The organism is Paenibacillus sp. JNUCC 35 (assembly GCF_058269095.1).
Map to the genome: position 1 here is coordinate 705344 of NZ_CM177771.1, position 115343 is coordinate 820686.

Here is a 115343-nt window from a genome sequence, read left to right on the forward strand (position 1 = left end):
TGAGCTGCCTGAGCTGCATAACCGGCAGCAGAAATTCAAAGGTCAGATAGAGAGCGCCCGGGATGACGTGAACCGCTCCATACGCGAGCACGGACTGGACTCCTCGGATTTGACTTCCTTTGCGAGTCTGGATCGCGCGGAGGCCCTCTCGGCCGCGATGCTGGAGGCGCTTAACGCAGGCAGAATCCGGGAAGCCTCGCGCATTTCCTCGGACGTGACGGGCCTGATCAAACATTCGGTCATCGCGGCGGGTGAACTGGCAGAACTGAGGGAAAGCCTGACCAAGACACTGCGGCTTCTGAAAAGCGGCATGCGTGAGCTGGATTACCCCGAACCGGCCTTTAAGGAAGAGCTGAAACGGGTAAAAGCGTATTTTGCGGAATCCGTCTGGTCGTTTATGCGCGGAGAATTCGATCAATTTACGGTCTTGTTCCGCGAAATTACTCAAAAGCTTCCCGAGGTGGAAAACCTGCTGGCGGAAGGGCGTTTTAACGAGGGCGGCAAAAAACTCATCGCTCTGATGGAGCAGTACGAGCTGGCCAAAAAGAAACATGCCCGCCTTCAGGTGTATGAAGCGGCCAATAAGGAACTGAACGGTCTGAGGGAGAGCGTGCATGCCTGCTGGATGGATTTTCAGGAGACGGTGTCGTTTATTTCGTCGGAAGGTTTGGAAGAAGCGCTGCACTCCCGTGATCTCGGCGATTTGAAATACAAAATTCATGACCGGAAAGAAATGATCGACCGCCGGATGAGCAGTCCTCCCGTCCAGCTTGACCGAATCAAACGGGATGCGGAAGCGATGGCTACCGATGTCCAGGCTTACCGCGCGCGCGTCGAGCAAATCGCCGACCAGCAGGAGGAATACGAGGACGAAGAGGAAGGAAAAAGCGTTGTGATCAACGTGAATTTTAAATAGTTTTGCGGGCAGGCGTGGGCTGGTCTTGTAGCGAAGTTATTTGGATTCTGCTGTCTGAAGGACCGCCGCATCCAATAATGCAGGACAAGGCGGCAGAAGAAGCCCGTATATATCAATCCCAGCCCATTTCCGCGCCCGGGGAACGGTGGTTGTGAAGCCGATGCCGGAGCAGAAAGGAAGTAAAATGTCTATTTTAGTGGATTGGTTAATCTGGATTTTTTTCATCCTTGTTTGTTTTTACTCTAGCATTTTCTGGCCAGCCTTTTTTTCTCAAAGGTCCAACAAAAAGAAATTTGCACAGAGAGTGGAAGAACTTGGCTTTGATCATTTTCAATTGGAAGAGATGATAAGTCCTCTTATAGATTTGTATAAGGGCCGTGCGACGGAGAAAAATTTGCGTCCGGTAAAAGAAGAAATGATTTCAACTGGGACAAAGCTGGAGGAACTTAAACAGCGAATAGCAGATATCCCTACGAATAAATTGATGAAGGATAGTCGCATCATTATAAAAGCATTAGGGGAAGACATCGAAGCCTTTGAGAAAAGCTGCGTGTCACTCAAAGAAAAGATCAAGAAGCTGATTGCCATGGAGCATGAGAACGAAAGCGTTCTTGCCGAGCTCCAGGTAAAAGGAAATCAGTTAATGAGGCGTCTTGAAGCATTGTCGGGCAGCTATCAACTCGCAGAGGTCCAGAAAGGACTTTCCGCCCAGTTGGTATTAATCGAAGCCATCGACGAAAAACAGTTGTCCGATCTGATCAACGTACATGATACGCTTATGCCGATCCGTGCACAAATGGACGAAATCGAGAATCTTCTCGATTCCCTTCCTCTCTATTCTGGATTGGAGCAAGACCAGCCCGGAGAAGATATCGAAGATCAAGTCGAGGCGGTGCGTGCTCAAATGGAACAAGCGATGCTGGCGTCCGGTTTGAAAAAGGAAGAAAAGCCGCGAGACGAGAAAGATGAGGCGCAGCCTTCTTCGGCAGACATAAGCGGGTCAGTATCTTCAAGCTCAGGGTCTATCGATCTGGATGAAGTGAAAAGACTGATGGACCAGGGGCTTGTGTTCGATGCTATCCATCGTATGGCGGCAAGTCTTGATCCAACCGTTAAAACCCGGCAAGATGATCAAGTGAAGGTGATAGTTACCTCGTCATACCCGGAACAGCAGGAATCCAAGAAGCAAAAGCGCGGCAAGAAAAGCGGCTAGGAGAAGCGCGGGGATGGTCGAATCCGAAGAAATGCCGAAAGTAGGGAGCGGGAAAATAGACGCAGACAATTGGCTGCCCTCTTTCCTCAACCGCTAATAAATGCTAATAAACCGTTCCGGCCCGGAACGGTTTTTAGTTTGCCCGCAGTCCGCCGTGGAGGTTGTTGACTTTTTATCAGTTTAGTACTAAACTTGAATCATCAACGGAAGCGGGGTGAGCCGATGGAAGAGAATAAGAGGGAGCCGCTCCTCTCCAAGCAGGAGGAAAAGTTCGGGGTGCTGATCTGGTTCCGGTTGTCCCGCGTGTACAATCAGAGCATCCGGCAGTCCAACCAGCATTTGAAGGCCTGGAACTTATCGGCCGCGCAGTTCGATGTGTTGGCTCAGGTCGGCTCGCACGAGCGGCTGACTCAGCAGGAATTGGCGGACAAGCTTCTGGTCACCAAGGGAAATATTGCGCAGCTGCTGAGTAAAATGGAGGAGCTGGGCTGGATCAGACGCGAGCAGGAATGGAAGACCAAATATATTTCGCTGACGGCGGAAGGACAAGCTTTGTTTGACGAGGTCGTTCCGCAGCAGGAACAGTTTCAGGCTTCCCAATTTGACGGCTTGGACCGTGAAGAGAAGAAGCAGCTTCTGGAGCTGCTGAAAAAAGTCCAGAAACAATCCTGACAACATAACCGGGGAGGGCATCATCATGGAACTTAAAGGCATCCACCACGTATCGGCCATCACGGCGCAAGCATCGGAAAATTTCGAATTTTACACGAAGGTTCTAGGACTCCGTCTGGTGAAGAAGACGGTCAATCAGGACGATATCAGCGTGTATCACTTGTTTTACGGAGATGAGAAGGGCAGTCCGGGAACGGAATTGACGTTCTTCGAAATTCCGATGGCCGCGCGGAACCGCGAGGGGGTCAGCAGCATTTCGGCCGCGTCCCTGCGTGTTGCCGGCGATGAAGCATTGGGCTGGTGGAAAAAACGGTTCACCGAATTCGGCGTCGATCACGACGAGATTCAAGACCGTGCGGGACGCGCGACGCTGGCTTTCCGCGATTTCGAAGGGCAGCGCCTGATCCTGGTGTCGGATCAACACAACACGGGAGTTGAAGGCGGAACGCCATGGGACAGAAGCCCGGTTCCCGCCGAATACGGCATCCTCGGACTCGGTCCCGTCAAATTGACGGTACAGGACCCGGAACCGACGGTGGTTGTGCTGACGGAGCTTTTGGGCTTCCGCGAAAAAGGCCGCTACGCAGCCGACGTGCCGGGACAGCCGGATATCGTCGTGTACGAAACCGGCGAAGGCGGCAGCGGGGCCGAGGTTCATATCGAGCCGAGGAACGATCTCTCCCGTGAACAGCTCGGCCGCGGCGGCGTACACCATGTCGCTTTCCGAGTGGATAACGAGGAAGAGCTGCGCGCCTGGATCAACCGGGTCCGGCAGGTCCGGTTTCCGAATTCCGGTTTCGTGGACCGGTTTTATTTCCGGTCCTTGTACTTCCGCGAACCGAACGGGATTCTGTTCGAGCTTGCGACGGACGGGCCCGGCTTCGACACCGACGAGGATATCCGTCATCTGGGTGAATCGCTGGCGCTTCCGCCGTTTCTGGAATCCAAGCGCCCGCAGATTGAAGCGGGGCTGAAGCCGCTCCACACGAAAGTGGACTAAGCCCGTCGGTATGACATCGCAGCGAATGAATGCCTTGTGTAAGCCTCTCTTTGGACCGAAAGGTTCATCGGGAGGCTTTTTTAGTTCAGTCGGCTGGTATGCGCTCTGTCGTTTATAACTGAGGAGGCGCGATGTACGGGCACGGCATCTGAAATGAATTTTTTCATGTCTTGCAAACTCTACGGCCCTTACTCCCATTTTACAGCGGGCAGACGCGGTTTTTATTCATTTACAAACTTACCCAGAGGCACTGTGATTGACGAAAAATCGTAAAGGAGCTATAGTATCAATATACCTATACGGGTATAAGTATAAAACGAAATGCGATCCGCCAATAAAAAATCCCGATTGAACTCGGGAGAGACAAAACGGCGGAGGTTAGGCCGCCGCGGAATAACATCAGGGAGGTACTCAACGTTATGAATATTCAAACTCATCAAATACTCGACGCCAAAGGGCTGGCCTGCCCGATGCCGATCGTACGCACGAAGAAAGCTCTGGAGCAGATGGCTTCCGGCCAGGTGCTGGAGGTTCAGGCAACGGACCAAGGTTCTTTGGCCGATATCCGGAGCTGGGCCAAAACGACGGGCCACCAGTACTTGGGTAGCACTCAGGAAGGGGAGGTGCTGCACCATTTTATCCGCAAATCCGATCCTTCCGAGGTTAAAGAAGAGCGGAAATTTCCGCATACCGTAACCGACGATGAGCTGGAACGGAGCCTGCGGGAGAAGCCGCTAACGAACGTTCTCGATGTACGCGAGCCCGCGGAATATGCATTCGGGCACATACCGGGTGCGGTATCCATCCCCTTGGGAGAACTGGAGCGGCGGATCGGCGAGCTGAATGCGCACGAAGAGCTGTATATCGTCTGCCGGACGGGCAGCCGCAGTGATATGGCCGCGCAGCTGCTGGAGCGCCAAGGTTTTAAGCACATCCGCAACGTGCTTCCGGGCATGTCCGCTTGGACGGGTCCGCTGGAGAAGTCGGCGGGCATTTGACACCCGGCCGGCGGGAAGCCTTTTACCGCCTGAAATTTTAACGAGCTTAAATCCAACATCTTAGGAGGAACTTACCATGAGCAGAAAAGTAGCGATTATCGCATCGAGCGGCGGCAGGTTCGACGCCTAGAGAACTGCCTGGGGAGACGATTAACGGGCTGGATCATTAAAACCATGAATCACTTATAAGAGTAGGGAGGCTATACGGATGAATGCGAGTAATCAAGAGGAAGGACGGCTTAAAGGAAGGACGGCTGCCGCGCTGGCGGAGAAGGTTCTGGGCAATAAGCCCCTTTTTATAGTGGATGTACGCAATGAAAGCGACTTTGCCGATTGGAAAATCGAAGGCAATCAGGTCGATATGCTGAACGTGCCTTATTTCGAGCTGCTGGACGGGGTGGAAGCCGTAACGGATAAAATCCCGACGGACCGCGAAGTGCTGGTCGTATGCGCCAAAGAAGGCTCGTCGAAATTCGTGGGCGAGCAGCTTGTGGAGGCCGGTTTCTCCGATGTTTCGTACCTGGTCGGCGGGATGAAATCGTGGAGCGAGCACCTGGAACCCGTGAAGGTGGGCGATCTGAAAGACGGAGGAGCCGTCTACCAATTCGTCCGGATCGGCAAAGGCTGCCTCTCCTACATGGTGATCTCGGGCGGAGAGGCCGCGGTGATTGATGCGGTGCGGATGACCGAGGTGTTCACCGATTTTGCCCGGGAGAAGCAGGCAGTGATCAAGCACGTGCTGGATACGCACCTGCATGCCGACCATATATCCGGAGGCCGCAAGCTTGCCGCAGAAACGGGAGCGGCTTACTGGCTGCCGCCTAAGGACGCGGAAGAAGTGGTGTTCGGCTACTCGGAGCTGGAGGAAGGCGCGGATATCCCGGTCGGCTCCACCCGTATCGCGATTCAGCCGCTGTATTCCCCGGGCCACACGATCGGAAGCACGTCGTTTGTGGTGGATGACCGCTACCTGCTGACGGGAGACATCCTGTTCGTCGCTTCCATCGGGCGTCCCGATCTGGCCGGAAAGGCGGAGGACTGGGTAGCGGACCTGCGCACCACTTTATACGACCGCTACAAGAAGCTGTCCGAAGAGCTGATCGTGCTGCCGGCGCACTTCGGGCGGTTTGCCGAGCTGGGCGAAGGCGGAAGAGTGTCCGCCAGACTGGGCGATCTGTTCGCGAACAATCCGGGGCTGAATATCGGAGACGAAGACGAGTTCAGAAAAACCGTATCGGAGAATTTGCCGCCGCAGCCCAACGCGTACCGGGAAATCCGCCAAACGAATATGGGAAAACTGACGCCGACGGAAGAAGAGCAGCGCGAAATGGAAATCGGTCCGAACCGCTGTGCCGTACACGATCAATAATACGATTCTTTACAAGAGCAATCCTTAACGGGATAAACGATAGAGGAGGCTGACAAAATGGAAGTGAACGTAACGGTTGATACGAAGGGAATGGCATGTCCGATGCCGATCGTCAAAGCCAAGAAGGCACTGGATTCGCTGGAATCCGGAGGCATTATGCAGGTTCTGTCCACGGACAAAGGCTCGCTGAACGATTTTCAGGCTTGGGTTAAGCAGACCGGGCACGAGCTGATCAAGCATGAGGAAGATAACGGCGTATATACATTTTACGTGAGAAAAAAATAAGACGGGAGCGTCGGGCACAGATTGTCTGAAAGCTCGATTTCTCGGGCTTTTTCCGCAACTCCCGTATTAGTTATCGGTATAAACAACACGGACACCCAGATGGCCGTAGGTTTCTTCGGTGTAGTGACCGCCGGGGCAGACTTTAACTACGCGGTGCGCGGTAGCCTCATCGCTTTGGAGGGGCTGCCCGCAATGTGGACATACGGAAACGAATAACCGTTTGAGTTGTTGAATCATTTTTAAAACCCCTTTTTCCAACTAAAATACTTGGTATTAGTTTATTATAGCCGGATCGGCGGCACAAGTATAGGGCTTCTTCCTTTTAATTTATGCCGCCGCCGGAATGTCGTGCAGTCATTCGCATCAGGTGAGACAAGGAGGATGTTATGGATGTGTTGTTAGCGGTCATCATGCTGGCGCTGGGGTTGGCCGGATCTTTTTTCTCGGGCCTGCTGGGAATCGGGGGAGCCATTATTAACTATCCGCTCCTGCTGTTCGTTCCTCCTCTGTTCGGGGAGGCCGCTTTTACGGCCCAGGAAGTTTCCGCCATCTCGATGTTCCAAGTATTCTTCGCCTCCTTGTCCGGTGTCCTGTTCCAAAGACGTGGAAAAAACGGACCTTCCCTCGTTCATAAAGGGCTTGTCTTGTATATGGGCGGCGGCGTACTTGTGGGCAGCCTGATCGGCGGATTGGCTTCGAAATATATGCCGGGCGACACGATTAATGTGATTTACGGCGTGCTGGCGGTAATCGCGGTGGTGCTGATGCTGATCCCGGTCAGGGGCAAGCGGCGGGAGGAAGGGAGCGGTTTGTCCTTCAACAAACCGCTTGCCGTACTTTCCGCGCTGGCAGTGGGCCTGGTGTCCGGGATCGTCGGCGCGGGCGGGGCGTTTATTCTTATCCCGATCATGCTGACCCTGCTGAAAATTCCTACCCGCACCACGATCGCTTCTTCGCTGGCCATTGTGTTTATTTCGGCGGTCGGCGGGGTTGTCGGAAAAATCGGGGCGGGGCATATCCCGCTGCTTCCGGTTATTTTTACGGTCATCGGAAGTCTGCTCGGAGCGCCGTTCGGTTCCCGGATTTCGGCCCGGATTAACGTGAAGTACCTGCGGTACGCATTGATTGTGCTCATTGCCGCCACGGCGTTTAAAATATGGCTGCCAATTTTATTGTAGAAAGCTGGTCCGCTGCGGATCGGCTAAAATTTTCGCGGCTTGCATACCTATAGGTGTATATGTATAAAGGAGTGACATGATGGTGGAGCAAAAAGAAGGAACGACGATTGTGTTGTTCAGCGGGGAAATGGATAAAGCTATCGCCGCTTTTATTATAGCGAACGGCGCGGCCGCTTACGATCATGAGGTGACGATCTTTTTCACCTTCTGGGGACTGAATGTGCTGCGTAAAGATGAGCCGGTCAAGCTCAAGAAAGGCTGGCTGGAAAACATGTTCGGCCGCATGATGCCGAGAGGGCCGAAGAAGCTGGGCCTGTCCAAGATGAACTATATGGGCATGGGCCCGAAAATGATTCAGCATGTGCTCAAAAAGCACAATGCGCTGACGCTTCCGCAGCTCATCGAGCTGGCGCAGGAGCAAGGCATTAAGCTCGTCGCCTGTACGATGACGATGGATCTGCTCGGCCTGCAGAAGGAAGAGCTGCTGGACGGGATCGAGTACGCGGGCGTAGCCGCTTACCTGGGCGATGCCTCGCAGGCGAAGGTGAATCTGTTTATTTGACGGCAGGGGAAAAAGAGCGAAGCCGCTGGACGGGCTGACCCTCCGGCGCCGTTGCCGCGTGCAGCTCCCGGTGCCGCCGTATCGCGCGCCCGGGAGCTGCACGCGATACGGCGGCAGGGCAAGGCTGCGGCAAAAAGGGAAGGAGTCGGACTCCTTCCCTTTTTGTTTGCGCCCGGCGGGCGTCACTCTCCGGAAGGGATCTCTTCGCTGCCGATAAGCGACCATACGGCATTGCCGTTGAGATCTTTGGACTGCCGCAGATGCGAGACATGAATATCTCCGTTTGCCCGCTGCCAGACAACCTTGGCTTCCGCTTTATTCTCGCGCAGAAGCAGCGCATACATAAGATCGCCGGGATTAAGCCCGCGAGTCGCCGTAATAAAGACTCCATTGAAAGAAGGAAGCTTCGTTCCGGCTGAGCTTGCTTTCGAATTCAGCCTCAATATCGGGACCCGCAATCAAGTTCCACTGATCTTGCGCGAACGCGGCCGGCTGTTTAGAGTCTTGATTTGCTTCCTTAGAAGGCTTTTGATCAAGCGCCTGAACGGCCTTGTTCCAGGAGGTTTCTAATTTCGAATACACGTTGGGATCGGAAAATTCTTTATAAGGAACGGGTTTAGAAGAGGCCTCTGGAGAAACGCTGGCCGGATATTTTTCGGTAAACGGACGTGTCGTATCGATGGGGATCGATCCGGTTGTCGTATTCGCCGCGTATACAACGGTACTCGATATGACGACAGCAGCTAGGGTGGTGATTCCGGTGATCGCTTTCTTAGTCATCTCATCCTCCTGTTACATATATAGCCGCTCGGCGTCCGGGTTCGGACGGCAAGCCGTATGAACGAAAGACACTTACGGCCGACTCCCCAAGGGGGCATTTTCTCTAGTGTAACGGCTGTCGTTTCAATTGGCAATTAAAGTAAAAAAACAGGTTCGGCCGTCTCTCCGAAAAACTTTTTAAAAAAACAGTGATCCAAACTTCGCTCCCTTGCGTTACACCCCATGTAAAGACCAAACAAGAACAAGCAGCACCAAAAAACGGAAACGCGAAAAACACATAGACCAAGGGAGTGAACGTCCATGCAAATGAAAAAATTACTCGTTCCGGCACTGAGCTTGTCCATCCTCATGCCAACGGTGGCCGCCAACGCAGCCGCTGTTCAAACACCGAAGGCTACGGTAAACACACCGGCCGCCGATCTGAGGGCCAGCCTGGATCACCTGCTCTCCGAACACTTCGCGCTGGCGGTTACCGCCATGACGAAAGCGTACGACGGCTCCGCAGATGCGGCCGAAGCGTACAAGGCGCTGGATCAGAACGCGCTGGATATGACGCCGGCGATCGCTTCCCTTTACGGGAAAGAAGGCGCGGCCGAGTTCGAACGGATTTTCCGGGCCCACAACAAATACACGGACGATCTCGTGAAAGCGACCAAGATGAACAACCAGGAAGCCCGCAAGAAAGCGGAACAGCAGGTGCAGGGCTTCGTGGACGAATTCTCGGCCTTCCTGGACAAAGCGACCGCAGGCAAGCTTCCGAAGCAGGCTGCCGCGCAGGCGATCCGTCTTCACGAAGATCAGGTTCAGGAAACGTTCGACGACTATATCGCAGGCGATTATCAGGGAGCGTATGCGGCTTACCGCGAAGGCTTCAAGGAAATGTTCACGATCAGCAAAGCGCTGTCCACGGCTATCACCACACAAATGCCGGAGAAGTTCAACAACACGAAGGCGGATACGCCGGCGGCTGATTTACGATCGGCTCTGAATAACCTTGCGGCCGAACATCTGTCCCTGTCTACGCTGCAAATGCAGAAGCAGTACGACGGCAGCAAGGACTCCGACGCCCTGATCAAGGCGGAAAGCGGAAATACGGCCGATTTTAAAGCCGCGATCAGCTCGATCTACGGCGCCAAAGGCGGAATGGCCTTCGAGAAAATATGGGTCACGAACCACGTGAACGCCCAAAGCGACTATGTGACCGCCGTCAAAAATAAAGACGAGGCCGCAAAAGCCGCCGTAGAGAAGAGAATCGACGGGTTTACGACCGAGTTTGCCAATTTCCTCGGTACGGCGACCGCAGGTAACCTTCCGGCCACTTCCGCCCAAGATGTGCTGCGCCAGCATGAAGGTCAGGTGCAGAAAGTGCTGAACGAATATGCGGCGGGCAACTATGAGGCTTCTTATAAAACGGACCGCGAAGGCTTCAAGCTGATGTTCGGCGTAGGCCAGGCTCTGGGGAATGCCATCGTGACGCAGTACGGCGAGAAGTTCCAGGAGAAGGCGGACCCGTCCATGACCACGGTCTGGATGCAAATCGGAAGCCATGACCTCAACATCAACGGAACTGTAACGAAGATGGACACGACTCCGTTCATCTGGAATGACATGAGCTACATCCCGCTGCGTTACCTGGCGGAAGGAATCGGCGCGGAAGTGACTTGGGACAATGAGGCCCAGTCCGTCTGGGTAAAGGCCGGGAGCGACAAGATGCAGTTCTGGATCGGCAAAGACTTCATGGAGCTTAACGGCATGAAGAAAAACATCGGTTCCAAAGTATTCGTCAATGCGGATGGAAGAACCGTTCTGCCGCTGCGCTTTATTACGGAACTGCTCGGCTGGGACGTTAAATGGGGCCAGCAGGACAGATCCATCACTCTGACGAAATCCATGTAATACGAGCATCGCGGACCACTAAGTAAAATTAACGGCCTTAATCGTTCCGCCTCAATCAACTTTCTTCCTTATTGGAAAGAGGCGGAAAACCGCATTAAAAAGGACTGCCTTTCGAGGCGGCCCTTTTCTTTTTTTCGCTAATGAGGCACGGGCTTCGCGCCACGGAACCGACAAAGGCGGTTAGGTTGTAAGGGCGGCGGCGTGCTATAATCGAGACGGATAACGTTCAGGGAGGGCAGACCGCATGGGTGTCAGGAGAATCTATCGCAACTATTTGAAAAACAACTTGTTTCTGAAAATGATCCTGATGTTTTCCCTGATCACGATTCTGACCATCATTACGCTTTCGTATTTGATGTTTTCTTTCATGTCCCAATCCATCGTGCAGCGGGAGCTGGCCAATCAGAAAAAGGCGATGGAAGGCGTCAGCTCGTACGTTAACGGCAAATTCGAGTGGGTGCAGTCGCTGCTCACGGACATTTACCAGAACGACGCCCTGTCGGCCAACATGTCGTATTTTCTCCAGCATCCGTATCAGGAATATGCCGAACACCGGCTGGATCAGTTCTATAAAGATACGAATTTCTCGACGGATGTCCTGAAATATTTGCAGAACAAGCTGGACGCGGACCCGGATATCCAGAATCTCATGCTCTACAGCGCGGAGGAGCAGTATCTCTACACGTACAATTCCAATCGGCTGAGCAAGCTGATTTCCACGAACGCTTCGCGTTCCTACATTCCGGACATTATGGCGCAGGAGACCCGCACGATTGCCCCGCCGAACGTCTGGATGCGCAAGACGCTGAACCAGTGGGACCCCAGGCTGTATTCCATCCGCGTACCGGTTAACGATAAATATTCGCTCAAAAATATCGGGCAGCTGCTTCTTTATTTCAATTCGGACGGGATAGTCCGGGCTCTCGAAAGCTACAAGCAGGATTTAAAAGGGACAATCTTCGTCATGACCCCCGACGGGGATGTGATGTTCGATTCTTCCGGGCAATACTACGGGAAGAAGTTCCCCTACACCGACAGGATCAACAGCTTGTACGATACGGGCACGCTGCAAAACGGCATGTATTTGACGAAGCTGACGCAGAGCCGGGGCGGCTTTATCGTCATGGGGGCCGCGCCCAAGGAAGAGATCGCGGCCTCCTACCGGGGCCTGCGCAATACGATCCTGCTCGTCAGCGCGATTGCTATTCTGTTCGCGATCCTCATTCCGTCGCTGTTCATTATGAACTTCGCGAAGCGGACGAACCGGATCATCCAATTCACGCGGCGGGTGAAGCGCGGAGACCTGAAAGCCCGGATCCGCGATACGCGCGAGGATGAGCTCGGGCAGATTTCCAAAAGCTTTAACGATATGCTGGACGAGCTGAACAACTACATCGACCGCGTGTACAAGGCGGAGATCAAGCAGAAGCATACCGAGCTGACCGCGCTTCAGGCCCGGATTAATCCGCACTTCCTCTATAACACGCTGGAAGTGATCCGGATGAGGGCGCTCTCGCAAGGGGCGAGCGATGTGGGCGAGATGATCTACAGCTTGTCCGTGCTGTTCAAAAGCTTCGTGCAGCAGAAGACGATCTATACCATGAAGGACGAAGTCGAGGCGTGCCGGATGTATCTGGAGCTTTTCCGTATCCGGTACAAGGACCGTTTTTCGTACGAAATCGTGTGGGAGCGGGACTTGGCGCACGTTCAGATTTTGAAAATGTCCCTGCAGCCGATCATCGAGAACTACGTCGTTCACGGAATCCGCAGCGACCGCAAGGATAACCGCCTGACGATTACGATCGGCGAAGAGGACGGATTCGTCCGGGTCCGGGTGCAGGATAACGGCAACGGCATGACGGAAGAGAAGCTGGCCGAGATCACGGAGAAGCTGGACCGGGAGGAAACGGAAGGCGAATCGTTCGGTCTGAGGAGCGTTCACGAAAGGCTGAAGCTGCAGTACGGGAGCGAATACGGGATTGAACTTCACAGCGAGCCGGGACAAGGTACGACGGTAATCGTCCGTTATCCCGGCGCAGAGGGACAGGAGGCGGCCCATGTATAGAGTATTTCTGGTGGATGACGAGCCGTTCATTATCGAAGGGCTTTACGACATCATAGACTGGTCCTCGTTCGGGCTCGAAATTGTGGGCCAGGCCGAGAACGGCCGGGAGGCGCTGGAGGCGTTGAAGAAGACGCCGGTGGATCTTCTGATCACGGACATTTCGATGCCGGTTATGAACGGGCTCGATCTGATCCGCGGGGCGCGGGAGTTTCATCCCGACCTGAAGGTGGTGGTCCTCAGCGGATTTAACGATTTTGTGTATCTGAAAGAATGCATCCGGCTCGGCATCGAGAATTATTTGCTGAAGCCGATTAATCTGGACGAGCTGAAAGCGACGCTGGACAATACGGTGGAGAAACTGAACGCTACAAAATCCGAACGCTTGTTCAACGAATACGGCGTGCAGATTTTGAAGGATAACATGATGCACCGCTGGCTGACGGGGCAGATTGCGTCCGGCGAGTACAGGGAGCGGGCCGATCTGCTCGGCATCGAGATGGACAAGCCGTATATGGCTGCCGCGGTTATGCGGCTCGAAGAGAACTTCGTCCAGGTGTTCGAGCTGATTTCGCGGCAGATGAAATACAACGAGTCGATCATCCCGTTCCGGGATGTGGACGGAGACCTCGTGATCCTTTTCGTGATGGACGATCCCGAAGAAGGCAAGCGCGAGATGATTAGCACAATTGAAGAACTGCTGGACCGGCTCACGACGTACCAGCCCATCCGCACCTCCATCGGAAGCGTGCAGCCGCTCCCCGATCAGGCGCCGCTCGGCTACCGGCACGCGAAGAAGGCGCAGGAATATTTCCTGCTCTACCCGGAGCACGGCCTCATCGACTACAGCGACCTGCCTTCGGGCAAAGATGCGGGGAAAGCGAAGTTTCCGATTGACTGGAGCGAATATACGAAGCTGATCATGGCCAAAGACCGGGAGAAGCTGCTCCTGCGCATCGAAGAGGATTTCGAGGAGATGCAGACGCTGGAGGGGGTCACCCCCGGGGACATTCAGGATATCGCCATGGAAGTCATTATTCTTTTCAAAATGGCGCTGAAAGAGATCAAGCACGTGGAGGAAACCGAGCTGTACAAGGAAGGTTTCGAGAAAGTGCGGCAGGCGGGCACCCTGCGCGAGCTGATCAAGGCCGTCCAGGACGTGGCGGGGCTTACGGTCGATTCGCTGGTCCGGGATATCAAGAGCCCGGTTGTCCAGCAGGTGCTCAATTACATCCACGAATCGTATGCCGAAGAGCTCTCGCTGAAAGCGCTGGGCGCGCTGTACAATATCCATCCCGTCTATCTGGGCCAGTTGTTCCACAGGGAGACCGGCGAAACCTTTACGGAATACATCAACAAATACCGGATCGAGAAGGCGAAGGAACAGCTGAAAACGACGCATCTGAAAGTACACGAAATCGCCCGGAATGTGGGCTACTGGGAAACGGGTTACTTTTACAAACAATTCAAGAAATATGTGGGAATATCACCTACCGATTTCAAGGGACTGCTCTAGCGGATGGCCGCGGGCGGTCTCTTTTCTTTATTTTAGACACGATAACTTTAATTTCTCTTCTATTTGAAACTGCTTTCATCACGTACAGTAAAGATAGTCCTCGAAGCAAGCGGACAGCGGCCTAAAGCCCCATGCATAGGGCATTTCCCGGTTCCGCACAATGAATAGAGCAGAAGATCGCGTAGAAAAGCCGTCTGCCCTGTTCGTGCAGAGATGGCGGATTTATTAAAGGGGAGGATACACACATGAACAGAAGCAAGAAAAGTCTGGCTGTCGTACTTGCCATGCTGCTTACGTTTACTCTGGTGCTCAGCGCCTGCGGCGGCAAAGACAGCAAACAAGGCGAGGGAACGTCCGATAAGCCGGTAGAACTGATCTGGTACACGATCGGGACTCCGCAGAAAGACACGGACCGCGTCATGGAAGAAGTCAGCAAGTACACGAAAGAGAAAATCGGCGTTACCGTCAAAATGAGACAAATCGATTTCGGCGACTACTCGCAGAAGATGCAAGTTATGGCCGCTTCCGGTGAACCGATCGATATCATGTTTACCTCTTCGTGGGCATTTGATTATGTCCAGAATGCAAGAAAAGGCGCATTCCTGGCGATCGACGACCTCTTGAATAAACAAGGCAAAGGCATTAAAGACGCTCTCGACCCGGCGTTCCTCGAAGGCTCCAAAGTAGACGGACACAACTACGGGATTCCGGCTAACAAAGAGCTTCCGGCACAGGAAGTATGGCGCTTCAACAAGCAGCTGCTCGACAAGTACAACCTGGATATCACCAACGTGAACACGCTGGAAAGCCTGGAGCCGCTGCTCAAAACGATCAAGGAAAAAGAACCGAACGTATTCCCGCTGGCGGCGGACAAAAACTTCGGTCTGTACGTTCCTTACGACTACGTCATCGAAAAAATGCCGATGGCCGTCAAGCTCGACAGCACGGATCTGAAAGTCGTTAACGTTTTTGATACACCTGAAATGAAACAGGCGCTTCAAACGATGAACAAGTACTATAAAGCCGGCTACATCCCGACTGAAGCGGCTACACTGAACTCGCTGAGCGACGTTCAAGCAACGGGCAAATGGTTCGCGGACAAAGCGACCAACCAGCCTTTCGCCGACAACCAATGGTCCGCAAGCTACGGCTATCCGGTTGTATCGACTCCGGCCGGTCCGTCCACTATCTTCAACTGGTCCGTAATGGGCTCCATGCAGGCGATCTCCGCCAACTCCAAGTATCCGGAGAAAGCGATGGAATTCCTGAACCTGCTGAATACCGATCCGAAGCTCCGCAACATGGTTGATTCCGGTATCGAAGGCGTGCACTACAAGAAAGTCGGCGACAACGTGATGGAAAACCTTCCGGATGCGAAGAACTACGACATGCCGACCTTCTCGCTCGGCAGCGTTATTATCACGTACCTGAACAAAGAAGACCCTGCCAACAAGTGGGACGAGTTCAAGAAGTTTAACGATGCGGGCAAACCGGCTCCGCTGCTCGGCTTTAACTTCGACACTTCGAAAGTGACAACTGAAATCGCCGCCGTACAGAACGTGAAGGAAGCTTTCTGGACTTCACTGATGACCGGTACGGTAGATCCGAATCAATACCTGCCGCAAGCTAACGAGAAAATGAAAGCTGCGGGCCTGGATAAAATTATGGCGGAAGCTCAGCGTCAAATCGACGAGTGGAAAGCTTCCAAGAAGTAAGAGAATCAGAATCGGATTAGGCGAATGTTTCCCGCATTCGCCTGATTTTTTATGCTCACAAGCGTTACCGGCTTCGAATTATTTCTCAAAAGGGGTGATAGGGTGTGACAAGGATTACGAATTTCTTCAAAGACATCAACAAAAACAAAGCACTCCTTCTCATGGTACTGCCAGGCACAATCTGGTTCCTGTTCTTCTCCTATCTGCCGATGGCAGGTATGGTCGTTGCGTTCAAACAATACCGGTACAGCCGGGACGGCTTCTGGGCCAGTATAGTCGAAAGCAAGTGGGTCGGCCTGCAAAACTTCAAGTTCCTGTTCAGTACGAACGACGCTTACATCATTACGCGCAATACTTTGCTGTATAACTCCGTATTTATTATCGTCGGCCTGGTCCTTGCGGTCCTGCTGGCTATCGTTCTATCCGAAATCGTCAATAAACGGCTCGCCAAAATATATCAGACCGGCATGTTTCTCCCGTACTTTCTGTCCTGGGTCATCGTCGGCTATTTCGTATTCAGCTTCCTCAGCTTCGACAAAGGTCTCGTGAATAAAGTCGGCGCCATGTTCGGCGTAGATCCTACCCAGTGGTACAACAACCCGACATACTGGCCGCTGATCATCATCCTGGTGTTCCTGTGGAAGTCCGTCGGCTACAACAGCGTCGTTTACCTGGCCGCCATTATGGGGATCGACAAATCCCTGTACGAAGCAGCCATGATCGACGGCGCAAGCAAATGGCAGCAGATCATCCACATTACGATCCCGATGCTGAAGCCGCTGATGACGATTCTGACGCTGCTGGCGATCGGCCGCATTTTCTATGCCGACTTCGGTCTCTTCTATCAGGTTCCGAGAGATTCGGGCACGCTCTACTCCGTGACGAACGTTATCGACACGTATGTATACCGCGGCCTCAAAACGACCGGTGAAATCGGCATGAGCACCGCCGCAGGTCTGTACCAGTCCCTGGTCGGATTTATTCTCGTCATTACCTCGAACTACATCGTACGCAAATTCAACAAAGAGAATGCCTTGTTCTAAGAGATCAGCATGTGAAAGGGGGAATTGGCTGTGCAAGCCCAAACGAGAAAAAAAAGCCGTGATTTTCATCAGCTCCCGACCGTCTGGAACGTTGTCTTTAACCTGATTGCAGCCTTGTTCGCTTTTGCCTGCGTCTTTCCGTTCCTATTTGTTACGATCATCTCCTTCACGGATGAAACGACACTGGCCGCCAACGGCTATCAGCTTATCCCGGAAAAATGGAGCTTGGAGGCTTACCGCTATTTGTTCAAAGCGGGCGATCAGCTTCTCCGCTCGTACGGCGTCACGATTCTCGTCACGATTGTCGGGACCGTTATCTCTGTCATCATGACGGCGCTGTTCGCTTATGCCATTTCGCGTAAAACGTTCAAATACCGCAATTTCTTCGGATTTTTCGCATTCTTCACGATGCTGTTCAACGGCGGTATGGTACCGACGTATATCGTCGTAACCCAACTGCTCGGCATGAAAGATTCGCTCTGGGCGCTCATTCTGCCCTTGGCGGGGAACGCCTTCTATATCATGATTATGCGGACGTTCTTCAGCACCTCGGTGCCGGACGCGATTGTCGAATCCGGTAAAATCGACGGCGCGGGCGAATTCCAGATCTTCTACAAGCTCGTCATGCCGCTGGCTCTGCCCGGTATGGCGACGATCGGCCTGTTCAGTACGCTGGGCTACTGGAACGACTGGTTCAACGCGCTTCTGTACATCGACGATCCGAAGCTGGTTCCGCTCCAATCGATGCTGATGCGGATCGAGAACAGCATGCAGTTTCTGCTGCAGAACACGAACAACCCGTCGCTCGGGATGGGCGTGCTGCAGTCGCTGCCGCAGGATACGTCCCGGATGGCGATGGTCGTCCTGGCGACCGGACCGATCATTCTCGCGTATCCGTTCTTCCAGCGTTACTTCATTCAAGGCCTGACGATCGGCGCTGTAAAAGAATAGGCCGAGCGCAGTGCATAACGGCCCTGCAACCTGCGGGGCCGCTCCTGCATGGAGAGCGGAACGACCGCGCCGGATGCCGCTTTTCGCAGCATGAGAGCAGAAGCGACATACCGGGTCAAAACCTACACATATAAGAAACGTGATAAATCGAGTAAACTAGCAGACAAACTGGGAAATTATTGGAGGAACCGAAGCCATGGAACAATTCAGACTGCCCAAAATTCCGATGCCTAAGCTGGAGCTCCCGCAGGCCATTCAGGAAGTATTGAAGGAAGCCGAAGTGAAGCTGGCGCACCGCCCGAAGCTTCTTCAGCTGTTCAAGAACTGTTTCCCGAACACGCTGGAAACGACGACGAAACTGCTGGATGACGGCACCACCTTCGTCATTACCGGAGACATCCCGGCCTCCTGGCTGCGGGATTCGGTCGAGCAGGTGATCCAATATGTGCCTTTTGCCAAAGAAGACAAGGATCTGCAGCGTATTATCGGCGGCCTGATCAAGCGCCATATCGCTTACATCCACATCGACCCGTACGCGAACGCGTTCAACGAATCCGCCAACGACTGGCACTGGAACACCACCGACATTACGGACATGTCCCCGTGGGTGTGGGAACGCAAATTCGAGCTTGATTCGCTCTGCTTCTCGATGCGTCTGGCCTACGCGTACTGGAAGGAAACCGAACGGACGGACATTTTCGATACGGGCTTTAAAGGCGCGATGCGCAAAATCGTCGAGCTGTTCAAAACCGAGCAGCGCCATTTCGAACAGTCTCCTTATCGATTCACGCGCGACAACGGCATTCCGACCGATTCGCTCCGCAACAGCGGCCTGGGGATGCCGGTCAATTACACGGGCATGGTCTGGTCCGGATTCCGTTCCAGCGACGACGCCTGCGACTTCCATTACAACATTCCGGCCAATATGTTCGCCGTGGTGGCGCTCCGCCATATGCAGGAATTCGCCGAATGGGTTTTCCGCGATATGGAGTTCCTCAAAGAGCTGAAAGACCTTGAAGCCGATATCGACCACGGGATTCAGCTTTACGGCATTTACCGCCACCCTGAATTCGGACCGATTTACGCGTACGAGACGGACGGCTTCGGCAACTACTGCCTGATGGACGATGCGGGTACGCCGGGACTCATGTCCATTCCGTACCTCGGGTATGTGAATGCGGACGATCCTATCTACCAGAACACGAGACGCTTCGCCCTCAGCAAAGAAAATCCGTTCTATTACGAAGGGACTGCGGCAAAAGGAATCGGAAGCCCGCACACGCCGCCAGGCTATATCTGGCATATGGCTTTGTCCATGCAGGGACTGACCGCCACGACGACGGAGGAGAAGCTGGGGATGATCGCGATGCTGGAAGCGACCGACGCGGATACGGGCTTTATGCACGAGGGCTTCCATGCCGACGATCCGAACACGTTCACCAGAACCTGGTTCGCGTGGTCGAACAGCCTGTTCTCCCAACTCGTTTACCGGGCGATGAAGGACGGACTGCTATGAGCGTGAATCAGCCGGTCGTTCTTTTCTATGATCCGTCGTTTCCGATAAGCACCGCAGAACAAGCAAACGTGAAAACAGGCCGGCAGACCGTGCCGGTCATGAAGGAAGAGGTTCGGCAGCCGGACTCCGCCGCGGGCTTAACGGACGCTGCCGGCGCCGCGCTCCAGACCGATACCCTGGCGGGTATCGGGAACTTCGTCAGCGCAGACGGCTTGGCCGAAGCCCTGAACGAAGCGGCCGGCGGCTGCTTCGTGAACCTGCACGCGCCGTATTTCCCGAAGGCGGCGTGGCCGGCCATTCTCGGCTTCCTGTCGAGAGGCGGAAGCCTGATCTCCGTCGGCGGCGCGCCGTTCAAGCATCCGGTGCGCCGCGAGGGCGGCGAATGGCACGTGGAAGCCGAGCAGACGGCCTACCACCAGGAGCTGCACATCCACGAGGCGCTTCGCGTGGACGCTTCTTCCGCGGCGGAACTGTCCGCTTCGGACACGGTCCCGCTGCTGGCGGGGCAAGAATCGCTGTTTAGCGTGACGGACACGTGGAATCTCGTGCCGCACGTGACCAAAACAAGCGATCTCCCGCACCAGATGGGCTCCGCCGGACCGATGAGCACGCAGATTTATCCGCTGCTCAAAGGGATTACCGCGGAAGGCCGTGAAGTGTCGGCCCCCGTCGTGCTCTGGGAAAACTCGCGCGGTAAGTTCGAAGGCTCGCGCTGGCTGTTCGTGAACCAGCCGCTCCGCGCGCAGTTCTGGGAGCAGGGCGGCGCCGCGGCGCTCAAGCAGTGGACGGAATTCTGCGCGGCCGGCGTGACCGAGCTGTGGCTGAAGCCGAATTACGCGTCCTACGAAGCAGGCGAGCGTCCGCAGCTTACCCTGCAGACCCAGCGGATGACACGCGCATGTGCGGACAGTCGTGCGAAACGGACGGAGAACTGGATGTTCTCCATCACCGTGGAGCACGAGAGCACCTCCGATCGATGGACGTGTGAGCTGCAGCAGGAGGTAACCGGCGAATTCGGCCTCGTCCGTATCCCGGTCCCGCTCGACATGCGAAGCGGGCTGTACCGGGTGGAATGCCGAGCCGAATCGGCGCGCGGCGAGATCCGCATCCTGCGCCAAGGGTTTTGGGGCCTGGACGCCAAGATGCTGGCGGAAGGCCAGCCGATCGGCCGGGACCGCGACTACTTCATCCAAGACGGCAGGCCGCTCCCGGTTGTCGGCATGACCTACATGACTTCCGACGTGGCCCGCAAGTTCCTGTTCCTGCCTAACGCGGCGGTATGGGACCGCGATATGGCCCAGATGGCCCGCGCGGGCATCAATTGGATCCGCACAGGCATCTGGACCGCTTACCGCAATATTATGCAGGTGGACGGCCATGTGTCGGAAGATGTGCTCCGGTCGATCGACGCGTTCCTGATGACGGCCAAGAAGCACGGCTTGCAGGTCACGTTTACGTTTTTCTCCTTCACGCCGGAAACGTGGGAAGGGGTCAATCCTTACCTCGATCCGCAGAGCGTGGAAGCGCAGAAGCGGTTTATCCGCTCCATCGTCTCGCGCCACCGGAATACGAAGAACGTGGATTGGGATCTGATCAACGAGCCGTCCATGTTCGAGCCGGAAAAAATCTTCTCCGACGGCCCGCGCTCCTGCCGCGATCCTTTTGAGAAAGCGGCCTTTATCGAGTGGCTCCGCGAGCGGCACGGCTCTATCGAAGCGCTCCAGGAGCGGTGGAACATGTCCCCGGAGCAGCTTCCGGATTTTGCGGCGGCTGCCGTACCGGAAGCCGAGGAAATTAACTTCGACGTGCAGGATATGCATCGCGGCAAGAAAGGGACACGCTGGCTGGACTACTGCCTGTTCTCCATGGACATGCACAACCGCTGGGCCAAGGAGCTCTACGAGACGATCAAAGAGCAGTGCCCGGATCATCTCGTGACGGTCGGGCAGGACGAAGCGCTCGGAGCCCAGAGACCGTCTCCGTTCTTCTACGAAGAAGCCGTCGACTATACGACCGTGCATTCCTGGTGGCTGAACGATCAGCTTCTCTGGGACGGCATTTTCGCCAAAACGGCACATAAGCCGAATCTCGTCCAGGAAACCGGCATCATGTACGTGGAAACGCCTGACGGCCGGGCGAAACGGACCGAGACGGAGCTGCGGAACCTGCTGGAGCGCAAGTATGCCTACGCGTTCGCGACAGGCGGCGCAGGGGCGGTCCACTGGATCTGGAACACGAACTTCTATATGGATAATGCCAACGAATCGCATATCGGGGCTCTCCGGGCAGACGGCACGGAGAAGCCGGAAGCGGACGTTTCCTATGACTTCGGAACGTTTATGGCCGGTATCCGCGATTTGTTCCGGGAACGGAAACTGGAAGATATCGTCGCCGTTTTCCCGTATTCGAACGATTTTTCGAACCGGAAGCTGGCGTTCGATGCCACTACCCGGCTGACGCGTGTGCTGGCTTACCAGCTTAACCAGCCTTTCCGGGCGGCTTCGGAGTATCACCTGGATGCGCTGGAGCAGGGGCCGGTCAAGCTGATCCTGCTGCCGAGCGCCCATAACGTGGACGATCAAGCGATGGCGGAGCTCGTGGAGTTTGTAAAACGTACGGGTGCCGTGCTCCTTGCGACAGGTCCGCTGGGCATCGACGCGTACTGGAGAGAGACGGCCCGCCTGGACGATGTGCTTGGCAGCGGCAAGCTCGCCAACGTACGCCGGGAAGAAATGCTGAGCATCGGCGGCTCCATCCAGCCGGTTTCATTCGGACAGAGACGCATTGCGGAAACCGTCAAGGAAATCCGCCTGAACGACTCCGGACAAGGAGGCGGCATCGGCGCGGGAGCCCCAACCGGAACCGGTGTAACGGGACAAGAAGCTGACAGCCCGCAAGGCGACGCTGTTGTGGATATACCGCTCGGCAAGGGCCGCCTGATCTGGAGCCCGCTGCCTGTCGAGCTTAACGAGAGAACCGAAGCCGTCGCCGAACTCTACCGGTACGCTCTTGAGGCGGCGGGCTGCGAGAGCGGTCTGGAATGGCGCCGCGGGGGTAATCTGCCGGGCGTGTACGGCCGCAAAATCAGCTTCAAGGAAGGCTCGCTCTTCGTATTCGTTTCCGAATTCGCTTGGGACGCCCCCGTAGAAGTGAAGGACACGGAGACCGGCGCGGTCTACTCCTTCCTGCTGGAGAAAGAGCGGTCCGTCTTGTTCGCCGCCGATTCGGCAGGCAAGCTTCTCGCTGTTTACCGGCCGGATGAGGTTCAAATCCGCGTAGGCAGCGAGTAAGACGACAGGGAGCGTAAGGGTACGTGTTCGGGTACGTCCGCAGGTATGCCGACAGGCGGGTGCTGTCCGTTGCGCAAACTGATGCGCAGCCAGGTTTGCAGCCATGCGGCAAAAGGTCTGCGAACGGGTACAGGCAGGCTCTTCAAGCCCCTGCTCAGGGCGCATGAGGTCCGGATGTCCGCAGCCTTATAGGGGAAGTCATCCTCATGCCGCATCCGCACCGCGCGAAGCTGTGGTCACATGACCGTGGTCAACCGCATCCGCACATTCATGGCGCGTACCTGCGTTATCCTTGAACCGGCAGCGGAGTCGGCGTTTTAAATAACAACCCAATCATGCTGGAGAACACGCCGCTCGGATGCGGAGCTCTCCGGCCCTTTTTTCAAATAGAAGATCTGCAAACAAACGGCACCACGACAAAGAAAGGCCAGGAGGCGAAAGATCATGAGCAAAAAAAGAACGGCGCACATCATTTCCCATACGCATTGGGACCGCGAGTGGTACCTGCCTTACGAAAAGCACCACGTCCGGCTAGTCAAGCTGGTCGATACGCTGCTGGATAAATTGGATGCGGGACCCGAGTACAAAAGCTTTTATCTCGACGGCCAGACCATCATTCTCGAAGACTATTTGCAGGTTCGCCCGGAGCAGAAAGAGCGTCTGGAGAAATACATCCGCGAAGGACGTATTTTTATCGGTCCCTGGTATATCCTGCAAGATGCTTTTCTGACGAGCAGCGAGGCGAACGTCCGCAACATGCAAATCGGGCATCAAGATGCCAAACGGTACGGCCCGGTGTCCAAAATCGGCTATTTCCCGGATACGTTCGGCATTTACGGGCAGGCGCCCCAGATTTTGCAGCAGGCGGGCATCCGCAACGCGTTCTTCGGACGCGGCGTGAAGCCGACCGGCTTTAACAACACCGTATCGGATTCCGGATACGAATCGTCGTTCTCGGAGCTGATCTGGGAAGGAACGGACGGCTCCAAGGTGCTTGGCGTCCTGTTCGCGAACTGGTACTCCAACGGCAACGAAGTGCCGGCCGGAGAAGAGGAAGCGAAGGCGTACTGGGCCCGCAAGCTTGCGGACGCCGAGAAGTACGCGTCCACGGGCGAGCTGTTGTTCATGAACGGCTGCGACCATCAGCCGATCCAGCTCGACCTGCCCGAAGCGATCGAAACGGCGCGGAAGCTGTACCCGGACACGGAGTTCGTCCATTCGAACTTCGCGGCTTATCTGGAGGCGCTGGGCGACAGCGTGGAGCGCGAGCTGTCCTCCGTCAAGGGCGAGCTGCGCAGCCAGCGTACGGACGGCTGGTCTACGCTCGTCAACACGGCGTCGGCCCGCGTCTACTTGAAGCAGATGAACCAGGAAGGCCAGGCGCTGCTTGAAAAAGTAGCCGAGCCGCTCGCTTCTTTCGCGCATCTGCTCGGAGAGCAGTACCCGCATCATCTGTTTACGTATGCCTGGAAAACGCTGATGCAGAACCACCCGCACGACAGCATCTGCGGCTGCAGCGTGGACGAAGTGCACCGCGAAATGGTGACGCGGTTCGAGAAGAGCCGCCACGTGGCGGAATCCATCGTGGACGACAGCAAGCGTGCCATCGCCGAAGCGATCGACACGAGCGTGTTCACGGGATTCGGCGAGGATGCTCTTCCGGTCGTCGTGTTCAACACGACAGGCTGGGAACGCACCGGCACCGTGTCCATCGAGCTTGATGCGGCGCGTCTGTACTTCCGGGAAGGCTATTCCCTGGAAGAAACGGCAAGCCGCATGAAGAACGTGGACCTGTCGGGCCGCGTGCTTGTCGACGCGGAAGGCAAGGTCATTCCATGCACGGTGGAGGACCTTGGACTCCTGTTCAGCTACGACCTGCCGGACGACCAGTTCCGCCAGCCGTATTCGTGCCGCAAGGTGAAACTGACGTTCGAAGCGCGGAACGTTCCGGCGCTCGGACTCCAGACCTACGCGTGGGTGCGCAGCGATAAGGCGTCGTCCGCGCCTGCTTCCCTGTTCGCAGGCGAACGCGTGCTGGAGAACGAGAGCCTCAAAGTCGAGATCGCGCAGGACGGATCGTTTGTGCTGACCGACAAGGCAAACGGACGGACGTACCGCGATCTCGGCGTGTACGAGAACACCGGAGACATCGGCAACGAGTACATGTACAAGCAGCCGGAAGGCGAAACCGCGCTGACCACGAAAGGTCTTCCCGCGCAGGTTCGCGTGCTGGAAGACACGGCTTTCCGCGCTTCCGTGGAAATCGTCCACGAGTGGGAGATTCCCGTGTCCGCCGACGAGACGCTGGACCGGGAGCAGCGGGAAATCGTCTATTTCCCGCACCGCAAAGCCCAGCGTTCCGCCGAAACCGTGCCGATGGTCATCCGCACCATCGTCAGCCTGGACCGCGGAGGCAAGGGCGTGGAGCTGTCCGTCTCCTTCAACAATCAGGCGAAGGATCACCGCATCCGCGCGCTGTTCCCGACGGACCTTCAGGCCAGCTCGCATGCGGCCGACTCCGTCTTCGAAATCGCCCGCCGGGACAACGAGCCTGCGGCCGAGTGGGAAAACCCGAGCAACACGCAGCATCAGCAGGCGTTTGTCGATGTGAGCGAGGCCCAGGCCGGTCTGACGGTCGCCAACCTTGGCCTGAGCGAGTACGAAGTGCTGCGCGACGGGCGCAACACCATCGCCGTAACGCTGCTCCGTGCCGTCGGAGAGCTCGGCGACTGGGGACTGTTCCCGACACCGGAAGCGCAGTGCCTGGGCGAACACACAGTCCGCCTGATGCTTATCCCGCACAGCGGAGACGGCATCGCCTCCGGCGCTTATGCGCAGGCGTACCAGTTCCAGATCCCATGGACTCTCAGCCAGACCGGCGTGCATACAGGCGCCGTTAAGCCTGTCTACGCGCCTGTCCAATGGGAGAGCCGGGAGCTGTCCTTCTCCTCGCTCAAAATGAACGAGGAGTCGGGAGACATTCTGCTCCGCTGGTTCAACATGAGTCCGCAGCAGGCAGAGCTGCCTGTACGTGCCTCGCTGCCTCACAGCGGCTTCTACAAGAGCAGTATCATGGAGGAAGCAGGGGAGGCGATTCCTGCGGAGAACGGCGCTATCCGCGTGTCTGTCGCGCCTCATGAGATCGTGACCATCGGGCTTCGCCGTTAGAAGATCAATCAAACAAATCGGGCAGACTGCGGCTTTTAAGGCCGGAGTCTGCCCGATTTTATTTTTGTCCTCAAAGAATGGTCGGTTACGGAGCCTGCTGCCTTAATGGAGGATGTCTGTGAGTATATGGTTTTTATTCGGCAGCCAATGCGTCTGCTTTCGTTCTATGAATCGTACCGAACGGATGCTCAGGCGGCGCATAAATAGAATAAAGCTTAAGCGGTGTATGGCCCGTATTGGTTACATTGTGCCATTTACCGGCGGGTACCATGATCGCGTATTCATCATAAACTCTTTTTTGAACATTTAAATGATCTTTAGTATCGCCCATTTGAACGAGACCTTGACCCTGTTCAATACGCAAGAATTGGTCAGTTGTGGGGTGAACTTCTAAACCGATGTCTTCTCCGGGGTTGATACTCATCACCGTGACTTGTAAATGATCTCCTGTCCATATGGCCGTGCGATAAGTATTGTTTTGCTTTGCAGCCTCGCTAATATTCACGACAAACGGTGTTTTTCCGTAATCTTTCAACTCGATTTTGCCGTTTATGTTCGGAGATGGCCGATGACCCAATCGGCCTGCATTCTCTAATTCATGTGGAATAGCCCGGTACACAGGCTGTCTGACATAGTTATACACAGGTGCGTTAACGTAGTATGGATATGGAAACCTATTTCTGGCGTCATACATGGAGTTTCCTCATTCCCTTCACAGAAGTATAAAATAGGGTATTCATGTGGCTTGGGCATGGGTACTCTTAAAAATCCCCCCGATCGGTTGACAGAACAGGGGGAGATGTTATAATACTCTACGAGCCCAAATGATAATGAATCTCATTATTAATGAGAAAGGTTCTTACTAACGAGCTACATATACAAAATTACCCGCCCAAAGGACAGCTTATGAAAAAGAGATATCTGGTGATCGCGCTTATCGTTTTATCCGTCGCATCGATCTTTATCGGGGTGAAAGATATCAGCCCGTTGGATCTGTTCAACCTGAGCGACGATAAAGTCCATATCCTGCTAGTCAGCAGACTCCCACGGTTAATCAGCATCCTGATCGCAGGCATGAGCATGAGTGTCATCGGCCTGATCATGCAGCAGCTGAGCCGCAATAAGTTCGTGTCGCCGACTACGGCCGGTACGATGGATTCCGCAAGGTTCGGCATTCTGGTCTCCATGATGCTGTTCACTTCGGCCGGTCCGCTGGAGAAGATGTTGATCGCCTTCGTTTTCGCTCTGCTGGGAACCTTCCTCTTTATGAAGATTCTCGACCGTGTGAAGTACAAGGATACGATTTTCATCCCGCTGGTGGGTCTGATGTTCGGAAATATCGTAAGCTCTATCACTACCTTTTTCGCTTACAAAAACAATCTCATTCAGAACATGTCCTCGTGGCTGCAAGGAGATTTCTCGATGGTGATGAAGGGCCGGTACGAAATCATGTACATTTCGATCCCGGTGCTCCTTATCGCGTATCTGTATGCCAATCGTTTTACCATTGCCGGCATGGGGGAGGAGTTCTCCACCAACCTGGGGCTGAAATACAAGCAGGTGGTCAACATCGGGCTCGTTATCGTGGCCCTGGTATCCTCCGTGGTCATTCTGACGGTCGGTACGCTGCCGTTCCTGGGACTGATTATCCCGAACATCGTCACGCTCTATATGGGAGATAATCTGAAAAGGGCGCTGCCCCACACCGCCCTGCTCGGAGCCGTGTTCGTCCTTTTCTGCGACATTCTGGGACGCATTATCATTTTCCCGTATGAGATTTCGATCGGGCTTACGGTCGGGGTAATCGGAAGCGGCATCTTCCTTTATATGCTGCTGGCAAGGAGAAAGGCCTTATGAATTCACAAGCAAAAGTTAAAATCAGCATCCTTGCCGTACTCGCTCTTGTGCTCATCGCGGTCTTTCTCCTGATTGACGCCTCCGGCAACTGGGATTATGTGCTTCCCCGCAGGGGCAGGAAGATCCTGGCGATTGTCATAACGGGCGGCGCCATTGCTTTCTCGACGATGGTGTTCCAGACCATCACGAACAACCGGATTTTGACGCCGAGCATTATCGGTCTCGATTCGCTCTACATGCTGTTTCAGACCGCGATTGTGTTCCTGGTCGGCTCCGCCAGCTTTCTTATGCACAAGAATGTGAATTTTCTTATCTCCGTCGGCTTGATGGTAGCCTTCACCGGCGTGTTATATAAGCTGCTTTTCAAGAAGCAGGGGCAGAACTTGTACTTTCTCCTGCTGGTAGGACTGATCTTCGGGACGTTTTTCCAGAGTATCTCTTCCTTTATGGAAGTGCTGATCGATCCCAACGAATTTCTGATCGTGCAGGACAAAATGTTCGCCAGCTTCAACAACGTCAATACGGACCTGCTTGTTATTTCGGTCGTGCTGCTTGCTCTGGTGGGCGTTTATTTTGCAAGATTCACGAAATATCTGGACGTCCTGGCGCTGGGCAGAGAGCACGCCGTCAACCTCGGCATCGATTACGATTATGTGGTCAAAAGGCTGCTCGTCGTCGTCGCCATCCTGATCTCGATCGCTACCGCTCTGGTAGGTCCGATTACGTTCCTGGGCCTGCTTGTCGCGAACGTGTCGCACGAATTTCTCAAGACGTTCCGGCACAAGGTGCTGATCACCGGCTCCATTCTTATCTCCATTATCGCTTTAGTAGGAGGCCAGCTGATTGTAGAGCGGGTATTCACCTTCTCGACAACTTTGAGCGTGATTATTAACTTCATCGGTGGTGTCTACTTTATCTATCTTCTATTAAAGGAGAAAAAATCGTGGTAGAAGTCAAGGGCGTATCCAAACTATACGGCAGCAAACATGTGGTCGAGAACGTGTCGGTCCAGATCGCCAAAGGCAAAATCACTTCCTTCATCGGTCCCAACGGCGCCGGCAAAAGTACGCTGCTGTCCATGGTGAGCCGCTTGATCGACAAAGATCAGGGGGAAGTGTTCATTGAGGGCAAGGAGATCGGCCAGTGGAAGAGCAACGATCTTGCCAAGAAGATCTCCATTCTCAAGCAGTCCAATCACATCAACATTCGTCTGACGATCCGTGATCTGGTCGGCTTCGGACGGTTTCCATACTCGCAGGGCCGGCTGACCGCAGAGGATAAGAAGTATATCGACGAGGCCATTCAGTACATGGATCTGGGAGATATCCAGGACAAATATTTGGATGAGCTGAGCGGCGGCCAGCGGCAGAGAGCCTATCTCGCCATGGTGCTTGCCCAGGATACCGAATACATCCTGCTTGATGAGCCGCTGAACAATCTCGATATGAAGCACTCGGTCCAGATCATGAGGGTGCTGCGCAGGCTGGTCAGCGAACTGGGCAAGACGATCGTCATCGTCATTCACGATATTAATTTCGCGTCGTGCCACTCGGACTATATCGTCGCTCTGAAGAACGGACGTGTCGTGAAAGAGGGCACAACGGACGAGATTATCGACTCCGCCGTTTTGAAGGAGATTTACGACATGGACATCCAGATTCACAACCTTAACGGCAACAGAATCTGCACCTACTTCGCTTAGGGAGCAGATTCCCGCCAACCGCTTTATCTACAAATGGTAACCAACTAGACGGATGATGCCGGACGGTGTCATGCCCGCTAACTACAAACCCAATTAAACCCATAGGAGTGATTGCAATGAGTAAGAAACTTTCCCTGCTTCTCATGACCCTCGTACTGGCCGTTATGGCTGCCGCGTGCGGCAATAAAGAGGCGGCTACAACGTCTTCCAAAGAAGGAACGGCTCCAACGGCCGCGGCTTCCAAGGAACTGACTATTAAGCACCAACTAGGCGAAACAAAAGTGAAAACGAACCCTGCCAAAGTTGTCGTATTCGATATGGGCGTGCTGGATTCCCTGGATAAACTGGGCGTAGAAGTAGCCGGCGTACCGCAGGACGGCCTGCCGACTTACCTCAAAAAATACAAAGACGCTAAATACACGAACGTCGGCAGCCTGAAAGAACCGGCTTTTGAAGTGATCAACAAGCTGAAACCGGACCTGATTATTATTTCCGGCAGACAGCAGGACGCTTACAAAGAATTGAGCAGCATTGCCCCGACTATTTTCATGGGCGTAGACGCGAAGAGATATATGGAGTCCTTTAAAGAAAACGCGAAACAGCTCGGCCAAATTTTCGGTAAAGAAGCTCAAGTGGATCAAGAGCTTGCCAAAGTGGACGAAGCGATCAAAGGTATCAAAGATAAAGTGGGCACCGGCAGCAAAAACGGTCTGATCACTCTCGTGAACGGCGGTAAAATCAGCGCTTACGGTCCGGGCTCCCGTTTCGGCATCATTCACGACGTATTCGGCGTTCCGGCCGTAGACAAAACGATCGAAGTATCCACGCACGGTCAAAGCATCTCCAACGAATTTATCGTAGAGAAAAACCCGGATTACCTGTTCGTCGTCGATCGTGACTCCGCGGTCGGTACGGAAAGCGCAGGAGCCAAGAAAGTCATCGAGAACGAACTGGTGAAAACGACTAAAGCGTTCAAAGAAGGCAACATCATCTACCTGAACCCGGACTACTGGTACCTGTCCGGCGGCGGACTTGTATCCGTAGCCGAGATGGTTAAAGAAGTCAGCGCAGGCATTAAGTAAGTTTGCAGCGGTTAACGGCCCTTACGGGGCCGCCAGGCACTTCCTCCCGAGTCTCGGGAGGAAGATGCCAAAAGGCCTCCAGTCACACCCGAAGGGGTGGAACTGGAGGCCTTTTGGCATGGTGCGGCAGTTGCCTTAACATGAGCTATATTTTAATGCCGTTGTCAATTGATTTTAGTGATTATTATTTTCTTTTCCATTTCAGATAGATATCAACAAAAAATAAGAGACAAAGTAAAGTTAATATAACATTTGTGTAGGTAAGAGTACCATTGATCTGTTCTAGTTGACTCTCCAAACGCATAAATGAAGATCGAGTGTTATCAGCAACTTCACCTATTTTTATGCTTATTTGATTAAAATATTGTATAAGATCATCGTTCATCCTAAATCCTCCTATTAACATATTATTAGCCCCATTATATCATTCATTTTACATTTATGGTAAAATGATGTTATACTAATATTTGTAATATAAAACAAATATTAGTAGTGAAAGAGTTGTTAAAAAGAACTTCAAGTTTAATCGTAGCTACGGGTTTGTTGATTTCTGCCCTTTCTCCAATCTCAGTCTCAGCACAAGATACTAAATCTTTACTTACAATTACGGATGTTCAGAACGAACAATTTGAGAAAGTTAAATTGAACGAGATGTTCGTGAAAATATTTTATGATAAAGCAAAAGCAAAACTAGTTAAAGAAGTAAATTCAGATTCAGTCGTAGTTAAAGTAGTAGATATTGCTACGGGGAATACTATCGAACGCTACGGAGAATTAATAGAAAGTAGACAAGGATTACAATCTGTTACTGACCCTGATAGTCGTATTATAACGACTTTTCAAGATAGAACTGATGGTCCTTCAACAAGCAGACTAACTACACAACTTAATGTATACACCAAGGGTTCTTACCGTCAGATTAATGGTATATTAAGTACCTCATGGTCAGAGGCCTCTTCCGGAAGTTGGACATTAGAAAACAGAGTGGCCAATACAATTTCTACAAATACAGGCAGTGTATTTCCGACTACACAAATAAATTCTTCGGGTACTGCTACTGTTACTGTAAAAACTACCAGTACTACAACAGGTTCTTTTTCAGTGGGCTTTCTTAAAGAATGTGGATTTTCATATGCACATACGAGTGGAAAAGATCAATACTACAGAAAACCTATTCAATTGAGCTTTTTTTATTCGTTATACTAAGAAGTTTGTATAAATAGATTGCTTGCTATTTTACGAACGAAAGGATCTGCTGCTGATGTGCGGCTAGATCCTTTTTTCTCGTTACTTGGTAATAGAAACTCCCGATTGAAAATTCGTACCCGCGGCCCTAGAATGGACATGTCCGGAAATGAGCATCGAGGTGATGGAACATGTCCAAAGCGGATAACATGCTTGCCGTGCTGTGGCACTTGAAATCGGGGAGAAAAATGACCGCCCGGGAACTGGCCGAGACGCTTGAAATCAACATCCGGACCGTGTACCGGTATATAGATGCGCTTTGCGCCAGCGGAGTGCCGATACTCGCGGATTCCGGACATAACGGCGGCTACAGTCTGCTGCCGAATTTCCGGGAGGCGCCGCTGTTCTTTAATGCCGCCGAGCAGAAAGCCCTCGTTCATGCCGCCATATTCGCGCAGGAAGCGGGCTACCCGTTCGGGGACGCGCTGAACAGCGCCGTGGGGAAGCTCAAGCAGTACACGAACCCCGAGCAGCTCAGCGCGATCGAGCGGCACGAAGCAGGCTTCGATGTCATTCACCCTCCGACTGATTCTTCGCTGGAGGGTTATCTGCAGATGCTGGAGATAGCCGTAGCGGACGGGCATACCCTGCACATGGAGTACAGCAAGGGAAACTCCTCGGTGAGCCAAAACCGGAGCATTGATCCGTACGGGCTCGTCCACTGGAAGAGCAAATGGTACTTGGTCGCCTATTGCCACCTTCGCGGCGAGCTTCGAAGCTTCCGTGTCGACCGTATCCGGGCGTTGTCCCATACGGAGGGCGTCTTCAGCAGGCCGCCGGGATTTTCCGCCCGCCAGTTTTTTATGAATAATCTTCTCCCCGACACCAGCCGGCAGGAACAGCTTGTCTCCATCCGGATCCAAGGGACTCCCCAGGCGATAGCCGAGCTGTGCGATCACTGGCTTTTCAGCCATACGATCGTGGAACGCACGACGGATCAGATCCATATGAAGATGGAGGAGAAAGCGATCCGCAGCTATGTCCCTTATTTTCTGATGATTCAAGGGAAGTCTATCCGGGTTCTTGAACCTGCTCTGCTGAAAGAGCAGCTGATTGACGTGACGTCCGGTCTGCTTGAATTTTATAAACAGCTTTAGCTTCACTGACCGGTACTGTCAGCTAATCCGGGTTATCCTAAGAAGGCAAGCGAGCTTACGGCAAAAGGGGAAGCCTGGTCCGCGGTCAGTTCCCGGTCGCGCAGGATGGCGTCTCATGATGACGTCGCATGACGGCGGTCCCCCGCAAGCGGTTGTCCGGCTTCGCACGGAGTTATGCTCAAGCCGTAATAGCAGCACTCCAACATATCCACAGGAACAGGGAGGAACCGGAATGTCATCGGATACGCAGCATCAGGAACAGGAAAAGGCCGCTTTATTAAGCGGTTATGCGGAGCAGCAGTACGACTACCATGTGTGGGCAAACGGGAAGGTTTTCGCAGGTCTTAGGGCACTGCCCGAGGAGCTGTCCTTCGAGCAGATTCAGAGTATTTTTCCGTCCGTCGCGGACGCTTTGAACCATATCTACATGATGGATGAAATGTGGCTGGTCATTATGAAAGGGGGCGGCTATGAAGAAGCCAGGAAAGTCGTGACGGACCTTTACGCGCAGGGCCGGGGAGACTCGCTGGACGAATTGCAGAAGAGATTCGCTCTTGCCGAGGAGAAGTACCGGGCTTTCTTCGTCGAGGGAGAAGGCGCAGCCGCCGCAACGGCTCCGTCGCATCCCCAGTTCGGCTCCCTGGAAACCCGGGTCTACGCGTTGGTTCAGCATGTGGTGAATCACGGGACTTACCACCGCGGCAACATATCCGCCATGCTGCGTCAGCTCGGTCATAGGGGAACTCCGACCGATTATATCGCGTTTTTGTTCGAACGAGGCATTCGCTAAGGAGTTAGTTTGATTAGCGTGAAGAACGCCGTACATAAGTTTCATGAGTAAAAAAGCCTGAAAAGAACTTCGAAACCGGAGTTCTTTTCTTTTATTTTGGAAAGGATGATGGTAAGATATAAAACCCGCCGTTTTGAAATTTCAATTCTATACACAGGGTTATACACAAATCAACAGTCCAAAATCACAGGATGTGCATAAGTTTGAAATTTTTATAAACATATCCACAGATAAGGTTGTCCACAGTTTTCGACTCGGACTAGTCTGTAATTTTTATGTTGACAGTTAGGGTTTTAAAATCTATCATAGGAGTATACCCGTACGGGTATTTATTTCAGGATGATAAAGACAGAAACGATATAGGAGAGCTGGAATGGCCTTTCAAATACCTAAGAGCTGTACCCCGCAGGATCTCGCGCAGTGCATTCACGACGGAGAGGATCTATATATCCTGGATGTCAGGGAAGATGAGGAATGGGCGGAGGGGCATATCGAGCAGGCCGTTCATATCCCGTTGGGACAATTGATGCAGAGACTCGGCGAACTGGACCGGAATCGGGAAATCACGGTGGTATGCCGCAGCGGCAACCGTAGCGGATTGGCTTGCGAACTGCTGACGGAGCAAAACTTCGAAGTCGTTAATATGACCGGCGGTATGAACAACTGGACGGACCGGATTTCTTACGGACGTTAGAACGAAGAGCCGAAAAGACGAGAAGACGGCAGATAGACCGGCAACCGATTTATAGCTGTCAACAGCGTGAATAGGGAGGGATTGTCGAATGATTATGTGGGAGATCATCGCGGGAATGATGGTCTTGGCGCTTGTGCTGAACTGGCTTCCGGTAAGGGGCCTGAATTATCTCAGTCAAGAGAAGGCAAGAGAGCTTGTGGCTTCCAAGGAAGAAGGACGGATTAAGGTGCTGGACGTGCGGGACGCTTCGGATTATGAGGAAGCGGCCGGCTTTCCTTCCATTAATATGTCCGTCGGCCGTCTTCCTTACTTGTGGAAGGATGAATTCTCTCCGGAAGACCGTGTTCTGCTGGTCGGGGATTCTAACCGTCACATCAAGAAAGCGGCCCGTTTTTTGAAAAGGCGCGGATTCCAGGGGCTCTACGCCATGCAGCTTCGTTCCGAGCTTCGCGCTTTGGGAACTTGTCCCGAGAAGACCTGCGGGGCCGGCTGTCCTTAACATGGAAGCAATCAGCAGCATACGGAAAGGAAGATCGCGATGAACTACGACGAGAGCATAGTCCGCCGGCTGAAGCGGATGGAAGGCCAGGTACGCGGCATTCTCAAAATGATGGAAGAAGAAAAAGACTGCAAAGACGTCGTCGCTCAGCTTTCCGCAGTCCGAAGCGCGGCCGATAAGGCGATGGCCTATATCGTAGCCACTAATCTGGAGCACTGCATCCGGCAGGAGGAAGAGAAGGGCAAGGATACCGGCAAACTTGTGCAGGAAGCTGTCGAGCTTCTTATCAAAAGCCGCTGACCGGGGCCTTTCGGGATCCGTCGAGGCGTTAAATAACAGGAGCTTTCCAATGATTCCTTAGGGGATTAATGGAAAGCTTCTTTTGCTTGACATGGGCAAATTTTTAACAATTTATTAAAATATGGTATGATCAAGGCTGTTCCCGATCTCTTTGTTCAGGACCAGGAATTAGTGAAGAAAGGAAGACCTCTTATCGCAATGAATACGAAATTAAACGTTTTGCTGACCCGTTCTTTTCTCGTTTGTCTCTTACTGGCCTTATGTTTCGGTATGGTGGCGCTGCTTGTCAGCCGCCAGCAGGTTGCCTGGTTCGACGAAACGATCATTTCGTTCGTGCAGGGGGCGGAAAGTCCCGGCTTAACCGCGGCTGCCGGTCTGCTGTCCGAAATCGGTTCCTCCGCCGTCGTCCCGTTTATTACGATCGCAGCCGCTCTGTATTTATACTTCGTGCTGAAGCACCGGTCGGAAGTCATTCTGCTCATTGCCGCTATCGGCGGCTCCGCTATTTTGAATACGATTCTTAAAAAGATCTTCCAGCGGGAACGTCCGACCATCCACATTATTATGGAGGAAACCGGATTCAGCTTCCCCAGCGGACATTCCATGGCCGTGGTTGGTTTGTATGGAGTTCTGGTCTATTTGCTTTGGAAGCATATTTCCAGTGCGGCGGGAAGAGCCGTTCTCATCGTGCTGGCAGCCGCGATGATCGTGGGGATGGGACTCGCCCGGATCTACCTCGGTGTGCATTATCCCAGCGACGTGCTGGGCGGTTATCTGGCCAGCGGTTTCTGGCTGGGCGTATGCATTTGGACGTACCGGAGCTACCGGAACAGGCGGCAATCGGCCGTGAGGTAGCCCGCGGATGCGGATGTGACAGGAAGCCGCATCCATCCTGCAGCCAGCGGTAATTGGAGCGTTGGGGTTGAGACGCGGGAACCATTCCAGCCTAACGGTCCTAACGTGCAGGCTCGTGCCGATAGAACGGGGCGCCGCCGCGACCCGCGCAAGCGGGCGGAGTCCGCTTGCGCTGCATAGCGCTGCCCGTGCATATCCGGGCCTCCGCATGTCCCGGCTGGCCCTGGCCAGCGGCATGGCGACCGGCGCTAACACGCACGTGTGCCTGCGCCTCGGGCGCAAACAAGCAAAAGCCCTTCGCATGTGCGAAGGGCTTTTGCTTTAGGGCTGTTCGGCCTTCAGGCGGTCGAACAGCAGCTTCGCGGCGCCGAACATGCCTGCCGTGCCGCCGAGCTCGGCCGGCACGATCGGAACAGGCGCCGCCGTGTAGGCCGGCATGGTCATGTCCAGGACATGCCGGCGGATCAGATCGAACAGGAAGTCCCCCTGTTCGGTGACGGCCCCGCCCACGACGATGGCGGGCGGGTTGAACGCGTGGATGAGACCGCTGAGCCCTGTGGCGACGTACTCGGCGTACAGCCGCACGATGGCCATAGCGGTCTCGTCCCCGGCGCGGGCGCGCGCGAACAGCTCCGGCGGAGACGCTTCTTCCAGCGTCTCCCCGCCCCGTTCGCGAATAAGGCGCTTCAGCGCGGTCACGGACGCGTACTGCTCCCAGCAGCCGCGGTGGCCGCAAGTGCAGGGCTCGCCGCCGAAAGCCACGACCATGTGGCCGTAGGCTCCCGCGAAGCCGTCCCGCCCGTGCAGCGGGCTGCCCTCGCGGATGTAGCAGCCGCCCACCCCGGTGCCCAGCGCTACGCAGAGGAAGGTGTCCCAGCCGCGTCCGGCTCCGAGCCACTGCTCGCCGAGGGCGATGACGTTGACGTCGTTATCGACGGCAGTGGGCAGGCCGGATAGCTTCTCGATATCCGCGCGCAGCGTAGTTCCGCTCCAGCCGGGCAAATTATCGGTCGCGAAAGCTACGGTTCCTTCGCGGTTAATGTAGCCGGCGCTGCCGATTCCCGTACCGGCGAGCTTCACGCCTGCGGCAGCGGCCTCTTCTGAATACGTTTGCAGAAGTCCTGCGAGTTTAGCCATGAGACCGGATTTGCCGGCGGACGCTTCCGTCTCGGTTTTGTGGGAGGCGAGCACTTTCCCGTCGGGAAGGATGAGCCCGCTTTTAATGTGGGTGCCCCCAATGTCGATGCCGATCGCTGCGTAAGAAGACATGAACCTTTTCCCCCGCTTCGTGATTTTAGAAGAATTAATTTTCCTTAATTAATAACTATAAAAGAAATTTTACTTCTTTATTATAGGAGAAGGCTGCTGCCCTGTAAATGAAAAACCGGCAGTTTATCCGTACCCGGTTCCACCTGCAAAATTTTTTAGAAAAAAACCGAAAACCCTGTTTCAAGTTTAACGGAAGCGGGTATAAAAGCGCATCAGCGTGCCATAATGTCGAAAAATGTTTCGAAGCCCGGATTTTTTACCGGGAATTGTTGCAGTGACAATTTTTTACAAACAGAAACTATCTTCACATGGGGACGTAATTACAAAGGACGTGTAAGGACCAAAGGGAACAAACCTGTCATTTGAGCGGAAAAGGGGGACAAACCGGCGATATGTAAGCGGTAACGCTGCAGGGGATCGGACTTCGACTGAGAGGGTTCCCGCGTGCGAATAGGTATACAATTTCCTCTACTTGCTATTGTATTCGGTTTTTAGAAACACTACTATTAAAGTTGACATAATTCAAAATTTTCGATTTATTTTTTTCTATATATACAAATTCGGAGGAAAAGCCGTATGTCGGAACAAGACCAGAGATCCAATGATTCCCTAGATGTTTTGGACGAAAAACAGTTACTTCAGGTGTTGCTGGCTTTTAAGAAGGGCGACTTTTCCGTGCGCATGCCCTATGACCTGAACGGAATGCCGGGCAAAATCGCCGATACATTGAACGATATCCTCGATATGCAGGAGAACGTGGTGCAGGAAGTGCAGACGGTCGAGCGGGTTGTCGGCAAGGAAGGCAATACCAACCGCCGCTTTATGTGCCGGAGCACGGGCGGAAGCTGGAACGCGTTCAACGATTCCCTGAACAATCTGATCAGCGATCTGATTCAGCCTACAAGCGAGATGGTGCGGGTGATTAACGCCGTGGCGCAGGGCGATCTTTCGCAGAAAGTGGAGCTTGAATTTGAAGGGCGCGCTCTTACGGGCGAATTTTTGCGCACCGCCAACAATATCAACCGCATGGTCAACCAGCTCGGGACGTTTGCGGCCGAGGTTACCCGCGTGGCGCGTGAAGTAGGAACGGAAGGCATTTTGGGCGGACAAGCCGAAGTGACGGACGTATCCGGTACGTGGCGCGATTTGACGGAGAGCGTCAATAACATGGCGAGCAATCTGACGGATCAGGTACGGAACATCGCGGATGTGACGACGGCTGTCGCGAAAGGCGATTTGTCCCGCAAGATTACCGTTAACGCGAAGGGCGAGTTTCTGGAGCTCAAAAATACGATTAACACGATGGTGGATCAGCTCAGCACGTTTGCTTCCGAGGTTACCCGTGTGGCCCGGGAAGTAGGAACGGAAGGCAAGCTGGGCGGGCAGGCCGACGTTAAGGGTGTGTCCGGCACTTGGTACGATTTGACGGAGAGCGTTAACGACATGGCGAGCAACCTGACGAACCAGGTGCGCAACATCGCGGTCGTCACGACGGCCGTTGCGAACGGCGATTTGGGCAAGAAGATTACGGAAGAAGCGCAGGGCGAAATTCTGGAGCTCAAAAATACGATTAACACAATGGTGGATCAGCTCAGCACGTTCGGTTCCGAGGTTACGCGTGTGGCGCGCGAGGTGGGAACGGAAGGGATACTGGGCGGCCAGGCCGACGTTAAAGGCGTGTCGGGCACATGGCGCGATCTGACGGAAAGCGTTAATTACATGGCGACCAACCTGACGAATCAGGTGCGGAATATCGCCGAGGTCACGACGGCGGTTGCAACCGGCGACCTGTCGAAGAAAATCGCCGTAGACGCCAAGGGCGAGATTTTGCAGCTCAAAAGCACGATCAACACGATGGTGGATCAGCTCAGCACGTTCGCGTCCGAGGTTACCCGAGTGGCCCGCGAAGTAAGTAACGACGGCAAGCTGGGAGGCCGGGCCGACGTTAAAGGCGTATCCGGCACCTGGAAGGACTTGACCGACAGCGTGAACTACATGGCGAGTACGCTGACCGATCAGGTGCGCAACATTGCGGAAGTCACGACCGCCGTCGCGAAGGGCGACTTGTCCAAGCAGATCACGGTTAACGCGACCGGCGAGATTCTGGAGCTGAAGAACACGATCAACACGATGGTGGATCAGCTCAGCACGTTCGCGTCCGAGGTTACCCGTGTGGCGCGTGAAGTAGGAACGGAAGGGAAGCTGGGCGGTCAAGCCAACGTGAAGGGCGTATCCGGAACGTGGAAGGATCTGACGGAGAGCGTAAACGACATGGCGAGCAACCTGACGAACCAGGTGCGGAACATCGCCGTCGTCACGACGGCCGTCGCGAACGGCGACCTGTCCAAGAAAATCACGGAAGACGTACAGGGCGAGATTCTGGAGCTGAAAAACACGATCAACACGATGGTGGATCAGCTCAGTACCTTCGCCTCCGAGGTTACCCGAGTGGCGCGTGAAGTAGGAACGGACGGACGCCTTGGCGGCCAGGCCCAGGTTAAAGGCGTTGCCGGAACGTGGAAGGACCTTACGGAAAGCGTAAACGACATGGCGAGCAACCTGACCGACCAGGTACGGAATATCGCCGACGTAACGACGGCGGTTGCGAAGGGCGATCTGTCCCTCAAGATTACCGTTGACGTTAAAGGCGAGATGCTGCAGCTGAAGAGCACGATCAATACGATGGTGGATCAGCTCAGCAACTTCGCTTCCGAAGTGACGCGCGTAGCGCGCGAGGTCGGAACGGAAGGGAAGCTGGGCGGCCAGGCGGATGTAAAAGGGGTTTCCGGAACGTGGAAGGATCTTACCGACACGGTGAACTACATGACCGGCAACTTGACCAGCCAGGTGCGGAACATCGCGGCCGTTACGACCGCCGTCGCCAACGGTGATTTGTCGAAGAAGATTACGATCGACGTTAAAGGCGAACTCCTGGAGCTCAAAGAAACGATCAACACGATGGTGGATCAGCTCAGTTCGTTCGCCTCGGAGGTTACGCGTGTAGCCCGCGAGGTAGGAACGGACGGCAAGCTGGGCGGCCAGGCGCATGTGAACGGGGTTGGAGGAATCTGGAAAGACTTGACCGACAACGTTAACATTATGGCGACGAACTTGACCAACCAGGTGCGAGGCATCGCGAAGGTCGTTACGGCCGTCGCCAACGGTAACCTGAAGCAGAAGCTGATGGTGGACGCGGCTGGCGAGATCTATGATCTGAGCGAAACGATCAATAACATGATCGACACGCTCGATACGTTTGCCGACCAGGTTACGACCGTGGCCCGCGAGGTAGGGGCCGAAGGAAAGCTGGGCGGCCAGGCGCACGTGCCGGGGGCTGCCGGAACGTGGCGTGACTTAACCGATAACGTGAACTACATGGCGTCCACGCTGACGACTCAGGTGCGCCAGATTACAAACGTCGCGACTGCGGTGACGAAGGGCGACTTGTCGCGGACTATTGATGTCATTGCGGCGGGCGAAGTCGGAACGCTCAAAGATAACATCAACGAGATGATCCGCAACCTCAAGGAAACGACGCGGATCAATACCGAGCAGGATTGGCTCAAGACCAATCTGGCCCGGTTCAGCCGTCTTCTCCAGGGTCAGCGCGACCTGTACGAAGTGTGCCGCATGATCATGTCGGAGCTGGCGCCGCTTGTTTCCATGCAGCACGGCGTGTTCTACATGAACGAAGCGAACGGCGAGGAGCAGGTGCTGCGCATGTTCTCCAGCTATGCGTACCAGCAGCGCAAGCACCTGTCCAACGAGTTCCGTCTGGGTGAGGGCCTGGTCGGCCAGTGCCTCATCGAGAAGCAGAGGATTCTGCTGACGAACGTGCCGGAGGATTACGTGATGATCGGATCGGGACTCGGCGAAGCTGCGCCGCTTAACATCGTGCTGCTGCCGATCATGTTCGAGGATCAGGTGCTGGCCGTGATGGAGCTGGCTTCCTTCCGCCGCTTCACGGAGATCGACATCGCGTTCCTCGACCAGTTGACCGAGAGTATCGGAATCGTGCTGAACACGATGCAGGCCAACATGAGAACCGAAGAGCTGCTGTCGCAGTCGCAGTCTCTCGCGGAAGAGCTCAAGAAGCAGCAGGAAGAGCTGCAGAACACGAACGACGAGCTGGAAGATAAAGCGAAGCTGCTTGTCATTCAGAAAGCGGAGGTCGAAAGCAAGAACAACGAAGTCGAGCAGGCGAAACGCTTCCTCGAAGAGAAAGCGGAGCAGCTTGCGCTGACGTCCCGGTACAAATCGGAGTTCCTCGCGAATATGTCTCATGAGCTGCGGACACCGCTGAACAGCCTGCTGCTGCTGGCCGAGCAGCTTTCCGAGAATCCGGATCATAACCTGACCGACGATCAGGTGAAGTTCGCGCGTACCATCCATGATTCGGGTCTTGACCTGCTCAACTTGATTAACGACATTCTCGATTTGAGCAAAATCGAATCCGGTACGATTGCGCCGGACTTCACCGAAATCAAGTTGACCGAAATTACCGATAATATGGAGCGGACTTTCCGCCATATTGCTCAGGATAAGAAGATTGATTTCAAAATCAAGGCGGAAAAAGCGCTGCCGGAATCCATTATTTCCGATTCCAAGCGTCTTCAGCAGATCTTGAAAAACCTGCTCTCCAACGCCTTCAAGTTCACCGAGAAGGGCGAAGTCGTTCTCCTCATGCGCCGGGCGAGCAGCGGCTGGAGCCAGGACAACGAATCGCTGAACCGCGCCCGCATGGTGCTGGCCTTCTCCGTCGGAGACACCGGGATCGGCATCTCCGAGGACAAGCAGCAGATTATTTTCGAAGCGTTCCAGCAGGCGGACGGCAGCACGAACCGCGAATACGGCGGAACGGGCCTGGGTCTTGCCATTTCCCGTGAAATCGCGGGCATGCTCGGCGGGGAGATTACGCTGTTCAGCGTTGTCAACGTCGGCAGCACCTTCACGCTCTTCCTGCCGGTCGATCTCGATCCGGCCATGTTGGAAGCGGCCGCCGCTTATGTGCCGGAAGTGATCGACGTACCGGCTGCGCAGCCTAGAAAGTACGAATACGACCGGTTCGATACGACACAGCTCGTAGATGATCGTGCGAACATTGAAGCGGGCGACCGTGTATTCCTGATCGTGGAAGACGATATGAAATTCAATGAGATTCTGCTGGATATGCTTCACCGGAAAGGCTTGAAGGCGATTATTACGCCGAAAGGCAACAAGGCGGTCGCTCTCGCCAAGAGGTACAAGCCGGTTGCGATTACGCTTGACCTGCGTCTGGAGGACATGAACGGGTCTTCCGTTCTGGATCAGCTGAAGGACGACATCGAGCTGCGTCATATTCCGGTAACGGTGATGACGATCGAAGACGATGCGACCGAGCTTTTGCAGAAGGGCGTGTTCGACTTCCTCTGCAAGCCGATCAAGAACGAAGATCTGGAGAACGCGATCGACAAGCTGAATGCTTTCGGCAATAAGCCGTTCCAGCAGCTTCTGGTCGGTATGTCCGATTCGGAGCGCCGCAGACAGACGGTGGATCTCGTGAAGAACAGCGACATTAAGGTCAGCGCGACCGATACCGGCCGCAAGGCGCTGAACCAGCTGAAATCCAAGGATTTCGACTGTGTACTCGTCGATACGGACCTGCCGGACATGGGCCCGGCCCAGTTCGTGAGAGAGATGCAGAAGAACGCCAAAAATAAATACAAGCCGGTCCTGATCAACCGGAGCGAGAAGCTGACCAAAGAGGAAGAGGACGATCTTGAGGAACTGCGTTCCATGGCGGTCATTAAGGAAGTGAAATCTCCGATTCAGATTGTGGACGAAACGATGTTGTTCCTCCACCGCAAGCTGGAAAATCTCAATGACAGCCAGAGAGATATTCTGATTAAAAAGCACCAGTCCAACGAAATGATCGATTCGAAAAAGGTGCTGATCGTCGACGACGATATCCGTAATATTTTCGCTCTGACGACCATTCTGGAGCGTCAGAACATGAAGGTCATATCCGCCGAGAACGGCCATGACGCCATCGAGATCCTTGAGCAAATGCCGGACATCAATATCGTTCTGATGGATATTATGATGCCGGTTATGGACGGGTACGAAACCATGCGTGAAATCCGCCGCAGACCTCAGTTCCAAGACCTGCCGATCATTGCGCTCACGGCAAAAGCGATGAAAGGGGACCGCGAACAGTGTCTGGAGGCGGGAGCCTCGGATTACATCACCAAGCCGGTGAACAGCGCCCAGCTTCTCGCTATGCTGCGGGACTGGTTCTTGGCCCAGGACGGACTTCAGCCGAGTCCGGCCGAGCTTCCGGGTTCCGAACCTTTCGGATGGATGAAAGGGCAATAACGCCATTTTTAAGCCTTGTGCGCAAGCACAGGGCTTTTTTTGTATGGCCGGACTTCCGGAGGGTACCTTGCATGAAGCCGCTTCTTAACCAGGGCGAAAAAGTCAAATAATGCGGAATATGTAACTTTTTGCTGGAAATATGTGTCTATAAAAGTAAACGTGCATAGAGCCGGGAGTATGGAAGGAGTCACGATGAATTAAAAATAAAGAAAAAATGCTCCAAAATTAAGTTGAATTACGGATAATTACTTCATATAATAAAGTGACGGGTTTTCTTATAAATGCCGGCAGCGGTGCCGGACGGTCTTATAACTAACGGAGGTACAACTATGGAAAAACACAGCCTATTGGAAGCAGTCAAGGGGGGAATTATCGTGTCCTGCCAGGCATTGCCGGATGAACCTTTGTTCGGAAGCGAGATGATGGTCAGGATGGCGCTGGCCGCGGAGGCCGGGGGAGCGGTCGGCATAAGGGCCAATACGCCGGTCGATATCGTCGCGATTAAATCGAGAGTAAAGCTGCCGCTTGTCGGGCTCTGGAAGCGTGACTATGAAGGCAGCGATGTATATATCACGCCTACCTTGGAAGAGGTAGAGGCCGTTTGGCGGGCGGGAGCCGATATAATCGCGCTGGATGCGACGATACGGCCGCGTCCCAAAGGGGAAACGCTGAAGGAAATCGTGTCCGAAATCAAAAAGCGGGCCGGCGTTCTCCTCATGGCGGATATCTCTACCGTCGAAGAAGGGCTCCATGCCCAGGAAGCCGGCTTCGATATCCTGTCTACGACGATGTCCGGCTATACGCCGTACAGTCCCCAGCAGGAAGGACCGGATTTCACGCTGATTCGCGAGATGGCGGCGCGGGCCGATATCCCGGTATTCGCCGAAGGGCGTATTCATACCCGGGAAGATGCGACTGAATGCTTCCGCAGCGGTGCGCATACCGTCGTTATCGGGGGCGCTATCACAAGGCCTCAGCAGATTACAAAACGTTTTGTCGACTTCGTACGTATACACGTTTAGACCGGCTCCTGCCGGACGATTGGCGCAATTATCACTTTTTCTGATCAGGGGAGATCATTGGGATGACGAAAATCGTATTTGTACCGCTCGACGAGCGGCCGTGTAACCTGGAATATCCGCAGCGCCTGGCCGAGATGACCGATTTGGAGCTTGCCGCTCCGCCCATGTCCATTCTGGGCCGCAAGAAAGCGCCGGGGGATACCGAGGCTCTTGGAGACTGGCTGCTGCGGGAAGCGGAAGGGGCGGACTATGCCCTGGTGTCGCTGGATATGCTCGTTTACGGAGGGATCGTACCTTCCCGGCTGCACTATTTGACCCGTGAAGATGCGCTTAAGCGCCTTGAAGTGCTGCGCGAACTCAAAAGGAATAAGCCGGACCTGCGGATCCACGCTTTTAATCTGATTATGAGGGTGCCCGCCTATTCCAGCAGCGAAGAGGAGCCGGATTATTACGCGGATTACGGCCGCGAGCTGTTCCTGTACGGCTGGTATACGGACAAGAAACAGCAGGAAGCGCTGACGGAAGAAGAAGAGCGGATTTTCGCCGGCATTCTGGACAAAATTCCGCAGGACGTGCTGGAGGATTTCACCGGACGGCGCGAAATCAACGCTTTCGTCAACCGGACGGCACTGGAGCTTGCGGAAGAAGGCATTATCGATTATTTGATCATTCCGCTCGACGATAATTCCCAGTACGGCTTCTCCCCGCTGGAGCAGAGGGCGCTCGCGATCCTCTCGGAAGAGCTGGACCTGACGGACCGCGTTGCGATATACCCGGGGGCGGACGAAATCGGCTGTACGTTGTTTGCCCGGATTTTCTGCGAGAGCAAAGGATACCTTCCGAAGCTGTTCGTCCGGTATTCCTCCACGAGGGGACCTTTCTGCATTCCGAAGTACGAGGACCGCAGCTTGAACGAGAGCATCAAGGCGCACCTGACGAGTGCAGGCGCTTTTATGGCGGACAGCTCGCAGGGTGTAGACGCCGTGTTGATGGTCAATTCGCCGGCCGTAGGCGAATCGGACATGGCGGAAACGTCGCAGGCGTGGAGCCAGCGGCACCGGTCCTACTTCTCCGAGGTGAATTTGCGCGAGTTCGCCCAGGCGATGCGCGTGTATCTCGGAGAAGGGCGGACCGTAGCCCTGGCCGACGTGGCGGTCTGCAACGGCGGCGACACCGTGCTGCTCAAGCTGCTTGCCCGTCAGGGCCAGCTTGAAGGGCTTTCCGCGTATGCCGGGTGGAACACCTCCGGCAATACGCTGGGCACCGTCATCGCGCACGCCGTCATCGAGGCGTACTACGCGGGCGCGCGGGAAACCGCCGGCGGCACCGGCGCAGACGCGGTGCCGGAAGGCCGTTTGCGCAGCGAAGCACAGAAGCGGAGCAGCCGGGCCTTCTACTTCTACCGGCTCGTAGAAGACTGGGGCTACCAGGCCCTCGTCCGCAAGGATGTGAAGGCGAACGTGCTTCCGGCGTTCGGAGCGGGGGATTTCGGGCTGGCCGGTAAGCAGCCTGAAATCGAAGCCGTCATCGCGGAGAAGCTGCGCGCGTTTGTCGAGGAGCGCCTCGCCGGGCTGACGTCCGGACAGATCCGGCTCGCCAACGTTCATCTGCCGTGGAACCGGATGTTCGAGGTCGGGTTTGATCTGGATCTGGTCGGCGGGAGCAGCCCTGAACCGCTTCATGAACAGAAGGAATCCGCGAGGCTCTGACCCGGCTTGCTTTATCCGTCTTCGGCAGAGTGTGCCGGATTCGTGAGCGGCAGATGATCCGATTCTCAGCATGCTCCGAACACCCCGCCTTAACCGGCGGGGTGTTTTTTTGAGGGTACCCATGCTGAGCGCATAAGGGCTATAGAGAAACGGCCTGCATCGGGAGTCGGAGAGATTTGCTCGCAAGAGCCCCGAAATTTCGCGGAATTCGTTAAATTCCGGGGTAAACCGGAATCGGGTGTCCTTTTTTCCGGAAAGGCCCCATACACTATAACGGAGGCCAAATTAGCGCATCCAGCGGGAAACGGGTATAATGGGGGTATTATAAAAGTCAGATTGTGCCCATGCAATCTTAACATCAAGGAGGTACCCTATGTCCGGATTTATCGGGAAGATTAAACAGGGCGCAGCCGAAGCGGGGAAAAAAGCGCAGCAGACGATCGAAGTTAACCGGTTGAAGCTGCAAATTGCGGCGAAGCAGAGAGATATGCAGAAACTGTATACGCAGATCGGCGAATTCGTCTACGAAGCGGGCAAGCAGAAGCAGCCTTACCCGGAGACGCAGGTCGCGGCCGTAACGGCTGAGCTCCAGGCTATCGAAGATGAAATCAAGGCAATGCAGAGCCGGATTTACAGTCTGTACGACGAGAAATCGTGCGAATGCGGACACGTGGTCGCGGTGGATACCCGGTTTTGCCCGAACTGCGGGCGGAAATTCGAACCGATTCACGAGCAGGCGGATTTTACGGCTATTATGGAATTGAAGCCTTTCTGCCCCCAGTGCAAAGAAGACATCGAACCCGGTATGCAGTTCTGCACGACCTGCGGATACCGGCTGACGGAAGAAGAAAGCTAGACTGCCGGTTAGCCTGCGGAAGGCGTTATACATGCCATAGGATAATGACGATTATACAGGCGACATGCCAAAAAGGATGAAGGGATTCTTCGCGAATGCCTCATCCTTTTTTTATGCTTATCTACTTCTCGTCTTCGCAGTCGTCCGCGAGTTCCTTCACCTGAGCGTTTCCCGTTCCCGTCCTGCGGGTATCCGAACTGTTGCCGTATTCTTCTACGGTCTTCCAGGCGTCCGTGTCATCGATTTCGGCGCGGCCCGTGTCGTCATCGTTCGGAGACTCCAGAATCGGTTCGAGAATTTCTTCTTCTACCGGGCGTTCTGCGGGATCGCCTTCCGCATGTATCTGCGAATGTTCAACGCAGGTAGAAGCCCATGGAATCGCCTCCAGGCGTTCGAACGGAATCGGCTCCTTGCATACTTCGCATACGCCGTAAGAACCGGATTCAAGCCGGCCGATCGCATGTTTGACGTCTGTAAGCTGTTGTTCCATATTTTCATCCACCGCCTGGTCCCGGCCTCTTTCGAGCGCTTCGGTTGCGATGTCGGCGGGGTGATTGTCGTATGAGGAGAGTTCTCCGGTAGAGTCTCTCAGGGAGTCTTCTTCCCGGTCGGACTCAAGCACGTGCTCCAGCTCGCCTTTTTCCTTGTAAAGCCGCTGCTCCAGCTTGTTTCTTTCTTCTTCGGTCAGCGCTGCCATCGGACATTCCTCCCCTTCGGATACGTAGTTGGGACGGTTTCTCCTGAAGAGATGAACACCGCCCGATCGTACTTTTTTATTACCCGAAGATCCCTTTCTTTGACGCAAAAGTGGAGGATGGAAACATACGGAAGCGGGTATCCAGCGCTTGACGGAAGAAGAGAATTTCGGCTCCGCCCGCTTTTTACGGGAAAATTTAGCTTGTAATTGGAAAATGGATAGGGTAAGGTAAAGATAACCTTATATGTTTCGGGAGCTGGATGAAGTCCGGCTGAGAGTGTGACCGCGAATGTCACTAACCGTATCTGATCTGGGTAATGCCAGCGTAGAGAGAATAACCCTGCCGACCAAGGCCGCACGGTATATTCCGTCCGGTCTTTTTTAGTTCACTGCAAGCCTGAGGCTCCTGCCGGTTGTTCCGGGAAAATCTTGTCGACTTACGAACCGCCTGGCGGCCGTAGGTGCGAGAAGACCGGAATTGGAGAAATGCCGGTACGGTCGGTCGTTTCCGCCAATCGGCGGAGCGGCGTCCAGGCTCGCGTGCAACGGTGTACGGGAAAACCACTTTCTGCGGAAAGTGGTTTTTTTGCGTTTATTGCCGCCTCGTCTGTTAGAAAGCGGGCTCTGCCCGAGGATTGATTATAAGCCGCTCTATACAAGCCGAGAGGAGAAGAACGAGATGACCCCTTATCCCGCCGGACCGGAACTTCACGCCATCTCAACCGGAAGGCAGAAACCGGAGGTGCTTATACGGATTGCCTCCGCCATCCATCCTTACGTAACGGCCATTCATGTGCGTGAAAAAAAGCAGTCTCCGCGGGAGCTGTGGGCGCTGCTCTCGGGGCTTGCCGCCTGCGGGGTCCCGCCGGGCAAGATTGTCGTCAACGATCGCGCCGATGCGGCCCGGCTGTCCGGAGCGGCCGGAGTGCAACTTCCGGGAAGCGGTCTGCCCGCCTCCGCCGTGAAAAAGGGGTTTCCCGGCCTGCGCGTAGGCGTCTCCGTTCACGGGCCGGAGGAAGGTGGCCGTGCCGCGAAGGAGGGGGCCGATTATCTGATATTCGGCCATGTATTCGCCACAGGTTCCAAACCCGGAGCGGTCCCGCGCGGCGCGGAAGCGCTGCGGGAGACGGTGCTGGCTTGCGGAGGCCTCCCGGTTATCGCGATCGGAGGGATTGTTCCGGAGAACTGCGCCGAGGTGATTCGTGCGGGAGCAGCGGGCGTGGCCGTAATGAGCGGCATATGGGAAGCGGAGAATCCCGCGGAGGCTGCGGAGCGTTACCGGCACGAGCTGGAGCTTGCCCTGCAGCCGGAGAAAACAGGAGGAGAACTGAGATGAATCGGGATACGGATATTGTCGTGATCGGAGGAGGCGTCATCGGCTGCTCGATCGCCTATCAGCTGGCGAAGCGGGGAGTCCGAGTGACTCTGCTGGAAAAGGAACGTATTGCCGGGCAGGCGTCGGGCGCGGCAGCCGGGATGCTTGGGGCCCAATCCGAAATGCGCGAGGCGGGGCCGATGTTTGATTTTGCCCGCAGCAGCCGGGATTTGTTCCCGGAACTGGCGGAAGAGCTCAAGGAGCTGACGGGCCTGGACATCGGCCTCACCCGCCGGGGAATGCTTAAAGCCGCCTGGACCGACGCCGAAGCGGCGGCGCTCAAAGCGGACGGCCGTTTCCAGCAGGAGGCCGGCGGCCGGGCGGAATGGCTCAGTCCGTGCGAGACAGGCTGGCTGGAGCCCGGGCTGAGCAAGGAACTCCGCGGGGCGCTTCACCTGCCCGACGAGGGGCACGTGCTGGCGCCGGAGCTGTCGGCCGCTCTTGCCGCCGGAGCGGCGCGGCTTGGCGCGCGGATCATGGAGCACGCCGACGTGACCGGACTCCTGACGGAGTCGGGCCGGGTGAGCGGCGTGCAGACCCGCGAAGGGAAGATCCGCTGCGCCGGCGCGGTGCTGGCGTCCTCGCTTTGGAGCGCCCAGATTCTGGCGCCTCTGGGCGTGGAGCTGCCCGTGTATCCGGTGAAGGGAGAATGCTTCTCCCTCACCCTGCGGCAGCCTCTTCTCACGAGGACGATCGCTTCGGGCGGCTGCTACATCGTGCCCAAGCCGGGCGGGCGGATCATCGTGGGAGCCACGGCTCAGCCCGGCTCCTTCGACCGCAGTCCGCGTCTTGGCAGCCTGCTTTCGCTGGCCGCGCAGGCGCAGCGGCTCGTCCCGGCGCTTGCGGATGCCGAGTGGGAGCGCGCCTGGGCGGGGCTGCGGCCTCAGACGCCCGATGGGATGCCATACATCGGCGAGATAACCGCCTGCAAGGGGCTTTTCGCGGCCCTCGGGCATTACCGCAACGGCATTTTGCTGTCGCAGGCGACCGGTGTGCTTGCCGCTTCGGTGCTCACGGGCGGGGCCGCCGCTGCCGAAGCGGCTCTGCCGGGGGCGAGTGAGCTGCTCGAAGCGTTCCGGCCGGACAGAAAGGCGGCAGCCGCGGCTGTAAGGCAGTAGACCCCGCTGGCTGGGGAGCATGGCTCCGTGTGCCAGCCCGGAGGCTGCATTTTGCAAGTGAAGGAGGCATTTGACGAGTGAAGCTGCATGTAAACGGAGACGACATTACAGTGCCGGAAACGGTACATACCGTAGAAGGGCTGATCCGGCACCTTGGATTAAAACGCAATCTGCTTATCGTGGAGACCAACGGGCATATTTTGCAGGCGGAAGAGCATGCGGATGCCCCGGTGGCGGACGGCGACCGGATCGAAATCGTTCATTTTGTAGGAGGAGGCTGACCCTATGCTGAAAATCGGACCTTACGAATTCAACTCCAGGCTGCTGCTGGGAACGGGGAAATTCCCGGATTTTACGATTCAGAAAAAGGCGGTCGAGGTTTCCGAAGCGCAGATTTTAACTTTTGCCGTGCGGCGGATGAATATTTATGACCCGGAACAGCCGAACTTTTTGTCCATGCTGGATGTAAGCAAGTTCAAACTGCTGCCGAATACGGCGGGAGCCAAAACGGCCGAAGAAGCGGTCCGCATCGCCAAGCTGGCGAAAGCATCCGGACTCTGCGACATGATCAAAGTGGAAGTGATCGGCTGTGACAAGACCTTGCTGCCCGATCCGGTAGAAACGCTGAAGGCCACCGAAATGCTGCTGGCCGAAGGGTTTCTTGTCCTGCCGTATACGTCGGATGATGTCGTGCTGGCACGCCGTTTGCAGGAGATGGGCGTTCATGCGATCATGCCGGGGGCATCGCCGATCGGTACCGGGCAGGGCATTATCAACCCGCTGAATCTCAGCTTCATTATCGAAGAAGCGCGCGTACCCGTCATCGTGGACGCAGGCATCGGGGCTCCTTCGGACGCCGCGCTGGCTATGGAAATGGGGGCGGACGGAGTCCTGCTGAACACGGCGGTTTCTGGCGCAGCCGATCCTGTGCGGATGGCGTATGCCATGAAGCTGGCCTTGGAGGCCGGAAGGGCCGGGTATGAAGCCGGACGAATCCCGCGCAAGCGTTATGCGTCTGCAAGCAGTCCTTTGGAGGGAGTCAGCGTAGGCTGACGGATGTGGTGTAGGCGGGAGGCTGGCGCCTTAAGGTAAAGAGCAAGAGCGAAAGTTTGAGCGAGCTGGAGGCGAACATTACTCAACGCCATCCAAAACCGCAGTATCGAACGGCAGGAACGAACGGTCAGACCAACCAGCATCAGGAAGCATCAGAAGCAGGACTTACCTCAAGAATTTCAAGACCTGCCGCTGACTGTGTGACTACCTATATCTTTATAGTCATGTAGACCTATGCGAAAAAGAGGAATTATGTCGGCCACTGCAAGTTAATGGAGGTGCAACCTGATGAACATGTCCTTAAACAAACAGCAGCATCCGCCGGAGCCTTGCCGTCAAGCTCCGCTCGTTCCTGCGGCGGCCACGATTGCCGGTTCCGACAGCGGAGGAGGGGCGGGCATCCAGGCCGATCTCAAAACGTTCCAGGAGCTCGGCGTATTCGGAGCAAGCGCTTTGACGGCCGTAACGGCACAGAACACGCTTGGTGTTCACGGAGTTCATCCGATCCCTTCTTCTATGGTGGCGGCTCAGATCGACGCGGTTGCCGGAGATATCGGGCCCGCCGCCTGGAAGACGGGCATGCTTTTCAGCGCGGAGATCATTGAAGCCATAGCGGACCGCGCGACTTTCTACAAATGGTCCCGTCTGGTTGTGGACCCCGTCATGATCGCCAAAGGCGGAGCAAGCCTGCTGCAGGAGGATGCCGTGCAGGCGCTTAAGAGCCTGCTGCTTCCGCTGGCGCAAGTCGTGACGCCGAATATCCCGGAGGCGGAGGCGCTGACGGGAATGCGGATCGCAACGATGGCGGATCGCAAAGAAGCCGCCCGCCGGATTCATGCGTGGGGAGTGAAATACGTGGTGCTGAAAGGCGGCCACGGAGGGAACCGCGCCCAATCGCTGGACCTGTTGTACGACGGCCGCGTGTTTACGGAATTTGCGGCTCCCTGGATAGAGACGCGGCATACGCACGGCACCGGCTGCACCTTCGCCGCCGCTTTGACGGCGGGGCTTGCCTCCGGGCTTCCTATGGACGAAGCGGTGCTGCTCGCCAAACGCTTTATCCAGGCGGCTCTCGCGAACCCTCTGAACCTTGGAGCGGGGCATGGCCCGACTAATCATTGGGGGTACAACAGACCGGGGACGGCAGGCGTTTTCTTCAAAACGGCACCGGCCGCGGCCGGAGAAAGCGAGGGGTGGCTGCGATGACAAAAACGGCTGCCGAAACCCGGTATACCGGCAATCTCAGGGAAGCGTTGAAGGTTTATCTCGTGATGGGGAGCCCCAACTGCGGGGGCAGAGACCCCGCTGCCGTATTGCAGGCGGCCATAGAAGGCGGCGTCACGCTGTTCCAGTTCAGGGAGAAGGGCCCCGGCGCCCTGCAGGGCCAAGAACGGACGGAGCTGGGGAGCCGGCTCCTCGGCGTCTGCCGTCAGGCGGGAATCCCGTTCATCGTGAACGACGATCTCCGCCTGGCGGAAGAGCTGGAGGCCGACGGAATTCACGTCGGCCAAGAAGATCTGGCGCAGTGGGACACGGCCGGACTGCGCCAAAGATTTAAAGGGCGGATACTCGGCATATCCGCCCATGATCCCGCCGAGGCGCGGGAGGCGGTCCGCTGCGGCGCCGATTACCTCGGCGCGGGCCCGATGTACGCCACGGCGACGAAGCCGGATGCCCGTGCCGTGCAGGGCCCGGGCATCCTTGCCGCCATGCGGGCGGACGGCATTTCGCTGCCGCTGGTGGGCATCGGCGGCATCACGCCGGAGGGCGCGCCCTCCGTATTGGCGGCCGGAGCCGACGGCGTGGCGGTCATCTCGGCGATCAGCGGTGCCGACGATCCGCGCGAAGCGGCCCGGAGGTTTTCCCGCCTGTTTACGGGATAAGCCGGCCGCCGGCAGTTATATTTTACCGGTTGGCTGCAGGAGTCTATCAGCGAGTCATAAACGCGTTCGAAAAGGTGCGTCAAACCGCCGTTTAAGTCATAAACGTCCATTAATACGGCTTTCAAAACGAGCCGATAAAGTTCGGGAGGGATTTTTAAAATGACCAAGAGTACAGAAATCCAGGAGCCTAACGTATCCGCTTTTCCGGGGAGCCGCAAAGTTTATGTGGAGGGCTCCCGTTCGGACGTGCGCGTAGCGATGAGGGAAATTCAACTGAGCCCGTCCTCCGGGCGTTTTGGCGAAGAAGAGAACGCCCCGGTCCGTGTCTACGACACGAGCGGTTTGTACACCGATACCGAAGAGGCAACCGATATCCGCCGGGGTCTGCCTGCGAACCGGTACGGCTGGATTGTGGAGCGCGGCGACGTGGAGGCTTACGAGGGCCGCACCGTAAAGCCGGAGGACAACGGGCTGCGCAGCGAGGAAGCGCTGGCGAATACGGAAGTGTTTCCCGGTCTTAACCGGAAGCCGCTTCGTGCCAAGCCGGGCAGCAATGTGACCCAGATGCACTATGCGCGCAAGGGGATCGTTACGCCGGAGATGGAGTACATCGCCATCCGGGAGAATGTGGCGCCCGAATTTGTCCGCGATGAAGTGGCCCGGGGCCGTGCCGTTATTCCTTCGAATATCAATCACCCCGAAAGCGAGCCGATGATCATCGGGCGCAATTTCCTGGTGAAGGTGAATGCGAACATCGGCAACTCGGCCGTAGCTTCTTCGATTGAGGAAGAGGTGGAAAAAATGACGTGGGCGACCCGCTGGGGCTCCGATACGGTCATGGACCTGTCCACGGGCAAAAACATCCACACGACGCGCGAATGGATCGTGCGGAATTCACCGGTGCCGATCGGAACGGTGCCGATTTATCAGGCGCTGGAAAAAGTGGGAGGCAAGGCCGAAGAACTCACGTGGGAGATCTACCGCGATACGCTTATTGAACAGGCCGAACAAGGGGTCGATTACTTCACGATTCATGCGGGCGTGCTCCTCCGCTACATTCCGCTGACGGCCAAAAGAACGACGGGCATCGTTTCCCGCGGAGGCTCGATTATGGCTGCCTGGTGCCTGGCGCATCATAAGGAAAACTTCCTCTACACCCATTTCGAAGATATCTGCGAAATTATGAAAGCTTACGATATTTCGTTCTCGCTCGGAGACGGCCTGCGTCCCGGTTCGATTGCGGATGCGAACGACGAAGCGCAGTTCGCCGAACTGGATACGCTCGGAGAGCTGACCCGGATTGCCTGGGAGCATGACGTCCAGGTCATCATCGAAGGCCCCGGCCACGTTCCGATGCATCTCATCAAGGAGAACGTCGACCGGCAGATGGAAGTTTGCCAGGAGGCGCCGTTCTACACCCTCGGTCCGCTGACAACGGACATCGCGCCGGGTTACGATCATATTACGTCCGCTATCGGTGCGGCGATGATCGGCTCGTTCGGTACGGCGATGCTCTGCTATGTCACGCCGAAGGAACACTTGGGTCTGCCGAATAAGAACGACGTGCGCGAAGGCGTAATCGCCTATAAAATCGCTGCACATGCGGCAGACCTGGCCAAAGGCCATCCGGGAGCGCAGGACCGGGATAACGCCCTTTCCAAAGCGCGGTTCGAGTTCCGCTGGCGCGACCAGTTCAACCTTTCGCTTGATCCGGAACGGGCGATGGAGTACCACGACGAAACGCTCCCTGCGGAAGGGGCCAAAACCGCCCATTTCTGCTCCATGTGCGGTCCGAAATTCTGCTCCATGAGGATTACGCAGGACATCCGCGAATATGCCCGCGAGAACGGCCTCGGCGAACAGGAAGCGGCGGAAGCGGGCATGGCCGATAAAGCCGCCGAATTCCGGCGCGAAGGCAACGTGATTTATAAGTAGGCCAAGAATCGGCCTGCGAATGACGGCGCATGACAGTGCACGAGTGCATGACAGTACATGACAGTGCATGACAGCCCGTCCGTTTGTCCGCCAAGCTTGCAGTGCAGTATCCAGCCATAAAAGCAAAAACCGTATTTCTCCTGTCCAGTGGAGGAATACGGTTTTTCTTATGAGCGAAATCTCGAGAGAATGAGAATGTTGCGGGCAGCCCTTCAATCCGTCCGAAGCGGGCTAAAACGAACTAAAACGGGCGCTATCCGTTCGGCTGCTTCTCCTCCGAAGCGGCTTCCGAACCGGCGCGCAATTGAACAGGTTGCCGGCTGTGTATTCCATCCGTTCGTGCGCTATCTACTTCCGCAGTCGCCCATTCCTTGACGGAGGCGCTGTCCGGTCCCGGTTCCGTCATCCACTCATGATGGGCTGCGGACGTGTGCTCTTCCTCTTCGTAATCAAAGGATGACACGCCGTACTGGTCCCGGGCACCTTGGATACTTTTTATGAAAACGGTTACAACTAAAAAGCCGAAAATGAGCAATGTTAATGTTCCCCATAAGGCTGTCATTTTGAGCTGCCTCCTTGAACGTACGAATCGACTGCGGAAGAAAAGAGACTTCCTACCATATGTACGCGTAAGTTCCGGAGAAGTTTCTGCTCACGCCCAGGAAATATCTAGTTTTTTTTGATGGCATATTTGTGTGCAGGAAAAAACAATGAAAAAACAATGTTAATTACAATGTCGTGTATATTGAGTCTTTGAATTTTTTATATCGAAAAAAGCGCCGGACCGCATGACGGCCGCCAGCTTCCCCGCAGAGCTCTCTGCGGCCTCGCCGAAAAACGAAGAAGCCTCTTCCCGCCCAGGGAGAGGCTTCTTCGTTTTCCTTAGTTCGTGTGTGGCGATATTCCGAAATTCTACATCGTGTAGTGCTGCTGTACTTGTCCCGCCTGATTGTAAGGAGGTTGTGTGTAGGAGTATCCTTGGTGCTGGCCTCCGGAAGACAGGTAGGGATTCACGAGCTGCTGGGTTTGTTGTCCCGATTGCTGGGAGTGCTGAATTTGTTTGTCGATATCCTGACGCAGAGCTGGAGAGGGAGTGGTGTACATGTTATTTTGTTTCATAAACGTGTACAGTTCCCCTTGCAGATGCAGGGTATCCAGCGTGAGCTGGTTAAACAGCTGGCGGATCGCCGGGCAGTTGGATTCCGTCGTTGCCGTTGCATATTCTCTGACCACGCGCTTATGGTCGGCAAGGATTGCGGACAGGAGGTCCTTGTCGCTCAGGATGGAGCCGCTCTGGCGGTTCTGCTGCTGGTTTGGCTGTTGATTTTGCTGGAAACCTTGCGAGTACGGATATGCGGACTGCTGCTGAAAAAGCTGTTCCAGCTGCTGTTGGCGCTGGTTATGCTGTTGCTGCTGCTGGTAGGACAGCTGCCGGTTTTGGCTGTTCTGTTGCTGGTTCACAGGAAATCCCTCCTTTTGTCGGGCTTGAATAAAGTTATTGCTGCTGCGGCTGGTTCGGAGCAAGCTGGGCATGCTGCTGAAGAGCGGACAAAATTTGAGCGTAATGCTGCTGGTGACTCTGGATCAGATGCTCCGCGATCTGCCGGATAGCCGGGTTTTGAGCATGGGCGATGGCGTTCGCCGCCTGTTTAATCAGCAAATCCTCATTGGTCAGGGAATCGGCCAGGTAGTCCAATTCTTTGCTGGTTATCGGTTGCATGGAAAATCCTCCTTTCCGTTCCTTAGTAATGTAACCCGGTTTTATGGAATTATTCGGAAAAAGTGATTTTGCGGAAAATTGCGGAACGAGCAGCCGGCCCCGCGCATCAAAAAGAACCCCGCTTCTACGAAGGGGGCTTGGAGTAAGTAAGGAAAGAATGTTTACTTGCGCGGAGGCCGCTTAGCGATTTCCTCCGTCACCGCAAAGGCAAGCTCTTCATTGCCGAACATGGACAGTACGCCGAGCAGAGTGTCGTCGGGGATTTCTCCGGCTTCTTCCTTGGAAACCGTAAGTTCCAGCGCCTGTTGAAGCTCCGTGTTGTTCCCCTGCTGAGGATAAGCCTGCGCATACAGGGCGGCCGGGTCCAGTCCGTGATTAATGCACCACTGGGCAAAAATCAGAATCATCATTCGTTCGTCGCGCTGATAGTTCTCGATGATGCGTTTTTCCATCTCCTGCTGGTTCATGTTCATAGGGTAGTGCCTGCTCCCTTCGATCGTGTGAATTAGAGACATCAGATTTAAAAGCTGCCGGGGAGTCTCATCGCCCGGTTATGCGATTTGCCCAGAAGCAGCAGGGAAAGGACGGCGCCGATCAGAGCGCACATCATGTCCCATTGGGTGTCCCAGACATCGCCTTGAGTGCCGAGGAAAGATTCCGCCGCCGTTCCGGTCAGCTTGGCAACAGCGAACTCCAGGAGTTCATAGAAGGCGCTGAATCCCAGGCAGACGCTGAGCGTAAGAAACGTAAGCCAGCCTCCGGGCTGTATGGGAACTTTGCGGATCAAAATCTCGCGCGTGAGAATGGCGGGTACAAAGCCCTGCATAAAATGACCGAGCCGATCGTAATAATTCCGCTCCAGATCGAAAGTATCCCGAAGCCAGTTGAAGAGGGGGACCTCCGCATACGTGTAGTGCCCGCCTACAAACAAAATCATGACATGAGCCCACACCAGCGTATACGTGAGAAGGGTAAGCGGAGTCCGCCGGTAAATGCCGATTAATACGGCTATCAGAATCAGCCCCGGCGTCACTTCCAGCAGCCAGGTGAAATAATCGTGAGGCCGTATGCCCGACCAGATGAAGACGGCCGCCAGGCTGCCCAGCAGAGCGGAATAGCTCCGGGTGGGGACACGGGAAGATTTCATGGGGCGGAAGAACCTCCTGTAAGTTATTGTGCGTGCTTTTTTGCATTTCGTCCAATCTTTGAGGCTAATTCGTGCGCATCCTATATCCGGAATCGGAGCGGTAAGCTATACTGACTCTATCGTACCATGAAAGCGGGAAAGGGAGGTAGACCATGTCATCTTCGAACCGAAAAATAAGGTGGGGCATTCTTGGGTGCGCTTCCATCGCTCTAAGGGCAACCGTGCCCGCCATTCAGGCATCGTCTACGGGGGAGCTTGCCGCTATTGCCAGCCGCGACGTGTTCAAATCCAGGGAAGCGGCCCGGCGTCACGGAATACCGGCCGCCTATGGAAGCTATGAGGAGCTGCTCGCCGATCCGACCCTGGATGCGGTGTACATTCCGCTCCCGAATCATTTGCACTTTGAATGGACGATTAGGGCCGCAAGAGCGGGGAAACATGTGCTCTGTGAAAAACCGCTTGCCCTTACGGCCGCCCAGGCGCAAGAAATGGCCGCGGCGTGCAGGGAAGAGGGCGTCCTCCTTGCGGAAGCCTTTATGTACCGGCACCATCCCCGGTACGACCGAATCCGCGAGATTCTCGCGGCCGGGGAGCTGGGCGTTATACGCGCCATGCGCGCCTCCTTCACGTTCGATAACTCCGCGGATACGGGAAATGTCCGCTGCCGCAAAGAGTGGGGCGGCGGTTCGCTTTACGATATCGGCTGCTATACGCTTAATGCGGCCCGTTATTTGCTTGGCGGAGAGCCGGAAGCCGTTACGGTGCAAGCTTTCTTCTCGCCCGGGCACGGCGGCGTAGATATGATGGCGTCGGGGCTTGCGGAGTTTCCGGATGGCGTCGCCTTGACGTTCGACTGCGGCATGTGGGCCGCCTCCCGCAATACGATCGAAATCGTCGGGACGGCGGGAACGATTGAAGTGCCGAGTGCTTTTGTCGCTCCGGAGGGAAGAGGAGCCGACTTTACCGTCACGGTAAACGGTGCTCGCCGGACGGAAGCCGCGCCCTCCGTGAACCAGTACGCCGTGCAGTTCGACGATTTCGGACGGGCCGTTTTGGGTCGGGAGCCCTATCGTTTTCCGGCCGAAGATGCCATTAACGGCATAAAGGTCCTGGAGGCCTGCCTTCTTTCTGCGGAAACCCGGGCAAGAATAGGCCTCTAAACTAGCACAAAAAAGGATGGCGCCCGGGAACGTTTTGTACTATGATGGTACTAACAGGGACTTGGAGACTAGTCGGCTAGTCTTACATCCCGAAAACCAAGCCAGGCGCCTATCTTCGGGATAGCGGCGCACAGTGGAGCGAGGAAGTCACATGGGGTCTGTGACCGCGACACTGCTATGAGCTTGGTTTTTTTGCGTTTTTTTGCGCTCGGCGGCGGCTGTTCGTACAATAGGAAATAGGAGATAAAGGAAAAAGAAGCGGCCGGATCGTTCGACCGCGGGCAATCGGAGGAGGAGTATGCGATGAACAGGAAAAGATATACGAACATGGACCCCGCAGCGGGACTGAGCACATTCTCGGATCTTCGCAAATGGCGTAAGGAAAGAAGCGGCAAAGTGAAGGATCTTTCCTTCGTTGTAAAAACAAGTCCGGATAAAGATCCCGGCTATTTGAAAGCCAACCGGAGCGAGACGACGATCACGTGGATCGGCCATTCCACCTTTCTGCTTCAGAAAAACGGCATCAACCTGGTCACGGACCCGGTATGGGCGAGCCGTATGGGGTTCGACAAGCGGCTGGCGGAACCTGGGCTTGAGCTCGGCGAACTGCCTCCGGTGGATGCGGTTCTGCTCTCGCACGGGCACTACGATCACCTTCATATCGACTCCTTGCGTGCTCTTCCCGGAAAACCCAAGCTGCTGGTCCCGGAAGGGCTGGGGAAGATGCTTCGGCGCAAGGGCTTCGACGATATACAGGAGCTTTCCTGGTGGGGAAGCTATGTGCTCGGCGGTCTGCGCCTTCATTTCGTTCCCGCGCAGCACTGGACCCGCCGTTCGCTGACGGATACGAACACCTCCCACTGGGGAGGCTGGATCATAGAGGATGCCGGTAAGCCGGGGGTGGACCCGGACAGTCTCTATTTCGCGGGCGACAGCGGATATTTCCAAGGCTTCCGGATGATCGGGGAACGATATCGCATCGGCTGCGCCCTGATGCCTATAGGAGCTTACGAGCCCGAGTGGTTTATGTCCACTCAGCACGTTTCCCCGGAAGAAGCCGTGCAGGCTTTTCTGGACACCCAGGCGGACATTTTCGTGCCTATGCATTACGGCTCGTTCCGCCTTGCCGACGATACACCGCAGGAAGCGCTGGACAGACTGCGGCTGAATTGGGAACAGCGGAAGCTTGATCCCCAGCGTCTGAAAGTGCTGCTGCACGGACAAACATTGAAGACCGCCTTAAGCGGCGCAGTAAATAAATTTCCCGCTGAATAAGGACAAACCCGTCTTTTTCGGCTTCCGGACGGCATATACATCATGAGGGACCCTGCAGGCACGATGCGGTCCGAACGAATACCGAGGAAGCGGGGGAGGAAGATGAAGAACTGGAGAGTCGTGCTGATCCTCGGTTTTGCCGTATATGCGGCTGCGGTAGGATTTTATTTCGGCAGAGGGGACATCTACAGTCTGCCGCCAGGCTCGGCGGGCACCAGCATAGATCCGCACACGTTTATGAGCGAAGGAGAGATCGGCCGGGCAGAAGTGTTATCGCGCATCCGCTCGATTGTGTACTTTTTGCAGACTCCCTTGCAGCTTGTTCTGCTGATTTTGCTTGTGGGCACGGCTATCCGGTTCAGGGACCGCATTGAAGGCTGGACCCGGCGCTATCTGCTGCGGACAGGCTTGTTTGTTTTTCTGTTCCTGCTGGTCGTGTATGTCCTTATGCTGCCGTTCGACTACTTTATGCTTAGTGTGGAGAGGCACTACGGAGTTTCCAGTGTCAGCTTAGGCACCTGGCTGGTTGACCATGCGAAGAACCTTGGGATCGAATGGCTGACCACGACGTTCGTTCTCCTGCTTGTCCTTGCCTTGATGAAACGAAGCCCCCGGAAATGGTGGCTGTGGCAGTGGGCTATTTCCGTACCGCTCCTGCTGTTTCTCCAATTTATCCAGCCGGTAATTATCGAGCCCCTATACAATGAATTTACGCCGCTGCGGGCGGGTGAACTGAAAAAAGAACTGCTGCATCTGGCCTCGCAGGCCGGAATCGCGGCGGATGACGTATACGAGGTCAACATGTCCGAGAGGACGAATCAGCTCAACGCCTACGTGTCCGGAATCGGGTCCAATGCCAGAGTCGTTCTGTGGGATACACTTCTGCAAAAAATGGACACCCGCGAAATTCTGGTCGTCATGGCGCACGAGATGGGGCATTATGCGGAGCGGCACGTCTTCTGGGGGAGCGGCCTGGGACTTGTCATGAGCTTCGGCCTCCTCTGGGGCGGGAGCCGGATTTACGAGATAGCGGTGCGCAATTGGGGCAGGGCGAGAGGACTTCGCGGTCCTCGGGATATGGCCGGACTGCCGCTGCTGCTCGCCATTGTATCTCTGCTGACCCTTGCGGTAACTCCTATAGACAACGCCGCTTCGCGGCTGATGGAAGTCAGGGCCGATTCGTATGCGATGAAAATGACCGGAGACGGCCAGGCGGGCGTGAGCGCTTTTCAGAAGCTTGCCGCAGCGAATTTGAGTCCGGTCACGCAGCCGGCGCTCCTGCAGTGGTTTCTCGGTTCCCATCCGACCATAGAGGAACGGATCCGGTATTTCGGCGAGTATGCCGCGCAAAAAGCCCGTTAAACTAAAAAGCGTGCCGTTTTCCGATTTGCAAACAGGTTTTGCGAATCGCGAAAAGGCACGCTTTTTTTCATAGGGAAGAGCTATAGGGCACGCGTCCGAGCAGGGTGATCTTCACAACGGGTTAAGAGACCGCTCTAGTCCTGTTTAGGCGCGTCGGTTCCTTGGCGGCTGCGTGTCATTTGCTGCCAGACCGAGCCTTCCGCGGCATGTCCGCCCTCGATACGGGCAATTGCCATCTGGACCTGCATGCTGATTTCGAATTCCGGATCTTCGGCCGCTTCGCGCAAGGCCTCGAGGCAGGAATCGTCACCGACTTCGTACAGAAAACGGGCTGCACGCCAGCGGACCAGCTTGTTGGGATCTTTCAAGGCAGTGGACATAGCCGGAACGGCTGCCGGATCCCCCAGATCGGACAAAGTGTCTCCCGCCGTACGGCGGACGGCCGGGGTGCGGTCCTCCAGAGCCTGGAACAGGTAAGGAAGCACTTCCGGTTCCTTGATATCGCCGAGATAAACCGTTGCAAGTCTGCGTACGGACGTTTTCTCATCTCCGAGAGCCTTGGCTAGCAGAGGCAGCGTCTCGGGAGTAGCTTTGATGCTCTGCAAAGCGGCATACCGCTTTTTCCAGTCGGGATCGTCCAGGAGCCGGCCGATTTCCTCTTCGGTCAATTCGGCCGGACGCTGGGCTTCCGCATAGTCCGCCTCCGACAGTCCCTGAGCGGCCTGCTCCGTAAGCAGGCTCAACCTCTTGTCATCGTAAGAAGCATCCACTTCCTGAACAACCTCATTCAGCACATCCTGAAGCTCTCCGTAACGGACATCGAGCTCTTGCAGCTTCCGCTCCTTGAGCAGGTGAGGAGAATTTTCGGTCGCTTTCATCGCAGCTTGTGTAAAACGTTCCGGAAGAGCGGCACGCGCTTCTTCGCCGCCTGCGTTTACCCGGATCTGCATAGGGATGCCGCGGAAAGTCTGGAGCAGCACCTTAACCTCTCCGAAACCGGCTCCCGCTTCGTCTTCGCCGGGAAGAGAGGCTTGAGAGCCGCCGCTGCCGAGCAGTTCCCGGGCCTGTGTGAGAATCTGCTTCCAGTCACCTTTGGGGGAACGGTCAAGCGCGATAAAATCGGCTACCTGAAAAACGCTTGTTACCCCGGGGATATCGAGGAGTTGTTGAATATAGCCGGGCGCGTTGTCGCGCTGTTTCCGGGTAAAAGTCAGGCTGCGGCCCTTAGGCAGCGCCTTATCTAAGTTAAGCTTCATGGTATTGGGACTCGGGGTTGGTTCAATCGATACTAAATTCACTGGATCACACCCTCCTTTGTTCCTCTTTATGATACCACATTTTTGCTAAAAGACATTTCGGGCCAAATCTCTGTGAGAAAAGCCACTGCATGCAGGCATAAATTACCTATAATTAACTAAAATGGAATTTTGGTATTCCCGCTTTGTTGAGTTTCTTCTATATAATAAGCTGCTTCTGAACCCCGTTTAATCCAGGTAAAAAAGAAAACCGGAACATGAAGTCCCGGTTTGTTGCAAAACATTTCCGATTAGCCTCTTTCCGCAAGGCGGAGGGTCTATCCGAGGCGAAGCTTAAAGGTAGTTAGCCGGCCGTTAGCCAGCCGCTGATAAAAATGCCGGCTCAACGCACGCCGCTGACTACCTCCCGCGCTTGGAACCGCCCCGCGGAGCAGGTCCGCCGCTTCGCGAACCGCCACCGCGCGGGCCTGCTCCGCGGCCGTTAGAGCCGCCGCTGCGTGATCCGCGCCCGGCGCTGCCGCCGCTTCGCGAGCCGCCGAAGTCGCTGCGGCCGGAACCGCCTCCGCGTGATCCGCGGGAATCGGCGCCGCCGCGTCCGCCGCGTCCGCCGCGTCCGCGGCTGCTGCGGGCTTCCGCCTCTTCACGCTGCTTAGCGCTTACGCCCCAGCCGGCTTCGCCGAACGGGCCCGCCGCGCTGTCGCGTGTGCCGCGTCCACTGTCGCGCGCGCTCTCGCTGCGCGGTCCGCGCCCGGCGCTGCCGCCGCGTGCGCCTGCGAAGTCGTCGCGGCCCGAGCCGCCACGTGGGCCGCCGAAGCCGCCGCGCTCCGAGCCGCTGCGTCCGCGTCCGCTGCGGTCCGCGCCGTCGCGACGCTCCGCGCTATCGCCGCGGAAGCCGCCTTCGCTGCGTGCGCCGCGACCGGCGCCGCCGCTGCGCGGTCCGCCCGCGTCGCGAGCATCCGCACGGCCGCGGCCCCGGCCGCCCGAACCGCTGCGCGGTCCGTCGGCGCGGTGCTCCCAGCGGCCTTCGGAGCGTCCCGCTCCGTCGCCGCCGCGGGAGCGCCCGCCGCCTTTGCCCGCAGGCTTCGCTCTGTCGCCGCCGCCGAAGTTCCGCTCGCCGCGAGGGCTGCGTCCTCCCCGCTCGCGGCGCTCGTCGGTCTCCTCGCCGCGTTCGCGGCGTGGAGCGTCCTGCCGCCGGAGCTGCTGGCGGATGCCCTGCTCGATCTGGTCGACATAGACCTGATCGCGCGGGCTGGCGAACGTGACGGCGACACCGGTCTGGCCCGCCCGTCCCGTCCGTCCGATGCGGTGGATGTAGCTTTGCGCGTCGTGCGGGATGTCATAGTTGAAGACGTGTGTAACGCCTTCCACGTCGATCCCGCGCGCAGCCACATCCGTGGCGACCAGCAGCTGGATGCTGGCGTCGCGGAACCGCTTCATGACCTGCTCGCGCTTGGCTTGCGACAGATCGCCGTGAAGCTCGTCCGACTTGTAGCCGCGCTCCTGCAGGTCGGCGTTCAAGGAAGCCGCTCTCCGCTTCGTGCGGCAGAATATCATCGCGAGGTAAGGCTTATCCGTATCGATGGCTCTGCACAAGGCGTCAAGCTTGCCGCGATCCGATACGCGTACTACGGACTGGTCAATCTCCGTGAGTGTAACTTGCTTCGCTTTTACCCGGATTTCTTCCGGATTGACCATGTAACGCTTGGCCAGGTTCCGGATCGGGTCCGGCATCGTTGCGGAGAACAGCATCGTCTGCCGTCTCTGAGGAGTCTGGGCAATGATTTCCTCGACTTCATTCAAGAATCCCATATGAAGCATTTGATCGGCCTCGTCGAGGACCAGCATGGAAATCTTGTACAGAGCGACGGATCCTCTGCGCAGGTGATCAAGCAGGCGTCCCGGGGTCGCGACGATCAGATGGACACCGCCTGTCGAGGAAAGCTTGCGCAGCTGTTTCTCGACATCCTGTCCGCCGTATGCGGCCAGTACGTTAATGCCGAGGGCGGGCGCCAGTTTGGCGGCCTCCGCGGCGATCTGTATGGCAAGCTCCCGTGTGGGGGTCAGAATAAGCCCCTGCACTTCGGCGCGTGTGGGATTAGTCCGCTCCAGCATGGGAAGCAGGAAGGCGAGCGTCTTGCCGGTTCCGGTCTGTGCCTGGGCAATCACATCGCCGCCGCGGAAAACAACGGGCAGCGCCTGCTGCTGGATGGGAGTCGGATCGGATACGCCGCTTCGAGCCAGCAGTTTGGCCAGCTCCGGACGAACGCCGAGGTCTATAAATGGAAAAGACATATTGGTGTAAGCTCCTTCGAATGTAGGGATGCTTCCCATTCTACCCTAACGGCCGCACGATGGAAAGCTATGGCTTGGTTTCCTCTGTCTGCTTATTCATAAGAAGGATGCCTCCGCATGACTTTCTTCCTATAAAAAGGTGTTTTTCCTGACATGAATCTCCTTTTACGGTTACGGCTGCGGTTTCGTCCCGAATATCCGTGTCGCTCCTTGATTAAACTCGTTCACATAAGGTTTGAGCGAAGCGCCTGACAGGGCATCCAGTTTATAATGGTTGAGCTGGTTAATGAATTCACGGTTAGCCGAGATGTACACATCATGCACGGTCGGATCGAGCTGTCTGATTTTAAGGGCTATTTCCTGCTTGAAGTTATGGGATAAATTTTTATGATCCTGGACCGTCACGTAGCCGAGGAAGTCCGAAGCGAGTTCGTTCGTATACAGGTTCTCGTAGTAGGGCTGGGGAATTTGGTTTTTCATGTCCCCGGGGCCATGCGTTTTCGTTTCGCTGCGCCCCGCTTTGGTTCCGGATGCGGAGTTGTCCACCATGATGGCGGCATAGGCATTTCGGTCTGTTCTCATCACGATAGCTCCCATCACCCCGTGCATGGCCGCAATTTGCGTGGACAGCTCATGATCGTACGCGAAGAAAGTATTGTTGTGGGAAACGGCGCTGACCTGCTGCTGGGTCTGATAAGCCCGGCTCTGGCCTTTTCCCTCAATCCGCTGCTTGGGATGCCCGTAACTGGTTTCCTTCGGATACGTATTAGTGCATCCCGATACAGTTACAATAATGAAGCCGGCCGCGGAAAGGGCAGGGATGAAACGGCGCATGATCTTGTTCATGATTGCTCCTCCTTGTTGAAGACTGACATAAATTTAGGATGAAGCGGGGAGGTGTGAATTATACGGGACGCAATGATGCATCCTAATGCTAAAAACCGAGCAGGAAGGAAATCAATGCAAGACAAATCAACAAAAAAATCGCAAAATGTAACAGCTTTTAGAACAATTTGTGAACTTTCCAAGAAGAATTGACAAAAAAGTTTTACCTAATTATAGTTAATTAAGTGATAAGGTTGATTGACATAGGCCTGTCGTTCGTGGTAAAAATATTGGTTTACAAAGTGGGGTTGATAAGCAATGAGTCGATGGAAAAAGAATTGGCGTCTAGTCCCCCTATTTGCGGTGATGACGTTCCTCCTTGCGGGTTGTGGAGACCCGACGCTTTCCGCTTTGCGACCTAGAGGGCCGGTGGCATCAGAACAGCTGTTTCTGATGAAGATCTCGATCGCCATCATGCTTCTGGTTGTAGTAGTGGTATTTGCATTGTATTTGTTCGTAATCATCCGTTTCCGTAAACGGAAGGGACAAGAAGGCATTCCGAAGCAAGTGGAAGGTAACCACGTGCTGGAGATTGTCTGGACGGTTATTCCGATTCTGCTGCTTATCGTGCTGGCCGTACCGACGGTTTACTATACGTTCAAGCACACTACGAACTACGTGCAGGATAAGGATGCTATCCATGTTAAAGTAACCGCTCACCAATTCTGGTGGCAATTCGAGTATCCCGAGCTCGGCATTTCGACCGCTCAGGATCTTGTAATCCCTACAGGAAAGAACATCGCGCTTGAGCTTACCTCCGCGGATGTTACTCACTCCTTCTGGGTTCCGTCTCTCGGCGGTAAAATGGATACGAACACTAACATGACGAACGTGTACTATTTGAAAGCTGACGATGTCGATGTCTTCAAAGGTAAATGTGCGGAGCTTTGCGGCGCGTCCCACTCCTTGATGGACTTTAAAGTGAAATCGCTCGCACAAGGTGATTTTGACGCTTGGGTGACGAATATGCAAACTCCTGCCGCTGTTCCTGCAGATGCGAAGCAAGGCGAAGAGCTGTTCAAACAGAAATGCCTGCAGTGCCATGCGATCGATCCGAAAGGACTCGGTTTCGGTCCTAACTTGAACGGTTATGCGGACCGTGAAATGCTCGCCGGTGTTCTGGAACACAACGACGAGAATTTGAAGAAATGGATCAAAGATCCGCAATCCGAGAAGCCGGGAACTTTAATGCCTAAAGTGCCGCTTGAGGATAATCAGGTTAACGAGATTGTTAAATATCTGAACAGCTTGAAGTAAGACTTCTCAGGAAAAAGGAGGTTAAATACGTTGGCACAAGCACACGCCCACGCGCATGCGCACGCACACCATCAAGTGAAGCGGTACACCGGTTTGATGGATTGGCTGACCACCGTGGATCATAAGAAGATCGGTATTTTGTACTTTATGGCCGGCGGACTGTTCTTCCTGATCGGTGGACTGGAAGCCATTCTCATCCGGATTCAGCTCATGAATCCAGATTTGAAAATTTTTATCGGTGATACGTTCAACCAGCTGACAACCATGCACGGTACGACGATGATCTTCTTCGCGGCCATGCCTATGATTTTCGGATTTATGAACGCGATAATCCCCTTGCAGATAGGGGCCCGAGACGTTGCGTTTCCGTTTCTGAACTCCCTTGGATTCTGGCTTTTCTTATTCGGGGGTATCCTTCTGAACCTGTCCTGGTTCATGGGGGGCGGAGCCAATGCCGGTTGGACGGCATACGCTCCACTTTCATCTATAGTAGATAGTACGAAAGCCATTACGGTTGGTGGCAATATTACCGGGGTCGATTTCTATGTTCTCGGTCTGCAGATTGCCGGCCTTGGAACCCTCCTCGGGGGGATTAACTTCCTCGTAACGATCATTAACATGCGTGCACCCGGCATGACCTACATGCGTATGCCGATGTTTACCTGGGCGTCCTTTATCACGTCCGCACTGATCTTGTTCGCTTTCCCTGCGATTACCGTAGGTTTAGTTGAACTGATGTTTGACCGTATCTTCGACGGAGCCTTCTTTGATCCGGCCCGCGGCGGCAGCACCGTCCTTTGGGAACATCTCTTCTGGATCTTCGGGCACCCCGAAGTTTACATTCTGATTCTTCCTGCGTTCGGTATCATTTCCGAGATCGTAAGTACCTTCTCCAGCAAGCGCCTTTTCGGTTACAGCTCGATGGTATTCGCGACCGCTCTGATCGGTTTCCTGGGCTTCATGGTTTGGGTTCACCATATGTTTACCGTGGGCCTCGGTCCTGTTGCCAACTCGATTTTCTCCATCGCAACGATGGCGATCGCGGTTCCGACAGGGATCAAAATCTTCAACTGGCTGTTCACCCTTTGGGGCGGACAAATCCGCTTTACGACGTCCAGCCTTTTCGCGACGGCTTTCATTCCGACGTTCGTAATGGGCGGGGTAACCGGGGTTATGCTTTCCGTACCGGCTGCCGACTTCCAGTATCATGATACTTATTTCGTTGTCGCTCACTTCCACTACGTTATCGTCGGTGGTTTGATTCTTGGCTTGTTCGCCGGTTCTTACTACTGGTGGCCAAAAATGTTCGGCCGTGTGCTGAACGAAACTCTGGGTAAAATACATTTCTGGACCTTCTTTATCGGGTTCCACCTGACCTTCTTCCCGCAGCATTTCCTCGGTCTGATGGGTATGCCTCGCCGCGTATTCACTTACGATCCGGGCCTTACTGCAGGTAACCTTGTCAGTACGGTAGGCGCATTCCTGATGGGTATCGGTACTATCGTGTTCATCATCAACATGATCGCGACGAACAGAAAACCTCAAGATGCACCGAACGATCCGTGGGATGGTCGTACGCTGGAGTGGACGATTCCTTCTCCGGCACCGGAATACAACTTTAAACAAACTCCGCTTGTTCGCGGTCTTGACGCTTTGTGGAAAGAAAAAATGGCTGGCAACAAAGAGATGACTCCGGCTGAACCGGTTGGTTCGATTCATATGCCGTCTCCATCGATCCTGCCGCTGTTCATGGCTCTCGGGCTGTTTATCTCCGCATTCGGCTTCATGTACCACATCTATGTGATCTGTATCGTGGGCATCGGCATTACACTCCTTTGCATGCTGCTTCGTTCCGTCTTTGACGACCACGGTTGGCATATCGAACCGGAGGAGCTTAACGACAAGGGGGTTAAACGATGAGCACGCATACGCACGACGCGGGTACGTTGCCGCTGGAGCCCGAGAAGGCGACGCTGGAAGGCAAGAATAAGGTTCTTGGCTTCTGGCTCTTCCTCGGCGGCGAGATGGTTTTGTTCGGTACGCTGTTTGCCACCTATATCGCTCTCCGGAACCAGATTCCGGAGGGGCCGACTCCGATGGAACTGTTTAAGCTTTCCACGGTCGCCTGGGCAACGTTCATCCTGTTGACGTCCAGTTTGACCAGTGTATTCGCCATCATGGCGATGCACAAAAACAACGTAAAAGGCTTGCTGTTTTGGTTAGCCATTACGGTATTGCTCGGTCTCGGCTTCCTTGGGCTTGAAGTGTATGAGTTCTACGAATATGTCCATGAGGGACACGGGTTTACGACCAGTGCGTTCTCAACCTCCTTCTATACGCTCGTAGGCTTCCACGGCGGCCACGTTGCTTTCGGGGTTCTGTGGATCACTCTACTGATCATCCAGGGAACGCGCAAAGGTCTTACCGTCGTTACCGCACCGAAGTTCTATGTTGCCAGCTTGTACTGGCACTTTATCGACGTAGTATGGGTATTTATCTTTACGGTCGTTTATCTGATGGGGAAGGTAGGTCCTTAAGATGAGCACAAACGAAACAACTTCACCAAGTAAACGTTACAAGAAGGAAAGCCCAGCTAACCATTACTTTTCGTATATTGCTTCCATTCTCCTGACCATGATTGCTTTCGCGCTTGTCATGTACGGCGGATTGGATAAGTCTTTCCTGTACGCATTCCTTATTTTCATGGCGTTGATCCAAATAACCCTTCAACTTGCTTATTGGATGCACATGAAGGAAAAAGGCCACTTGTTCCCGATCGTGGGAATTATCTTTGGAGGCATAGTCGCCTTAACGGCCGTAGCCGCGGGGGTTTACTGGACCTGGTGGTAAGATAAAAAGAAGAGAGCGGCTTCGTTGGCTATTGTTGCAACAGGCCGCTCCTTTTTTTCATCCGGGCAAGAAAATATAAGGTAAAGGAGCTGACACAGCGATGGGTTTTTTTGAGTTATGGAACCCTGTAATTCTGCTGTTCGTTGTCGTTGTCGGTCTCGTCTATCGCAGTTTGACCTCTCCTTCCAAGGCGGCGGCCGCGGGAGAAGAACCTGTAAGTTCCAAGGTCAAGCTCTCGTTCTACACCGGAATTGCCTTGTTCTACATCGGGCAGGGAAGCCCGATCAACTATCTGGGTCATCACTATCTGTTCAGTGTTCATATGCTGCAGCAGTCTCTCTTGTATCTGATCATGCCGATCTTTATCTTGAACGGGCTGCCGGCCTGGTTGATCCGTCCTCTTTTCAAAGGAACTGTTATGAACCGTCTGCTGCGATTCTTCACCCATCCGCTGATTTCGGTTCTGGCGTTTAACCTGCTTTTCTCGATTTACCATTTGCCGCTTGTCATGGATACCCTGATGGAAAACGAGTGGATGCTGCTCGGTTATCACGGGATTCTGCTGTTTACGGCTTTCGCCATGTGGTTCCCGGTCTTCACGCCGCTGCCGGAGCACGAAAAGCTGTCCAGCCTGACGAAATTGGCTTATATCGCGGTGAACGGAATTTTGCTCACTCCGGCCTGTGCGCTCATTATTTTCGCGAGCGAACCGATCTATGCGATGTATGCAAATGTGGTAATCCCGTTCAATGCGCTGCCTTTGCTTGACGACCAACAGCTTGGCGGAGTCCTGATGAAAGTTATTCAAGAAATTGTTTACGGTTCTGCCCTTGCTATGATTTTCTTCAAGTGGTATCGTACGGAGAGGGCACAAGAGGACGAATTGTCGGACGACCCGCAGGGAAACAACGGTCTGACGACGGCTTGAGTTTTTTGCCACTGACTCTGTGTCTTAATATAGGGAATGGATGGGATTTAAATCATGCATGTACTGCCGACGATCAGCACGATGTTCATCGTGATCAGCGCCATCTTCGTCGCTTTCGGTTGGTATCAGATTCGTAAGGGCAACCGGGAGACTCATACGAAATTGATGATTGCGGGGGCAATCTCTGCGCTGATCTTTTTCACCATTTATATGTCGCGTACCATCTTTCAAGGCAATACTTCATTTGACGGACCGGAAAGCCTTAAGCTTGCGTACCATATCTTTTTATTTTTCCATATTACGCTCGCTACGGTGGGAGCCGTGTTCGGTATCGTCACCCTGATTCTGGCTTTCAAAAAGAACTGGATACGCCACCGGAAAGTAGGCCCTATTACGGCAACCATTTGGATGTTCGTGGCACCTACGGGCGTAGTGGTTTACATTCTGCTCTATATTCTGTTTCCTGGCGGGGAGACGAAACCTCTTATCGATGCGATTTTTGGTTTGTAAAAGTGCAGGAGCTTTACACATAGCCGCGTAGGCGAGATTAAACAGCCTTTTGTTTTCTAACGAAAACAGGGGGCTGTTTTTTTGTTTTGTGACAAACGGAGTGATATGGAGGGAGTGAATATGAGGGAGTGAGTAGGTGGCAGGGGGATATGGCGGAACTTATAAGGTAAGGTAGTGAGCAAGAAAAGTGAGCAGGAGCAAGTGTGTATGGGGTGGAGAATAGGGGCAGAAAAAAGTGGAAAAAGGGGTTGCGGAGTTGTGTGCTTACTGTTAATATAAATATACACAGTAATCACAGCAAGCACAGTGAGTACAGTAAACACAGTGAGGTGTTCGCATGAGTGTGTGGAAAAATGTATGGTGGCTGACCAAACAAGATCTTAAAACGGTCCGCTATAGTGGATATATTTGGAGTCTGCTTTATTATTTGAACGCAATGTTTGTGCTCTTTGTTTTCATGAAGCCCGAATTTTCGATGGAGGGCGGGGTAAACGGGTTTTTGACGGTGGTGTTTAACCTGTTTGTCCTATCGATCATTCAAGTGGCCGGTTACCCGATCGATTCACGAAATATGAATTATTGGAAAAACGATACGTATACGAAGCGAATCCTCCAATTAAAGCTTTTGCCGGTCAGAAACAAAGAAATCGTGACGAGCCGTTTTCTGGTTTATATTCTGTACTCAAGCTTTTTTATTCTTCTTCTGCATGTGGGCATCCGTGTGATGATGTCCCTGCAATGGGTCGAACCCGTAGGATGGGGCATCTGGCTGGGCATGATCTTCTTCTGGTGGGGAACGGTGCTGGCGGTTGGCTCGGTCTACCTGTACGGAGAAATGTCGATGAAGGGAAAAGCCTTCTTCCGTTTCAGTCTGCTGATGCTCTTGGCCGCTCTGATTCTTTCCATTCTGTTCTGGTGGGCCGGGAATTACATGGTGTGGCCGCTTGTGATCCGCCTCGTTGAACAATATGGGGCGATTGTGCCAGCAGGATCGGTCCTAATCGGTGCAGCTGCATTAGGGGGCTCCTGGAAGATCCTTGATAGAAAGTTCGGACAGCGCGATTTGTTTGCATCATGAGTGACGTACCTTTTGCCGAAAATGACGAAAGCTTGAAAGCAGGTGATGCAGTTGCATATTCCGATCCAAATTTCGCCGGATAATCCGGAGCCGTTATATCATCAGATTCAAGTTCAGCTCAAAGAGCTAATCCTCAGCGGGCATTTGCCCGAAGGTACGCTGCTGCCGTCCATCCGCGAGTTTGCGAAAGATTTGTCATGCAGCGTCATCACGATCCGGCGTGTGTATCAGGATCTGGAGAACGAAGGTATTTTGAGGACCCGTCAGGGAACCGGCACTTTTGTCGCCAAGGTGGGCACAGTGACCCGAGAGCAATACCGGAAGGAAGCGGTGGTGGAAGCGATGAAAGATGCTCTGCGCAGCGGACTGCGTGTCGGCTGTACCATTGAGGAACTCAAGCAGTTGTTTGAAGAGGCTTTGTTGGAAATTACGAACGAGGGACAGGGAACACCGGCGAATAATCAGCCGGGCACGGACAATCCGCAAAATAAAGGGTCGACGCATACGGAAGTCCCTGGTTTGGCCAAAGCTGCCGTCGAACCGGAAGAAGGGGGAAGCGGGAATGAATAGGGAGGCTGGGCGTTACGGAGATTGTGCCATCCGGCTGTCCGGGGTGGACAAGATGCTGGGCGATATGCGCCTCGGGCCGCTCGAACTGGAGATGGAAACCGGAACAGTGGTGGCTCTGGTCGGACAAAACGGCTCCGGTAAAAGTACGATTTTCCGCATGCTCATGAATTTGACCAAAGCGGACAGCGGTAAGGTGGAGCTGCTCGGCAGGCTGTACGGAGAGGACGATACCGAAACCGACATCAAGAGACGTATCGGCTATGTGCCCGAGGAGTCGAACTGGGAAGAGCTCGGCTGCACGACGATCGGAGAGCTCCACGATTTCGTATGCCGCTGGTATCCGACGTGGAACGAAACGCTCTACCGCGGCATGATGGAAGAGTTTGAGCTTAGCGGCAAGTTGAAGCTGAAGACGCTGTCCAAGGGAATGAAGCGCAAACTGAGCTACATTCTGGCAGCCGCTCACGAGCCTGAACTGCTGCTGCTGGACGAAGCGACGTCCGGTCTGGACCCTTTTGCCACCAAGCGGATGATAGAACATCTAGTGAAGTTTATGGAACGGGAAGGCCGGAGTATTTTCTTCTCTACCCATGTGATGGAGGAAGTCCGGCGGCTTGCGGACTACATCGTGTATATCAACCGGGGCCGCCTCATCGGTGTCTATGAGAAGGATCAACTGCTGGATGACTGGAAGCGCATATGGGTCCGCGAAACGCCGCAGCCGGCTTCAGGTCCTCTGCCCGGTGTAGTGTCCATGGGTACAGGAGAGCACGGAGGGCTGATCCCGATTATATCCCGGTCCTCCAGTGAAACGGAAGCGGCGCTCGCTTCGCAGGGTAACTTGCCGGTGCGGACGACCGCTATGGAACTTGAAGATATTTTGGAACTTTTGACTCAGGAGCAGATAACGAAAAAGGCAGAAAACAAAGAGAGATAGAGAACAATCAATCATTCAATCGAGAAGGGAGCAATCACTATGTTGCCGCTGGAACTGGAACACGTTATGAAACAATATGGAGAGAAAACGGCCGTCAACGGAATTTCCCTGCAAGTGAAGCCGGGTGAGATTTACGGCTTGCTCGGAGGAAACGGCGCGGGAAAAACGACGACGATGCGCATGTCGCTCGGACTTATTTATCCCGACGGAGGAACCATTCGCTGGAACGGCAAGGGGTACGGCGACGAGCTGCGCAAATTGATGGGGTATCTTCCCGAGGAACGGGGATTGTACCCGAAATACAAAGTATCGGAGCAGCTCATTTACCTGGCGGAACTCCGGGGCATTAAGCGGAAGCAGGCGGACCGGACGCTGAAGGAGTGGCTGGCCAAGTTCGAAGTGCCCGAATACTACGATAAGCGGGTAGAGGAGCTTTCCAAAGGAAATCAGCAGAAAATCCAGTTTATCGCGTCCGTTCTGCACGACCCGTCGATCATTATCATGGACGAAACGTTCAGCGGTCTGGACCCGGTTAACGTCGAGCTTCTGAAAGGAACGGTCAAGGAGCTTCGGGACAACGGAAAAGCGATTCTGTTCTCCAGCCACCGGATGGATCATGTCGAAGAGCTTTGCGAAAATATTTGCATCCTGCATAAATCCAACACGGTGCTGCAGGGCAACCTGCGCGAGATCAAGCAGTCGTTCCCGAAAGAGCGCGTTCTTCTGGAAACGAAGGAGGCGGTCCCCGGATTGGAGACGATCGAAGGAGTCACTTCCGTGGAAAAGCATCTGAACGGCTACGAGATCCGTATCCGGGAAGCCGGCGCCGCACAGCGTATTTTGGCTCACGCGGCCGCAGCGACGGATATTTACCGCTATCAGCTTATGGAGCCTGCGCTGAACGAAATCTTTATCGCAAAGGTGGGATCGTCTCATGAATAGCATGCTGACCGTGATCCGGTTTACCCTCTTGAACCGCTTAAAAACGAAGTCGTTCAAAATCACGACGCTTATTTTTGTGCTGCTGATCTCGGCCGTCGTGAATCTCCCGGCTATCATCCAGCAATTTTCCAAAGAAGACGGCAAGGAAGCCGTCAAAATAGGGGTGATGGCTAACGGCACCGATATTCAGCAGAAGCTGACGGATTATTTTGCCGCTGCCAAGACAGGCACGGGTACCATTGAAATTGTACCGTTGGAAAGCAAGGGCGGTGCGGAGGCGGATGCCGCACTGATCCGTGAAAAACTGAAAAACAAGGATGTCAAAGGTGTACTGACCGCTAAACCGGCAGGCGCCGGGGAATTCCCGCAGCTTCTCTATCAAACGGGAGCAAGCGGATTCTCGATGAATCCGGGCACCGATGAGACGGCCGGCCTTCTGAAAACGGCTCTCCAGACGATCAAGACGAACAGCGCGATTGCTCAAGCAGGCATAGAGCCTGCCGTGCTGGCGAAGATCCAGGAGCCCGTCAAGCTGACGACGGAAACAGTAGCCTTGAAGGAAGCGGAAACACCGGCTAAATCCAAGGAAGAGCTGGGAATTGCTTTTATCCTGGTCTATGCCTTGCTGTTCCTGCTTTACATGAGCGTAATCGGCTACGGAAGCATGGTTTCCACCGAAATCACCGCGGAAAAAAGCTCGCGCGTGATGGAGATTCTGATCTCCAGCGGTTCGCCGCTTAAGCAGATGTTCGGCAAAATCATCGGCATCTGCCTGATGGGACTGCTGCAAAACGTGGTGTTCGGCATAGTGGTAGCCGTGAACCTGACTCTTCCTTGGAACGGGGCGGCGCTGCAGTCGATGGATCTGGATCTGTCCCTCATTCCTTATGGTTTGCTCGGCTACTTCCTTCTGTTTTACCTGGGCGGGTTCTTTATTTACGCGACTATTTTCGCGGCGATCGGTTCGCTTGTCAGCCGCAGCGAGGAAGTGCAGCAGGCCGTTATGCCGGTCACGCTGCTTATCATCATCGCCTTTATGACGGCTATGTTCGGGCTGCAGAATCCCGAGGCTCCGTTCGTCATCGCGATGTCGTATGTGCCGTTCTTCTCGCCGCTCATTATGTTCCTGCGTATCGGTCTCGGAAGCCCGGCTTGGTGGGAAATCACGATCTCAATCGCGATCATGCTCGGTTCGATCTTCGTGCTGGGCTGGCTGTCGGCAAAAATTTACCGCACCGGCGTGCTGATGTACGGCAAACGCCCGTCGTGGAAGGAACTGCGGAAAGCGATGAAGGCTTTTCAGGCGTAAGGCGCATCCGCACATCCGTTTCCGTAGGTAGTAGTAACGGGTTAACACCCGATTTAAAGCTATTTTCTTCTCATCTAAGTTTAGGAGGCATGTTTGAACATGAAAGGTCATCTTTGGAGCAAGTGGAGCCGCAAGACGGCAGCCGGTTTATTAGGGGTTACGATTCTGCTAGGGGGAACAAATTTAACCGTAAGGGCAGAACAACCTCCCGTCCCGACCCCATCCATCAGCACGTGGTCCGTCTCTACTCTTAACGAGGGAGAAAAATACGGCATCTACCCGAAGGGCTGGTACTATGACGGCAAGTTTCAACAAGCGATTGACGCTGTAAAGTTTAAATCGTTAATCGAAAGCACGGCGGCCAAGCTCGATCAGCTCGGTTTCAGTAAAAAAGATCTCCCTCTGCCGGTATCGGAAAATAAAGTGATCACCAGAGACACGGTTATGCGTGCCATGCACGGGTTACTGGCCCGCTACGAGCTGCCGGCCGCTTTCGGGATCGGATCTTCTTCACCGATCGAATACCTTCAGCAGAAAGGCATCGTACAGGGATCAAGCGAAGGACTGGAGCTCGATCAGCCTTGTACGGCCGAACAGGCCGCCGTACTCGCCTCGAGATTGGTGGAATTCAGTTACGATACGGCAGGGCAAGGAGCGAAAGGTGTATTCTGGAAGGTGAAGCATAACAATAACACCCTGTACCTGCTTGGGTCGGTCCACCTGGGAATCCCCGAGATGTATCCGCTCCAGAAAAACATAAGGGAAGCCTTCGAAGCTTCGGATGATCTGTGGGTGGAAGCCGATACTTTATCCGGGGATATGAGCTATTTCGCCAATCTGATGGTGTATGACGACGGCACGAAGATCCAGGATCATGTGTCGAAAGAAACGTACGAGAAGCTGCAAAAAGTACTTGAAAAAATGGAGATTCCGGAGCAGGCGTTCGACGAGTATAAGCCCTTTGCCGTCTCCAGCAACTTATCCATGCTTTCCCTGTTCGACCGGCCCGAACAAATTACAGCGGCATCGGCGTCCGGAATTGATCACTATTTTCTCACTAAAGCGCTGCTGACGGGCAAACCGGTCCATGAACTGGAAGGAATTAAATTTCAAGCGGACGTGTTCAACTCTCTGACTCCCGAAGCCCAGGAGAAGGATCTGAACAGCCTGCTGGATACTCTGCTTGCGGACGGAGGCAAGGAAGGGGCCGACTCCTTCAAACAGCTTCAGCTGGATTGGAGCAAGGGCGACGCGAAAGGCGTTGCGGACGGACTTGTCCGGGCCGGCTTGATGGAAGGCGAGCTGAACAAGAAACTGATCGGCGAACGCGACAAAAACATGGCCAAGAAAATTGCGGATCTTCTGGAGCAGGACGGCGAAAGAACTACTTTTGTGGTCGTCGGCTCTGCGCATTATGTGGTGAAAGATATGGTCATCGACCAGTTGAAAGCGAAAGGTTATGACGTTCAGCCGGTTAAATAAGCGGAAATCGGAAGCGTAAAACGTCATGAATATGGGGATGACAGGCGGTCTCTTCAAAAATCTTGGGAATATGACGGCAAAATGAACGACAATTTATCCTAGAGACCTTGATATTACAGAGTTTTGTAAATCTACTTTCGTGTGTACGATATAGGGATAAAAACGTAACCAGTCATCTTAGATGGCTGGTTATTCTATTTTCGTAAATTAATTAAAGACCAGAGCATTAAGCTAACGGGCAGTTTAGTTGAAGATTAATTACGGTGAACCGTATCATAAGTAGGGCGAAATTTTGCTTATAAAAGCTAGCAGAAGAATGAAAGAGGTCTCTTGCAGAAAGGTATTGTTAGGCTTCCTTGGGAAAACGAAAGGAAGTCTAACATTTTATTCTAAATCGGGTAGTTCTATCTCAATTCTTCTACCTTCCATTTCAGGAAATTGCCTCAAAAAACGGCGGATGACACGATTCTCTTGAAGACGTTCTTCAATTTCATTAGTTCCGATTTCCCGGAGTTGTTTTCTTGCTTCAACTTTTGAGATCCCGGAATACTTCTGGGGGATACATCTACCGTGCTCTACAGGATGAAAGATAGCGTTTCGTATTGAAATTGGTGAGGTTAAAATGATATCATACACAGCATCATCTTTGAGATTCAAACCACCATGGCTTTCATCTACATTGAAGTAGCTAGAGGGGCGTATTTTGTTAAGTAACCCAGCTTTTCCACGAGTAAATATGGGGATCTGGGCTTCATATTGTAAGAAAAAGTACCTTCTTTTGTCTGCCGTCCTTCGAAATGCGATGAAATGTTTACCGATTAAATCTTCAATTGGGAAATGTAAAACAAAGGGTCCATAATGGTTGTTTGAGTATCTATTAAGACCAGTCCAGACCCCCACAGACTCCCAGCTCCCAATAGATAGCTCAATTTTCCATTTACTCCTTAAATATAATTCGCCTTGGTCTAATATTTTATTTAACTCATCTTGGTGACACGCATGGTAAAATGAAGAAAGGTTGAGTTTCTCACAAAAGCTCTCATCCCACTGAAAATGCCCTCGATAGTCCTTTTGTTCAAAGGACGTTTATAATCAGGTATCACGTTAATTGATTCTCCTAAACATTTGAGTTTATACCTTTTGACCCGGACGAGATATTCGTCTTCTGAAAATAATAATTATTCCCTCGGGATCACATATTCTGAGAGATTAATGCCTTTACTAACCTCAGTAGCATATGACTGGTTGATTCCAGATGTAGCTACAATTTCTTTCACGCTAAAATCGTTTTGAGAATAATATTAGCGTACTCAACTCCGAACAAGTGAATCTTTGCTACCTGGTTCCCGTGTGGTGCGCTTCGATACATATCACGATGATCGGTCCGTGTTGTTCAAGAGAGAAGAGTGTGTCGTTCTCTCCATTGAAAGTCATGTAAAGATGATTGAACTGCTGTTGGATGTGAGGGAGCAGAGCGGGGAAGAGATTGGCGGAGTGCAGAATGTCAATGTCTCGCTGGGTTTGAATGATTTTCATGTTTGAATCCTCCTAGAAAATAAAATAAGCTGCTTCATATAAGCAGCTCTAAAGGTATAATATTGGCTTGAATTTCTGGTTGTTTCGATGGCAGGCTGTTGTATTCGATAAAGAAGAACCGACTCACATTCAGTATTCTAAAAAAATGCTCCTTTTGAACCATATGATATAATCTTAGGAGAATCGTTTTAGTGTGGAGGATGCAACAGCATCTATTCATATTAAGATCGTTTAATATGAAAGCTGTTCTTTTTTGACGATGATCGTTATTAAAGGTTTTTACTTTGGAAACCAAGAAATAATAAGCTGCACATTAGAAACAGAGTGGAATCAGAAGGAGAAGGATCATGAATCCAGTTGAAATCGAAGTAGCTGTATCAGAGTTAGCGACTCAGCCTTTTGATAAAGAGGAGTTTCCGTTCGCATTCCTTAGGGCGTTTGGAAACAAGGAGACGACGATCAGGCGTCTGCGTTCAGGTGAATCAAACAAGTCGGACATAGGCGGTGTCCTTCAAACAAATAATATTCATATTGCGACAGCTCAGCCTGGCGAAGTGACCAAGACTCTTGTTGCACTTAAAGAAAGCCGATCAACGGCTAGAGCAAAAGCTCGCTACATTCTTGCCACGGATGGGTTGGCCTTTGAGGCGGAGGATCTGGAGTCTGGCGAGGTAGTTGCTTGCAACTATCAGGACTTTCCGAATCACTTTGGCTTTTTTCTGACACTTGCTGGAATCACAACCATCAAGCAGGTACGCGACAGCTCTTTTGATATCCGGGCAACGAGCCGATTAAATCGTCTTTATGTAGAGCTGTTAAAAGAAAACCCAGAGTGGGGCACGATCGAGCGACGCCACGAGATGAACCACTTCATGGCCCGGCTCATCTTCTGCTTCTTTGCCGAGGATACTGGTATTTTTAGCAGGGTACGCCTTTTCACTGATACCATCGAGCAGATGAGCGTGCATGATGCCTCGAATACACATGAAGTAATTAGCGAAATCTTTCGGGCGATGAATACGAAAGATTTTGATCGTATAGAAGCAAAATTACCACGCTGGGCTGATGCGTTCCCTTACGTGAACGGTGGACTCTTTTCGGGTAGTGTAGATATGCCGTGGTTTAGCAAAATTGCGCGATCTTACCTTTTGCATATCGGAAATTTGGACTGGACTAAGATAAATCCCGATATCTTCGGATCGATGATTCAGGCAGTGGCGGACGACGAGGAACGCGGTGCACTCGGTATGCATTACACAAGTGTACCTAATATTCTTAAGGTGCTTAATCCGCTCTTTTTAGATGATTTGCGAGCACAGCTTGCAGCGGCGGGGGATAATTCTCGGATGTTGCTCAATCTACGAAAGCGTCTATCCCAAATTAGGATTTTTGATCCAGCTTGTGGATCAGGTAACTTCCTTGTTATCGCCTATAAGCAGATGCGCGAAATTGAAAATATTCTTAACGAACGGCGTGGTGAAAAAGGGCGTGAAAGTGATATACCTTTGACAAATTTTCGTGGTATCGAACTTCGTGACTTTTCCGCTGAGATTGCACGTCTTGCCCTTATAATTGCTGAGTATCAGTGCAATGTACTTTATCGCGGGCCAACACTTGCTCTTGCTGAGTTTTTGCCGCTATCATCAGAAAATTGGATAACCTGTGGAAATGCATTGCGATTGGATTGGCTTAGTATCTGTCCACCAACAGGAAAAGGTGTAAAGTTCGATGGCGATAATTTCTTTAGTGCACCATCAAATCAAGCGGAGATCGACTTCAAAAATGAAGGGGGCGAGACATACATCTGTGGAAATCCCCCTTATCTCGGCACAAAGAATCAAACAAATGAACATAAACATGACCTTGAGTTTGTGTTTGGTCATAGGACTAAGAATTGGAAATCCTTAGATTATGTAGCAGGATGGTTTATGAAGGCAGCAGATTATGCTGTTCACACACAAGCGAGTTCAGCATTCGTATCAACTAATTCAATATGTCAGGGACAGCAGGTTGCAATCCTCTGGCCTTTAGTCTTCGAAACCGGTAGTGAGATTCTTTTTGCTCACACAAGCTTCAATTGGTCCAATCTTGCCAGTCATAACGCAGGTGTAACAGTCGTCATTGTTGCAATTGGAAAAGGTTCAGGAAAGTCCCGACGACGTATTTATTCACTTTCGGAAGGCGAATCGTCTGTTATCAATGATGTTGAAAACATCAACCCTTACCTGGTCTCGGGTCCTAATATTTTGGTTGAAGCGCGAAGTGAACCAATTTCAGACATCCCAGAAATGTCTCGTGGAAATTCCCCCACCGATGGTGGGCATTTGATTCTGGAATCATCAGAGATACAGTCGCTTGAAATAAGTGACACACAGCGTAGAGAACTTATCCGTCCGTTTTATGGGGCTGTTGAGGCTATTTCTGGGACGAGTAGATACTGTATCTGGATCGATGACGATAAGGTAACTTCGGCACTTGATGCAGGAAATATTCGCAAGAGAGTAGATGGTGTACGAGAATTCAGGCTGAAAAGCACAAAGGCGGCAACTCGGAAAGCTGCAAATTGGCCTCATAGATTTGATGAACGAAAACCACTACCAAAATCCAGTATTATGGTAGTCCCTATAAGAAGCTCAGGAAATCGGACATATCTTCCTGTGACCTTTCTGGAGGCAGGTGCAGTTATAGCAAACACGCTATTTGGGGTTGTAGATAGCCCCTTGTGGGCTTTCTCACTTATAGCTTCTAAACTTCATGTGATTTGGATAGGGACCGTATGTGCTCGGATGCGGACTGACTACTCTTACACAAATACCCTTGGATGGAATACCTTCCCTGTACCAAAGCTTACAGAGAAAAACAAGGCCGACTTGACCCGTTGCGCTGAGGACATCCTGCTGGCTCGCGAGGCGCATTTCCCGGCGACGATCGCCGATCTTTATGGCTCCGAGAATATGCCTACAAATCTACGTCAAGCACATGAGCGTAACGACGAAGTGCTTGAGCGTATCTACATTGGCCGTCGTTTTCGTAACGATACCGAACGGCTAGAGAAGTTGTTTGATCTTTACACCAAAATGACGACTTCAACGAAACCCAATAAGAAAAATAAGAGGGGGCAAACGCATGACTAAGGAAAAAAGAACTATCCCTTCAATTTCTGTATCCTACGCTCGTAAAGGGGGGTCGATCAAGGCCAATGAGTTGGGAATGCGGGTAATGCAAGAACGTGTTTTTGAGCGGCGTGGCGAGCAGTATCTTCTTATTAAGTCACCTCCGGCATCTGGCAAGAGCCGAGCATTGATGTTCATTGCCCTTGATAAGCTCCAAAATCAAGGACTCAAGCAGGCAATCATTGTTGTGCCAGAGAAATCAATCGGCTCCAGCTTTAACAACGAGCCGCTGAGCCAGTATGGTTTTTGGTCCGACTGGGTCGTGGAGCCGAGATGGAACCTATGTAATGCCCCTGGCTCGGACAACGGAGGTAAGGTTAAATCAGTTGGTGCGTTCCTTGAAAGCAACGATAAAGTCTTAGTTTGTACACATGCTACCTTCCGTTTCGCTGTCGATGAGTACGGATTGGCGGCTTTCGATAACAGGTTGATTGCCGTGGACGAATTCCATCACGTTTCTGCGAACCCAGACAACAAGCTAGGTTTGCATCTTGGTCAGTTTATCGCTCGCGATCGTGTGCATATTGTTGCGATGACGGGTTCCTATTTCCGTGGCGATGCTGAGGCGGTGCTAGCTCCGCAAGACGAGTCAAAGTTTGACACAGTCACTTACACGTATTACGAACAACTTAATGGTTATGAATATTTGAAACAACTCGATATCGGTTATTACTTTTACTCTGGTTCATACACAGATGACATTCTTAAAGTGCTAGAATCGTCTGAGAAAACAATCATTCACATCCCGAATGTCAACTCTCGCGAGAGTACAAAGGACAAAATCAGAGAAGTGGAGCACATCATTGAAGAGCTGGGGGAATGGCAAGGTACGGACCCTGTAACTGGCTTCCAGTTAGTTAAGACGTCAGAAGGTAGAATTCTTAAAATTGCCGACCTGGTAGATGACGATCCGACTAAACGTGACCGGGTATCTACCGCATTGAAAGATCCTGCTCATAAGAATAATCACGATCATGTGGACATCATCATCGCTCTTAGCATGGCGAAAGAAGGCTTTGACTGGATATGGTGTGAACATGCACTTACAGTTGGTTATCGAGCGAGTCTTACCGAGATTGTACAGATCATCGGCCGTGCTACCCGTGATGCGCCGGGTAAGACCCGTGCTCGATTCACCAATCTGATTGCCGAGCCAGATGCTTCTGAAGAGGCGGTAACCGAGGCAGTGAACGATACCCTTAAAGCCATCGCTGCCAGCTTGCTCATGGAGCAGGTCCTTTCGCCTCGATTTGAGTTTAAATCGAAGCATTCAGCAAGTGGTCCGGTAGAAGGGTTCGACTATGGAGATGAGGGTTACGATCCGGAAAAGTGTAATGTAGGCTTTAACCATGAAACAGGGCAAGTGCAGATTGAAATCAAAGGTCTCTTCGAGCCGAAGAGCGAGGAAGCTGCCCGTATATGCCGAGAAGACCTAAATGAAGTCATTGCGACATTCGTCCAGGACAAAAACACTATTGAACGAGGCTTGTTTGACGAAGAAATGGTACCAGAAGAGCTGACGCAGGTTCGTATGGGCAAAATTATCAAGGAAAAGTATCCTGAGCTTGACACGGAGGATCAGGAAGCGATTCGTCAGCACGCCATCGCCGCCCTTAACTTAACACAACAGGCAAAGCAGACTGCGACGAAGGGTACAGAGGGTAGCAATGAGCCGGTAGCCAACACTGCTCTTATCGACGGAGTTCGTAAGTTCGTGATGGACGTCCGTGAACTGGACATTGACCTCATCGACCGTATTAATCCATTCAGTGAAGCGTACGCAATTCTATCCAAGGCTTTGAGTGAGGATAGTCTAAAACAAGTTGCGGCTGTCATTGCGGCGAAGCGTGTAAGTATACCTTATGAAGAAGCCAGAGCACTGACTGAACGGGCTGTTCAATTTAAAAAAGAGCGAGGACGACTGCCGGATATAAACTCGCAAGATCCGTGGGAAAAGCGCATGGCTGAAGGAGTTGCAGCCTTACAGCGTTATTCCGCGCAGCAGAAGGCCGCTCAAGGTAGCGGAGGGGGAATATAAAATGTCTAACCTTTCTGATGACGATCTTCTCCGGGAACTTGGTGTGGAGTATGAAGTAGCAAAGGTGCGCACTTACACACCGCGTGAAGAGCGCATCATTGCAGGCTTTGAAGAAATCCAGCAATTTGTCAAAAAGCATGGTCGCATCCCGCAACATGGTGAAGAGAATGACATTTTCGAGAGACTATATGCAGTGCGGCTTGATCGACTGCGTGCACAGGAGGATTGTCGAGCTCTTCTTGCTTCGCTAGATAGCCAAGAATTGCTAAGTGAGCAAGAGACTAGACAGGTCAATCCAGTAACCACATTGGAAGATGATGAGCTCCTTGCCGAACTTGAAGGAATGCTCGCTACTTCAGACATTACAGAGTTACGCCATGTTCGCTCTCAAGTCGAAATACGAGCCGCCGAGGAAATTGCGAATCGTGAGAAATGTGAAGATTTTGCTCGATTCCAACCGCTGTTTGAGCAGGTTGAAAGGGAACTTAAATCCGGAGATCGACAGACGCGTCCATTCGGTAAGGATGCGAGCATTAATACAGGGAACTTCTTTATCTTGGGGGGGCAACTTGTCTACGTGGTTGAGAAGGGTGAGGAATTTAAGGCTCCTAATGGTCATCCTGATGCACGACTTAGAGTCATCTATTCTAATGGTACCGAGAGCAATCTTCTGCTCAGATCTTTACAGCGTGCATTATACAAAGACGAAGCTGGACGCCGCTTGACTGACCCAATTAGTGGAGGGTTGTTTAGCGCAGACTGGGAAGACGACGACATCCAGAGTGGAACCATTTACGTGCTGCGAAGCTTATCAGATCATCCTTTTGTTGTGGAACACCGTGAGCTAATTCACAAGATTGGAGTGACTGGCGGTAAAGTCGAAACTCGCATCGCAAGTGCAGCACATGACGCTACTTACCTGTTGGCAGATGTGGAAGTTGTATCAAGCTATAAACTAGCTAGTGTCAATCGCACGAAGTTAGAGGGCATATTCCACCGTATTTTCGCTCCAGCTCAGCTTAACATTACTATCAACGACCGCTTTGGACACCCTGTGCGTCCGAAAGAATGGTTCCTCGTGCCTCTAAATGTGATCGACGAAGCAGTGAGTTGTATTCAGGATGGTTCGATTGTCAACGTGGTATATGATCCCAAAACTGCCCGCTTAGTCGAGCAATTGTAGTGAGAGTTCCATTTCGAATTACTGTTACATTAACTATGAAGGACACCCCGACGGGTGTCCTTCATTTCACTCTATAGATGTTACGGTGAACCGTATCATAAGTAACGGCAAGTTTTTGGGAAAACTCGGAGGGGGCTTTTGCTTACGAAAAGCAAAAAGCCCCCTCCGTCGTTTTGGCGAAAAGGGCCAACTCAAAAAAATGCTTTTGGACGGTCGAGTCAAGTTCCAGTTCGATGCTCTTCCGACCTTGCACCCGCCTTTGATGTGGATCGGCATGACCACGGTTTGGAGGAGTGTTTTTTGCGTTTCGGGAGGCTATCCGGTAGCAGTTTTTGAAACTGCGTGAGTGCCTGCCGGACTTGCTGGAGCGGGATGGGGTCGGATGTGCTGTCCGCCAACTGTCCTTCTGTTTCGGCTTTGCGCCGCGACTTTGTATGTATGGAGTTATCTATGTCGAGCAGTTCGACGTACTTGGAGTGCCGTCATGAACAGGAAAATGTAGTAGGGTTGGTTGCTTTTTTTCTTTGAAATTAATGTCACATTACTTCAAGTTCGTTAGTTATATAGGCGTATTTAACATCGATCTCAGGGAGGAGGAAAAGCGGTATGAATATAGAGGAAGTAATTCGACGGGTCAGGAAAGGAGATTCAAATGCTTTCGAGCCAATTATTCACGCTTATCAGCAGAGACTGTTCGCCTATTGCTTCTATATGTTGGGGGAATCGACAGGAAGCGGAGGATACTGTGCAGGAGGTCTTCATTAAAGCCTATCAAAACTTGCATTTGTATCAATTCGACCAATCCTTCCCCGCTTGGCTCTACAAGATTTCGGGAAATCAGTGCCTCACGCTGCTTCCGAAATTCTGGAACCAATATCACGAACCAAGTGCAGAGGAAAAAGTAACGAAGCGAGTGGAAGACGATTTAGCAGACCTATTGAAAGGGTTAACCGCTGAGGAAAGACAAATCATCATTTTGCATGCACTTGAAGGATACACGCTAGCAGTTTCCATTTACAATATTAAGACCGGACCCTTCCAAAACGCAGCCGATTCGCTCAAACGGAGTTCTTATGAATGAGATGTTGCAGGAGAATGGTAAGGACGTTCGTATCATCGGCTATCGCCCAGTTTTCCATGATATTTATGAGCTGGATAATAAACGATGGGTTATCGTGACCCAAAGTTTAGACCAAGCGACAACTGGCCGTATCGAAGGTAGAGTGGATAGCAGTTCATCAACCTACATCGGCAAGTGGGAAAATGTTCAAATTAATGATCTTATGATGGTAATGTACACGGAGTCGAAGAAGGAAAACACACTCTTAATTAAATATAAGACCAAGCAGTCTCAGGTTATCGACCTGGAAATTGTAGGAACGGATACGAAGGAAGAATTAGTCAAGCTGGCAGAAACTTATACGGGTCTGTGAGTTAGTTAGAATTCTGTCCGCACAGCAACTTTATTGCAACGTTATTTAAAGTCAACATATGCTCTACATAGAGAAGGCCAGCCGTAAAGGAAGGCCTTAAAACTTGCCGTTACAGACAGCGCGGAGAATGCTGCGGGGTGTGTGAAATTTAAGAGACCTGAGATGTTGATAGGATAAGTAAGTATGTTGCTTATTATGATCTTCAATTCGGTACGGAAGTGATTAGTGCCGCCGATGGATCGATAGCCGCATTGCTCGGAGCTTCTCCGGGTGCTTCTACTGCCGTTTCCGTCATGCTTGAGGTTATCAACAAGTGCTTCCCGCAACATGTCAAAGCGTGGGAACCGAAAATTAAAGAAAAGATTCCGTCTTACGGCGCGTCCCTATTGAAAAACCCGGAGCTCATCCGCTATATTCAAGATTCAACAGCACGGACGCTTGGTCTGCGCAGAGAACTGCAACCCGTGTAGACGGTATTCCTAATCCGGAGGCAATACATGCATAACGAAAAAGAGGGGCAGGCTACCCCTCTTTTTTACATTTCGTTGCCTTTTCCTACGCCGCGCTCCAAAATGGCGGAGGCAATGCGAAATTCGAGCGGTTTGCGGCCCTTATCTGAACTTACAGTATTTTGCCAACTCTCCAACTTCCGTCATTAAATACAAGGCTCGGGTCTGGATCGTATAGTCACGGCAACGCCCCCGGCTCGGACCTGTCAGCGGACCGTACCTGTTTGAACTTCGTCTTCCAGCCATACGTGCCTATGCGCCACAGCCACTCCAGCGGGCCTTGCGAGAAACGAGCCAGCCAAATACGACTTAATACAACTTGCACGGCATAGACGCCGAGACAGTAGAACAAGACTTGCCATAAGTGCAGAGCCGCCGTGTTCTCCACGAACAGGGCTACGCCAAGCATCGTCACAACCGTATGCATCACATAGTTCGTCAGCGCCATTCTTCCCGCATAGCTGAGCGGGGACAGCAGCTTTTTTCCACGAGCACTGGCATGCAATCTGATGAGCGACACCACATAGAACAACGCCAACGCCTTGCCTTGGATAAAGAGAAACAGAATGATGCCAGAACTTGTGTAGACCGGTTCGGTTGCATAATGGACCACGATCGGAATGCTCAGCAGCACCGAAGCCGCCAAAGAAATCCATTGCACACGGGGCAGCAGGCGACCAGCCTGTGCATCCAGACGCTGCAGCAAGCCTGTTTTCGCAACAAACAGACCGAACAGAAACAAGGGCAGCGTATCCAGCAAAAAAATAACAGTCGTCGCCCACTTCTCAGGAAGATAAATGGTGGCGCGCGCCACAAATTCGGCTGCATAGTCCGAAATGGCGTTGTAAGACTCCGGAACAGTTACCGCCGCCGTTGCAGACGGTACGATAACATACGTGACGATCCCCACAACGAGCCAGAATGTAACCATAAGCGACATGGCCCAAATCAGAATCGTTTTCGGTTTTCTTTTGTAAAACAGCAGCATCGCCAGTCCATGCACCGCATAGAATTCCAGGACATCGCCTTCCCACAAAAGCAGTCCATGCAGCAATCCGAAGCCCAGCAGGACCGCTGAACGCCGCAAATAGACACGCGGGGCATTGCTCCCTTTCGCCTCCGCACGGCTGATAAAGAGCCAGAAACCAGCCCCAAACAACAAAGCGAAAATGGGGTAAAACTTGTTCGTCGCCAACAAATCGAAACCCAGCTTCATAACCGAATCGAATCCTTCATACCCTCTGACCACATTCGCAGGCTGCATGCCGAGCATACTCGGCACGTTGACCAGAAAAATACCCAAAATCGCGAATCCTCGGCAAATATCAAGCAACTGCACCCGATCTGTTTTTGAAATAGGCATCAAATTCATCGCATCCACCTTCTCCTAATAAATAAAATTCGTTCAATCCGGCCGTCAGCGCAATCAGCACGCCCGCCGCATCGTCAGCCCGGAATAAGCGGGCTGAGGGACATAGCCACTCTTGCGCAAGACGCTGCATAACAAGCGGTTGATGTCATCATCGTCTTCCACGACCATAGTGTGGACGGGTTTTTCCATTTGTTCACCTCTGGGGACCGATATGGGCGTAGGTAGCAATTTAGTCTAGGTTATACTATAAAAAAATTCTTAAGATGATGGGAAAGTTATTCTAAAGAAATTCTTAATTTTCTTCTAAAGCCCGAAGTGGAACCATCCGGCGACTCCCGGCAGCAAATTTATATACACCAATCATTAAGGGCTCCGACTCGAGAAGGGTTATCCAGCGGATGGCTGCCTATAAGAAAGGGAGTATCTATGCAAATAGAATCGCTTAGTTATAGCGATAAGTTGTGGCAAGTCGTTGCTGACTATGCGCAAAATTGTCCATGGAAAGCAGGAGCCACTTTAGCGAAACAAATGAAAGAATGCCATTTTTCAGACTGGGAATCAGCGACCATGTTAATTTGTACGAAAAATATGGTTTCGTGAAGATAGATGAGAAAGAAGCACCTTGGGGAGCAGTGGAGACAATTTTTATGCACCTGACGTAACATGCTGCCAAAGTAAAGGGCCATCCGTAAAGGATGGCCTTAAAACTTGCTGTTACAGACAGCGCGGTGAACCGTATCATAAATAGGGCGAAATTTTTCGGTGGGATCAAGCTATTTTCTTGTTGTGGGGGATGGTTTGTGAAGCAAACTTGATCAATTTAGAGTCGGCTTAGTTTGTATACGCGTAGGAGTTGCAAAAAGTGTAAATGAAAATAAAACAAATTTAGACCTACTGCGGACGAGCTGGGGCTCCTAAAGTATTTGGATAAAAAATGATAGAAGTGCGTGAGACCATCGACTGCGGTCATGGTTACAAAATAGCCATCGATATAGCAAAAGAAAAGAGCGAGGTTCGTGGTCATTTTTCCACGAGCGCTCGCTCTTTTCTTTTGCTACGCTGTTATCCAATTGAACAGTTTGCAGGTACAATTTGGGCAAACGCGAGGCCGGAAGTGGTATTTTTTCATCCTTTCAAACCCCGTCTGCCAATTCGACAAGCCTCTGGATGCCTTCTCTCAATAGCTGCTCATTCAGATAGGAATAGCTGAGGCGTATCCATGATTTGTACTCCTTGAGCGGATCGCAAATCGCTCCGGGCACAAAGGTAATTGATTGCTTGATGCATGTACTGAGTAAACGTTCAATCTCCACCGTTTCTGGAATATTCACCCATAAGTTGAATCCGCCTGCAGGGGAGGTCCACTGCCAGTCGGTAGCGGACAATTCCTGTTCTACGATATCCTTGCGGACCGCAAGCGCAATGCGAAGCTTCTCCATATGCTGCTGCAGCCGCTCGCTGAAAAAATAATGCAGAAAAATTTTCTGATTCACCAAAGGCGTCCCGCTGTCCGACAACAATTTGGCTTTTATCAGGTAGTTCATGATGGAAGGGCGGCACGCAACGATGGCGATGCCGAGGCCGGGAGCGATATATTTGCTGAAGCTGCGAAGATAAATGACCCATCCTGCCGTATCGTAAGCAAAAAGAGGCCGTGGCGGCTCTTCACCAAAATATATGTCGCGGTAAGGATCGTCCTCTAATAGCAGACATTGATACCTCTCGGCAAGCTCAACGAGCCTTTTCCTTTGTTCGGCGGGTACGATATAGCCTGTTGGACTTTGAAAGGTGGGATTTAGATAAAACAGCCGCGGCTTGTAGGCTTGCATCAGCTTCTCCACCTGCTCCAGATCGTAGCCGTACGGGTGGATCTCGACCGGAACGATAACCGCGCCTTGTCTTCTGAAAATATCAATCGCCGTGCTGTAAGTAGGACGCTCCAACATAACGGCATCTCTCGGCTTGACCAGTGCTCTGGCAACCAAATCCATGGCCTCCTGCGATCCGCATGTGATCAATAATTCGTCTGCAGACAAGTGAAACCGGTGGCAATCCGTAAAGTAACGGCACAACGCATCTCGCAGCTCCTGGTCTCCTTGCACGGTAAAGTAGGTGCCGAGCATTTTGGGATACAAATCGAACACTTGCTTCACATATTCCGAAAAATAAAGATTAGGGAGCAGGTTCGGGTCGAGCAGCGATTTTGACAGTACATATTCGGCTTGCACCTGATGAATTTCAGAAAGATGGCTTTCATGCACGTAAGCAGAAATGATCGGATCATGCAGCGAATCCGCAGGAAGACTACCACCGTTCGGTCTCACATAATAGCCGGATTTGTCCTTCGCTTCAACGATCCGATTTTCCTTTAGCAGCTGATAGGCTTTATAGACCGTTAGTCGATGCACATTGAATTCCATCGCCAGCGAGCGGATGGAGGGGAGCTTCTCATGCGGCTTCCATTCTCCGCGACGGATTCGATCCAGAATATAGTCATAGATTTGTTCAAACAGTTTGCCTGCATATTTGCTTGAAAGAACTGTTTTTTTCATATGTTTTGCCCCCAGACCCATTCACCCGAAATACGCACTAGTGTGTGTCTCTATTATACAGGAAGTTCCATCCTTCTGTTCTGGTCCTATCGATCTGTTCTATTCACCTTCGTTTATGATGGAAAAAAGGGGGCTGATCAATTCTGTCGGAAAATTTACATAGCTCATGAAAGAAGGTTTGAGGAATGAACAGAAACACTTTATTAAAGGGTATCATCTATTGTTTGATTCCTGTGCTGGCGTGGGGGGGCATGTTTCCCGTCATGCAAGTTGCCTTGAAGGTTCTCGATCCGTTCTATTTCACGACGATTCGCTACATATGGGCAGGCCTCATTCTTTTGGGAATGCTGATCGTTTTCGAAGGGAAGAACGCTCTCCGATTGGAGGGGGAATCATGGAAGTTACTATTTTTTGGCGCTGTAGGGTTTTCGGGATTCGGCTTTCTTACCTTTGTCGGACAGAAGCTCAGCGGACCGTCAGGCGCAATCGTTGCCTCCGTTATCATGGCATTAATGCCACTAATGACGACATGCGTAAATTGGGCTGTGCATAAAAGTAAACCCAATCTATCTACTTTTATTTCAATTTTCATTGCGCTTTCAGGCGCAATGCTGGTCATAACGAATGGAGATCCCTCCCTAATCGTTCAAATTAAAGAGCACATTGGCGCCAGTCTGCTGATTATGCTCGGTGCTCTATGCTGGGTCATTTATATGATGGGTGGCAGTCGATTTGTAGGCTGGTCGCCGCTTCGCTACACCGCTCTGACAACATGCTTCGGATCCTTGATGAATATTTTAATCGTGCTGTCGGCAACGGTTTTCGGAGCCTTGACGATGCCAAGTGCGGAGAGGATCGGAAGCGTAGGGTCGGAACTACTGTATATGATCCTGATTGCAGGCGTACTTGCCGTGTTCACATGGAACGTCGGCAATAAAATTTTGAAGCCGGAGAACGGCATGCTATTTATGAACATCGTCCCTGTTACGACAGTCACGATCAGTGCCCTCCAGGGCGTTGAAGTCGGAAGGTTACAGTTGGCAGGGACCTTCATCGTGATCATCGCGCTGGTGGTTAATAATTTGACGCAGAGACGAGGAAAGATGCAGGTGAATATGCAAAATGACCATTCTTGATCATTATCGGAATGTGCTGAACGGAGAATCGAAGCAGTCTCCCGTTGAGCGCCTTATGGGACTGAAGCTAATTAGCGTAGAAGAAGGCGAGGCCACGTATGAAATGCAGGCTTCGGAACAACATGCGAATCCGCAAGGCACATGCAACGGCGGCATCATCGGCATTCTTGCCGACATGGCCATGGGAATTGCCTACGGATCTACCTTGCAAGAAGACGAAAGCTTCACCACGATCGAGATGAAAGTAAACTTTTTTAGACCTGTGTGGAACGCCAAAATAAAGGCCCATGCTACGCTGTATAAGCGGGGACAAACAATTGGGTTCATCCAATGCAATATTACTGACGAGAACGGGAAACTCATCGCTCATGCCTCAAGCACTTGTATGACATTAAGGGGCGATAAAGCACAAGGCAGGTAGACCCGCAGGACATACCCATGAAACGAGCGGCAATGGCTTCAATGACTCGCTGTTTATTTGACGACAGGACTGATGCTGTATGCGACGATGTAATGGAATACAAATAAACGGCAGGTTAACAAGAGGAGGAACATAGCATGCATGAAACAGTGCTCACGATCACTTCGATGCAGACGCTCGAAGAAGCTCTGGCTTTCAAAACACTTAACGAGGAATGGATCGCCCGAATCTTCACCATCGAAGAGGCGGACCGGGTCATCCTCGATAACCCGGTGGAGAACATCATGAACAGAGGAGGAGAAGTACTCATCGCACGCGATGGCGATTCGATCGTCGGATGCGTTGCACTCGTGCCGACTGGGGCTGGCGTGTTCGAGCTCTCGAAGATGAGCGTTACACCCGAGTTGCGGGGGCGCGGATACGGACGGAAGATCATTCATGCCGCCATTAACCACGCACGTGGGCTTGGCGCAACATCGCTGTTTTTGGGCAGCAGCACCAAGCTACCGAACGCCGTTCATCTTTATGAATCGGTTGGATTCAAGCACGTTCCTGTCGAGCGGATCGGGCCCATGCCCTATGTAAGAGCGGATGTGTTTATGGATATGGAACTAGTGAATACGAAGACAATATTATCGACGTAGACGTTCTGGTTTTAACGGGAGAATATAGCACAATAAAGCAGCGGCAGTCTAAGACAATCATAAGCCGCTGGTCTTTAGACCAGCAACATATTCTGCCATTGGTAGGGGGTGCAAATCCACCTCAAGGTTTGCGATGACAGAATCTTATAACGTATTTGCCGTTGATCGTGAATTTCAGAAAGAAACGAAGAAACCAGGCAGCGGTCCGCTGCCTGGTTTCTTTGCTATCTCGTTTTATTTATTCTTCCAATCAATTTTAAATACATCGCCTGCATTGCCGCCGAAAACGATCAGCCCGCCATCCGGCAGTACGGCCGAATAATTTTTGCTTATTTTTGAGAAGTTCACAAGCTTTCCTTTCGCGTCATAAACGGCGAATCCTCCGCTTGCCGGAGCCTTAACGGTTAACGTCCGTCCGGCCGATTGTTTATCAATCTTGTACCATACGGCTTGACCGTTAGATGGTATGCTGCGAGTTTCCGAGTTCCCTTGGAAGAAGGGCTGGATCGCATCTTCACGGATATACGATTGTCCAGTGATTGTTAAATATTCTTGATGGTTCTTTTTAGAAAAATTCAAGTCAAATACGTCTCTGCCGTTCATGATTGGAACAGCAATTACGTTGACGGCTTTATTCGGGTTCACAATTTTAGTGCCGGAGGCGTATCCGTAATCGGCATCAACCGTTATTTCCTTGGTCAAAAGCGCTTGGTTTCCATAACCGACGGAAGTGATTTTTTCATCTAAGGCGAAGTAACGCTTTCCGTTTCTTTGTTCCCAAGCCTTTCGGGTTGCAGGGTCCAGAGGATTGCGGTCCAGCCTTTGATATTCATACGTAGCCATAACCATTTGACCTAATCCAGGGAATCTCAGGTACCCGTTAAATTTCAAATACGTTTTTCCATTCTTCGCCCGGTCGAAGCTTACGGTAAGATTCCCCTCTTTGTTTTTGAATTGTCCCTTGCCCGTATAGACAAATTTTTGAGGCGGGATTAACCCTCCAATAGCGGGTAAAGCAATCTCTCCGTTCTTGATCTCGAGATTTACCGTTTTATCCGTAGCACCGTATAATCCGGAGTAAGCTTCTAGTTCCAAAGGCATATCCACTTTCGCAGCCGGCGGGAATGTTTTTTCAGGCAAAATCTCTTTAATGATGCCTTTCGTTTTTACGTATTCCAGTAAAATATTCGATGCCATAATACTATTGTGGATTGAGGCCCCTCCTGACGAAAGTACCGCTATAGAAATATCATGTTCCGGCAGGGCTGTCAAAGTCGCGTGATACATTTGCGTGTCTCCGCCTTTGGATAATGCCGTGATTCCGTAATCATCGAAAGGGGCTAACTTGACAGCGTCCCAGCCAAGACCATAATTGAAGATATTTGACTCTTCCGATACCCACACACCTTTTCTATACTCATGACTTTGCATAGCCTTGGTCGACTTCTCGGATAAAATATCCGTCCGGTTACCGATTAGGACATCGCCGAACTTGCTTACTTCTTCAGCCGTGGAGTAAATGCCACCCGTCCCGATGAGATTGACATTTTCTACAGGCAAAGCCTGATCGATCTCAGGCGCATATGTTTTTGCAAGCTTGGTTCTATCAAATGTATCGCGCGGTGTTTTGGTAGAGCTTAAATCGAGAGGTTTGCTAAAATGGGTTTTAAGAAATTCGCTGTAACTTAATCCGCTTATACGTTCAACCAAGATTTCAAGCAGCTGGAAACCATCGTTGCAATAGACCGAAAATTCGCCGGGGTCTGCCTTTAAGTGTTCGGATCGCAATTTGGCCAATAATTCATCATGCGTTTTCGTATCGTTGTCATCGAACAAAAAGCCATTCTCATAGTGACTGCCGTAAAGTCCCGAAGAATGATTCATCAACATGCGCGGTGTAATTTTTTTGTATCGTTCATCGGCCATCTTAAAGTCTTTCAAATACGTGGTCAGCGGTTTATCGAGTTCAATCTGATTGGTATCCGCGAGCTTCATCGCTGCAGCCGTTGCGTACACTTTACTTATAGAACCTATTCCGAACATCGTGTCCTTCGTTACCGGGCTATTGGCAGCTTTATCTTTTACACCTGCGCTGCCGGATAGAACAACGGATCCGTGATCCCTGATCGCATATTGTATCCCGCTTGCCCCATAGTCGGATACGATCCGCGTGGCCAGCGCCTTCGCCTTCTCTTTAACGGGATCCTCAGTCGTTTGAGCTAAAGCGGGGGCGACCGGTACAGCCAAAAACACGGCGGTCATCAATACGGAAACCATCTTCTTCATGAATACTTCCTCCTTGCGATTCAGTATGAAATTTACTTGCTCAATTAATCATATATGGAAAATAGTGGATGGATAGAAAAACGCCCTGAAACGAAAAAAACAATCCCTAAACAACATGTTGTCTAGGGATTGTTCGTTAAGAAGGGCAGGAGAACCATATTATTGAATTGTTTATGTTTCGTTTCAAGGGTCATATGACCGCCGTACTTGTCGCAAATTCTGGCGATATTGGTTAATCCGATCCCATGAAATTCCGGGTCTGGTTTCTGGCTGTGCAAGCGGGCGTCTTCCTTCTCCATATGGTTCAAGATGTGAATGAGAAGGGCAGACTCAGTCGCATGTATTTTGATAAGAATGTACCTGTCTTCCGCGATCTTAATATGTTTGGAAGCTTCAATTGCGTTATCCAGCATATTTCCCATAACCACACATAAGTCGTAACGGTCAATCGGGATTTCTTGAGAGCGCAGGTTAAGCTTGGTATCGATTCTTATCCCATTGGCTTGCCCGATATCGAGTGTATTGGTGACAAGGGCGTCTATAACCAGATTTCCCGTATTCACCCTTTGATAGGCTCCCTCGACTTTGTTTAAGGTCGTTTTAATATGTTCCACTGCCGCCGTCGGCTCATTTCGCTTAATACACTCTTCGATATATAAAAACTGTTGGTTCGTATCGTGAATGATTCGTTTGATGGATTTGAAGCTGTGAACGACTTTCTCGTAATTCGCATCCTGATAGTCCATCTGCTGCTGGAGCTGGGCGTTCTCGTGCATGAATTTAAATTTATCCATAATCGTATCAAAAATATAGATAATCATCACGTTTAAGAAAAGAAAGCCGATGGCGGAAAGGAAAGAATAGAAGCTCTTATACGTTAGAATATTCAGGTGATAGAAACTTAGGAGCGGAATTACCAAGAATAGGACGTAGTAACGATAAGGCAAAGAGAAGCTTCTGCGTTTGGCAATGAGTCGTATAATCTGAATGACGACGAACATGATCATGCAACTGAGGAAAATAAGCTTCGTGTAGGAAATTTGAGCGGCGGACTGAGTTACAAGGTCTAGGGTGTCAAATTCAATGTTATCCAGCGTATATAAAATATAAAGGGAGATCGTATTAGAGATAGACATCAAAACGCCGTAAAGCAGGGAAAAAATGAGTTTCATTCTAAATTCCACTTGATAAGAGTACGCAATAGTAAATATGAGAAGCAAGGATACAATCGAAGATAACGCAGGCGATAAGGAAGTAACGAGGTACAGGTAATCGAGCAGTCCGAAGATAAGAAAGTAAATGAAACGGTTGCGTTTTTGCGTGGTTTTATCGAAAACCGAGTTGAAGAAAAAATTAATTTGGACGGCCATTACAACCACCATGCTAAAGAAGATGGGCAAATTAGTTTGAATCATAGCCATCGACCTTCATAATCATAAATTTGGTGTATACATCTTTAACCTCTTTAACTTTAGAACGGCCTATGGGTAATTCCATGCCATTGGACATGAGAACAACTCCCTGGGCAAATTTCCTTACATGAAGCAGGTTAATAATAATGGATCGGTGGATTTGCAGAAATTTATGATCTTTTAAGGCAAGAGCATAATCTAAAATGGTTCCTTTGCTTTCATAGGTTTGATTAACGGTCGTAAAATGCAGCTTGCTTTTTATGGTTAAGCTTTTGGCAGCTTCGATACTAATGAGGTCATCGTATTTGATAACGACTTCGTCATAGGCCGACTTGATGACCATAAATTTTTTATCAAGGGCTTGGAAGTATTGGCACAGCTTGATGATTTTCTCTTCCAGGACCCTCTGGGCGACGGGTTTAATCAAATACTGGAAGGTCATGACGTCAAAACTTTCTACCATATATTCGGGATAGCTGGTCAGAAAAATAATTTGTTCATCCAGGTTATTTAACTCTCTTATTCTTCGGGCGGTTTGAATGCCGTTAATCCCACCCATTTCAACATCCAACAGTAAAATATGGAACGGGGTTTCCTGGCGCTCATAATAGGCTGAGAGCTGCTCGCCCGAGCTGAATAATTCGATTTCAAATTCTATATTGGATTTTATCGACAAAGCGATCAGGATGTTTTTAACAAGCTCTCTTTGTTTTTCCTCATCGTCGCAAATGGCTACTCTGTACATAAGATGCACCCCTCAGCTCCATTCCCTTATTCTGGGACCCTATCTAAGCATGATATAATTTTTGAACTTTGTATAGATCATTTTTGGATGAAATGCACTTTTGAATCCCTCAAATCACTTCTTGCGTGAGAAAATCGGTATTGATTCCGGCGCAAGGAGAATTCTAGTGGAGCAAAAGCAGCCCACAAGTTGACTTTAAATGTTAACTATAATGTTAGTTTCTTCATAGTTAATCTTAATAATTAAGTTAGAAATCGTTAAGATGAGCGAGCTAACATGAATGAAACGGGGGAAAAGTACCGCTTGAACGGAGCCTTACTCGCAGATTCCGGCAAAGCGGGTCATGTGCGGTAAGCCGGAGCGAAGTTGTAGCCTGACCCAAAAGATCCGCCCGGAAAGCAGAGTCCCGGGCGGATCTTATATACGCTTATGGCAGCTGCCTGACCATCAAGGTTTACTGCGCGATACAGGCGGCCGGCGGCCGGATCTATCCGTTCCCCGCATACCCCAGAAGGGAGCGGGTATCCGTGTAGACTCCGCCCGAGCTCGAATGAAGCACGACGCCGATAAATTTCTTTCCGTTCAGAATTGCCGAAGATACGAGACAATAACCGGCCTCATCCGTAAAGCCTGTCTTCACCCCGTTTACACCCTGCACATAAAATTCGCTTTCTTCCTGAAGAAGCTGATTGCGGTTAACGTAAGTCCGGGAACCGGACGATACGGCGACCGCCTCCTTAGGTTCGCTGACGATGGAGCTGAACACTTTGTTCTTCATGGCTTCGCGGCCCAGTAGAGCCATATCGCCCGCAGTCGTATAATGCCCCGGATCGTGCAGCCCGTGCGGATTCGTAAAATGGCTCTTTTTGGCGCCGAGCTTGGAGGCCTTCGCGTTCATCAGCCCGGCAAAATAATCGATGCTCTCCTGCGCGGAGAGCTTGCGGCCGCTGTCTTTCTCCGCAATATAGCGGGCGACCGTCCTGGCCGCATCGTTGCCCGAGGGCAGCATCATGGCAACGATCAGGTCCCGGAGCGTAAGGCTTTGTCCCTCCTCCAATCCCGCCGTGCTTTCTCCCTTAGTCTTTAAACGGACTTCATCACCGACGGTGACCGGGTCCCGGAGACCGCCTTTTTCGAGGGCGACCAGCGCCGTTACGATTTTAGTCGTGCTTGCCGGATAGAGGCGGAGGTCTTTATTTTTCCCGAATAAAATTTTTCCGGTTTCGGCATCCATCAGGACGGCGGCTTCCCCTTCTATGGACTCGTTCAAAAGCTGTTTCTTATCCGTTTTGCCGGCAGCCGGTTCGGATACAACGGGTTTGGATACAACCGAGTCAGGTACGGGCAAGGCTTCGCGGTGCCGGGTAAGAGTCAGGGAATTCCAGGCCAGAACCAGTATAATAGCAAGGGCAGTTCCACCCAGAAAGATCGTTTTCAAGTTCATAAATAATGGTTCTCCTCTCAATTCTCGCGAGGCTTCAGCTGTCTAATAGTATGGGGCCTAAAACTTAACTTCTTCCTAAGAAAAACTTTCAAAATAGTTACGATTCACTATGAAATTTTCCGCCGCACTCATAATGGCCTGGGATTACTGGGAAAAAATGAGTATGATTGTGGAGCGGGACTACTTAAGAAAACCTGGGATTTAAGCTATTCGCCGCCATGAAAAAGTCGATGGGTACAGGAGAGGGTCGAATGAAGCGCATCACCATATTGATAGCCGATGATGAAGTCGAAATTGCGGATTTAATAGAGATGCATCTCAATAAAGAAGGGTATGACTGCATAAAAGCACATAACGGGCAGGACGCTCTCCAAGCCGTTCAGTCTCATTCGATAGATTTGGCGATTCTGGATATTATGATGCCGAAAATGGACGGTTACGAAGTGACTCACCAAATCCGGGAGAAACACAATATGCCGATTATTTTTTTGAGCGCCAAAACGACGGACCTTGATAAAATCTCGGGTCTTGTAAGAGGCGCGGACGATTATATCACGAAGCCGTTTAACCCGATGGAGCTGGTCGCGCGCGTGAATGCCCACCTGCGCCGGTTTTTGCAATTGAATCAGGTGGCCGCCGCCGACAAACCGATCCTGGAGTCGGGAGGATTGGTTATCTACCCGGAGCAGCGCACCGTCAGCCTGTACGGAAATCTGATCGAATTAACCCCGAAGGAATTCGATATTTTGTATCTTCTGGCGAAATACCCGAAGAAAGTGTTCAGCGTGGAAAATATTTTCCAGCAGGTATGGGGAGGCGCGTACTATGAAGGCGGGAATACGGTCATGGTGCATATCCGCACACTCCGCAAAAAGCTCGGAGAAGATGTAAATAAGAACAAATTGATTAAAACGATCTGGGGAGTAGGGTACACATTCAATGCCTAAAATGATACGGAGCTTCCGGACCAAAATGATTCTGCTGCTGGGGGTAAGCATGGTTCTGGCCGGCCTCATTACCTATCTGATTTATAAAGTTCTTCAGATCTATTACCGTACCCAGGTCAAGTTTGAAGACCCGCTCGCTTATTTCCGCCTGTTTCTGCACAAGATCGGCGATATCAACTTTTTTCTGCTGTTTTTTATCCCGATGGCGATTTTGTTTTTCTACTTCTTTACGAGATCCTACGCGGTCTATTTCCGGGAAATATCGGACGGAATCCACCGTCTTGCCAGCGGCGACTTCAACAGCCGGGTTCACGTGGCTTCCAATGATGAATTCGAAGATATCGCCAAAGACATTAATCGCGCAAGCGAGAAACTGCAGGAAGCCGTAAACCGGGGGGATTTTGCGGAAAGCAGCAAAGATCAGCTGGTGCTCAATCTGGCGCATGATTTGCGTACCCCGCTTACTTCCGTCCTGGGCTATCTGGATTTTATATTGCGGGACAAGGAGTTATCTTCCGAGCAGGTCAGGCACTTTACTCAGATCGCATTCAGCAAGTCTCAGAGACTGGAGAAGCTTGTGGATGAGCTGTTTGAAATTACCCGGATGAATTACGGCATGCTCAAGGTCGAGAGAAACCGGATCGATCTCGGCGAGCTGCTTATCCAGCTGAACGAGGAATTGTACCCGATGTTCGAGAAAAATCAGCTCACGCTGAGAATAAAGGCGGATCAGCCGCTGCATCTGTGGGGAGATGGGGAGCTGCTTGCCCGCGTGTTTGAAAATCTGCTGACGAACGCCATCCGATACGGCAGCGATGGCCAATATGTCGATGTTGTCGCGGCGTCCGAAGGAGAAGAGGTGGTGGTTCAAGTCGTCAACTACGGGGACAGCATTCCGCCGGAGGAACTGCCGCGTATTTTCGATATGTTTTACACGGCGGATCAAGCGCGAAATCATCGGACGGGAAGTACGGGACTCGGCTTGTTCATCACGAAGAACATTGTGGAACGCCATAACGGCACCGTTTCGGTTCAAAGCAATCCGGTCCGGACGCTGTTCGAGGTTCGGCTGCCGATAAATCATTCGGAAAGCGAGACTGCGGCGCCCCTTGAGCGAACGATTTAAGAAAAATTTTATTTTTACCCTACTTGTTACTTAAAGATTGTTCCCTATTCTGGAACTAGCAAGGAACAGTCCCTGCTTATCCGAAAAATAGGGAAAGGATCGGTCCATGTATGCAACCACGACAGTTCGTGTGCCGGGTTGAAGCCGGGGATGTTTAGACGCGCCCGTACGGATACGGCGGCCGTTCTGATGTTCCTGGCGCCGAGCGCGCTGGGATTCATGATGTTCTATCTCATCCCGTTTGCCATGGGCGTGTATGATTCATTCGTGGAGAGTACGGCCGACAACCGGTTCGTCGGCTTCGAGCATTACCGCGAGCTTCTGGCGAGCGAATCGTTCCGCAAGGCTGCCCGGAATACCGCTTCTTTTACACTGGTCAGTGTTCCGTTAATGATTCTTCTGTCGTTAAGCCTGGCGGTGCTGCTTAATCAAAACATCTATATCCGGAAATGGCTCCGGACCGCTTTCGTGCTGCCGCTAGTCGTTCCCGCGGCTTCCATTGTTCTCGTCTGGCAGATTCTGCTGGACTGGAACGGATCGGTTAACGCTTGGCTGGGCCATTTCGAGTGGGCGCGTGTGGATTGGATGAAGACGGATGCCGCCCGAAGCGTCGTGATCGCTGTCTATCTGTGGAAGAACATCGGTTACAACATGATTTTATTCCTGGCGGGGCTTCAGCAAATCCCCAAAGATTATTACGAGACAGCCAGGATCGAAGGCGCGGGCCCGTTTCGCCAATTCCGCAGCATTACGCTGGTCTATTTAACCTCGACGCTATTTTTCGTCACGATTATGTCCGTCATCAACTCGTTCAAGGTGTTCCGTGAAACCTACCTGATAGCGGGAGATTACCCGCACGACAGCATCTACATGCTGCAGCATTATATGAACAACATGTTCATGTCCCTGGATATTCCCAAATTGACGGCAGCCGCAACGCTGATGACGGGCTGTATTTTGCTTCTGGTTTTAGTACTGTTTGCATTGGAACGCCGTTTTCGGAGTTTTCTTGAATAGCGGGGGAGAGAAGATTGCAAGGGTTAAAGCTGCTGAAAAAAGGGGCGGTAACGGCCATGCTGGCGGTTATCGCGGGAATCATACTAGTACCAATTGTGATAACTTTCACAAACTCTCTCATGACCGAACGGGAAATCGGGATCAACTACGGGCTCATCGGCAAAATGAACGATACGGCGGGCTCGGAAGCGAACGCGTTCGTCAATCTGAAGCTGCTGCCCGATCTGGTCACGCTGGAACAGTACGGCGAAGTGCTGATTCACAGTCCGAGATTTCTGATGATGTTCTGGAACTCGGTTTTCATGGTAGTCCCCATTATTGCCGGTCAGACGGTCGTAGCCGCACTGGCGGCTTACGCGTTCTCCAAGCTCCGTTTTCGGGGCAGGGAGACCTTGTTTCTCGTTTATGTTCTGACGATGCTCATGCCGTTCCAGGTGACGCTGGTGCCCAATTACATCATGGCGGATAAATTGGGGCTGCTCCACAGTCCCGGCGCTATCATACTGCCCGGAATTTTTGCGGCTTTCGGCGTGTTCATGCTCCGGCAGTACATGCTGCACATCCCGTACGCTTATATCGAAGCGGCCAAGATGGACGGAGCCGGACATTGGCGGATTTTCTCCACGATCCTTATTCCGATGGTCAAACCGGGTGTATCCGCTCTGGCGGTCCTGTTGTTCGTCGATTATTGGAACATGGTGGAGCAGCCGCTTATTTTTCTGGACGATCCGTTCAAGCAGCCGCTCTCCGTTTACTTATCGAGGGTGAATCAGGGGGAGCAGGGGATCGCTTTCGCCGCATCCATGCTATATATGACGCCGATGGTGCTGCTGTTTCTGTACGCGGAGACGAATTTTATCGAAGGCATTCAATTGTCCGGCATCAAAGGGTAGCTTCTGCAAGGGGAGGAAAGCTCGGGAATGGAGCAGGAAGCGAGTAAAGATCTTAAGCGCAAAAGAAACATCCGGATCATTTCCGGTTTGTTCATCGGGGGACTTATCCTCTTCACCGTATTCAGCAATACGCTGCAGGCGCTGACTTTACCCAAAGTGAGAACAGAGAATGCGGCGTATGGAAGTCTTGTACATACACTCGAAGGAACCGGGGTTCTGCGGCCGCTTGCGGAAGAGAAACTGAGCAACCCCGCCGGCTGGAAGGTCAAAGCGGTCCTCGTTAAAGAGGGAGACCGTGTGAAGAAAGGGCAGAAGCTGGTGACCTATGACAGCAAGTCCGCCGAACGGGAGCTGCAGGACGCAGCCACGCTGCTGGAAAAGCTGAAGATCGAGCTGCAAAACGCGCAGGATCAGTTCATTGCGGCGTCCACGGAGGGCGATGAAATGAAGGTCCGGAGCGTTACCCGGGAGCTGGAGACGCGCAAGCTCGATATCAGCATGCAGGAGCGCAAAGTTACCGGTTTGCGGGAAGAACTGGCAGATCAGAAGGATCTGGCCGCTCCATTCGAGGGCGTGATCACGAAAGTGAATGCCAGCGCGGGAACTAAACCGGGAGGAGAGCCTGAGATCATTATCGCGGACAGCGCCAAGGGGTACCGGTTCGAATTTGCCGCCGATGCCGCTCTGCTGACCAGCCTTGGAATTACCGCCGGGACGAAGATCGAGGTAGGACTCGGCACGCCGGATCAGCAGCACAGGCTCGTGGAGGGCACCGTTGAAGAGACGGCGGGTGCCGAACCGCTTACGGCCGGTTCTTCCGGTTCGGAGGCGGGGGAGAGCGGGGTCCGCGCGGTTGCGCGGAAGTCGCTGCGCATTAAGGTGGAAGGCCCGGAGCTGAAAGGCGGCGAGCGTGCCGCTGTCAAGCTCACGAAGCGTTCCGTGCAGCAAGGGTTTGTGGTTTCAATCGACGCGGTCCATCAGGAGCGCGACGGCAAGTTCATTTATAAGATCGAAGAACAGAAGGGCGCGCTGGGCAACGTTTTCGTGGTCCGGAGAGTCCCCGTCCGTTCCAGCGAAACCAATGATTCGGAGACGGTGATTCAATCCGATAGCCTGAACGAAAAAGATCTCATTATTCTCAAAAGCAGCGAGCCTTTACAGGACAACAACCGGGTTCGTCTGCAGTAGCAAGGAATAGCTGCAAAAAACGATCATGATAACGATAGACCATAATCGGTTGAGGAGTGGATTTCAGATGATGAGAAAACAGGCATGGGTCGTGTTAATTTGTGCGGCGCTTGCAACCAGTGCTTGCGGAGCCGGGGGAAGCGGGAAAGCCGGAGGGACTTCGAATAAAGAGAAATCGAAAAGCAAAGAAGGGAAAACCGTCGTGACCTTGTCCTTAAAAAATCCCGATCCGTTCTTCCAGGTGATCGAGAAGAAATTTGAGGAGAAATACCCGGACATCGATGTACAGATTCAGTCCTATAAGCAGCCGGGCGAGCAATGGGGAGGCGGGGATTTCGAGAAGTACGTGAAGACGACGAACACGGCCTTACTGTCGGGTAAGGGCCCGGATATTGTGGAATTAAGCGATCTGCCCGTCGATAAATATGTGCACGGCAAACTTCTCGTAAACCTGAACGAAATGTTCGACCAGGACAAATCCTTGAAAAAGGAAGAAATGAACCTGAACATTCTGGACGGATTGAAGAAAAAGGACGGCGGGTTATACACGATCCCCACCTCTTTCTACTTGAGAACCTACATAGGAGACGGCGATTCGATTAAGAAGGCGAATGTCAAAATCGACGATGCCAACTGGACGTGGAATCAGTTTGAAGAAACGGCGAGAAAGGTGATGGAGAAGGACGGGGGAGGCGGCAAAGCGAAGCGGCCCGTTTTCGCGGACGACCCGGGAGTAATTCTGCAGGAGATCATCATGGATCGTTACGGGGAACTTGTCGATCCGGCCACTATGAAAGCGAAGTTCGATTCGAATTCCTTCACGGATTTGTTGAAGTCCATCAAGAAAATGTACGACGAGAAAGTCATGACAAGTGAAATTGCGGAAGGAGAAACCGCCTTATTTTATTCGTCCGCTTTTCTCACGCTTCAAGATTTGGTCGCAAAGCCGTACGTGTATTTCTCCGATCCGAAGCTGCTCCAGAAGCCGCATGCCGAGGGCAAAAAAGGGGGGATCCGGATCATTCCGGCCGACGAGTTTGGGGTACAGGCCAAATCCCCGGTTAAAGCGGAAGCGTGGACGTTCCTTTCCTTCCTGTACTCTAAAGACGTGCAATCTCTGCAGGATCTGAAAGGATTCTCCCTGCTTAAAGAAGTGAACGATAAAAAGCTCGATGAGATTCAGAAGCAGGTGAAAGCCGGAACGTTTGAGCTTCCGACAGGAAAAACGGCGAACGTATCCGATGAACAATTTAGCCTGTATAAAGAGCTTATTCAAAAAGCCGACAGCTACTCCGCCTTCGATATGAAAGTGCTGTCCATTATCAACGAGGAGTCCCCGGCCTATTTCAGCGGCCAGAAGCCGGCGGAAGAAGTGGCCAAACTGATTCAGAACCGAGTGACAACTTATTTAAACGAGTAGATGAGGATTCATCTTTAAATCTGGTAAAGAAAGGCCGGTTTTTTTGAAAAAAATCATTGCAGCTGCAGTGCTCGGCTTATTGATGATTATGAGCATACTGGCTTACTCGTTAAGCTTTAGCCTGGACTTTCTCAGTTCCCAGAAATTCATCATAAACGGGAAGCAAGCCGAGTACTCGGTCATCGAATATAACGGGCACGTGTATGTTCCCCTGCGCTTTGTAGCCGAAAATATGGCTTCCGACGTCGGGTACCACGAGAACACGGGGATAACCAGCATAGACCAGCACAGTATGAGGTTCGACGATGCCGTGGCTGCTCCGAAGCCTGAGGTCGTCTATGAGAAAAGGCTCCAGAACGGGTCCACGTGGATGCAGGATATTCCCCTGCTGCTGGGAAATTCGTGCTGGGCAGGGTGCTTCCGGGATTCCCGGTCCGACTTAACCATGCTTAAGCAGGCGGAATATCCTGCAATCGAAGTAAAGCCCGAATCGTACATCGGAATCCGTTACGCGAAAGGGATGGAGCCGATTCAGTTGGAATGCTCCGTTATTACAAGCGCGGGCGGAAAGGAGATATATACGGCACTAGAGATTGATCAAGGCAGAATACGTCTGCCGAGAGAGCCCGGAGTTTATTCGATTTTGCTGCGCTCCAACTGGGAGCAAGGCGATACGACTTATTTGTTTGCCGTAAAGATCGTTTAAGGAGCATTGTCCGACGGTCGGAAAGTTTGGCAAGTTTGGTAAGAATCATGGGTGAAACGCATGAAAATCACATTGTTAACTTATGGTGACCCGGGAGCGGTCAAGCCTTTTGCCGCACTCGCATCCGCACTTCAAGCCGGCGGGTATGAAGCGGGGGTAGCGGTACCGGCCGGTTCGGATCCTTATCCGGCACATTCCGGCACAGACCGCGCCCTGATGCCTAGACGCGTCTGGAGACTTCTCGGGTTGAAGGAGTGCGGGTTAGATAAGGAGGGCGCCGGGAATGGGTATGGGAATCTACCGGAGGTTTGCGCAGAATCGGATATGATCATTTCCGATCTGCGCATGCTTGATAGTGCGCTGACCGTTTCGGATGAGCTTAACAGCAAACTTATGGCGGCCGCCCTGATTCCTCCATGCCCCGCATCCCGCAGGGCCGCGCTCGTTTCGGACGTTTTTAAGAAGCTGCCCTTCTTCAATAGGGCAGTCGGGAAACGGGAGGCTGGGTATGCATGGCCGCTAACCTGCAAAGCGGTCATGGGCAAGCTGATTTCCCGGGACATTCCTGTCCTGCACGCATACAGCGCATGCTTCCTGGAGAGACCCGGCGAATGGGAAGGGACCGCCGGACGGATTGTAACGGGCGAGTGGATAACGGCGGCGGGCACCGGTGATTTCATCTGTTCAAGCAAGTCCTGCGAGGATACGGAGCAATGGCTGGATGAAGGAGAGGCTCCTCTTTATTTCGGCTTTAGCGGATTACCCTTGCAGGCACAGGCGCATTGTATCGGAACCGCTTTGGACGCCGTGGGGGAGTTTTCCTACAGAGCCGTCATCGAGGCCGACTGGGAGTCATTGGGCAGGCTTGGATGTGAGCTGCCCGGCTATGCGCTGCCCGTTGAAGAGGCTGACTATGACCGGCTCTTTCCCCGCTGCCGGAGCGCCGTACACCGGGGTTCTGCCGCTGCCGCGCATGCAAGCTTGAGAGCGGGAATTCCCGCTCTCGTTTGTCCGGCTTCTGCGGAGGAGCAGGTGTGGGGAAGGTTGACCGTCACAACGGGAGCTGGAAGCTGCCTGCCGCTCAACAAGGTGACGCAAAAGAAACTGACGCAGGCGCTAAAGGTTCTTGAACACCAGCGAGTGAAAAACAAAGCAGCCGAGCTCGCCATAGGCTTGAGGCAGGAGAACGGCATAGAGACGGCCATTTCGTTCATTGACCGCTATTTAAGCTGGACGCAGTACAGGAAGTTTTGAGAGCGCATCGGGATTTGCGAAGTCAAGAATTTGAGCAGTCAGAAAAGACAAGAATTCATAGGGTTCATGGGACCGCGCAGGTCCTGTGAATTCTTTTTTTATTGGACTGGAAAAAGAAGCGGATGGAAGAAACGTTCGACCGTGACCGGATAAAATTCGACATGGGTCATAACGAATTTCTTCCAATCAGAATTTTTATAGGTCTAAAGAATCATAATATAGGCACAAAATGAAGGGAAATTGTGGAAGGGGGTCGAATAGTTAGGAGACTAGACTCAGAGAGGAGCATCATCGAATGAAAACAAGTACAGGGTTACGCAAAAAAATGGCAGTCACGCTGCTCGCATGCACCGTGATGGCGCCCGCTCAAATATCCTGGGCCGCTTCTGCATCCGCGGCAAGCGATATCTCGGGTCACTGGGCCGAGCAGCAGACAAAGCAGTGGGTAGACAAAGGATACATACAGGGCTACGCAGACGGCACGTTGAAGCCGGACAAGGCGGTAACCCGCGCGGAGTTCGTTTCGCTGGTTAACCGCTCGTTCAAGCTGGAGGCTCAGGGCACGGCTTCCTTCAAAGACATCGCGGCATCCGATTGGATGTACGGAGAAGTCGCCAAAGCGGTCCAGGCCAAATATATCGAAGGCTACCCGGACGGCAGCTTCCGTCCCAACGCTTCGATTTCCCGGCAGGAAGCGGCCGTGATTGTCGCCCGGCTGCTGAATAAGACAGCGGCTCAGAGCGAAACAGCCGCGGCTTTCCGCGATCAGTCCGCCATCGCGTCGTGGGGAAGCTCGGCCATTGCGGCCGTAGTCAGCTCCGGCGTGATGAGCGGCTATGCGGACCGTTCCTTCAAACCCGATGCGCCGATCACCCGCGCCGAAACGATCGTCACGCTGCAGCGGGCAGCCGGTGAAACGACAGCTCCGACGGAGACGACGGGCCCAGGCCCGGAGGAGGCGGCTCAGCTAGCGGAGAGCACCATTGCCATCACCGGCCCGGATTCCGTGAAACTGACGGACGAGTCGGCCCAAAGCATCTCTTTTGAAGCGGCCGTTAAAAACAAAAACGGCGAGGCCGTCAAAGACGCCAAGGTCGTCTGGAGCCTGGAATTCGCAAACGATCACCAGAGATGGCAGGAAGAGGCGGACACTTCATACGGCATTACAATCGACCCGGCTACGGGCAAGCTTAATGTCGGCTGGTATTCCTGGATTGAGGATTTCAAGGTTGTCGCCAAACTGGCATCCGACCAGTCCGTCGCAGCTTCCAAAACCGTTCAAGCCAGTCAGGGAAACATTAAAAACGTTCTAGCTTCCAACGGTAAGGTTCAATTCGTTTTCTTCGAAGAGCCGAAGGTGCAGGACGACGGCTACGGCGGGAAGTTCAGAGCGGACATTGATTCGATCTCCATCGCTCAGGAGGATTTGCAGGATCCGTCCCAATACAAAGAACTTGAAATTACCAAAACCGACTATGACCCGGCGACCAAAACAGCCACCTTCCATTTCAACCCGATTGCCGCAGCAGCCGAGAAACAGGACGTATATCTCTCTATCGGCTATATCGAAAGCACGTATATTTCAGGTGCGCACTTTGTGATACCGGCAAAATAGAGGGGCTGCTCTTCCAGAAATTGAGCAAGTGGCACATTTAGAAAAAGAGCTGTACCGAAATTCATCGCAGATGTGAACTGCCTCCGTGACGTGAGACAAATCAAAACACCTTCAAGAAGAATGCTCCCATGTCTAAGATGTGTGGACAACTTGGAGGTGTTTTGCATTGGCAACTAGATATTCGATCGAAACAAAAATGAAGCCATTGAATTGAGATTGGCGGGCGTGCGATGAGAAGCAATCATATCAAGGTATGAATGTATTTGAAAAAATAATATATAAGGTTGGCTTTCATATCTTTCGGATAAATATTCTCCTTGGTCAAAATCAGTGATAGAGGTTAAATTCATGGGAAAATATTCTATAATATTATTGTTTATAGTTATCGGATTGATGGGTTTCGGATATTTCAAAGTAACAGGGACACCTTGGGGCAAGACTGCATTTGCGTATCAAGTTGAAGACTATATTCAGAGAAAGTACCCTAGCGTTAATATAACTAAACAGACGGTATCTTACAGTTTTAAAGGGATGGCCTACCATTCCACAGTTATATTGAATGAAGGGATTACCATTGAAGTGAGAGAATACGATGAAAAAATTATAGACAACTATTACGTCGCCAAATGGGAGGCGAAGGTAACTAAAGAAATTGATTTGTTTATTAAAGGTAATGTAAATTCGAATGCCAGTGCGAAATTGATCATTGATGCTGCTAATTCAGATATGGAGCCTTATAATAATCTGTCTTCATTTAAGGAAGTTAATAAGTATATTCAAGGGAAAAGTAAGTTTTTTGTGTATTTAAGCGAGGATTTATTAAACGAAGAGGCTTTAAAAGAAGGTTTAGCGGTTATCAGATGGATTGAGGAAAATGGTTACACTTCAAATCTTGTCTTTTTTGTAAACAAAGAGCCCGTCATTATTATAGAGAGTAATCAAATTAAAAGCATCAGTAGTCCAGAAGTTTTAAAAAAATTTAAGATGAGAATGTAAAATTCAGCCACGATGGGAATTATCCTCTCGTTGTGGCTGAAGTCTCACTTTGGTAACTAATTTAATCTCCCCAATATGTAACCCCCCCTCCCTTTTCTCGCCTATAGGTATGCAGGACGCAGCACAGAAACGCAATCTTCTGATGAGCAATTTGTAGACCCTGGAAGTTTTTTTTAGGAAATAAAATATAATTAAATAGTATTTAAAGTTTAAAGGGGTGAATATTCCTCAAAACCTACAGCTTCTTGACCAAACTGCTAATACCCTAAGAAAATGAGGTGCTTTTGTTGGAAGCCATAGAATATGCTTCTATTAATGAAATAGAAAAGTAATTAGCTCTTTTGGAAGATTGGACGTTGAAAATCTTGATAATCCTAACAAATTAGTTGTCGGAATTCTCGATAAATACAGCAGTGCTCTAGATGAAGAAGAAGCGTTAAGGTTAATTAGTTACGAAGGACATAATATCAAATATGAAAAGAACTTTATTGAATTTGTACTCAGGTGCATCAGAGAATACCCAGACTTTTATGTTTTTGTTAGCAAGCTTAAGAGTATTAATAATAGGGAATTAAAGAAAAAGTTTGATCCGGAACAGGTAAACTTGGTATTAAATATGAAGAAGAGTATTGCGGAAGATTCCTTAATAAAAGTTAGAGACATTTCTATCGTAAAATTGATACTAAGCTTATCAACTAGAGAGGTTTGTTTTTCGAATTTCTTTTTTGGAAGTTTTGTGGTTATCGGAAATTTTGATTTGAGTTTCCCTGTCTATTGCAGTAATAAAGAAACATTCAATGATTGTACAAGGATGGCAAGTAAAAATGGTTTATTTATAAGGACAAATTGAGTACAGAACCACAGGCGACTAACCCTCGTTTGTAGTTATTTTTTTGAAGTATTCTGTTTCTCAGCTTCCCAAATATTTGAACCACCCCCTTCCTTTTCTCGCCTATAGGTATGTAGGACGCAGCACAGCAGCGCAAACTTGGAAGTCGTGCAATCATCCCGTCCTGCAGCAGAAAAGGAGGAAGAAACCATGAAAAAAGCCACACTTGCCGTATTAAGCGCCGCAATCGTATTGGGAGGTACTCTGGCAGCAGCAGGGCCGTATGCGTCCGCTCACCAAGCTAAGGCACAGCCCGCGGTAACAGCCGTAGCTAAAGACACAAACGAGGCATCCGCGTTCCAATTGACTCCTGCCTTGAAGAAATTCTGGGGCGGAGTGGAGTTTAATCTGGAATACCTCAACGCTTCCGAAGCCGGCACGGAGTTTATGATTTCCCGCAAATTACCTGCTAATCCGGCGGACCTGGACCCGGAAATCGACCGTCAAATCATGAACATGGACTACATGGTGATAGATAGCAGCGGCTGGATTTATGAGAGACAGAGCGGGAGCGGCGGGATGTTCGCATTCCCGGACGGTACTTTGGGCATGAGGTATGAGGAAGCGGTGGAAGCATTGAAAGGACAGCCGCAGGAGCTGACGATCAAGCCTTATATCGGCGGGTATTATGATGATACGTCGACGATGTTTGCGGACAAAGCGGATGTGAAAACGCCCCTGAAAGGAATTTATCCGCTCCAAGTGGATCAGGGGAAAATCGGCAGAATTTCCGTCACGGGCGTAGACTTCAGCGAGGATAAAACCGTTGTGAGAGTAGTGGCCTCAGGTGAAACGGCACCGATGCAAACGACAGGCATCTGGCTGGTGGAGAACGGCAAAAGACTGGACGAGACGGGCAAGAAGCTGATAAGCGTCGAGGACGGCGTCTACGAGTACGAGCTGGAATTCCCTGCGGTAAGCAAGAACGCTTCGCTGGAGCTGCTGACCAAACGGATGACGCCAGTCACTTTCCTGGACGATCTGGAAATGACCGTACAGTTTCCGCGCTAAGCGGCAGGGGAGTGGCGGCCCGATATGGTTGACCACGTCATGTGACGCCAAGCACCGCGTGCTGGGAGCTTCGTGTGGTCCGTTATTGAACCGTCGTCGGCATCTGAATTTCTTCGCTAACGAAGTGAATTCGTTCCGCCGGGAGAAGCTGCCCATCTGATTCAGGACGTGGATAGTTTACGCGGTTAAAACTCATACCTGGCGAAAACTCGCCCTAAAAGCAGCCCGTTGCGGCTGCTTTTTGTTATTCCTTTTGACCGGGGAATCGGGCTGCCAGAGCTATATCCGCAACAAAAAACAAAGCGGCCGCCACCAGACTGGCAGGGAAAAGAATCAATCCGAACACTCTGTGCATTGCTCCCGAAATTACAAGCCGCAGCTTACTGTAAGGCAGGATGCAAAAGCCGATAAAGTCGCTCAGCAGAGACGTAACGGTGCCGTATACATAAATAACGGGAGCGGAGTAGACAAGGTAGATAAAACCGACCGATATAACCTGGGAAAAAGCTCCTGGAGCGGCTCCCGCGGGCGGGTGATAAAAGAAAGGTTCGTGCCGTGTGTACCAGGCGGAAAAGAAAGCGAACACAAATGCAGAAACGGTTGCGCTCAGCAGTTTTCTTTTCACAAGTCTCGTCAGGTGAGATGTCACTTCCGGGGAGTCTCCTCTCTGCTTAAAAAAATCCATTCATCCTACGGTTTATCGTAGCGGATCGGGCGTCCCGGTGTAAGTTCTAGCTTGTATAGGTCCTCAAACAAGCAACAACTGCGAAAGGAAAAATACGGGTTGACACTTCTCTATGTACCAGTGTACTATTTAATTAATACAGTAATACAAAGAACTGACCGAGGAGGAATACACTTTGAACGCTTGGTGGAATTTATTCAAGAAAGAAATCGGCATCCGGACTGCCGTGACCGGCTCCCACAAAACCTGGGCGGCTTTTTCCGTCGGTATGATCGCTTTGATGACGTTTATGGCTTACCGCTACCAGTCGGGGGTTGTCACTCCCTTGTGGCTGGGCATCGTTTACCTGCATATTTTTCTTCCGTCCGTTTATCTGCTGATCAGTTTCGGTAAAGAACGGGAGCGGGCACCGCTCTGGTTCCAGCTGCCGCAGCCGGGCTGGAAGCTGATCGGGGCGAAATATGCGGCCGCGCTGACGGAGATGATCGGCGGCCTGCTCGTCTCGATTACGATGTTCCTGTGGATGTACGAGGTGGAGAAAACGACGCTGATCGAACGTTCGGGAGACGATCCCTTTTATTTATCGGGACACGTCAGTTATTTCACGGGTTTGCTTCACGGCTCGGGGCTTAAAGAAGCCTTTATCTTTTTCTTCATCGCATTTTTCATTGCCGCCTTGGCGGTCCTGGTGTACTTCACGGCTTTGGCACTAAGCAACCGGGTCGGCCGGCTGCGCTGGCTGGCGGCGATTATTCTGATCGGGGCGGTCATGCTCGTGGAATATACGTTTGAAATGAGCCCGGTGTATCACTTTTTGTTCAAGTGGGGCTACGCCTTTGATTGGGACGGCGACCCTTTTTATTCGGGGGAAATGATTTGGACACTGGCCAATCTGGCCGTCATCGTGTATATACCGGCCTGGCTTTTGGATCGCAAAGTGGAGGTGTAAGTTCATGCCTGAACAGTTTTCGGGCTCGCAGCCGATTTACCTGCAGCTGGTCCAGCGGGTATGCCGGCAAATCATCCGCAAGGAATTTCCGCCGGGAGGCAAGCTGCCCTCGGTCCGGGAACTTGCCGTACAGTTCGGGGTCAATCCCAATACGGTCCAGAGAGTGAATATGGAACTGGAGAGAATGGGCATAGTCGAAAGCCGGAGGGGACAGGGCATGTTTGTTACGGAAGACGAGTCGTTGTTAACGCGGCTCCGGGATGAGCTGAAAGAAGGAGAAT

At 52.5% G+C, this 115343-nt stretch carries 103 protein-coding genes and 1 pseudogene (2 of these 104 running past the window's edge); 79 read left to right on the top strand and 25 right to left on the bottom strand.

Going from position 1 to position 115343, the window contains the following annotated elements:
• The 9 genes from AC2TF6_RS03230 to AC2TF6_RS03270 form a co-directional block, all read left to right on the top strand.
• Nucleotides 1-916, top strand: partial view of a hypothetical protein gene (locus AC2TF6_RS03230; protein WP_491309877.1) — the 3' portion only. 863 nt of this gene lie to the left of the window's left edge; 916 of the gene's 1779 nt are visible here — the last part of the coding sequence; the start codon falls outside the window, past its left edge; its stop codon occupies nt 914-916.
• A gap of 151 nt (nt 917-1067) precedes the next feature.
• Nucleotides 1068-2129, top strand: coding sequence for a hypothetical protein (locus AC2TF6_RS03235; protein ID WP_491309878.1), 1062 nt, complete (start codon nt 1068-1070; stop codon nt 2127-2129).
• 222 nt (nt 2130-2351) lie between these two features.
• The gene (locus tag AC2TF6_RS03240; protein WP_491309879.1) at nt 2352-2801 is read left to right on the top strand and encodes a MarR family winged helix-turn-helix transcriptional regulator; all 450 of its coding nucleotides are present in this window, start codon (nt 2352-2354) and stop codon (nt 2799-2801) included.
• Nucleotides 2802-2826: 25 nt separating this feature from the next.
• Entirely contained in the window at nt 2827-3801 is a 975-nt protein-coding gene (locus tag AC2TF6_RS03245) for a ring-cleaving dioxygenase (RefSeq protein ID WP_491309880.1), read from the top strand.
• A 419-nt stretch (nt 3802-4220) separates the two neighbouring features.
• On the top strand, nt 4221-4799 hold the full coding sequence (locus AC2TF6_RS03250; RefSeq protein WP_491309881.1) for a sulfurtransferase TusA family protein: 579 nt from the start codon (nt 4221-4223) through the stop codon (nt 4797-4799).
• A 208-nt stretch (nt 4800-5007) separates the two neighbouring features.
• Entirely contained in the window at nt 5008-6168 is a 1161-nt protein-coding gene (locus tag AC2TF6_RS03255) for an MBL fold metallo-hydrolase (protein WP_491309882.1), read from the top strand.
• Nucleotides 6169-6225: 57 nt separating this feature from the next.
• A complete protein-coding gene (locus tag AC2TF6_RS03260) occupies nt 6226-6453 on the top strand; it encodes a sulfurtransferase TusA family protein (RefSeq protein WP_009672989.1) in 228 nt (75 codons plus the stop codon).
• A 386-nt stretch (nt 6454-6839) separates the two neighbouring features.
• Nucleotides 6840-7631, top strand: coding sequence for a sulfite exporter TauE/SafE family protein (locus AC2TF6_RS03265; protein WP_491309883.1), 792 nt, complete (start codon nt 6840-6842; stop codon nt 7629-7631).
• Between the two features lie 79 nt (nt 7632-7710).
• Entirely contained in the window at nt 7711-8193 is a 483-nt protein-coding gene (locus AC2TF6_RS03270) for a DsrE/DsrF/DrsH-like family protein (RefSeq protein ID WP_491309884.1), read from the top strand.
• A gap of 182 nt (nt 8194-8375) precedes the next feature.
• Here AC2TF6_RS03270 and AC2TF6_RS03275 read toward each other — a convergent pair whose 3' ends face one another.
• Together AC2TF6_RS03275 and AC2TF6_RS03280 are read right to left on the bottom strand one after the other, a co-directional pair.
• Nucleotides 8376-8537, bottom strand: coding sequence for a hypothetical protein (locus AC2TF6_RS03275; RefSeq protein WP_491309885.1), 162 nt, complete (start codon nt 8535-8537; stop codon nt 8376-8378).
• 13 nt (nt 8538-8550) lie between these two features.
• A complete protein-coding gene (locus tag AC2TF6_RS03280) occupies nt 8551-8973 on the bottom strand; it encodes a hypothetical protein (protein WP_491309886.1) in 423 nt (140 codons plus the stop codon).
• Nucleotides 8974-9273: 300 nt separating this feature from the next.
• On the opposite strand from AC2TF6_RS03280, the gene AC2TF6_RS03285 reads away from it, so the two are divergent.
• From AC2TF6_RS03285 to AC2TF6_RS03325, 9 genes are all read left to right on the top strand, one after another.
• Nucleotides 9274-10869, top strand: coding sequence for a copper amine oxidase N-terminal domain-containing protein (locus tag AC2TF6_RS03285; RefSeq protein WP_491309887.1), 1596 nt, complete (start codon nt 9274-9276; stop codon nt 10867-10869).
• 244 nt (nt 10870-11113) lie between these two features.
• On the top strand, nt 11114-12934 hold the full coding sequence (locus AC2TF6_RS03290) for a sensor histidine kinase (protein WP_491309888.1): 1821 nt from the start codon (nt 11114-11116) through the stop codon (nt 12932-12934).
• Nucleotides 12927-14447, top strand: coding sequence for a response regulator (locus AC2TF6_RS03295; protein WP_491309889.1), 1521 nt, complete (start codon nt 12927-12929; stop codon nt 14445-14447). Before AC2TF6_RS03290 ends, AC2TF6_RS03295 begins: the two co-directional genes overlap by 8 nt.
• Before the next feature lie 245 nt (nt 14448-14692).
• Nucleotides 14693-16162 carry an ABC transporter substrate-binding protein gene (locus AC2TF6_RS03300; RefSeq protein ID WP_218231216.1) on the top strand — a complete coding sequence of 490 codons (1470 nt, stop codon included), beginning with the start codon at nt 14693-14695 and terminating at the stop codon, nt 16160-16162.
• Between the two features lie 161 nt (nt 16163-16323).
• A complete protein-coding gene (locus AC2TF6_RS03305; protein ID WP_170318649.1) occupies nt 16324-17205 on the top strand; it encodes an ABC transporter permease in 882 nt (293 codons plus the stop codon).
• A 30-nt stretch (nt 17206-17235) separates the two neighbouring features.
• On the top strand, nt 17236-18156 hold the full coding sequence (locus tag AC2TF6_RS03310) for a carbohydrate ABC transporter permease (protein WP_009673528.1): 921 nt from the start codon (nt 17236-17238) through the stop codon (nt 18154-18156).
• Between the two features lie 196 nt (nt 18157-18352).
• Nucleotides 18353-19672 carry a glycoside hydrolase family 125 protein gene (locus AC2TF6_RS03315; protein ID WP_491309890.1) on the top strand — a complete coding sequence of 440 codons (1320 nt, stop codon included), beginning with the start codon at nt 18353-18355 and terminating at the stop codon, nt 19670-19672.
• Nucleotides 19669-22962, top strand: coding sequence for a beta-galactosidase (locus AC2TF6_RS03320; protein ID WP_491309891.1), 3294 nt, complete (start codon nt 19669-19671; stop codon nt 22960-22962). The genes AC2TF6_RS03315 and AC2TF6_RS03320 overlap by 4 nt, the downstream gene beginning before the upstream one ends.
• Before the next feature lie 444 nt (nt 22963-23406).
• Entirely contained in the window at nt 23407-26130 is a 2724-nt protein-coding gene (locus tag AC2TF6_RS03325; RefSeq protein WP_491309892.1) for an alpha-mannosidase, read from the top strand.
• A 133-nt stretch (nt 26131-26263) separates the two neighbouring features.
• Here the strand turns inward: AC2TF6_RS03325 and AC2TF6_RS03330 are convergent, their stop codons facing one another.
• Nucleotides 26264-26824 (bottom strand): cupin domain-containing protein, encoded by a 561-nt coding sequence (locus tag AC2TF6_RS03330; RefSeq protein WP_491309893.1) that lies wholly within the window; start codon nt 26822-26824, stop codon nt 26264-26266.
• 212 nt (nt 26825-27036) lie between these two features.
• Between AC2TF6_RS03330 and AC2TF6_RS03335 the strand changes: the two genes are divergently transcribed.
• The 4 genes from AC2TF6_RS03335 to AC2TF6_RS03350 all read left to right on the top strand — a co-directional run bounded on the left by AC2TF6_RS03335 (nt 27037) and on the right by AC2TF6_RS03350 (nt 30771).
• Entirely contained in the window at nt 27037-27987 is a 951-nt protein-coding gene (locus AC2TF6_RS03335; protein ID WP_491309894.1) for an ABC transporter permease, read from the top strand.
• Nucleotides 27984-28937: an iron chelate uptake ABC transporter family permease subunit gene (locus tag AC2TF6_RS03340; protein WP_491309895.1), complete on the top strand. Its 954-nt coding sequence runs from the start codon at nt 27984-27986 to the stop codon at nt 28935-28937. Before AC2TF6_RS03335 ends, AC2TF6_RS03340 begins: the two co-directional genes overlap by 4 nt.
• A complete protein-coding gene (locus tag AC2TF6_RS03345; RefSeq protein WP_491309896.1) occupies nt 28931-29689 on the top strand; it encodes an iron ABC transporter ATP-binding protein in 759 nt (252 codons plus the stop codon). Before AC2TF6_RS03340 ends, AC2TF6_RS03345 begins: the two co-directional genes overlap by 7 nt.
• Nucleotides 29690-29805: 116 nt before the next feature.
• Nucleotides 29806-30771 (top strand): siderophore ABC transporter substrate-binding protein, encoded by a 966-nt coding sequence (locus AC2TF6_RS03350; RefSeq protein WP_491309897.1) that lies wholly within the window; start codon nt 29806-29808, stop codon nt 30769-30771.
• Between the two features lie 184 nt (nt 30772-30955).
• Here the strand turns inward: AC2TF6_RS03350 and AC2TF6_RS03355 are convergent, their stop codons facing one another.
• Nucleotides 30956-31156, bottom strand: a complete 201-nt coding sequence (locus AC2TF6_RS03355) for a hypothetical protein (RefSeq protein ID WP_491309898.1) — start codon at nt 31154-31156, stop codon at nt 30956-30958.
• A 107-nt stretch (nt 31157-31263) separates the two neighbouring features.
• Here AC2TF6_RS03355 and AC2TF6_RS03360 point away from each other — a divergent pair, with 107 nt between their 5' ends.
• The 8 genes from AC2TF6_RS03360 (at nt 31264) to AC2TF6_RS03395 (ending at nt 36576) form a co-directional block, all read left to right on the top strand.
• Nucleotides 31264-31977, top strand: coding sequence for a hypothetical protein (locus AC2TF6_RS03360; protein ID WP_491309899.1), 714 nt, complete (start codon nt 31264-31266; stop codon nt 31975-31977).
• 170 nt (nt 31978-32147) lie between these two features.
• Nucleotides 32148-33113, top strand: coding sequence for a helix-turn-helix transcriptional regulator (locus tag AC2TF6_RS03365; protein ID WP_491309900.1), 966 nt, complete (start codon nt 32148-32150; stop codon nt 33111-33113).
• A 232-nt stretch (nt 33114-33345) separates the two neighbouring features.
• On the top strand, nt 33346-33903 hold the full coding sequence (locus AC2TF6_RS03370; protein WP_491309901.1) for a DinB family protein: 558 nt from the start codon (nt 33346-33348) through the stop codon (nt 33901-33903).
• A 373-nt stretch (nt 33904-34276) separates the two neighbouring features.
• Nucleotides 34277-34597: a rhodanese-like domain-containing protein gene (locus tag AC2TF6_RS03375; RefSeq protein WP_491309902.1), complete on the top strand. Its 321-nt coding sequence runs from the start codon at nt 34277-34279 to the stop codon at nt 34595-34597.
• 88 nt (nt 34598-34685) lie between these two features.
• On the top strand, nt 34686-35096 hold the full coding sequence (locus AC2TF6_RS03380) for a rhodanese-like domain-containing protein (RefSeq protein ID WP_491309903.1): 411 nt from the start codon (nt 34686-34688) through the stop codon (nt 35094-35096).
• Nucleotides 35097-35135: 39 nt separating this feature from the next.
• Nucleotides 35136-35396 (top strand): metal-sensitive transcriptional regulator, encoded by a 261-nt coding sequence (locus AC2TF6_RS03385; RefSeq protein ID WP_218231228.1) that lies wholly within the window; start codon nt 35136-35138, stop codon nt 35394-35396.
• Nucleotides 35397-35594: 198 nt separating this feature from the next.
• On the top strand, nt 35595-36251 hold the full coding sequence (locus tag AC2TF6_RS03390; RefSeq protein WP_491309904.1) for a phosphatase PAP2 family protein: 657 nt from the start codon (nt 35595-35597) through the stop codon (nt 36249-36251).
• Between the two features lie 67 nt (nt 36252-36318).
• Nucleotides 36319-36576, top strand: coding sequence for a hypothetical protein (locus AC2TF6_RS03395; protein WP_491309905.1), 258 nt, complete (start codon nt 36319-36321; stop codon nt 36574-36576).
• Here the strand turns inward: AC2TF6_RS03395 and AC2TF6_RS03400 are convergent.
• Nucleotides 36573-37520, bottom strand: coding sequence for an ROK family protein (locus tag AC2TF6_RS03400; protein ID WP_491309906.1), 948 nt, complete (start codon nt 37518-37520; stop codon nt 36573-36575). The genes AC2TF6_RS03395 and AC2TF6_RS03400 overlap by 4 nt on opposite strands.
• A 576-nt stretch (nt 37521-38096) precedes the next feature.
• Between AC2TF6_RS03400 and AC2TF6_RS03405 the strand changes: the two genes are divergently transcribed.
• The 4 genes from AC2TF6_RS03405 (at nt 38097) to AC2TF6_RS03420 (ending at nt 47461) form a co-directional block, all read left to right on the top strand.
• Entirely contained in the window at nt 38097-43874 is a 5778-nt protein-coding gene (locus AC2TF6_RS03405; RefSeq protein ID WP_491309907.1) for a hybrid sensor histidine kinase/response regulator, read from the top strand.
• A gap of 329 nt (nt 43875-44203) precedes the next feature.
• Nucleotides 44204-44896 carry an N-acetylmannosamine-6-phosphate 2-epimerase gene (locus AC2TF6_RS03410; protein ID WP_491309908.1) on the top strand — a complete coding sequence of 231 codons (693 nt, stop codon included), beginning with the start codon at nt 44204-44206 and terminating at the stop codon, nt 44894-44896.
• Nucleotides 44897-44958: 62 nt separating this feature from the next.
• Complete coding sequence (locus tag AC2TF6_RS03415; protein WP_491309909.1) at nt 44959-46605, top strand: DUF4127 family protein; 1647 nt, start codon at nt 44959-44961, stop codon at nt 46603-46605.
• A 373-nt stretch (nt 46606-46978) separates the two neighbouring features.
• Nucleotides 46979-47461 (top strand): zinc ribbon domain-containing protein, encoded by a 483-nt coding sequence (locus tag AC2TF6_RS03420; protein ID WP_491309910.1) that lies wholly within the window; start codon nt 46979-46981, stop codon nt 47459-47461.
• A 121-nt stretch (nt 47462-47582) separates the two neighbouring features.
• Here the strand turns inward: AC2TF6_RS03420 and AC2TF6_RS03425 are convergent, their stop codons facing one another.
• Nucleotides 47583-48158, bottom strand: a complete 576-nt coding sequence (locus tag AC2TF6_RS03425) for a TraR/DksA C4-type zinc finger protein (RefSeq protein WP_491309911.1) — start codon at nt 48156-48158, stop codon at nt 47583-47585.
• Between the two features lie 679 nt (nt 48159-48837).
• Between AC2TF6_RS03425 and AC2TF6_RS03430 the strand changes: the two genes are divergently transcribed.
• The 7 genes from AC2TF6_RS03430 to thiC all read left to right on the top strand — a co-directional run bounded on the left by AC2TF6_RS03430 (nt 48838) and on the right by thiC (nt 55522).
• A complete protein-coding gene (locus tag AC2TF6_RS03430) occupies nt 48838-49494 on the top strand; it encodes a thiamine phosphate synthase (RefSeq protein WP_491309912.1) in 657 nt (218 codons plus the stop codon).
• The gene (thiO, locus tag AC2TF6_RS03435) at nt 49491-50651 is read left to right on the top strand and encodes a glycine oxidase ThiO (protein WP_491309913.1); all 1161 of its coding nucleotides are present in this window, start codon (nt 49491-49493) and stop codon (nt 50649-50651) included. Before AC2TF6_RS03430 ends, thiO begins: the two co-directional genes overlap by 4 nt.
• Before the next feature lie 77 nt (nt 50652-50728).
• Nucleotides 50729-50932, top strand: a complete 204-nt coding sequence (gene thiS / locus AC2TF6_RS03440; RefSeq protein ID WP_042234269.1) for a sulfur carrier protein ThiS — start codon at nt 50729-50731, stop codon at nt 50930-50932.
• Nucleotides 50933-50936: 4 nt separating this feature from the next.
• Nucleotides 50937-51704 carry a thiazole synthase gene (locus AC2TF6_RS03445; RefSeq protein ID WP_372008807.1) on the top strand — a complete coding sequence of 256 codons (768 nt, stop codon included), beginning with the start codon at nt 50937-50939 and terminating at the stop codon, nt 51702-51704.
• 288 nt (nt 51705-51992) lie between these two features.
• Nucleotides 51993-52910 carry a bifunctional hydroxymethylpyrimidine kinase/phosphomethylpyrimidine kinase gene (gene thiD, locus AC2TF6_RS03450; protein ID WP_491309914.1) on the top strand — a complete coding sequence of 306 codons (918 nt, stop codon included), beginning with the start codon at nt 51993-51995 and terminating at the stop codon, nt 52908-52910.
• On the top strand, nt 52907-53587 hold the full coding sequence (gene thiE, locus AC2TF6_RS03455; protein ID WP_491309915.1) for a thiamine phosphate synthase: 681 nt from the start codon (nt 52907-52909) through the stop codon (nt 53585-53587). Before thiD ends, thiE begins: the two co-directional genes overlap by 4 nt.
• 159 nt (nt 53588-53746) lie before the next feature.
• On the top strand, nt 53747-55522 hold the full coding sequence (gene thiC, locus AC2TF6_RS03460; protein ID WP_491309916.1) for a phosphomethylpyrimidine synthase ThiC: 1776 nt from the start codon (nt 53747-53749) through the stop codon (nt 55520-55522).
• Nucleotides 55523-55775: 253 nt separating this feature from the next.
• On the opposite strand, the gene AC2TF6_RS03465 is transcribed toward thiC, so the two are convergent.
• The 5 genes from AC2TF6_RS03465 to AC2TF6_RS03485 form a co-directional block, all read right to left on the bottom strand.
• A complete protein-coding gene (locus AC2TF6_RS03465) occupies nt 55776-56084 on the bottom strand; it encodes a hypothetical protein (RefSeq protein WP_491309917.1) in 309 nt (102 codons plus the stop codon).
• 350 nt (nt 56085-56434) lie between these two features.
• Nucleotides 56435-56983 carry a spore coat protein gene (locus AC2TF6_RS03470; protein WP_491309918.1) on the bottom strand — a complete coding sequence of 183 codons (549 nt, stop codon included), beginning with the start codon at nt 56981-56983 and terminating at the stop codon, nt 56435-56437.
• Nucleotides 56984-57017: 34 nt separating this feature from the next.
• Entirely contained in the window at nt 57018-57242 is a 225-nt protein-coding gene (locus AC2TF6_RS03475; RefSeq protein WP_491309919.1) for a hypothetical protein, read from the bottom strand.
• Between the two features lie 161 nt (nt 57243-57403).
• A complete protein-coding gene (gene yxiS, locus AC2TF6_RS03480) occupies nt 57404-57709 on the bottom strand; it encodes a protein YxiS (protein ID WP_491311584.1) in 306 nt (101 codons plus the stop codon).
• A gap of 53 nt (nt 57710-57762) precedes the next feature.
• The gene (locus AC2TF6_RS03485; protein WP_491309920.1) at nt 57763-58389 is read right to left on the bottom strand and encodes a DUF2238 domain-containing protein; all 627 of its coding nucleotides are present in this window, start codon (nt 58387-58389) and stop codon (nt 57763-57765) included.
• 152 nt (nt 58390-58541) lie between these two features.
• Between AC2TF6_RS03485 and AC2TF6_RS03490 the strand changes: the two genes are divergently transcribed.
• The 3 genes from AC2TF6_RS03490 to AC2TF6_RS03500 all read left to right on the top strand — a co-directional run bounded on the left by AC2TF6_RS03490 (nt 58542) and on the right by AC2TF6_RS03500 (nt 62186).
• A complete protein-coding gene (locus AC2TF6_RS03490; RefSeq protein ID WP_491309921.1) occupies nt 58542-59549 on the top strand; it encodes a Gfo/Idh/MocA family protein in 1008 nt (335 codons plus the stop codon).
• Nucleotides 59550-59852: 303 nt separating this feature from the next.
• On the top strand, nt 59853-60824 hold the full coding sequence (locus AC2TF6_RS03495; protein WP_491309922.1) for an MBL fold metallo-hydrolase: 972 nt from the start codon (nt 59853-59855) through the stop codon (nt 60822-60824).
• A 102-nt stretch (nt 60825-60926) separates the two neighbouring features.
• Complete coding sequence (locus tag AC2TF6_RS03500; protein WP_491309923.1) at nt 60927-62186, top strand: M48 family metallopeptidase; 1260 nt, start codon at nt 60927-60929, stop codon at nt 62184-62186.
• Between the two features lie 134 nt (nt 62187-62320).
• Here the strand turns inward: AC2TF6_RS03500 and AC2TF6_RS03505 are convergent, their stop codons facing one another.
• The 3 genes from AC2TF6_RS03505 to AC2TF6_RS03515 form a co-directional block, all read right to left on the bottom strand.
• The gene (locus AC2TF6_RS03505) at nt 62321-63484 is read right to left on the bottom strand and encodes a conserved virulence factor C family protein (protein WP_491309924.1); all 1164 of its coding nucleotides are present in this window, start codon (nt 63482-63484) and stop codon (nt 62321-62323) included.
• 357 nt (nt 63485-63841) lie between these two features.
• Nucleotides 63842-65734: a DEAD/DEAH box helicase gene (locus AC2TF6_RS03510; RefSeq protein WP_491309925.1), complete on the bottom strand. Its 1893-nt coding sequence runs from the start codon at nt 65732-65734 to the stop codon at nt 63842-63844.
• Nucleotides 65735-65905: 171 nt separating this feature from the next.
• Entirely contained in the window at nt 65906-66580 is a 675-nt protein-coding gene (locus AC2TF6_RS03515; protein WP_009671715.1) for a hypothetical protein, read from the bottom strand.
• A gap of 297 nt (nt 66581-66877) precedes the next feature.
• Between AC2TF6_RS03515 and coxB the strand changes: the two genes are divergently transcribed.
• The 12 genes from coxB (at nt 66878) to AC2TF6_RS03575 (ending at nt 78482) form a co-directional block, all read left to right on the top strand.
• Nucleotides 66878-67876: a cytochrome c oxidase subunit II gene (gene coxB / locus AC2TF6_RS03520; protein WP_491309926.1), complete on the top strand. Its 999-nt coding sequence runs from the start codon at nt 66878-66880 to the stop codon at nt 67874-67876.
• Nucleotides 67877-67972: 96 nt separating this feature from the next.
• The gene (gene ctaD / locus AC2TF6_RS03525; protein WP_491311585.1) at nt 67973-69796 is read left to right on the top strand and encodes a cytochrome c oxidase subunit I; all 1824 of its coding nucleotides are present in this window, start codon (nt 67973-67975) and stop codon (nt 69794-69796) included.
• A complete protein-coding gene (locus tag AC2TF6_RS03530; RefSeq protein WP_326053174.1) occupies nt 69793-70413 on the top strand; it encodes a cytochrome (ubi)quinol oxidase subunit III in 621 nt (206 codons plus the stop codon). The genes ctaD and AC2TF6_RS03530 overlap by 4 nt, the downstream gene beginning before the upstream one ends.
• A 1-nt stretch (nt 70414) precedes the next feature.
• Nucleotides 70415-70726, top strand: a complete 312-nt coding sequence (locus tag AC2TF6_RS03535) for a cytochrome C oxidase subunit IV family protein (RefSeq protein WP_042235106.1) — start codon at nt 70415-70417, stop codon at nt 70724-70726.
• A 100-nt stretch (nt 70727-70826) separates the two neighbouring features.
• Nucleotides 70827-71654, top strand: a complete 828-nt coding sequence (locus AC2TF6_RS03540; RefSeq protein ID WP_491309927.1) for a cytochrome c oxidase assembly protein — start codon at nt 70827-70829, stop codon at nt 71652-71654.
• 54 nt (nt 71655-71708) lie between these two features.
• A complete protein-coding gene (locus AC2TF6_RS03545; protein WP_009671726.1) occupies nt 71709-72164 on the top strand; it encodes a DUF420 domain-containing protein in 456 nt (151 codons plus the stop codon).
• A gap of 337 nt (nt 72165-72501) precedes the next feature.
• Nucleotides 72502-73242 (top strand): ABC-2 transporter permease, encoded by a 741-nt coding sequence (locus AC2TF6_RS03550; RefSeq protein WP_491309928.1) that lies wholly within the window; start codon nt 72502-72504, stop codon nt 73240-73242.
• Between the two features lie 45 nt (nt 73243-73287).
• Complete coding sequence (locus AC2TF6_RS03555) at nt 73288-73812, top strand: GntR family transcriptional regulator (RefSeq protein WP_491309929.1); 525 nt, start codon at nt 73288-73290, stop codon at nt 73810-73812.
• On the top strand, nt 73805-74749 hold the full coding sequence (locus tag AC2TF6_RS03560; RefSeq protein WP_491309930.1) for an ABC transporter ATP-binding protein: 945 nt from the start codon (nt 73805-73807) through the stop codon (nt 74747-74749). Before AC2TF6_RS03555 ends, AC2TF6_RS03560 begins: the two co-directional genes overlap by 8 nt.
• Before the next feature lie 39 nt (nt 74750-74788).
• On the top strand, nt 74789-75691 hold the full coding sequence (locus tag AC2TF6_RS03565; protein WP_491309931.1) for an ABC transporter ATP-binding protein: 903 nt from the start codon (nt 74789-74791) through the stop codon (nt 75689-75691).
• Complete coding sequence (locus AC2TF6_RS03570) at nt 75684-77000, top strand: ABC transporter permease (protein WP_370000693.1); 1317 nt, start codon at nt 75684-75686, stop codon at nt 76998-77000. The genes AC2TF6_RS03565 and AC2TF6_RS03570 overlap by 8 nt, the downstream gene beginning before the upstream one ends.
• 99 nt (nt 77001-77099) lie before the next feature.
• Complete coding sequence (locus tag AC2TF6_RS03575) at nt 77100-78482, top strand: TraB/GumN family protein (protein WP_491309932.1); 1383 nt, start codon at nt 77100-77102, stop codon at nt 78480-78482.
• Between the two features lie 384 nt (nt 78483-78866).
• Here the strand turns inward: AC2TF6_RS03575 and AC2TF6_RS03580 are convergent, their stop codons facing one another.
• From AC2TF6_RS03580 to AC2TF6_RS03595, 4 genes are all read right to left on the bottom strand, one after another.
• Nucleotides 78867-79382, bottom strand: coding sequence for a hypothetical protein (locus tag AC2TF6_RS03580; RefSeq protein WP_491309933.1), 516 nt, complete (start codon nt 79380-79382; stop codon nt 78867-78869).
• A 278-nt stretch (nt 79383-79660) separates the two neighbouring features.
• Entirely contained in the window at nt 79661-79759 is a 99-nt protein-coding gene (locus tag AC2TF6_RS03585) for an HTH-like domain-containing protein (protein WP_491309934.1), read from the bottom strand.
• Entirely contained in the window at nt 79756-79851 is a 96-nt protein-coding gene (locus tag AC2TF6_RS03590) for an HTH-like domain-containing protein (protein WP_491309935.1), read from the bottom strand. The genes AC2TF6_RS03585 and AC2TF6_RS03590 overlap by 4 nt, the downstream gene beginning before the upstream one ends.
• Entirely contained in the window at nt 79818-80018 is a 201-nt protein-coding gene (locus AC2TF6_RS03595) for a hypothetical protein (RefSeq protein ID WP_491311741.1), read from the bottom strand. The genes AC2TF6_RS03590 and AC2TF6_RS03595 overlap by 34 nt, the downstream gene beginning before the upstream one ends.
• Nucleotides 80019-80365: 347 nt before the next feature.
• On the opposite strand from AC2TF6_RS03595, the gene AC2TF6_RS03600 reads away from it, so the two are divergent.
• From AC2TF6_RS03600 to AC2TF6_RS03625, 6 genes and pseudogenes are all read left to right on the top strand, one after another.
• Nucleotides 80366-83152 (top strand): class I SAM-dependent DNA methyltransferase, encoded by a 2787-nt coding sequence (locus tag AC2TF6_RS03600; RefSeq protein WP_491309936.1) that lies wholly within the window; start codon nt 80366-80368, stop codon nt 83150-83152.
• The gene (locus AC2TF6_RS03605; protein ID WP_491309937.1) at nt 83145-85229 is read left to right on the top strand and encodes a DEAD/DEAH box helicase; all 2085 of its coding nucleotides are present in this window, start codon (nt 83145-83147) and stop codon (nt 85227-85229) included. Before AC2TF6_RS03600 ends, AC2TF6_RS03605 begins: the two co-directional genes overlap by 8 nt.
• A 1-nt stretch (nt 85230) precedes the next feature.
• Nucleotides 85231-86412, top strand: coding sequence for a GIY-YIG nuclease family protein (locus AC2TF6_RS03610; protein ID WP_491309938.1), 1182 nt, complete (start codon nt 85231-85233; stop codon nt 86410-86412).
• Between the two features lie 652 nt (nt 86413-87064).
• Complete coding sequence (locus AC2TF6_RS03615) at nt 87065-87493, top strand: RNA polymerase sigma factor (protein ID WP_491309939.1); 429 nt, start codon at nt 87065-87067, stop codon at nt 87491-87493.
• Complete coding sequence (locus AC2TF6_RS03620) at nt 87486-87845, top strand: hypothetical protein (RefSeq protein ID WP_491309940.1); 360 nt, start codon at nt 87486-87488, stop codon at nt 87843-87845. Before AC2TF6_RS03615 ends, AC2TF6_RS03620 begins: the two co-directional genes overlap by 8 nt.
• Nucleotides 87846-88045: 200 nt before the next feature.
• A pseudogene (locus tag AC2TF6_RS03625) lies at nt 88046-88315 on the top strand (malate:quinone oxidoreductase); the annotation flags it as partial.
• 217 nt (nt 88316-88532) lie between these two features.
• Here AC2TF6_RS03625 and AC2TF6_RS03630 read toward each other — a convergent pair.
• Both AC2TF6_RS03630 and AC2TF6_RS03635 read right to left on the bottom strand, forming a co-directional pair.
• Nucleotides 88533-89726, bottom strand: coding sequence for a DUF418 domain-containing protein (locus AC2TF6_RS03630; RefSeq protein WP_491309941.1), 1194 nt, complete (start codon nt 89724-89726; stop codon nt 88533-88535).
• 1133 nt (nt 89727-90859) lie between these two features.
• The gene (locus AC2TF6_RS03635; RefSeq protein WP_491309942.1) at nt 90860-92278 is read right to left on the bottom strand and encodes an aminotransferase-like domain-containing protein; all 1419 of its coding nucleotides are present in this window, start codon (nt 92276-92278) and stop codon (nt 90860-90862) included.
• A 185-nt stretch (nt 92279-92463) separates the two neighbouring features.
• Between AC2TF6_RS03635 and AC2TF6_RS03640 the strand changes: the two genes are divergently transcribed.
• The 3 genes from AC2TF6_RS03640 (at nt 92464) to AC2TF6_RS03650 (ending at nt 94479) form a co-directional block, all read left to right on the top strand.
• A complete protein-coding gene (locus AC2TF6_RS03640) occupies nt 92464-93414 on the top strand; it encodes a DMT family transporter (RefSeq protein ID WP_491309943.1) in 951 nt (316 codons plus the stop codon).
• Nucleotides 93401-93835: a PaaI family thioesterase gene (locus tag AC2TF6_RS03645; protein WP_491309944.1), complete on the top strand. Its 435-nt coding sequence runs from the start codon at nt 93401-93403 to the stop codon at nt 93833-93835. Before AC2TF6_RS03640 ends, AC2TF6_RS03645 begins: the two co-directional genes overlap by 14 nt.
• Nucleotides 93836-93972: 137 nt before the next feature.
• Complete coding sequence (locus AC2TF6_RS03650; protein ID WP_491309945.1) at nt 93973-94479, top strand: GNAT family N-acetyltransferase; 507 nt, start codon at nt 93973-93975, stop codon at nt 94477-94479.
• Nucleotides 94480-94713: 234 nt separating this feature from the next.
• Here the strand turns inward: AC2TF6_RS03650 and AC2TF6_RS03655 are convergent, their stop codons facing one another.
• The 4 genes from AC2TF6_RS03655 to AC2TF6_RS03670 form a co-directional block, all read right to left on the bottom strand.
• Entirely contained in the window at nt 94714-96765 is a 2052-nt protein-coding gene (locus AC2TF6_RS03655) for a serine hydrolase domain-containing protein (RefSeq protein WP_491309946.1), read from the bottom strand.
• Nucleotides 96766-96887: 122 nt separating this feature from the next.
• Nucleotides 96888-98180, bottom strand: a complete 1293-nt coding sequence (locus tag AC2TF6_RS03660; protein WP_491309947.1) for a GHKL domain-containing protein — start codon at nt 98178-98180, stop codon at nt 96888-96890.
• A complete protein-coding gene (locus tag AC2TF6_RS03665) occupies nt 98167-98922 on the bottom strand; it encodes a LytR/AlgR family response regulator transcription factor (RefSeq protein ID WP_491309948.1) in 756 nt (251 codons plus the stop codon). Before AC2TF6_RS03665 ends, AC2TF6_RS03660 begins: the two co-directional genes overlap by 14 nt.
• Nucleotides 98923-99409: 487 nt before the next feature.
• Complete coding sequence (locus AC2TF6_RS03670; protein ID WP_491309949.1) at nt 99410-100366, bottom strand: D-alanyl-D-alanine carboxypeptidase family protein; 957 nt, start codon at nt 100364-100366, stop codon at nt 99410-99412.
• Between the two features lie 251 nt (nt 100367-100617).
• Between AC2TF6_RS03670 and AC2TF6_RS03675 the strand changes: the two genes are divergently transcribed.
• From AC2TF6_RS03675 to AC2TF6_RS03730, 12 genes are all read left to right on the top strand, one after another.
• Nucleotides 100618-101313, top strand: a complete 696-nt coding sequence (locus AC2TF6_RS03675) for a response regulator transcription factor (protein ID WP_491309950.1) — start codon at nt 100618-100620, stop codon at nt 101311-101313.
• Nucleotides 101306-102439, top strand: coding sequence for a sensor histidine kinase (locus tag AC2TF6_RS03680; protein ID WP_491309951.1), 1134 nt, complete (start codon nt 101306-101308; stop codon nt 102437-102439). Before AC2TF6_RS03675 ends, AC2TF6_RS03680 begins: the two co-directional genes overlap by 8 nt.
• Before the next feature lie 150 nt (nt 102440-102589).
• The gene (locus AC2TF6_RS03685) at nt 102590-103456 is read left to right on the top strand and encodes a carbohydrate ABC transporter permease (protein ID WP_491309952.1); all 867 of its coding nucleotides are present in this window, start codon (nt 102590-102592) and stop codon (nt 103454-103456) included.
• Nucleotides 103457-103512: 56 nt separating this feature from the next.
• Nucleotides 103513-104349, top strand: coding sequence for a carbohydrate ABC transporter permease (locus tag AC2TF6_RS03690; RefSeq protein WP_491311586.1), 837 nt, complete (start codon nt 103513-103515; stop codon nt 104347-104349).
• A gap of 27 nt (nt 104350-104376) precedes the next feature.
• Complete coding sequence (locus AC2TF6_RS03695) at nt 104377-105537, top strand: efflux RND transporter periplasmic adaptor subunit (protein ID WP_491309953.1); 1161 nt, start codon at nt 104377-104379, stop codon at nt 105535-105537.
• Between the two features lie 67 nt (nt 105538-105604).
• On the top strand, nt 105605-106957 hold the full coding sequence (locus AC2TF6_RS03700; protein ID WP_491309954.1) for an ABC transporter substrate-binding protein: 1353 nt from the start codon (nt 105605-105607) through the stop codon (nt 106955-106957).
• Between the two features lie 43 nt (nt 106958-107000).
• Nucleotides 107001-107663 carry a stalk domain-containing protein gene (locus AC2TF6_RS03705; protein ID WP_491309955.1) on the top strand — a complete coding sequence of 221 codons (663 nt, stop codon included), beginning with the start codon at nt 107001-107003 and terminating at the stop codon, nt 107661-107663.
• A gap of 60 nt (nt 107664-107723) precedes the next feature.
• Nucleotides 107724-108917 carry a nucleotide disphospho-sugar-binding domain-containing protein gene (locus AC2TF6_RS03710; RefSeq protein ID WP_491309956.1) on the top strand — a complete coding sequence of 398 codons (1194 nt, stop codon included), beginning with the start codon at nt 107724-107726 and terminating at the stop codon, nt 108915-108917.
• A gap of 295 nt (nt 108918-109212) precedes the next feature.
• Nucleotides 109213-110532, top strand: coding sequence for an S-layer homology domain-containing protein (locus AC2TF6_RS03715; RefSeq protein ID WP_491309957.1), 1320 nt, complete (start codon nt 109213-109215; stop codon nt 110530-110532).
• A gap of 348 nt (nt 110533-110880) precedes the next feature.
• The gene (locus tag AC2TF6_RS03720; protein WP_491309958.1) at nt 110881-111528 is read left to right on the top strand and encodes a YfjL-like protein; all 648 of its coding nucleotides are present in this window, start codon (nt 110881-110883) and stop codon (nt 111526-111528) included.
• A gap of 349 nt (nt 111529-111877) precedes the next feature.
• Nucleotides 111878-112378, top strand: coding sequence for a hypothetical protein (locus tag AC2TF6_RS03725; protein ID WP_491309959.1), 501 nt, complete (start codon nt 111878-111880; stop codon nt 112376-112378).
• A 189-nt stretch (nt 112379-112567) separates the two neighbouring features.
• Complete coding sequence (locus AC2TF6_RS03730; protein WP_491309960.1) at nt 112568-113428, top strand: hypothetical protein; 861 nt, start codon at nt 112568-112570, stop codon at nt 113426-113428.
• Between the two features lie 244 nt (nt 113429-113672).
• Here the strand turns inward: AC2TF6_RS03730 and AC2TF6_RS03735 are convergent, their stop codons facing one another.
• On the bottom strand, nt 113673-114077 hold the full coding sequence (locus tag AC2TF6_RS03735) for a hypothetical protein (protein ID WP_491309961.1): 405 nt from the start codon (nt 114075-114077) through the stop codon (nt 113673-113675).
• Between the two features lie 211 nt (nt 114078-114288).
• Here AC2TF6_RS03735 and AC2TF6_RS03740 point away from each other — a divergent pair, with 211 nt between their 5' ends.
• Both AC2TF6_RS03740 and AC2TF6_RS03745 read left to right on the top strand, forming a co-directional pair.
• Complete coding sequence (locus tag AC2TF6_RS03740) at nt 114289-115062, top strand: hypothetical protein (RefSeq protein WP_491309962.1); 774 nt, start codon at nt 114289-114291, stop codon at nt 115060-115062.
• 4 nt (nt 115063-115066) lie between these two features.
• Nucleotides 115067-115343, top strand: the 5' portion of a protein-coding gene (locus AC2TF6_RS03745) for a GntR family transcriptional regulator (RefSeq protein ID WP_103996389.1). The gene runs 89 nt beyond the window's last position; only the first 277 of its 366 coding nucleotides appear in the window; its start codon is at nt 115067-115069; its stop codon lies beyond the right edge, outside the window.

Coding starts and splice junctions, on each gene's coding strand:
- AC2TF6_RS03240 (WP_491309879.1), top strand. CDS start 2,352: ATGGAAGAGAATAAGAGGGAGCCGCTCCTCTCCAAGCAGGAGGAAAAG.
- AC2TF6_RS03245 (WP_491309880.1), top strand. CDS start 2,827: ATGGAACTTAAAGGCATCCACCACGTATCGGCCATCACGGCGCAAGCA.
- AC2TF6_RS03250 (WP_491309881.1), top strand. CDS start 4,221: ATGAATATTCAAACTCATCAAATACTCGACGCCAAAGGGCTGGCCTGC.
- AC2TF6_RS03255 (WP_491309882.1), top strand. CDS start 5,008: ATGAATGCGAGTAATCAAGAGGAAGGACGGCTTAAAGGAAGGACGGCT.
- AC2TF6_RS03260 (WP_009672989.1), top strand. CDS start 6,226: ATGGAAGTGAACGTAACGGTTGATACGAAGGGAATGGCATGTCCGATG.
- AC2TF6_RS03265 (WP_491309883.1), top strand. CDS start 6,840: ATGGATGTGTTGTTAGCGGTCATCATGCTGGCGCTGGGGTTGGCCGGA.
- AC2TF6_RS03270 (WP_491309884.1), top strand. CDS start 7,711: ATGGTGGAGCAAAAAGAAGGAACGACGATTGTGTTGTTCAGCGGGGAA.
- AC2TF6_RS03275 (WP_491309885.1), bottom strand. CDS start 8,537: ATGTATGCGCTGCTTCTGCGCGAGAATAAAGCGGAAGCCAAGGTTGTC.
- AC2TF6_RS03280 (WP_491309886.1), bottom strand. CDS start 8,973: ATGACTAAGAAAGCGATCACCGGAATCACCACCCTAGCTGCTGTCGTC.
- AC2TF6_RS03285 (WP_491309887.1), top strand. CDS start 9,274: ATGCAAATGAAAAAATTACTCGTTCCGGCACTGAGCTTGTCCATCCTC.
- AC2TF6_RS03290 (WP_491309888.1), top strand. CDS start 11,114: ATGGGTGTCAGGAGAATCTATCGCAACTATTTGAAAAACAACTTGTTT.
- AC2TF6_RS03295 (WP_491309889.1), top strand. CDS start 12,927: ATGTATAGAGTATTTCTGGTGGATGACGAGCCGTTCATTATCGAAGGG.
- AC2TF6_RS03300 (WP_218231216.1), top strand. CDS start 14,693: ATGAACAGAAGCAAGAAAAGTCTGGCTGTCGTACTTGCCATGCTGCTT.
- AC2TF6_RS03305 (WP_170318649.1), top strand. CDS start 16,324: ATGGTACTGCCAGGCACAATCTGGTTCCTGTTCTTCTCCTATCTGCCG.
- AC2TF6_RS03315 (WP_491309890.1), top strand. CDS start 18,353: ATGGAACAATTCAGACTGCCCAAAATTCCGATGCCTAAGCTGGAGCTC.
- AC2TF6_RS03320 (WP_491309891.1), top strand. CDS start 19,669: ATGAGCGTGAATCAGCCGGTCGTTCTTTTCTATGATCCGTCGTTTCCG.
- AC2TF6_RS03325 (WP_491309892.1), top strand. CDS start 23,407: ATGAGCAAAAAAAGAACGGCGCACATCATTTCCCATACGCATTGGGAC.
- AC2TF6_RS03330 (WP_491309893.1), bottom strand. CDS start 26,824: ATGTATGACGCCAGAAATAGGTTTCCATATCCATACTACGTTAACGCA.
- AC2TF6_RS03335 (WP_491309894.1), top strand. CDS start 27,037: ATGAAAAAGAGATATCTGGTGATCGCGCTTATCGTTTTATCCGTCGCA.
- AC2TF6_RS03340 (WP_491309895.1), top strand. CDS start 27,984: ATGAATTCACAAGCAAAAGTTAAAATCAGCATCCTTGCCGTACTCGCT.
- AC2TF6_RS03350 (WP_491309897.1), top strand. CDS start 29,806: ATGAGTAAGAAACTTTCCCTGCTTCTCATGACCCTCGTACTGGCCGTT.
- AC2TF6_RS03355 (WP_491309898.1), bottom strand. CDS start 31,156: ATGAACGATGATCTTATACAATATTTTAATCAAATAAGCATAAAAATA.
- AC2TF6_RS03365 (WP_491309900.1), top strand. CDS start 32,148: ATGTCCAAAGCGGATAACATGCTTGCCGTGCTGTGGCACTTGAAATCG.
- AC2TF6_RS03370 (WP_491309901.1), top strand. CDS start 33,346: ATGTCATCGGATACGCAGCATCAGGAACAGGAAAAGGCCGCTTTATTA.
- AC2TF6_RS03375 (WP_491309902.1), top strand. CDS start 34,277: ATGGCCTTTCAAATACCTAAGAGCTGTACCCCGCAGGATCTCGCGCAG.
- AC2TF6_RS03380 (WP_491309903.1), top strand. CDS start 34,686: ATGATTATGTGGGAGATCATCGCGGGAATGATGGTCTTGGCGCTTGTG.
- AC2TF6_RS03385 (WP_218231228.1), top strand. CDS start 35,136: ATGAACTACGACGAGAGCATAGTCCGCCGGCTGAAGCGGATGGAAGGC.
- AC2TF6_RS03390 (WP_491309904.1), top strand. CDS start 35,595: ATGAATACGAAATTAAACGTTTTGCTGACCCGTTCTTTTCTCGTTTGT.
- AC2TF6_RS03400 (WP_491309906.1), bottom strand. CDS start 37,520: ATGTCTTCTTACGCAGCGATCGGCATCGACATTGGGGGCACCCACATT.
- AC2TF6_RS03405 (WP_491309907.1), top strand. CDS start 38,097: ATGTCGGAACAAGACCAGAGATCCAATGATTCCCTAGATGTTTTGGAC.
- AC2TF6_RS03410 (WP_491309908.1), top strand. CDS start 44,204: ATGGAAAAACACAGCCTATTGGAAGCAGTCAAGGGGGGAATTATCGTG.
- AC2TF6_RS03415 (WP_491309909.1), top strand. CDS start 44,959: ATGACGAAAATCGTATTTGTACCGCTCGACGAGCGGCCGTGTAACCTG.
- AC2TF6_RS03420 (WP_491309910.1), top strand. CDS start 46,979: ATGTCCGGATTTATCGGGAAGATTAAACAGGGCGCAGCCGAAGCGGGG.
- AC2TF6_RS03425 (WP_491309911.1), bottom strand. CDS start 48,158: ATGGCAGCGCTGACCGAAGAAGAAAGAAACAAGCTGGAGCAGCGGCTT.
- AC2TF6_RS03430 (WP_491309912.1), top strand. CDS start 48,838: ATGACCCCTTATCCCGCCGGACCGGAACTTCACGCCATCTCAACCGGA.
- thiO (WP_491309913.1), top strand. CDS start 49,491: ATGAATCGGGATACGGATATTGTCGTGATCGGAGGAGGCGTCATCGGC.
- AC2TF6_RS03445 (WP_372008807.1), top strand. CDS start 50,937: ATGCTGAAAATCGGACCTTACGAATTCAACTCCAGGCTGCTGCTGGGA.
- thiD (WP_491309914.1), top strand. CDS start 51,993: ATGAACATGTCCTTAAACAAACAGCAGCATCCGCCGGAGCCTTGCCGT.
- thiE (WP_491309915.1), top strand. CDS start 52,907: ATGACAAAAACGGCTGCCGAAACCCGGTATACCGGCAATCTCAGGGAA.
- thiC (WP_491309916.1), top strand. CDS start 53,747: ATGACCAAGAGTACAGAAATCCAGGAGCCTAACGTATCCGCTTTTCCG.
- AC2TF6_RS03465 (WP_491309917.1), bottom strand. CDS start 56,084: ATGACAGCCTTATGGGGAACATTAACATTGCTCATTTTCGGCTTTTTA.
- AC2TF6_RS03475 (WP_491309919.1), bottom strand. CDS start 57,242: ATGCAACCGATAACCAGCAAAGAATTGGACTACCTGGCCGATTCCCTG.
- yxiS (WP_491311584.1), bottom strand. CDS start 57,709: ATGAACCAGCAGGAGATGGAAAAACGCATCATCGAGAACTATCAGCGC.
- AC2TF6_RS03485 (WP_491309920.1), bottom strand. CDS start 58,389: ATGAAATCTTCCCGTGTCCCCACCCGGAGCTATTCCGCTCTGCTGGGC.
- AC2TF6_RS03490 (WP_491309921.1), top strand. CDS start 58,542: ATGTCATCTTCGAACCGAAAAATAAGGTGGGGCATTCTTGGGTGCGCT.
- AC2TF6_RS03495 (WP_491309922.1), top strand. CDS start 59,853: ATGAACAGGAAAAGATATACGAACATGGACCCCGCAGCGGGACTGAGC.
- AC2TF6_RS03500 (WP_491309923.1), top strand. CDS start 60,927: ATGAAGAACTGGAGAGTCGTGCTGATCCTCGGTTTTGCCGTATATGCG.
- AC2TF6_RS03510 (WP_491309925.1), bottom strand. CDS start 65,734: ATGTCTTTTCCATTTATAGACCTCGGCGTTCGTCCGGAGCTGGCCAAA.
- AC2TF6_RS03515 (WP_009671715.1), bottom strand. CDS start 66,580: ATGAACAAGATCATGCGCCGTTTCATCCCTGCCCTTTCCGCGGCCGGC.
- coxB (WP_491309926.1), top strand. CDS start 66,878: ATGAGTCGATGGAAAAAGAATTGGCGTCTAGTCCCCCTATTTGCGGTG.
- ctaD (WP_491311585.1), top strand. CDS start 67,973: ATGGATTGGCTGACCACCGTGGATCATAAGAAGATCGGTATTTTGTAC.
- AC2TF6_RS03530 (WP_326053174.1), top strand. CDS start 69,793: ATGAGCACGCATACGCACGACGCGGGTACGTTGCCGCTGGAGCCCGAG.
- AC2TF6_RS03535 (WP_042235106.1), top strand. CDS start 70,415: ATGAGCACAAACGAAACAACTTCACCAAGTAAACGTTACAAGAAGGAA.
- AC2TF6_RS03540 (WP_491309927.1), top strand. CDS start 70,827: ATGGGTTTTTTTGAGTTATGGAACCCTGTAATTCTGCTGTTCGTTGTC.
- AC2TF6_RS03545 (WP_009671726.1), top strand. CDS start 71,709: ATGCATGTACTGCCGACGATCAGCACGATGTTCATCGTGATCAGCGCC.
- AC2TF6_RS03550 (WP_491309928.1), top strand. CDS start 72,502: ATGAGTGTGTGGAAAAATGTATGGTGGCTGACCAAACAAGATCTTAAA.
- AC2TF6_RS03555 (WP_491309929.1), top strand. CDS start 73,288: ATGCAGTTGCATATTCCGATCCAAATTTCGCCGGATAATCCGGAGCCG.
- AC2TF6_RS03560 (WP_491309930.1), top strand. CDS start 73,805: ATGAATAGGGAGGCTGGGCGTTACGGAGATTGTGCCATCCGGCTGTCC.
- AC2TF6_RS03565 (WP_491309931.1), top strand. CDS start 74,789: ATGTTGCCGCTGGAACTGGAACACGTTATGAAACAATATGGAGAGAAA.
- AC2TF6_RS03570 (WP_370000693.1), top strand. CDS start 75,684: ATGAATAGCATGCTGACCGTGATCCGGTTTACCCTCTTGAACCGCTTA.
- AC2TF6_RS03575 (WP_491309932.1), top strand. CDS start 77,100: ATGAAAGGTCATCTTTGGAGCAAGTGGAGCCGCAAGACGGCAGCCGGT.
- AC2TF6_RS03590 (WP_491309935.1), bottom strand. CDS start 79,851: ATGTATCGAAGCGCACCACACGGGAACCAGGTAGCAAAGATTCACTTG.
- AC2TF6_RS03595 (WP_491311741.1), bottom strand. CDS start 80,018: ATGAAAATCATTCAAACCCAGCGAGACATTGACATTCTGCACTCCGCC.
- AC2TF6_RS03600 (WP_491309936.1), top strand. CDS start 80,366: ATGAATCCAGTTGAAATCGAAGTAGCTGTATCAGAGTTAGCGACTCAG.
- AC2TF6_RS03605 (WP_491309937.1), top strand. CDS start 83,145: ATGACTAAGGAAAAAAGAACTATCCCTTCAATTTCTGTATCCTACGCT.
- AC2TF6_RS03610 (WP_491309938.1), top strand. CDS start 85,231: ATGTCTAACCTTTCTGATGACGATCTTCTCCGGGAACTTGGTGTGGAG.
- AC2TF6_RS03615 (WP_491309939.1), top strand. CDS start 87,065: ATGCTTTCGAGCCAATTATTCACGCTTATCAGCAGAGACTGTTCGCCT.
- AC2TF6_RS03620 (WP_491309940.1), top strand. CDS start 87,486: ATGAATGAGATGTTGCAGGAGAATGGTAAGGACGTTCGTATCATCGGC.
- AC2TF6_RS03630 (WP_491309941.1), bottom strand. CDS start 89,726: ATGAATTTGATGCCTATTTCAAAAACAGATCGGGTGCAGTTGCTTGAT.
- AC2TF6_RS03635 (WP_491309942.1), bottom strand. CDS start 92,278: ATGAAAAAAACAGTTCTTTCAAGCAAATATGCAGGCAAACTGTTTGAA.
- AC2TF6_RS03640 (WP_491309943.1), top strand. CDS start 92,464: ATGAACAGAAACACTTTATTAAAGGGTATCATCTATTGTTTGATTCCT.
- AC2TF6_RS03645 (WP_491309944.1), top strand. CDS start 93,401: ATGACCATTCTTGATCATTATCGGAATGTGCTGAACGGAGAATCGAAG.
- AC2TF6_RS03650 (WP_491309945.1), top strand. CDS start 93,973: ATGCATGAAACAGTGCTCACGATCACTTCGATGCAGACGCTCGAAGAA.
- AC2TF6_RS03655 (WP_491309946.1), bottom strand. CDS start 96,765: ATGAAGAAGATGGTTTCCGTATTGATGACCGCCGTGTTTTTGGCTGTA.
- AC2TF6_RS03660 (WP_491309947.1), bottom strand. CDS start 98,180: ATGATTCAAACTAATTTGCCCATCTTCTTTAGCATGGTGGTTGTAATG.
- AC2TF6_RS03665 (WP_491309948.1), bottom strand. CDS start 98,922: ATGTACAGAGTAGCCATTTGCGACGATGAGGAAAAACAAAGAGAGCTT.
- AC2TF6_RS03670 (WP_491309949.1), bottom strand. CDS start 100,366: ATGAACTTGAAAACGATCTTTCTGGGTGGAACTGCCCTTGCTATTATA.
- AC2TF6_RS03675 (WP_491309950.1), top strand. CDS start 100,618: ATGAAGCGCATCACCATATTGATAGCCGATGATGAAGTCGAAATTGCG.
- AC2TF6_RS03680 (WP_491309951.1), top strand. CDS start 101,306: ATGCCTAAAATGATACGGAGCTTCCGGACCAAAATGATTCTGCTGCTG.
- AC2TF6_RS03685 (WP_491309952.1), top strand. CDS start 102,590: ATGTTTAGACGCGCCCGTACGGATACGGCGGCCGTTCTGATGTTCCTG.
- AC2TF6_RS03690 (WP_491311586.1), top strand. CDS start 103,513: ATGCTGGCGGTTATCGCGGGAATCATACTAGTACCAATTGTGATAACT.
- AC2TF6_RS03695 (WP_491309953.1), top strand. CDS start 104,377: ATGGAGCAGGAAGCGAGTAAAGATCTTAAGCGCAAAAGAAACATCCGG.
- AC2TF6_RS03700 (WP_491309954.1), top strand. CDS start 105,605: ATGATGAGAAAACAGGCATGGGTCGTGTTAATTTGTGCGGCGCTTGCA.
- AC2TF6_RS03710 (WP_491309956.1), top strand. CDS start 107,724: ATGAAAATCACATTGTTAACTTATGGTGACCCGGGAGCGGTCAAGCCT.
- AC2TF6_RS03715 (WP_491309957.1), top strand. CDS start 109,213: ATGAAAACAAGTACAGGGTTACGCAAAAAAATGGCAGTCACGCTGCTC.
- AC2TF6_RS03720 (WP_491309958.1), top strand. CDS start 110,881: ATGGGAAAATATTCTATAATATTATTGTTTATAGTTATCGGATTGATG.
- AC2TF6_RS03730 (WP_491309960.1), top strand. CDS start 112,568: ATGAAAAAAGCCACACTTGCCGTATTAAGCGCCGCAATCGTATTGGGA.